The 112498-nt window shown below is 63.4% G+C and carries 113 protein-coding genes and 2 tRNA genes (1 of these 115 running past the window's edge); 82 read left to right on the top strand and 33 right to left on the bottom strand.

Annotation, left to right across the window (positions count from 1 at the left end; genetic code table 11):
* Window positions 1–497: 497 nt before the first annotated feature.
* From GQ651_RS18665 to GQ651_RS06625, 12 genes are all read left to right on the top strand, one after another.
* The gene (locus GQ651_RS18665) at window positions 498–716 is read left to right on the top strand and encodes a Flp family type IVb pilin (RefSeq protein WP_227257979.1); all 219 of its coding nucleotides are present in this window, start codon (window positions 498–500) and stop codon (window positions 714–716) included.
* Between the two features lie 23 nt (window positions 717–739).
* A complete protein-coding gene (locus GQ651_RS18660; RefSeq protein WP_227257978.1) occupies window positions 740–943 on the top strand; it encodes a Flp family type IVb pilin in 204 nt (67 codons plus the stop codon).
* 69 nt (window positions 944–1012) lie between these two features.
* Window positions 1013–1183, top strand: a complete 171-nt coding sequence (locus tag GQ651_RS06670; RefSeq protein WP_160763399.1) for a Flp family type IVb pilin — start codon at window positions 1013–1015, stop codon at window positions 1181–1183.
* Window positions 1184–1217: 34 nt separating this feature from the next.
* Window positions 1218–2045 (top strand): Flp pilus assembly protein CpaB, encoded by an 828-nt coding sequence (gene cpaB, locus GQ651_RS06665; protein ID WP_160763398.1) that lies wholly within the window; start codon window positions 1218–1220, stop codon window positions 2043–2045.
* Window positions 2046–2073: 28 nt separating this feature from the next.
* On the top strand, window positions 2074–4215 hold the full coding sequence (locus GQ651_RS06660) for a TadE/TadG family type IV pilus assembly protein (RefSeq protein WP_160763397.1): 2142 nt from the start codon (window positions 2074–2076) through the stop codon (window positions 4213–4215).
* Window positions 4215–4745, top strand: a complete 531-nt coding sequence (locus GQ651_RS06655) for a TadE/TadG family type IV pilus assembly protein (protein ID WP_160763396.1) — start codon at window positions 4215–4217, stop codon at window positions 4743–4745. Before GQ651_RS06660 ends, GQ651_RS06655 begins: the two co-directional genes overlap by 1 nt.
* Entirely contained in the window at window positions 4742–5455 is a 714-nt protein-coding gene (locus GQ651_RS06650) for a TadE/TadG family type IV pilus assembly protein (RefSeq protein ID WP_160763395.1), read from the top strand. Before GQ651_RS06655 ends, GQ651_RS06650 begins: the two co-directional genes overlap by 4 nt.
* 36 nt (window positions 5456–5491) lie before the next feature.
* On the top strand, window positions 5492–6700 hold the full coding sequence (locus GQ651_RS06645) for an AAA family ATPase (RefSeq protein ID WP_160763394.1): 1209 nt from the start codon (window positions 5492–5494) through the stop codon (window positions 6698–6700).
* Between the two features lie 12 nt (window positions 6701–6712).
* Window positions 6713–8110 carry a CpaF family protein gene (locus GQ651_RS06640; protein ID WP_160763393.1) on the top strand — a complete coding sequence of 466 codons (1398 nt, stop codon included), beginning with the start codon at window positions 6713–6715 and terminating at the stop codon, window positions 8108–8110.
* Between the two features lie 3 nt (window positions 8111–8113).
* A complete protein-coding gene (locus tag GQ651_RS06635; RefSeq protein WP_160763392.1) occupies window positions 8114–9094 on the top strand; it encodes a type II secretion system F family protein in 981 nt (326 codons plus the stop codon).
* A 13-nt stretch (window positions 9095–9107) separates the two neighbouring features.
* The gene (locus GQ651_RS06630) at window positions 9108–10106 is read left to right on the top strand and encodes a type II secretion system F family protein (protein ID WP_160763391.1); all 999 of its coding nucleotides are present in this window, start codon (window positions 9108–9110) and stop codon (window positions 10104–10106) included.
* A gap of 358 nt (window positions 10107–10464) precedes the next feature.
* On the top strand, window positions 10465–11241 hold the full coding sequence (locus tag GQ651_RS06625; RefSeq protein WP_160763390.1) for a helix-turn-helix transcriptional regulator: 777 nt from the start codon (window positions 10465–10467) through the stop codon (window positions 11239–11241).
* 74 nt (window positions 11242–11315) lie between these two features.
* On the opposite strand, the gene GQ651_RS06620 is transcribed toward GQ651_RS06625, so the two are convergent.
* Both GQ651_RS06620 and GQ651_RS06615 read right to left on the bottom strand, forming a co-directional pair.
* Window positions 11316–11390: transfer RNA gene (locus GQ651_RS06620), tRNA-Asn, on the bottom strand.
* Between the two features lie 69 nt (window positions 11391–11459).
* Window positions 11460–12353 (bottom strand): MBL fold metallo-hydrolase, encoded by an 894-nt coding sequence (locus GQ651_RS06615; protein WP_160763389.1) that lies wholly within the window; start codon window positions 12351–12353, stop codon window positions 11460–11462.
* A gap of 41 nt (window positions 12354–12394) precedes the next feature.
* Between GQ651_RS06615 and GQ651_RS06610 the strand changes: the two genes are divergently transcribed.
* On the top strand, window positions 12395–13711 hold the full coding sequence (locus GQ651_RS06610) for an ATP-binding protein (protein WP_160763388.1): 1317 nt from the start codon (window positions 12395–12397) through the stop codon (window positions 13709–13711).
* Between the two features lie 15 nt (window positions 13712–13726).
* On the opposite strand, the gene GQ651_RS06605 is transcribed toward GQ651_RS06610, so the two are convergent.
* Together GQ651_RS06605 and GQ651_RS06600 are read right to left on the bottom strand one after the other, a co-directional pair.
* A complete protein-coding gene (locus GQ651_RS06605) occupies window positions 13727–14044 on the bottom strand; it encodes an H-NS histone family protein (protein WP_160763387.1) in 318 nt (105 codons plus the stop codon).
* A 127-nt stretch (window positions 14045–14171) separates the two neighbouring features.
* A tRNA-Ile gene (locus tag GQ651_RS06600) sits at window positions 14172–14248 on the bottom strand.
* Between the two features lie 110 nt (window positions 14249–14358).
* On the opposite strand from GQ651_RS06600, the gene purM reads away from it, so the two are divergent.
* The 3 genes from purM to rnd are packed head-to-tail and all read left to right on the top strand — an operon-like array spanning window position 14359 to window position 17196.
* Complete coding sequence (gene purM, locus GQ651_RS06595) at window positions 14359–15399, top strand: phosphoribosylformylglycinamidine cyclo-ligase (protein ID WP_160763386.1); 1041 nt, start codon at window positions 14359–14361, stop codon at window positions 15397–15399.
* Entirely contained in the window at window positions 15396–15995 is a 600-nt protein-coding gene (purN, locus tag GQ651_RS06590) for a phosphoribosylglycinamide formyltransferase (protein WP_160763385.1), read from the top strand. The genes purM and purN overlap by 4 nt, the downstream gene beginning before the upstream one ends.
* A gap of 43 nt (window positions 15996–16038) precedes the next feature.
* On the top strand, window positions 16039–17196 hold the full coding sequence (rnd, locus tag GQ651_RS06585) for a ribonuclease D (protein ID WP_160763384.1): 1158 nt from the start codon (window positions 16039–16041) through the stop codon (window positions 17194–17196).
* Between the two features lie 6 nt (window positions 17197–17202).
* On the opposite strand, the gene GQ651_RS06580 is transcribed toward rnd, so the two are convergent.
* Window positions 17203–17670, bottom strand: coding sequence for a hypothetical protein (locus GQ651_RS06580; RefSeq protein ID WP_160763383.1), 468 nt, complete (start codon window positions 17668–17670; stop codon window positions 17203–17205).
* 121 nt (window positions 17671–17791) lie between these two features.
* Here GQ651_RS06580 and GQ651_RS06575 point away from each other — a divergent pair, with 121 nt between their 5' ends.
* The gene (locus tag GQ651_RS06575) at window positions 17792–18220 is read left to right on the top strand and encodes a SufE family protein (RefSeq protein WP_160763382.1); all 429 of its coding nucleotides are present in this window, start codon (window positions 17792–17794) and stop codon (window positions 18218–18220) included.
* A 349-nt stretch (window positions 18221–18569) separates the two neighbouring features.
* Here GQ651_RS06575 and GQ651_RS06570 read toward each other — a convergent pair whose 3' ends face one another.
* Window positions 18570–19247, bottom strand: coding sequence for a DUF1638 domain-containing protein (locus GQ651_RS06570; RefSeq protein ID WP_406565447.1), 678 nt, complete (start codon window positions 19245–19247; stop codon window positions 18570–18572).
* Between the two features lie 68 nt (window positions 19248–19315).
* Entirely contained in the window at window positions 19316–20023 is a 708-nt protein-coding gene (locus tag GQ651_RS06565; protein ID WP_160763381.1) for a corrinoid protein, read from the bottom strand.
* A 258-nt stretch (window positions 20024–20281) separates the two neighbouring features.
* Here GQ651_RS06565 and GQ651_RS06560 point away from each other — a divergent pair, with 258 nt between their 5' ends.
* The 12 genes from GQ651_RS06560 (at window position 20282) to recN (ending at window position 32040) form a co-directional block, all read left to right on the top strand.
* A complete protein-coding gene (locus GQ651_RS06560) occupies window positions 20282–21364 on the top strand; it encodes a PA0069 family radical SAM protein (protein ID WP_227257977.1) in 1083 nt (360 codons plus the stop codon).
* A 59-nt stretch (window positions 21365–21423) separates the two neighbouring features.
* A complete protein-coding gene (locus GQ651_RS06555; protein WP_160763379.1) occupies window positions 21424–21678 on the top strand; it encodes a DUF2484 family protein in 255 nt (84 codons plus the stop codon).
* On the top strand, window positions 21675–21950 hold the full coding sequence (locus GQ651_RS06550; RefSeq protein ID WP_160763378.1) for a DUF2484 family protein: 276 nt from the start codon (window positions 21675–21677) through the stop codon (window positions 21948–21950). Before GQ651_RS06555 ends, GQ651_RS06550 begins: the two co-directional genes overlap by 4 nt.
* Before the next feature lie 10 nt (window positions 21951–21960).
* A complete protein-coding gene (locus tag GQ651_RS06545) occupies window positions 21961–22155 on the top strand; it encodes a hypothetical protein (protein WP_160763377.1) in 195 nt (64 codons plus the stop codon).
* A 54-nt stretch (window positions 22156–22209) separates the two neighbouring features.
* On the top strand, window positions 22210–23148 hold the full coding sequence (gene murB, locus GQ651_RS06540; RefSeq protein ID WP_160763376.1) for a UDP-N-acetylmuramate dehydrogenase: 939 nt from the start codon (window positions 22210–22212) through the stop codon (window positions 23146–23148).
* Window positions 23149–23196: 48 nt separating this feature from the next.
* Window positions 23197–24114, top strand: a complete 918-nt coding sequence (locus tag GQ651_RS06535) for a D-alanine--D-alanine ligase (protein ID WP_160763375.1) — start codon at window positions 23197–23199, stop codon at window positions 24112–24114.
* Window positions 24102–24968 carry a cell division protein FtsQ/DivIB gene (locus tag GQ651_RS06530; RefSeq protein WP_160763374.1) on the top strand — a complete coding sequence of 289 codons (867 nt, stop codon included), beginning with the start codon at window positions 24102–24104 and terminating at the stop codon, window positions 24966–24968. Before GQ651_RS06535 ends, GQ651_RS06530 begins: the two co-directional genes overlap by 13 nt.
* Entirely contained in the window at window positions 24965–26299 is a 1335-nt protein-coding gene (gene ftsA, locus GQ651_RS06525; protein WP_160763373.1) for a cell division protein FtsA, read from the top strand. The genes GQ651_RS06530 and ftsA overlap by 4 nt, the downstream gene beginning before the upstream one ends.
* A 394-nt stretch (window positions 26300–26693) precedes the next feature.
* A complete protein-coding gene (gene ftsZ / locus GQ651_RS06520; protein WP_160763372.1) occupies window positions 26694–28304 on the top strand; it encodes a cell division protein FtsZ in 1611 nt (536 codons plus the stop codon).
* 226 nt (window positions 28305–28530) lie between these two features.
* A complete protein-coding gene (gene lpxC / locus GQ651_RS06515; protein WP_160763371.1) occupies window positions 28531–29457 on the top strand; it encodes a UDP-3-O-acyl-N-acetylglucosamine deacetylase in 927 nt (308 codons plus the stop codon).
* 77 nt (window positions 29458–29534) lie between these two features.
* Window positions 29535–30377, top strand: a complete 843-nt coding sequence (locus GQ651_RS06510; protein WP_160763370.1) for an outer membrane protein assembly factor BamD — start codon at window positions 29535–29537, stop codon at window positions 30375–30377.
* Between the two features lie 10 nt (window positions 30378–30387).
* Window positions 30388–32040, top strand: coding sequence for a DNA repair protein RecN (gene recN, locus GQ651_RS06505; RefSeq protein WP_160763369.1), 1653 nt, complete (start codon window positions 30388–30390; stop codon window positions 32038–32040).
* Window positions 32041–32046: 6 nt separating this feature from the next.
* Here recN and bmt read toward each other — a convergent pair whose 3' ends face one another.
* Window positions 32047–33069 (bottom strand): betaine--homocysteine S-methyltransferase, encoded by a 1023-nt coding sequence (gene bmt / locus GQ651_RS06500; protein ID WP_160763368.1) that lies wholly within the window; start codon window positions 33067–33069, stop codon window positions 32047–32049.
* 169 nt (window positions 33070–33238) lie between these two features.
* Between bmt and GQ651_RS06495 the strand changes: the two genes are divergently transcribed.
* Together GQ651_RS06495 and GQ651_RS06490 are read left to right on the top strand one after the other, a co-directional pair.
* Window positions 33239–34483: an NAD(P)/FAD-dependent oxidoreductase gene (locus tag GQ651_RS06495; RefSeq protein ID WP_160763367.1), complete on the top strand. Its 1245-nt coding sequence runs from the start codon at window positions 33239–33241 to the stop codon at window positions 34481–34483.
* Window positions 34480–35481 (top strand): 4-hydroxyproline epimerase, encoded by a 1002-nt coding sequence (locus GQ651_RS06490; protein WP_160763366.1) that lies wholly within the window; start codon window positions 34480–34482, stop codon window positions 35479–35481. Before GQ651_RS06495 ends, GQ651_RS06490 begins: the two co-directional genes overlap by 4 nt.
* Before the next feature lie 7 nt (window positions 35482–35488).
* On the opposite strand, the gene uraH is transcribed toward GQ651_RS06490, so the two are convergent.
* Window positions 35489–35842, bottom strand: a complete 354-nt coding sequence (gene uraH, locus GQ651_RS06485) for a hydroxyisourate hydrolase (RefSeq protein WP_160763365.1) — start codon at window positions 35840–35842, stop codon at window positions 35489–35491.
* Between the two features lie 67 nt (window positions 35843–35909).
* Here uraH and puuE point away from each other — a divergent pair, with 67 nt between their 5' ends.
* Window positions 35910–37331: an allantoinase PuuE gene (puuE, locus tag GQ651_RS06480; protein WP_160763364.1), complete on the top strand. Its 1422-nt coding sequence runs from the start codon at window positions 35910–35912 to the stop codon at window positions 37329–37331.
* The gene (locus GQ651_RS06475; RefSeq protein WP_160763363.1) at window positions 37328–37810 is read left to right on the top strand and encodes an ureidoglycolate lyase; all 483 of its coding nucleotides are present in this window, start codon (window positions 37328–37330) and stop codon (window positions 37808–37810) included. Before puuE ends, GQ651_RS06475 begins: the two co-directional genes overlap by 4 nt.
* Window positions 37811–37813: 3 nt before the next feature.
* Here the strand turns inward: GQ651_RS06475 and bhcD are convergent, their stop codons facing one another.
* From bhcD to GQ651_RS06440, 7 genes are all read right to left on the bottom strand, one after another.
* Window positions 37814–38779 (bottom strand): iminosuccinate reductase BhcD, encoded by a 966-nt coding sequence (gene bhcD / locus GQ651_RS06470; RefSeq protein ID WP_160763362.1) that lies wholly within the window; start codon window positions 38777–38779, stop codon window positions 37814–37816.
* 90 nt (window positions 38780–38869) lie between these two features.
* Window positions 38870–40033: a 3-hydroxy-D-aspartate aldolase BhcC gene (gene bhcC / locus GQ651_RS06465; protein WP_160763361.1), complete on the bottom strand. Its 1164-nt coding sequence runs from the start codon at window positions 40031–40033 to the stop codon at window positions 38870–38872.
* A 10-nt stretch (window positions 40034–40043) separates the two neighbouring features.
* Window positions 40044–41012: a beta-hydroxyaspartate dehydratase BhcB gene (gene bhcB / locus GQ651_RS06460; RefSeq protein ID WP_160763360.1), complete on the bottom strand. Its 969-nt coding sequence runs from the start codon at window positions 41010–41012 to the stop codon at window positions 40044–40046.
* Window positions 41012–42202, bottom strand: coding sequence for an L-aspartate--glyoxylate aminotransferase BhcA (gene bhcA / locus GQ651_RS06455; protein ID WP_160763359.1), 1191 nt, complete (start codon window positions 42200–42202; stop codon window positions 41012–41014). Before bhcA ends, bhcB begins: the two co-directional genes overlap by 1 nt.
* Before the next feature lie 201 nt (window positions 42203–42403).
* Window positions 42404–43231, bottom strand: a complete 828-nt coding sequence (locus tag GQ651_RS06450; protein WP_227257976.1) for a bifunctional allantoicase/(S)-ureidoglycine aminohydrolase — start codon at window positions 43229–43231, stop codon at window positions 42404–42406.
* A gap of 147 nt (window positions 43232–43378) precedes the next feature.
* Complete coding sequence (locus GQ651_RS06445; RefSeq protein ID WP_160763358.1) at window positions 43379–45859, bottom strand: hybrid sensor histidine kinase/response regulator; 2481 nt, start codon at window positions 45857–45859, stop codon at window positions 43379–43381.
* Between the two features lie 88 nt (window positions 45860–45947).
* A complete protein-coding gene (locus GQ651_RS06440; RefSeq protein WP_160763357.1) occupies window positions 45948–46418 on the bottom strand; it encodes a molybdopterin-dependent oxidoreductase in 471 nt (156 codons plus the stop codon).
* Between the two features lie 251 nt (window positions 46419–46669).
* Between GQ651_RS06440 and GQ651_RS06435 the strand changes: the two genes are divergently transcribed.
* A complete protein-coding gene (locus tag GQ651_RS06435) occupies window positions 46670–47272 on the top strand; it encodes a response regulator transcription factor (RefSeq protein ID WP_160763356.1) in 603 nt (200 codons plus the stop codon).
* 7 nt (window positions 47273–47279) lie between these two features.
* Here the strand turns inward: GQ651_RS06435 and GQ651_RS06430 are convergent, their stop codons facing one another.
* The 3 genes from GQ651_RS06430 to GQ651_RS06420 all read right to left on the bottom strand — a co-directional run bounded on the left by GQ651_RS06430 (window position 47280) and on the right by GQ651_RS06420 (window position 51500).
* Window positions 47280–48320: an AbrB family transcriptional regulator gene (locus GQ651_RS06430; RefSeq protein WP_160763355.1), complete on the bottom strand. Its 1041-nt coding sequence runs from the start codon at window positions 48318–48320 to the stop codon at window positions 47280–47282.
* Window positions 48317–48958, bottom strand: a complete 642-nt coding sequence (locus GQ651_RS06425; RefSeq protein WP_160763354.1) for a GntR family transcriptional regulator — start codon at window positions 48956–48958, stop codon at window positions 48317–48319. Before GQ651_RS06425 ends, GQ651_RS06430 begins: the two co-directional genes overlap by 4 nt.
* Before the next feature lie 82 nt (window positions 48959–49040).
* On the bottom strand, window positions 49041–51500 hold the full coding sequence (locus GQ651_RS06420) for a GcvT family protein (RefSeq protein WP_160763353.1): 2460 nt from the start codon (window positions 51498–51500) through the stop codon (window positions 49041–49043).
* Between the two features lie 217 nt (window positions 51501–51717).
* On the opposite strand from GQ651_RS06420, the gene GQ651_RS06415 reads away from it, so the two are divergent.
* The 6 genes from GQ651_RS06415 to urtE all read left to right on the top strand — a co-directional run bounded on the left by GQ651_RS06415 (window position 51718) and on the right by urtE (window position 58523).
* Complete coding sequence (locus GQ651_RS06415) at window positions 51718–52098, top strand: hypothetical protein (protein ID WP_160763352.1); 381 nt, start codon at window positions 51718–51720, stop codon at window positions 52096–52098.
* A 290-nt stretch (window positions 52099–52388) separates the two neighbouring features.
* Window positions 52389–53672 (top strand): urea ABC transporter substrate-binding protein, encoded by a 1284-nt coding sequence (gene urtA, locus GQ651_RS06410; protein ID WP_160763351.1) that lies wholly within the window; start codon window positions 52389–52391, stop codon window positions 53670–53672.
* Window positions 53673–53740: 68 nt separating this feature from the next.
* Window positions 53741–55705 carry an urea ABC transporter permease subunit UrtB gene (urtB, locus tag GQ651_RS06405; protein WP_160763350.1) on the top strand — a complete coding sequence of 655 codons (1965 nt, stop codon included), beginning with the start codon at window positions 53741–53743 and terminating at the stop codon, window positions 55703–55705.
* A gap of 133 nt (window positions 55706–55838) precedes the next feature.
* Window positions 55839–57089, top strand: a complete 1251-nt coding sequence (gene urtC / locus GQ651_RS06400; protein ID WP_406565452.1) for an urea ABC transporter permease subunit UrtC — start codon at window positions 55839–55841, stop codon at window positions 57087–57089.
* Window positions 57086–57826 carry an urea ABC transporter ATP-binding protein UrtD gene (gene urtD / locus GQ651_RS06395; protein ID WP_160763348.1) on the top strand — a complete coding sequence of 247 codons (741 nt, stop codon included), beginning with the start codon at window positions 57086–57088 and terminating at the stop codon, window positions 57824–57826. The genes urtC and urtD overlap by 4 nt, the downstream gene beginning before the upstream one ends.
* 1 nt (window position 57827) lies before the next feature.
* On the top strand, window positions 57828–58523 hold the full coding sequence (urtE, locus tag GQ651_RS06390; RefSeq protein WP_319637386.1) for an urea ABC transporter ATP-binding subunit UrtE: 696 nt from the start codon (window positions 57828–57830) through the stop codon (window positions 58521–58523).
* Between the two features lie 10 nt (window positions 58524–58533).
* Here urtE and GQ651_RS06385 read toward each other — a convergent pair whose 3' ends face one another.
* From GQ651_RS06385 to GQ651_RS06375, 3 genes are all read right to left on the bottom strand, one after another.
* The gene (locus tag GQ651_RS06385) at window positions 58534–59589 is read right to left on the bottom strand and encodes a YeeE/YedE family protein (protein WP_160763346.1); all 1056 of its coding nucleotides are present in this window, start codon (window positions 59587–59589) and stop codon (window positions 58534–58536) included.
* Window positions 59590–59619: 30 nt separating this feature from the next.
* The gene (locus GQ651_RS06380) at window positions 59620–59925 is read right to left on the bottom strand and encodes an ArsR/SmtB family transcription factor (RefSeq protein WP_227257975.1); all 306 of its coding nucleotides are present in this window, start codon (window positions 59923–59925) and stop codon (window positions 59620–59622) included.
* Window positions 59926–60023: 98 nt separating this feature from the next.
* On the bottom strand, window positions 60024–60395 hold the full coding sequence (locus tag GQ651_RS06375) for a thioredoxin domain-containing protein (RefSeq protein ID WP_319637341.1): 372 nt from the start codon (window positions 60393–60395) through the stop codon (window positions 60024–60026).
* A 78-nt stretch (window positions 60396–60473) separates the two neighbouring features.
* Here GQ651_RS06375 and GQ651_RS06370 point away from each other — a divergent pair, with 78 nt between their 5' ends.
* The 13 genes from GQ651_RS06370 (at window position 60474) to hemA (ending at window position 72392) form a co-directional block, all read left to right on the top strand.
* Window positions 60474–61214, top strand: coding sequence for a cytochrome c biogenesis CcdA family protein (locus GQ651_RS06370; RefSeq protein WP_160763344.1), 741 nt, complete (start codon window positions 60474–60476; stop codon window positions 61212–61214).
* A gap of 18 nt (window positions 61215–61232) precedes the next feature.
* Entirely contained in the window at window positions 61233–61811 is a 579-nt protein-coding gene (locus GQ651_RS06365; RefSeq protein WP_160763343.1) for a thioredoxin family protein, read from the top strand.
* Window positions 61812–61902: 91 nt separating this feature from the next.
* Window positions 61903–62373: a sulfur oxidation c-type cytochrome SoxX gene (gene soxX / locus GQ651_RS06360; RefSeq protein ID WP_160763342.1), complete on the top strand. Its 471-nt coding sequence runs from the start codon at window positions 61903–61905 to the stop codon at window positions 62371–62373.
* A 38-nt stretch (window positions 62374–62411) separates the two neighbouring features.
* Entirely contained in the window at window positions 62412–62828 is a 417-nt protein-coding gene (gene soxY, locus GQ651_RS06355) for a thiosulfate oxidation carrier protein SoxY (RefSeq protein WP_160763341.1), read from the top strand.
* A gap of 23 nt (window positions 62829–62851) precedes the next feature.
* On the top strand, window positions 62852–63181 hold the full coding sequence (gene soxZ, locus GQ651_RS06350; RefSeq protein WP_160763340.1) for a thiosulfate oxidation carrier complex protein SoxZ: 330 nt from the start codon (window positions 62852–62854) through the stop codon (window positions 63179–63181).
* Between the two features lie 23 nt (window positions 63182–63204).
* A complete protein-coding gene (gene soxA / locus GQ651_RS06345; RefSeq protein ID WP_406565446.1) occupies window positions 63205–64056 on the top strand; it encodes a sulfur oxidation c-type cytochrome SoxA in 852 nt (283 codons plus the stop codon).
* An 84-nt stretch (window positions 64057–64140) separates the two neighbouring features.
* Window positions 64141–65838 carry a thiosulfohydrolase SoxB gene (soxB, locus tag GQ651_RS06340; RefSeq protein ID WP_160763339.1) on the top strand — a complete coding sequence of 566 codons (1698 nt, stop codon included), beginning with the start codon at window positions 64141–64143 and terminating at the stop codon, window positions 65836–65838.
* 82 nt (window positions 65839–65920) lie between these two features.
* On the top strand, window positions 65921–67189 hold the full coding sequence (soxC, locus tag GQ651_RS06335; RefSeq protein WP_160763338.1) for a sulfite dehydrogenase: 1269 nt from the start codon (window positions 65921–65923) through the stop codon (window positions 67187–67189).
* Complete coding sequence (locus tag GQ651_RS06330) at window positions 67173–68648, top strand: c-type cytochrome (RefSeq protein WP_160763337.1); 1476 nt, start codon at window positions 67173–67175, stop codon at window positions 68646–68648. The genes soxC and GQ651_RS06330 overlap by 17 nt, the downstream gene beginning before the upstream one ends.
* Window positions 68648–69358, top strand: coding sequence for a c-type cytochrome (locus GQ651_RS06325; protein WP_160763336.1), 711 nt, complete (start codon window positions 68648–68650; stop codon window positions 69356–69358). Before GQ651_RS06330 ends, GQ651_RS06325 begins: the two co-directional genes overlap by 1 nt.
* 24 nt (window positions 69359–69382) lie before the next feature.
* Window positions 69383–70651 carry an NAD(P)/FAD-dependent oxidoreductase gene (locus GQ651_RS06320; RefSeq protein WP_160763335.1) on the top strand — a complete coding sequence of 423 codons (1269 nt, stop codon included), beginning with the start codon at window positions 69383–69385 and terminating at the stop codon, window positions 70649–70651.
* Window positions 70652–70734: 83 nt separating this feature from the next.
* A complete protein-coding gene (locus GQ651_RS06315) occupies window positions 70735–71166 on the top strand; it encodes a DUF302 domain-containing protein (protein ID WP_160763334.1) in 432 nt (143 codons plus the stop codon).
* 8 nt (window positions 71167–71174) lie between these two features.
* A complete protein-coding gene (gene hemA, locus GQ651_RS06310; RefSeq protein WP_160763333.1) occupies window positions 71175–72392 on the top strand; it encodes a 5-aminolevulinate synthase in 1218 nt (405 codons plus the stop codon).
* 7 nt (window positions 72393–72399) lie between these two features.
* On the opposite strand, the gene GQ651_RS06305 is transcribed toward hemA, so the two are convergent.
* The 5 genes from GQ651_RS06305 to GQ651_RS06285 all read right to left on the bottom strand — a co-directional run bounded on the left by GQ651_RS06305 (window position 72400) and on the right by GQ651_RS06285 (window position 80097).
* The gene (locus GQ651_RS06305) at window positions 72400–73449 is read right to left on the bottom strand and encodes a YeeE/YedE family protein (RefSeq protein ID WP_160763332.1); all 1050 of its coding nucleotides are present in this window, start codon (window positions 73447–73449) and stop codon (window positions 72400–72402) included.
* A 178-nt stretch (window positions 73450–73627) separates the two neighbouring features.
* A complete protein-coding gene (locus GQ651_RS06300) occupies window positions 73628–74581 on the bottom strand; it encodes an MBL fold metallo-hydrolase (RefSeq protein ID WP_160763331.1) in 954 nt (317 codons plus the stop codon).
* The gene (locus GQ651_RS06295; RefSeq protein ID WP_227257974.1) at window positions 74578–75483 is read right to left on the bottom strand and encodes an MBL fold metallo-hydrolase; all 906 of its coding nucleotides are present in this window, start codon (window positions 75481–75483) and stop codon (window positions 74578–74580) included. The genes GQ651_RS06300 and GQ651_RS06295 overlap by 4 nt, the downstream gene beginning before the upstream one ends.
* 91 nt (window positions 75484–75574) lie before the next feature.
* Window positions 75575–79144: a PAS domain-containing protein gene (locus GQ651_RS06290; RefSeq protein WP_160763330.1), complete on the bottom strand. Its 3570-nt coding sequence runs from the start codon at window positions 79142–79144 to the stop codon at window positions 75575–75577.
* A gap of 158 nt (window positions 79145–79302) precedes the next feature.
* On the bottom strand, window positions 79303–80097 hold the full coding sequence (locus tag GQ651_RS06285) for a fumarylacetoacetate hydrolase family protein (protein ID WP_160763329.1): 795 nt from the start codon (window positions 80095–80097) through the stop codon (window positions 79303–79305).
* Between GQ651_RS06285 and GQ651_RS06280 the strand changes: the two genes are divergently transcribed.
* Window positions 80066–80626: a type 2 periplasmic-binding domain-containing protein gene (locus GQ651_RS06280; RefSeq protein WP_160763328.1), complete on the top strand. Its 561-nt coding sequence runs from the start codon at window positions 80066–80068 to the stop codon at window positions 80624–80626. The genes GQ651_RS06285 and GQ651_RS06280 overlap by 32 nt on opposite strands.
* 4 nt (window positions 80627–80630) lie before the next feature.
* Here the strand turns inward: GQ651_RS06280 and nagA are convergent, their stop codons facing one another.
* The 4 genes from nagA to GQ651_RS06260 are packed head-to-tail and all read right to left on the bottom strand — an operon-like array spanning window position 80631 to window position 84438.
* Entirely contained in the window at window positions 80631–81770 is a 1140-nt protein-coding gene (nagA, locus tag GQ651_RS06275) for an N-acetylglucosamine-6-phosphate deacetylase (protein ID WP_160763327.1), read from the bottom strand.
* The gene (locus tag GQ651_RS06270) at window positions 81767–82795 is read right to left on the bottom strand and encodes an SIS domain-containing protein (protein WP_160763326.1); all 1029 of its coding nucleotides are present in this window, start codon (window positions 82793–82795) and stop codon (window positions 81767–81769) included. The genes nagA and GQ651_RS06270 overlap by 4 nt, the downstream gene beginning before the upstream one ends.
* A 19-nt stretch (window positions 82796–82814) precedes the next feature.
* Window positions 82815–83564 (bottom strand): GntR family transcriptional regulator, encoded by a 750-nt coding sequence (locus GQ651_RS06265; RefSeq protein ID WP_160763325.1) that lies wholly within the window; start codon window positions 83562–83564, stop codon window positions 82815–82817.
* Window positions 83551–84438, bottom strand: coding sequence for a BadF/BadG/BcrA/BcrD ATPase family protein (locus tag GQ651_RS06260; protein WP_160763324.1), 888 nt, complete (start codon window positions 84436–84438; stop codon window positions 83551–83553). Before GQ651_RS06260 ends, GQ651_RS06265 begins: the two co-directional genes overlap by 14 nt.
* A 159-nt stretch (window positions 84439–84597) precedes the next feature.
* Between GQ651_RS06260 and GQ651_RS06255 the strand changes: the two genes are divergently transcribed.
* The 9 genes from GQ651_RS06255 to GQ651_RS06215 all read left to right on the top strand — a co-directional run bounded on the left by GQ651_RS06255 (window position 84598) and on the right by GQ651_RS06215 (window position 92665).
* Entirely contained in the window at window positions 84598–85515 is a 918-nt protein-coding gene (locus tag GQ651_RS06255; RefSeq protein WP_160763323.1) for an N-acetylmuramic acid 6-phosphate etherase, read from the top strand.
* On the top strand, window positions 85512–86765 hold the full coding sequence (locus tag GQ651_RS06250) for an ABC transporter substrate-binding protein (RefSeq protein ID WP_160763322.1): 1254 nt from the start codon (window positions 85512–85514) through the stop codon (window positions 86763–86765). The genes GQ651_RS06255 and GQ651_RS06250 overlap by 4 nt, the downstream gene beginning before the upstream one ends.
* A gap of 69 nt (window positions 86766–86834) precedes the next feature.
* A complete protein-coding gene (locus tag GQ651_RS06245) occupies window positions 86835–87749 on the top strand; it encodes a carbohydrate ABC transporter permease (RefSeq protein ID WP_160763321.1) in 915 nt (304 codons plus the stop codon).
* A 12-nt stretch (window positions 87750–87761) separates the two neighbouring features.
* The gene (locus tag GQ651_RS06240) at window positions 87762–88601 is read left to right on the top strand and encodes a carbohydrate ABC transporter permease (RefSeq protein WP_160763320.1); all 840 of its coding nucleotides are present in this window, start codon (window positions 87762–87764) and stop codon (window positions 88599–88601) included.
* Window positions 88598–89629: a Gfo/Idh/MocA family protein gene (locus tag GQ651_RS06235; protein ID WP_160763319.1), complete on the top strand. Its 1032-nt coding sequence runs from the start codon at window positions 88598–88600 to the stop codon at window positions 89627–89629. The genes GQ651_RS06240 and GQ651_RS06235 overlap by 4 nt, the downstream gene beginning before the upstream one ends.
* The gene (locus tag GQ651_RS06230; RefSeq protein ID WP_160763318.1) at window positions 89626–90618 is read left to right on the top strand and encodes an ABC transporter ATP-binding protein; all 993 of its coding nucleotides are present in this window, start codon (window positions 89626–89628) and stop codon (window positions 90616–90618) included. Before GQ651_RS06235 ends, GQ651_RS06230 begins: the two co-directional genes overlap by 4 nt.
* A 70-nt stretch (window positions 90619–90688) precedes the next feature.
* Window positions 90689–91078, top strand: a complete 390-nt coding sequence (locus tag GQ651_RS06225; RefSeq protein ID WP_160763317.1) for an antitoxin Xre-like helix-turn-helix domain-containing protein — start codon at window positions 90689–90691, stop codon at window positions 91076–91078.
* Entirely contained in the window at window positions 91075–91767 is a 693-nt protein-coding gene (locus GQ651_RS06220) for an RES family NAD+ phosphorylase (RefSeq protein ID WP_160763316.1), read from the top strand. The genes GQ651_RS06225 and GQ651_RS06220 overlap by 4 nt, the downstream gene beginning before the upstream one ends.
* A gap of 121 nt (window positions 91768–91888) precedes the next feature.
* The gene (locus tag GQ651_RS06215) at window positions 91889–92665 is read left to right on the top strand and encodes an IclR family transcriptional regulator (protein WP_160763315.1); all 777 of its coding nucleotides are present in this window, start codon (window positions 91889–91891) and stop codon (window positions 92663–92665) included.
* Here GQ651_RS06215 and GQ651_RS06210 read toward each other — a convergent pair.
* Both GQ651_RS06210 and GQ651_RS06205 read right to left on the bottom strand, forming a co-directional pair.
* Window positions 92662–93726 (bottom strand): Gfo/Idh/MocA family protein, encoded by a 1065-nt coding sequence (locus GQ651_RS06210; RefSeq protein WP_160763314.1) that lies wholly within the window; start codon window positions 93724–93726, stop codon window positions 92662–92664. The genes GQ651_RS06215 and GQ651_RS06210 overlap by 4 nt on opposite strands.
* Window positions 93723–94175, bottom strand: coding sequence for a MaoC family dehydratase (locus GQ651_RS06205; protein WP_227257972.1), 453 nt, complete (start codon window positions 94173–94175; stop codon window positions 93723–93725). The genes GQ651_RS06210 and GQ651_RS06205 overlap by 4 nt, the downstream gene beginning before the upstream one ends.
* Window positions 94176–94303: 128 nt before the next feature.
* Between GQ651_RS06205 and GQ651_RS06200 the strand changes: the two genes are divergently transcribed.
* The 19 genes from GQ651_RS06200 to GQ651_RS06110 form a co-directional block, all read left to right on the top strand.
* Window positions 94304–94843 (top strand): MaoC family dehydratase, encoded by a 540-nt coding sequence (locus GQ651_RS06200; RefSeq protein WP_160763312.1) that lies wholly within the window; start codon window positions 94304–94306, stop codon window positions 94841–94843.
* Window positions 94836–95975, top strand: coding sequence for a type 2 periplasmic-binding domain-containing protein (locus GQ651_RS06195; protein ID WP_160763311.1), 1140 nt, complete (start codon window positions 94836–94838; stop codon window positions 95973–95975). The genes GQ651_RS06200 and GQ651_RS06195 overlap by 8 nt, the downstream gene beginning before the upstream one ends.
* Window positions 95972–97156 carry a CaiB/BaiF CoA transferase family protein gene (locus tag GQ651_RS06190; RefSeq protein WP_160763310.1) on the top strand — a complete coding sequence of 395 codons (1185 nt, stop codon included), beginning with the start codon at window positions 95972–95974 and terminating at the stop codon, window positions 97154–97156. The genes GQ651_RS06195 and GQ651_RS06190 overlap by 4 nt, the downstream gene beginning before the upstream one ends.
* Window positions 97157–97182: 26 nt before the next feature.
* On the top strand, window positions 97183–98514 hold the full coding sequence (locus GQ651_RS06185) for an ABC transporter substrate-binding protein (protein WP_160763309.1): 1332 nt from the start codon (window positions 97183–97185) through the stop codon (window positions 98512–98514).
* 82 nt (window positions 98515–98596) lie between these two features.
* Window positions 98597–99514, top strand: a complete 918-nt coding sequence (locus GQ651_RS06180) for a carbohydrate ABC transporter permease (RefSeq protein ID WP_160763308.1) — start codon at window positions 98597–98599, stop codon at window positions 99512–99514.
* Complete coding sequence (locus GQ651_RS06175) at window positions 99514–100371, top strand: carbohydrate ABC transporter permease (RefSeq protein WP_160763307.1); 858 nt, start codon at window positions 99514–99516, stop codon at window positions 100369–100371. The genes GQ651_RS06180 and GQ651_RS06175 overlap by 1 nt, the downstream gene beginning before the upstream one ends.
* A 3-nt stretch (window positions 100372–100374) precedes the next feature.
* Window positions 100375–101469 carry an ABC transporter ATP-binding protein gene (locus GQ651_RS06170; protein ID WP_160763306.1) on the top strand — a complete coding sequence of 365 codons (1095 nt, stop codon included), beginning with the start codon at window positions 100375–100377 and terminating at the stop codon, window positions 101467–101469.
* Complete coding sequence (locus GQ651_RS06165) at window positions 101469–102590, top strand: mandelate racemase/muconate lactonizing enzyme family protein (protein ID WP_160763305.1); 1122 nt, start codon at window positions 101469–101471, stop codon at window positions 102588–102590. The genes GQ651_RS06170 and GQ651_RS06165 overlap by 1 nt, the downstream gene beginning before the upstream one ends.
* A gap of 1 nt (window position 102591) precedes the next feature.
* Entirely contained in the window at window positions 102592–102921 is a 330-nt protein-coding gene (locus GQ651_RS06160; protein WP_160763304.1) for an L-rhamnose mutarotase, read from the top strand.
* Window positions 102914–103564: an RraA family protein gene (locus GQ651_RS06155; protein ID WP_160763303.1), complete on the top strand. Its 651-nt coding sequence runs from the start codon at window positions 102914–102916 to the stop codon at window positions 103562–103564. Before GQ651_RS06160 ends, GQ651_RS06155 begins: the two co-directional genes overlap by 8 nt.
* A 1-nt stretch (window position 103565) precedes the next feature.
* Window positions 103566–104675, top strand: a complete 1110-nt coding sequence (locus tag GQ651_RS19030) for an enolase C-terminal domain-like protein (RefSeq protein ID WP_319637339.1) — start codon at window positions 103566–103568, stop codon at window positions 104673–104675.
* A 1-nt stretch (window position 104676) separates the two neighbouring features.
* Window positions 104677–104985 carry a UxaA family hydrolase gene (locus tag GQ651_RS06145; RefSeq protein ID WP_160763302.1) on the top strand — a complete coding sequence of 103 codons (309 nt, stop codon included), beginning with the start codon at window positions 104677–104679 and terminating at the stop codon, window positions 104983–104985.
* Window positions 104982–106172: a UxaA family hydrolase gene (locus GQ651_RS06140; RefSeq protein WP_160763301.1), complete on the top strand. Its 1191-nt coding sequence runs from the start codon at window positions 104982–104984 to the stop codon at window positions 106170–106172. Before GQ651_RS06145 ends, GQ651_RS06140 begins: the two co-directional genes overlap by 4 nt.
* A 15-nt stretch (window positions 106173–106187) precedes the next feature.
* Window positions 106188–106919: an SDR family oxidoreductase gene (locus GQ651_RS06135; RefSeq protein ID WP_160763300.1), complete on the top strand. Its 732-nt coding sequence runs from the start codon at window positions 106188–106190 to the stop codon at window positions 106917–106919.
* Between the two features lie 10 nt (window positions 106920–106929).
* The gene (locus GQ651_RS06130; protein WP_160763299.1) at window positions 106930–107781 is read left to right on the top strand and encodes a fumarylacetoacetate hydrolase family protein; all 852 of its coding nucleotides are present in this window, start codon (window positions 106930–106932) and stop codon (window positions 107779–107781) included.
* An 11-nt stretch (window positions 107782–107792) separates the two neighbouring features.
* On the top strand, window positions 107793–108647 hold the full coding sequence (locus GQ651_RS06125; RefSeq protein WP_160763298.1) for an amidohydrolase family protein: 855 nt from the start codon (window positions 107793–107795) through the stop codon (window positions 108645–108647).
* 250 nt (window positions 108648–108897) lie between these two features.
* On the top strand, window positions 108898–110637 hold the full coding sequence (locus GQ651_RS06120; protein ID WP_160763297.1) for an ABC transporter substrate-binding protein: 1740 nt from the start codon (window positions 108898–108900) through the stop codon (window positions 110635–110637).
* A 79-nt stretch (window positions 110638–110716) separates the two neighbouring features.
* On the top strand, window positions 110717–111778 hold the full coding sequence (locus GQ651_RS06115) for an ABC transporter ATP-binding protein (protein WP_160763296.1): 1062 nt from the start codon (window positions 110717–110719) through the stop codon (window positions 111776–111778).
* 1 nt (window position 111779) lies between these two features.
* Window positions 111780–112498, top strand: partial view of an ABC transporter ATP-binding protein gene (locus tag GQ651_RS06110; protein ID WP_160763295.1) — the 5' portion only. Its footprint extends 355 nt past the window's final position; 719 of the gene's 1074 nt are visible here — the first part of the coding sequence; its start codon is at window positions 111780–111782; its stop codon lies off the right edge, out of view.

Below are 112498 nucleotides of genomic sequence, written 5' to 3'. Positions count from 1 at the left end.
TGGCGCGATTGGGGCGGCGATTTTCTGCGCGCGACAGGGGGGCAGTCATGGGTGTGGCGCGGTTTTCCACAGAGGGCGTTCAGAGGCCGAACCCGTCGAATCAATGGATTTTTCGTATTCGGATGGTCGGGTCAGCTTTTTTACGGTTAATTTTCAGGAGATTATTCGCGAATCGGCAACAGTCCGATCATGAGGCCCGCGTTGTCCTCGAAGGGAACTCCCGAGAGGTTACCCACAGCCCGATTCGGGTGGATTCGGCGGGTTTTTGCCAGCCCAGGCCGCCCAAATTGGGGCAACTCCCACCCGATTTTGACACATTTCGGCCAAACTTGCCCGCAAATACCACCTGAGGTTGTATTCTTCATCGGTTCGGACGATGCGCAAGAGGTTACCGAAACCTTACCATCGTCTTCGGGCCGGGGGGACAGTCGCCGGGCCAGACAGTAACGCCGCAGTTCCCGCGGTACTTAACAAATGTGCATGTAAGGAGATCTGAAATGCGCGACCTTTTCATGAATTTTGCCAAAGACGAAGGCGGCGCGACGCTGGTTGAATACGGTGTTGCTCTGATCGTCGCTATTCTCGTCGGTGGTACAACGCTTTCGTTGCTTGGTGCTGACGTGCAAGCCAACGTAAACGGCGGTTGTGCCGCTCTGGACTATGGCACTGTTGGTACGGACGGAAGTATCACAGGTGCTGGCGACGCAACCTGCTGATCTGTGCAATAGGAGTATCAAAAATGCTAAATAAGTTTCTTAACGACGAGTCCGGTGCAACGCTTGTTGAATACGGTGTTGCGCTTCTGCTTGCCATTATCGTCGGCGGCACGGTTATGACCGGTCTTGGGTCTGCGACCCAGTCCAACATGCAAGACAGCTGCTCGTCGCTGGCGCCTGCAGGAACGACCGGCGTTTCAGTCACAGTTGCAGACGGCACTTGCTGATCAAACTTCGCATAAATCAGGGGCGCAGAAATTGCGCCTCTGATTGGCATCACAGAGGGTAGAGTCTTGATGAAGAAAATTGCTCAAAAACTGAACTTGTTTTGTGTGTCCTCTTCCGGAGCGACCCTTGTGGAATACGGCGTTGCACTGATCGTAGCTATTGTGGTTGGGGCCTCTGCGATCTCTGCACTCGGTACCGCCGTAGGCAACGAAATCGCCGAAACCGCCAGCGCCTTTTGAGTTGTAGCCTCCAACGCTGCCAAGGAGTAAACCAATGCGTATCCGTTCTCTCATCGTTACAATGGCCGGCATGGCCTTGGCTGGCGCCTCGCTCTATGCCTCTCAGGAACTTCTGAAGGTTCAGCCGGCGACCGCGTCCATCGACCCGCAGGCACCCGCGCTTGTCAGCGTCGTCGTCGCGGCCCAGGACATTCCCTTCGGCTCGACCGTCGAAGGTCACAAGCTGACCACGATCCAGTGGCCTGCCGAAGCGGTGCCGCCGGGCATCTTCAGCGATTACTCGGTTCTGCTTCCCGCAGACGGAAACGAACCCCGTCGCGCCAAGCGCGCGATGGCGCAGGGCGAGCTGGTCCTTGCCAACAAGGTTTCGGACTTCGGTGAGAAAGTCACGATCACGCAGACGCTTGCCAAGGGCAACCGCGCCATGGCGATCACCGTGAACGCCACAACTTCGGTCGGTGGCTTCGTGACCCCGGGCGATATCGTCGACATCGTCCTGACGACCGGCGGTGGCGGCTCACTACGTGCACTCACCATCCTTCAGTCGATCCGCATCGTCGGTGTCGACCAGCAGGCCGATGAGCAGGCCGAGAACCCGAACATCGCGAAGACCGTGACCGTCGAGGTAACCCCTGAGCAGGGACAGAAGCTCGCGCTTGCCCAGAAGGCCGGGACGCTCAGCCTGTCGCTGCGCGGCCTGACCAACGACGAAGATCAGCCGATCGAGTCGATCCGCCTGTCCGACATCATCCGCGACGAAAGCCCGACCGAAGAGGGTCCGAAGGCCACCGTCACCGTCCGCCGTGGTGCGGTCGCGATGGAAGAGGTCGAGGTCAAGGAACGCGACCAGGCGGTCAACTGACCTGAAATCCGACGCTGGCCGGCACGTATTGGCCCGGCCAGCGCCAAAATTTGAACGAAAGTTTTCGGTATCTCGAACGAGGGGTGTTGCCATGTGGACCCGCGTTAACGGTATGACTGTGTCCAGGTTCAAGAAAGACGAAGACGGAGCGATCCTTGTCTTCTTCGCGCTCTGCTGCGCCGCCATCTTCCTTGTCGCAGCCCTGTCCTTTGACATCGGCCGCCGTGCCTCTACCCAGACCGAAATCCAGTCCTTTACTGACCATGTGGCCCTTGCCGCGGCGGGCGAACTGAACGGGTTTCCGGGTGCGATCCAGCGCGCCAAGGCGGCCGCCGATCAGCTGATCCTCGACGAATACGTGATCGGCGACGGAGACAAGGTTCTCGGCCCAGGCGACTTCCAGATTTATTTCTACGAAACGCTGCCCGATGATGACGAAGAAGACCTTGGCATTGCGGTCGGACAGACCAACCCGCCGCTTTCGGACACCGATCCGGCCAGTGATGCCCTCGCACGGTTCGTTCGCGTCGCGCTTCTGGACGACGGCACGAACGATACGCGGATCACGGTGCCGTGGGTCTTCGCCCGTCTTCTTACGATCTTCGGCACGAACACGCTTCCCTCCGAGCTGATCGGCGCGGAATCTGTTGCGGGCTACACCAGTCTTGCTTGCGATGTATCGCCGGTCTTCTTCTGCATGCCTGAGGGCAATAGTCTCATGTCGGGCGAGCCGTGGGATCCTGCGGATCATATCGGCCAGACCATTCGGCTTCGCGACGGTGACGGCGGCGGTGGTCAGGGCGGACCCTATTGGGAGCCCGGCAACTTTACCTGGCTCGATATCCGCGAGCAGGTGCCGGATACGGTCGTCGATCTGGACGGACCGTGCCAGGGCCTTTCGGGTAACAACCTGTACGAATGCCTCTTTGCAGCCGAGGGAGGCGCCACGCTTTGTTTCGAAAACGGGCTTCTGACGACATTGCCCGGCCAGAAGGAAGGCAACGTGGCGGCGGTGTTCGATACGAGGTTCGACATCTATTCGTCGTCTTCGAGCCAGGTTGCGGATGATCCGACTTATCGTCCTGCGCCAGTTGTGAACAAGGCGTATGAGGCAGATGGCGTGTGCGGTTCAGGCCAAACGTCGACAACCACGACCATGGCTTTGCCGCCGGATGACTGTTTCAAGTCAACAGCAGCCGATCCTTTTGGGACTTGCGGCAACTATTCGGGCGAGCTGCGCTACGGGAATGCGGATTGGGAAGATGGTCGACTTAAGTATGTCGAGACGAACTATTCCCGCGACTTTGACAGTACAGGGACGATCCTTTCGGGTGACATCACCACTGGCGGTGAAATGATGACAATCGCTGGCGAGGAGTATCACCGCGACGATCCTTTCCGCCCGGAAGCCGTTTATGGGACCGACTACACCGCACAAGATTTGATCGACGCCGGCTTGGTCCAGAGGGAAGCCGATGGAACTCCGAGTGTCGATGGAGCGGGCAATCAGATTCCAGATCCCGATCAGCTGACCAAAACCTCGATGATCAATCGGAATCTGCCTGCTGGCGCGACGCCCGTTGATTATAGCAATTTCCCGATCATCCCGAATGGGTCAACCAAATGGGACTATTACCAGGCCGAAGTCGCGGGCTCGCTCTATCAGGTGCCGAATCTCGTCTTCAATCTCGATCCGGACAACACCGTCGACACCTTCAATGATGAAGCGGACGGGGCCAGTCTTATTGTCGAAGACATTTCGGGCCCTGGCGAAGAGGCTGTGCTTGTTCCGCGCCCCCGCGAGCTTATTCGGGATATCGAGGGTCCGACCAACTACGATCGTCTCGGGTCCACCAATCCGTACTGCTCGCGTGTGGCCGACGAAAGCAATTTCTCGCTTGATCCCAGGCGTCGGACGCTTGTTGCGGCAGCGGTGGATTGTGGGGCGCAGAAGATCAGCGGCAAGACGACCGACGTGCGCGCCACTTATTTTGTCGAGGTTTTCCTGATCAGCCCGTCTGATGACGATCCGGTCGACAAGAAGAAGAAGGAAATTTTTGTTGAAATCATCGGTCCCGCGCTGAACACCGGCGAGACCCAGGTGCGCCCGGGCCGGTTCCGGAACCTGGTTCAGCTTTACCGTAACCGTCCGCTCGGAGTGGCCGAGTGATGCGCGCGGTTCGTTTCCTCCAGCGCTTCAAGCGGCGCGAAGACGGGGCGGCTCTGGTCGAGTTCGCACTGATCCTGCCGCCCTTCCTGCTGGCCTTCTTCGTTATCGTCGAGTTCTCGCGGCTGTTCTTCAGCTACCAGGCGGCGGTGCAGGGCGTGCGGGATGCGACGCGCTACATGGCGCGGATCACGGCGGAAGATTCCTGCGCGGGTCAGACCTCCACAAGCACGCCGTCTTTCGGCACGCCCGAGACGGGCACTTCGGGCGACGTTTTCTATCCGATCGTCTTCCGCAATATGGCGACTGAGGTCGATACGCTGCTTCCGGCGAATGTGACGCTGGTGAACGTCAAGTCTCGCATCAAATGCGTGGCAGGCGCCTTCCGCGATCCGATCGTGCCGGTGGCCGAGCTTGAGGCCCAGTTCCGCATCACCTTCCCGCTGGTGGGTATTCTCGAGTTGAACGGGCAGCCGCTGCTCGACCCCATCGATCATATCGTGAACGATGAATCGCGGATTTATGGCATATGAAACAGTATCTTGTTCATAAGGATATGTGCCGGCCACGTGGCTTTCTGCGGCGCGAGGATGGCACGACGATGGTCGAATTCGCGATCTGCATCAGCCTCTTTCTGCTGATCCTCTTCGCGATCCTCGATTTCGCGCGGCTCGGCTATACCTGGGTGTCGGCCGAGAAAGCCGTGCAGCAGGCGGCCCGTACCGCATCGCTGAGACCGGCGGTCTGTGATGGCGTGCCACCGTTCCATTTCCGCTCGCTCGGCACTCCGGATCAGTATCCGGCAGGCACGCTTTGCTGGGATGGGACGCAGGGGGTCTGCGAGGTGCCGTCGCCGGTGCCGCAGTGCACGCTGCAATCCGCCCTGACGTCTGGCGATCAGGTCCGTCAGGATGCCGCGCAGAATATCTGGGACCGCATGGCGCCACTTCTGCCCGACAACCTGTCGGCGGCGAATGTGCGTATCACCTATGGCCACGACAATCGTCTGGGCTTTGTCGGCGGACCCTATGTGCCGGTGATCACAGCCGAGCTGATCGGCGTGGGCGACAACAACTGCAACGGAAACCCGTGCTTCACCTTCGTCACACCGCTCTCGGCGCTTGCCGCGAACGCGGGTGCCGCCGACACCAGCGGCGTGCCGGCGAAGGGCGGTACAATCCCCTTCCCGGGGATCAGCGCCACGGTGCCGGGTGAAGACATCAATTCTGGAATGAACGGCTAACGGGCCGCTCGGGGGCAAAAGGTCAGGACAAAGATAATGAGCAACAGTTCCATTCTTCTCATTTCTGCCGACGAGGATATTGCGAAGTCAGTCGGTGGCGTTCTGGAAGGCCTCGAGGGCGTCAAGCTGTCTCGGGAATCGTCCAGCGTCTCGAAGCTGAACGGCACTGCGGTCCGCATGGCCGCCGATCATAACGTGGTGATTTTCGCCACCGATCCGTCGAACGCGGCCGACCTGTCAGCAATCGAAGTGCTGACAGAGCAGCGCGGGCCCGACACGGTCTATCTCGCTCTGACGGATGGCGATCTCCCGCTGTCCAAGGTGCGCGCGCTCAGCCGCTCGGGCGTGGACGATGTTCTGCCCTATCCGATGCCGGACAGCGAACTTGCCGAGCAGGTCAATACCTGGATCGAAAAGCGCCGCGCGGCGCTGGTCGAGAAATACAGCGGCGACAAGGCCGCAAAGGGCCGGGTCATTGCCGTTCAGCAGGCGCGGGGCGGCATCGGCGCCACCACCGTCGCCGTGAACCTTGCAGATCAGCTTCTGGACCGGAAGGGTGCCTTCAAGAAAGAGGCCTCCAATCGGGTCATCCTCGTCGACATGGACCTGCAATTCGGGACGGTTGGCGACTTTCTCGACATCGAAGGAAAAGGTGGGCTGATGCAGTTGGCGTCGGAAAGCTTCCTTCCGGATGTCGAATGGATCGAGCAATCGATTGACCGTACGCCCAACGGGCTGGCCGTGCTGTCGGCGCCATCCAGCTTCGTCCCGCTGGAAGCGATGCAGCCGCAGCAAGTCGAGGCGCTGGTGCAGACGCTGAAGACCATGTTCGACTATGTGGTGATCGATATGCCGCGTGCGCTGGTGACTTGGCTCGAGCCCATTCTGACGGAATGCGACCAGTTCATGATCGTCACCGATACGTCGGTGCCGTCGATCCGCGCCACGCGGCGCCTGATGGATTTCGTTCTGGCCGACAATGTCGAGCTGCCGATCGAGATCGTGATCAACCACGAGAAGAAGCCGATGTTCAAAGCCGAGCATCACAAGGAAGCCTCGCGAGCGCTCGACATGCCGTTCAACCACTGGATCGCCCATGATCCGAAGGCGGCGCGTCAGGCGGTCGATTATGGAAAACCCCTCAGCGAAGTGGCCGCCCGGTCGGAAATCGCCAAGGGGATTGCCGCACTGGCCAAGGCAACGCTTCAGGCGCTGCCGAAGGACCAGGCGAAAGCACGAGTGTAAGGAGACCACGATATGTTCAAGTCATTTGGCAAAACCGACAAGGCCGCCGCGACCGGCAATGGTACCGTGGTCAACATGGATCAGGCCGCCGCGCAGGTGACGAGCCAGGCGTTGCGTTCGCTGACCAACACCGACAAGGAGTTGACGGACCGGCTGGAGCTGAAGACCCGTCTGCACGAAGCGCTGCTGGAGCGGCTGAACCTGAGCGTTATCGACAAGGTCGCGACGGACGAGCTCCGCCGCGAGGTCGCGAACCTCGCCCAGGTGGTGCTGGCCGAGGAAAAGCGGCCGATGCGCACCGAGGATTTCAAGAAGATCGTCGACGAGCTGATGGACGAGGTTCTGGGCTATGGCCCGCTCGAGCCGCTTCTGGCCGACCCGACGATCAACGACATCCTCGTGAACGCCCATGACAAGGTTTACGTGGAACGTTTCGGTATCCTGGAAAAGGCGAATGTCCGCTTCAGGGACGAGCGTCATCTGCTTCGGATCATTGACAAAATCGTGTCGTCAATCGGTCGCCGCGTCGATGAAAGCCAGCCCTGGGTCGACGCGCGCCTGCCGGATGGCAGCCGTGTGAACGCGATCATCCGTCCCTGCGCCATCGACGGGCCGAGCCTCTCGATCCGGAAATTCTCGAAAAAGCCGATCCTTCTGGAGAAGATGATCGAGCTTGGCTCGCTTTCCGAACCCGCTGCGGCGCTTCTGAAGGCGCTGGTCGAGGCGCGTATGAACATCCTGATCTCGGGCGGTACCGGCTCGGGCAAGACCACGCTTCTGAATGCCATGTCGCGCTCGATCAGCCCCAACGAGCGGATCGTGACGATCGAGGACGCGGCGGAACTGCAGTTGCAGCAGGAGCATGTCGTCCGCCTCGAAACCCGCCCGCCGAACCCGAACGGGGCAGGCGCCATCTTCCAGCGCGATCTTGTGAAGAACGCGCTCCGGATGCGTCCTGACCGCATCATCGTGGGCGAGGTCCGTGGCGCAGAGACCTTCGACATGCTTCAAGCCATGAACACCGGCCATGATGGCTCGATGACCACGGTCCACGCCAACACCGCCCGCGACGCGCTGAGCCGTCTTGAACAGATGGTGTCGATGATGGGAATGGAACTTCCCCTTTCGGCGGTGCGCAGCCAGATCGCGGCAGGCATCAACGTGGTCGTTCAGCTCAACCGTCTGTCCGACGGTAACCGGAAGGTGGTCAGCGTCAGCGAGATCACCGGCATGGAAGGCGAGACCATCACCATGCAGGACATCTTCGTCTTCAAGAAGACAGGCAAGGGTCCGAATGGCGAGGTGCTTGGCGACTTCATAGCGACGGGTATGCGCCCGAAATGCGCCGAGCAGCTGCTGGCGGCGGGCGTCGACCTGAGCCAGACCAACTTCCTGTCGCGGGGAGCGTGATCGATGGAACAGATCAGAGAAATCATCGAACTCGTCGACCTTCAATTCGTGATCTACCTGGGCGCGTTCCTGGGCGCGTTGCTGGTCCTCGAGGGTCTTCGCCAGCTCCTGTCGCGGAGCGCGGGGGCGAAAGAGGCCAAGAGCCGCCGGATGCAACTGATCGCGAAGGGCGCGACGACCGAGGAAATCCTCAAGATCCTCAAGCCGTCCGAAAAGCGGTCTTTCGTCGAGCGTCTGCCTTTCGTGGGTGATCTTCCTACCGTGCTCCGGCAGGGCGGGATCACCATGGCGCCTGGCGCCTTCCTGATGACCTGTTTCGCGGCTGCGGTCGCGATTTTCGTGATCGCGACGCAGTTCATGAACGTCGTGAATGCTGCAGCTTTGGCTTTCGTCGTCGGCCTCTTCCTGCCGATTATCCAGGTTCGTCAAAAGCGGAACGAACGCCTGACCAAGATGGTCGAACAGCTTCCCGATGCGCTCGATCTCATGGCGCGGGGTCTGAAGGTGGGTCACCCGCTGAACACGTCTTTGCAGGCGGTGGCCAACGAGATGCCAGACCCCATCGGATCGGAATTCGGGATCGTGGTGGATCAGGTCAGTTTCGGTGACGAACTGACAGAAGCTTTCCGCGACTTTGCCGAGCGCATCGATCAGGAAGATATCCATTATCTTGCCACGTCCATCGCAATTCAACACGGTACGGGTGGCGATCTGGCTCGGGTGCTAAGCGTGATGTCCCGAACGATCCGCGACCGGCTGAATATGCGCAAGAAAATCAAGGCGTTGTCGGCAGAGGGGCGTTTGACGGCGGCCTTCCTGAGCTTCATCCCGATCCTGATTTTCGTGGTGATGCAGATACTGACGCCGAGCTACTACGGCTCGATCGCGAATGAGCCAGAGGCAATCCCACTGGGCATTGCAATTGTTACCTTGACGGTCCTGAACGCGCTCATCCTGCGTAAACTCGTCAACTTCCGCTTCTGAGGAGGGCGCACACATGTTTGAACAAATCACAGCCTTTTTCGGAAATGTCGGCTCGGCCTCGGGTCTTATCATTCTCGGCATCTTCATCGGCTCGCTTCTGATCGCCTACGGTTTCTTCGGGGGGCTCGTTGCCTCGGACCCCGTGGGGCGGCGCTATCACAGCGGCCGGCCGCTCAAGCGGCGCACCTCCTTCGAAGCGGGCCTTCTGAACAACGCGGACGTCGACCCCAAGGGCCTGATGAAGGCGCTGATGCCGCAGAGCCGCGAAAAGCGGACGCAAATCCGGCGTCAGCTCATGAATGCCGGTATCGTCGGTCAGAATGCGGTCGCGAAGTATTACACCATCCGGATCCTGCTCGCCGTTGCCTTGCCGGGCGCCTATCTTCTTCTCCTGGCGCTCCGTCAGCAGACTTTCCTGCCGCTTCCCGAGTTCCTGGCCGATTTTATCGACGGCCAGAGCAGGATGATGACGTATTACACGCTGACGGCGCTCTTGATCCTTGGGTTCTTCGGCCCGGCGCTCTGGCTTCGGTCCAAGGTGGATGAGCGGCAGCTTCAGGTCTCGGAAAGCTTCCCGAATGCGCTCGACCTGATGCAGGTTTCGATCGAATCCGGTCTTGGCTTTGACGCTGCGATGACCCGTGTGTCGAACGAAATGGAGATGTCGGCGCCTGCGATCAGCCAGGAATTCCGCCTCGTGCAGCTTGAGGTTTCGGCCGGCGGTGAGCGGGAAAAGGCGCTGATGGACATGGCTGCCCGCACGAATGTCGATGAGGTGCGGTCTTTCGCGAGCGTGATCCTTCAGTCGATCCAGTTCGGTACCAGTGTCAGCCAGGCCCTGACAACCTACGCCAGTGAGATGCGGATTTCGCGTGAGCTCAAGGCGCAGGAAATGGCGAACAAGCTTCCCGTAAAGATGTCGCTTGTCATGGCGGCGCTTATGCTGCCGGCGCTGTTCCTGTTGATTCTCGGACCCATTGCTATCCGCTGGATGAACACGTTCAGCAACTGAGCTTCCTGTCTCGCCGGTTGTGTCCGGCGAGACAATTTTTGGGCTTTAGGGGTATTGTTTCCCAAGTGGCCATGAAAGCTCAATTAGAGCGCGTATTTTTCGCAGATTTTGTGGTCCGCTTGACAAGATGGCGCTGCGTCAGCACGCTGAATGCGGATCGAGAGGTTCCAACAACAAAACGGTAAGATTCGAGCAGTTCGGCGAGGGTGATTTTCCCCTGCCGGGTAAAAGATTTTTTGGAGTAGTCACATTGATTGGCTTGAGGGGTGATAGGGACCAACCGGATTCACACGGTCTCGGCAGAGACCTCAGAATTCTGGACGGTATCGCGAGCTGGTGCGGAGCGGTTCATGGCTCCATGCCATTGGGCGAAGCCTTGTCCGCAATCTCGCAAGCTATCGGCGCCGAAGCCGCAGCGATTTCCCGCGATGCAAGACAACAGGGCCGGTCCCGTTTGGTCGCCGAGTACGATGCACGCGATACCGACCGTGAAGCCGCTCCCTTCCGTCGTCCGATGGCCGAAGACGTGCTTGGTGCATTCTACAATCGCGTGCGCTCGGGCACGGTCTGGTTCCTGTCCGACCACCTGTCCGACAGTGACTTCTCGACGAGCGCTGGTCTGTCGAACTGGCTCGTTTCGCGCAGTGTGGCGGATATCGTCGTCGTGGCCATCGAATCCACCGGACTTCAGCACGATTATCTCGAATTCCATTTCGATCACGTGCTCGGGCGTAACGAGAAAGCCGAGTTCGATACAGTCATGCCGACGCTCGTGAGGGCGTGGGCGGGGCGCAAAACCGGCCTCGTGACGCAGGCGCAGATGGATGAGCGTATGGTCCGTGCCCGCGCGCTGGCCAAGGAGAACCGGATCAAGCCGAGCGAACCCATTCTCGGCGTGTCGAACCCGGCCAAGCTGAGCCGGGCCGAATTCCGGGTCTGTCTGCTTCTCTCGCGCGGCTTGTCGGTAAAGGCTGTTACGGACGAGCTTGGTCTGTCGGAGTCGACCGTCCGCAGTCATCTGCGTTCGATCTATTCCAAGACCGAAACCACCGGCCTCGCCGAACTGGTCTATCGTATCCTTTCGGTGGCGAGCGATCCGGTGTCCGCCGACCGCAGGCTTGGCGCAAGCTACTGATCACCGCAAGAAGGCGAAGTCGCCGCAAAGCAAACTGGGCTGCGCGGAAAGCCTCATATCTTTTCGGGAAGTTTTGGCTCCGGCGGTAGGGATCGAACCTACGACCAATTGATTAACAGTCAACTGCTCTACCGCTGAGCTACGCCGGAACACCGGGGGCGATATAGCAATGGCGGCTGGGGACGTCCAGAGGGTCGAGCTGAAAAAATGCGCTTCGATCACACCAATTCAAACGAAGATCGCAGCGCCACTGCGGGTGTGGCCCGGATCAGCATTCTGCTCTCCAGATCAATGAGATGCGCAAGGACATTGCGTTCGGCAGCGGCGAGCAGCAGTGGCGCCACATCGGCATAGAGCCGGGCCGTGATTTTCGCCACGGTGTCCGCGCCCGAGCCGATGGCGTCGAGGATTTGCGCCTCGCGGGCCTCGCGGTGGGCGATCAGTTCGGACAGGCGACCGGCCGGGTCATGGATCACGCCACCATGGCCGGTCAGACAGCGCGCGGGCGCAAGCCCGATCAGGCGCCGGGACGTCTCCAGAAAGGCCGCGATATCGCCGTCCGGCGGGGATACGATCGTCGTGGACCAGTCCATGAGGTGGTCGCCGGAGAAGAGCGCCTCGTCCAGTTGAAAGGACAGGTGGCCGGCGAAGTGTCCGGGCGTGTGGAGGACGTCGAGCGTCCAGTCCTTGCCGGTAATCCTGTCGCCATCGCGCACGGCCCGATGCGGGGTGAACCTCGCGTCCAGGCCTTCGCCGCCCGCCAGACCACCTTCGGAGGCGAGCCTTTCCATGACGGCAGACCTGCCAGTTGTCGCCGGGCCGAAACCGATGATCTCGGCCCCTGTCGCCTGAGCAAGGCGGGGGGCGAGAGCGCTGTGGTCGGCATGGGCGTGGGTGACGAGGATATGGGTCACGGCCCGTCCGCCTGCCGCACTCAGGAGCGCGTCGAAATGAGCGGGGTCGTCGGGACCGGGGTCGATCACGGCCAGATCGGTCTCACCCACAAGCCACGTGTTCGTGCCCCTGTGGGTCATCGGCCCGGCATTCGGAGCGAGAAGCAGGCGGACGCCGTCGTCGATCTCGACTGGGGTGCCTGGCACCGCATCGGTCATTGGCTCTTTCTCTCGGGTCGGCTCCTCCTTAGGGTCATGCCATGCTGGGCCGGTTTCTGAAAGGCTATATGCCGCGATCACTTTACGGACGCGCCGCGCTGATCGTGCTGGTGCCGGTCCTGAGCATTCTCACGGTCATGTCGGTGGTTTTCATCCAGCGCCTCTACGAGGACGTGACCCGCCAGATGACCAGCGGCGTGGCCGACGAAGTCCGCTACATCGCCGAGGTTATCGACGCTGCACCGGATGCCACGACCGCGCGTGCCATGGCCGACGAGATCGCGTCGGCGCTCGACATGGGACTGACCTGGACGAATGCCGGGTTAGAGGCCCGGCGAGAGTGGATCGACCTTTCGGGTCTCACGGTGCGGGCGACGCTGGAGGAGAGGCTGCCCGGACTGGTGGCCGTTGATCTGGTCGGGGTCGACGGGCGCACGCAGCTTCTGCACGAGACTGACCGTGGCCCGGTTCTGCTGGACATTGCGCGGGGCCGCCTCAGCCCTAGGAATCCTCACCAGTTTCTGGTCCTGATTGGCGTCACCGCATTCCTTATGACGGCCATCGCGCTTCTGTACCTGCGGGGGCAGGTGCGCCCGATCCGTCGGCTTGCCGCCGCCGCTTCGGCCTTCGGTAAGGGGCGACGGGTCCAATATCGCCCCACGGGTGCCACCGAAGTGCGCGAGGCGGGCGACGCTTTTCTGGAAATGCGGGACAGGATCGAGCGGCAGATAGAGCAGCGTACGGTGATGCTGTCTGGCGTCAGCCACGATCTTCGGACGCCGTTGACCCGTATGAAGCTGGCGCTCAGCCTCATGGACGAGGGGCCTGAGCGGCGCGCGCTTGAGACCGATGTCACGGAAATGGAGATGATGCTGAATGCATTTCTCGATTTTGCGAAAGGGGCGGCCCATGAAAACGCCGAGACCGTGTCACTTGGCGAGATCGTGGAACAGGCGGTCGACCGCGCACGCCGTGCGGGCCAGCCTATCGAAACGGGTCCGGTACCTCAGGATGTCATGCTGAAAACGCATCCTCATGCCCTGGCGCGCGCTATCGACAATCTTGTTGGCAATGCCGTGCGCTATGGAAAAAGAGCACGCATGACCGCCGAGGACCTAGGGGACCGAATTGTATTCGCTGTCGAGGATGACGGGCCGGGAATTGCGCCGGAATTACGTGCCGAGGCAGTTAAGCCGTTCTCCCGTCTCGATAGTGCACGCAATCAGGATGACGGCTCGGGCGTGGGGCTGGGGCTGGCAATTGCGGCCGATATCGCGCGACAACACGGCGGGCGCCTCAGCCTGGGCGATGCGCGTGAATTGACCGGATTACGGGCGGAAATCATTCTGCCGAAATAATCCGGTCCTTCAGGCTTACATGACCATGTTTTCGGGTTTTTTCCCTTTGGCAATCGCGGCCTTGTACCAGGCGGGCTGACGGCCACGGCCGGACCATGTCTGGCTGGGGTCTTCCGGATTGCGATATTTGGCAGCGGCCTTCGATTTTTTTCTCTTTGCGGTGCCACCGAGAATTTCGTCGAGGCTCATGCCGTGTTTTGCAGCGACATCTTCGAGGGCCTTTTTCGCCTCTTGCCGTTTCTTTTCGGCAAATCCGGCAATCGCCTTGTCGACGTCTTTTCTGAGCGCTTTCAGTTCTTCCAGAGAGAGTTTGTCCAGGCTGATCTTAGCCATTCCCGGTCCTTTTCCGTTCATTAGAAACCGGTTGTTCTATTGCACAGGAATTGGCGCAATTCCAGAAATATCGGAATAAGCCTATTCATGCTCAAAGGCTGCGGGGAATGGCGGCGGAAAAAAGGCGTGGTAGGCCCGGAGGGACTCGAACCCCCAACCAAAGCGTTATGAGCGCTCTGCTCTAACCAATTGAGCTACAGGCCCGCCTGACGTTCTCGTTAGTCGTCACCTGTCGGTCCGTCAACTGTCCGTGCGGCGTGGACAGGCGTGCGCCCTTGGGCTAGGAGGCCGGTGCGATCTGAAAGGGGCATGGCATGACGAAGAACGGGCTCACATATGCCGAGGCGGGCGTCGATATCGACGCCGGGAACGCCCTTGTGGAGCGGATCAAGCCGGCGGCGAAGCGAACGGCGCGGCCCGGCACGATGTCAGGGCTTGGCGGTTTCGGGGCGCTGTTCGATCTGAAGGCGGCAGGCTACAGCGACCCGGTGCTGGTGGCGGCCACGGACGGCGTCGGCACCAAGCTCAGAATTGCGATCGACACCGGAGAGGTTGCGGGCGTCGGCATCGACCTTGTGGCGATGTGCGTGAACGACCTGATCTGTCAGGGTGCCGAGCCGCTGTTCTTTCTGGACTATTTCGCCACCGGCAAGCTGAACCTGGACGAGGCGCAGGCGGTGATCGAGGGCATCGCTGAGGGCTGCCAGCGTGCTGGCGCCGCTCTGATCGGGGGTGAGACCGCCGAGATGCCGGGGATGTACGAAGCCGGTGATTTCGACCTTGCCGGTTTCGCGGTGGGCGCGATGGAGCGGGGGCGGATGCTGCCCGAAGGCGTGACCGCAGACGACGTTCTGATCGGCGTTGCAAGCAGCGGCGTGCACTCGAACGGCTATTCGCTGGTCCGGCGGATCGTCGAGCGGTCGGGACTCGGCTGGTCGGACGCTTGCCCATGGACCGACCAGACGCTCGGGCAGGCATTGCTGACACCGACCGAGATCTACGTGAAGGGCGCGAAGGCGGCCCTCGATGGCGGCGGACTTCATGCGCTCGCGCATATCACCGGCGGCGGCCTGACCGAGAACCTGCCGCGCGTCCTGCCGGATGGCCTTGGAGCCGAGATCGACCTTGGTGCGTGGGAACTTCTACCCGTCTTCAAATGGTTGGCGGCCGAAGGCGGCATGGATCAGCCGGAGATGCTGAAGACCTTCAACTGCGGCATTGGCCTGATAGCCGTGGTCGATCCGTCCAGCGCCGATGCGGCCGAGAACGCATTCCGCGAGGCGGGTCACGACACGGTCCGGATCGGACGGATCGCCGAGGGGCAGGGCGTCGCGTACACGGGTTCGCTTTCTTGAAACGTGTTGCCATCCTGATCTCAGGGTCCGGCTCCAACATGGAGGTTCTGGCGCGGGATATGGCGGGCGATCATCCGGCGCGCCCGGTCGTGGTTCTGTCGAACCGCCCCGGCGCGGGCGGCCTTGCCAAGGCCGAGGCGCTTGGCATTCCGACCGAGGTTGTCGATCACACCCTGTACAAGGGCGATCGCCCGGGCTTTGAACGCGCGCTCTCCGAGGCGCTGGCGCGGCATGCGCCGGACATCATCTGCCTGGCCGGATTCATGCGCATTCTGACGCCCGACTTCGTGGGGCGGTGGGCGGGACGGATGCTGAACATCCACCCGTCGCTTCTGCCGAAATACCGGGGTCTCGACACCCACGCGCGCGCCATCGCTGCGGGCGACACCCAGGCGGGTTGCACCGTCCATGTCGTCACCGGCGATCTCGATGACGGCCCGATCCTCGGGCAGGCGCGCGTCCCGATCGAACCGGGCGACACGACCGAAACGCTGGCCGCGCGGGTTCTGGTCGAAGAGCACAGGCTTTATCCAGCCGTCCTACGCCGCTTTGCCTCGGACGACATGACGCCGGTCATCTTGCCCGCCGGGGCCTAAAGCCCTATCACGGGCAGACTTTGGACCCGAGCAGCCCGACCTGATGATCACGATCACGACACCCGACGCCCTTGCCGCCTTCTGTGACCGCGCGGCGAAAGCCCCATATGTCACCGTCGACACCGAATTCCTTCGGGAGCGGACATACTACTCCAAGCTCTGCCTCGTGCAGCTTGCCATCCCCGGCGATGCGGAAGAGGACGCGGTCCTCGTCGATCCGCTGGCCAAGGGCATGTCGCTCGACCCGCTGTACACGCTTCTGGCTGACCGGAACGTGGTCAAGGTGTTCCATGCCGCGCGGCAGGACCTTGAGATTTTCTACATCGAAGGCGGCGTGATCCCCGAGCCTCTGTTCGACACGCAGGTCGCGGCGATGGTCTGTGGCTTCGGCGAGCAGGTCGGTTACGAAACGCTGGTCCGCAAGATCGCCAAGGCGCAGCTCGACAAGAGCTCGCGCTTCACCGACTGGTCGCGCCGGCCGCTGACCGATGCGCAGAAGACCTATGCGCTGGCCGACGTGACCCATCTGCGCGTGATCTACGAATACCTCGAGGCCGAGCTGGCCAAGTCCGGCCGCCGCGAATGGGTGGAAGAGGAACTGGCGGTTCTGACCGATCCCGAGACCTATATCGTCCGCCCCGAAGAGGCGTGGATGCGGGTCAAGACGCGCACCAATTCGGGCCGCTTCCTGGCGGTCGTCAGGGAACTGGCGCGCTTTCGCGAGGATTTCGCGCAATCGCGGAATATTCCGCGCAGCCGCGTGATGAAAGACGACGCGCTTCTCGAACTGGCCTCAAGCCGTCCGGCAAGCCTGCAGGACCTGTCGCGGTCGCGGCTTCTTCTGAGGGACGCGCGGAAAGGTGAGATCGCGGAGGGCATTCTCGAGGCCGTCCGCCTCGGCATGGAAGTTCCCGCCGAGAAACAGCCCAAGCCCGACCGCTCGCGCGACAAGCTGCAGGTCAATCCGGCGCTGGCGGATTTGCTCAGGGTGCTGCTCAAGGCGAAATCGGAAAAGCTGGGCGTCGCGCAGAAGCTGATCGCCACCGCGTCGGAACTGGACGAGATTGCGGCAGGCCAGCGTGACGGCGCAGCGCTGAAGGGCTGGCGGAAGAAGGCCTTTGGCGACGACGCGCTCAGGCTCTGCGATGGCAAGCTGGCGCTCAGGGCCAACGGCCAGTCGGTCGACGTTTTCGAGGTTTGAACGGCCCTAACGCCGGATCGTCCTGCCGTTGATTGCACCGATGACGCGGACTTCCCGCGTCGTGGCCAGCGTAATGTCCGACACGAACCGCCCCACGATCACTTCGCGCGACTGCTCGGTCGAGGCGCGGGTCCGCGTCCGCGGCGGGCGGGCCCGGAAGGCGAATGTCAGAACGCCGTCCACGGGCTGTCCTCGTGTCTCGGAGACCAGTGCGGCATCGTGCCAGCCCTGTTCCGGCGGCAGACCGGTTGCGCGGATGATGGCGCCGCCCGGCGTCCGCTCGATCGTCAGCGACGAGATCACGGGCATCAGCGGGCGGGTGTCGCTATCGACGGGCAGGGCGATATCCGCGACGGTCTCGGTTTCCTCGTCGCTGCCGAACCAATTGAACGGGTTCAGCCTGCTTTCGCCCAGACCGCACCCCGCAAGGGCCAGCCCCGCGATCCCAAGTGTCAGAACCTGTCGTCTTTTCATCCCGTCCCTCTCGGTCGTTCCCCCTTGCTAGCGCATCGCGCCGTCTGGCGGAATCGTAAAAACGCGGGCGCTGGACCTTTGCGCGCGGTCGTTTTAGGTCTCGCTCAGACTGGAGGGCGCCATGGCCACTGAGGCTTTCGAAGACATCGCGGACACGTTCGACTTTCTCGATGATTGGGAGGACCGCTATCGCCATGTCATCGACCTGGGCAAGGCGATGCCGCCCCTGGACGAAGGGTTGCGTGTTCCCGCCACGAAGGTCGAAGGCTGCGCGAGCCAGGTCTGGCTTGCCCCCGAGATTGACGGTGCCGGGCCGGGCGCCGTGATCCGCTTCCGGGGCGACAGCGACGCCATGATCGTGCGCGGCCTGATCGCCATCCTGATCGCGCTGTACAGCGGTCTGACGGCGGACGAGGCGCTGAAGGTCGATGCGCCCGCCGAGCTGGGACGTCTTGGTCTGAACGACCACCTGTCTTCTCAGCGGTCGAACGGCCTCAGCGCCATGGTCCAGCGGGTCCGCGACCTGGCGGAGGCTGCCAGCAAGGCGTAGCGCCGGACCAAGCGGGCGGGCGCAAGAGCCGCCGTAGTTCCACCGCAGATCAGTGCGATCCAGAGCGTCAGCGCGCCGTCTTTCGGCGGCGGTGGTGGCGCCGTAACGTGATGCTGCGCGAAAGAGCCGAACGCGGCAGCGAAGACCTCACGCGTGACAAAGGCAGGGCCGGCACCCGACGGCGCAGTGATCGCCGACGCCGCCTCTGTGGGCGCAAGCGTCGCGGCGTGAGATGGCGGCGCCGCAAGGCAGGCAGCCAGACAGAACAAGGAGTGTCGAAGGGTCAGGGGCATCGGGGGCTTTCGGTCCGCGTTTGGCGGCACAGTCGCCCGGAAGCCTTAATGTCGTGTTAAGCCTGACCATCCCCTGCAAAGCGCAGAAGTGTGCGTTCCAGATCGCCATACCCTGTCTGTCGTCGCTCGAAGATGAGGCCAAGGCGCGCGGCCGCCTCTTCCGCCTTCTCCGTCAGGTCCGGGTCATCGGTCTGTGCCTGATAGACCAGCTTCTCGTAATGCCCGAAATAGGCATCCCTCAATTCGGGATGACGGTCCAGGCCCAATGGCTCCCACACGAAGGCGTCGAACTGACGGGCGAGGAAGTCGGTTAGGTAGAAGGCGGTGAACTCGTCCTCGGCGCGTGCGGCAAAGGCCTCTACCCCCTCGAAGAAGGCGTAGCAGTGGGCACCCGGCAGCATCTCGACCCCCATCTCGGCCGCCGCTCGCTCCAGCCCGCCGCCGGTGCCGCAATCTCCGTAGCCGATGAAGATGCGCCGGTACCGCCCCTCTGCGGCCTCTACCGCGTCGCGAAGCGCTGGGACAATCCGGTCGGGATGGTTATGGAGGATCGCGGGCAGGCACTGAAGATCGACGTGATTCAGCCCGTTCAACCTCAGAACCGCGAGAATCTCGCGCGCGAGCGCGCCGCACGCGATCACGAGGACGCGTCCGCCCGCCTTGGCGTTCAGCCCGTCATAGGTGAGTGTCCGGTCATTGGGCAGGGTCGTCATGTCGAGCGCGTCCTCTGCCATTCTTTGGGTCCGGAAAATCCCGGGGGAGCGCCCGGCACGGGCGCGGGGGCAGCGCCCCCTTCCACCCCTTATCCGGCCGCGAGCTGGTTGTGCTTCCGGGCGATGAATTCCTTGGCTGTCTCCACCGCCACAGCCGCGTCACGGCAATAGGCGTCGGCGCCGATCGCCTTGCCGAATTCCTCGTTCAGCGGGGCGCCGCCCACCAGGATGATGTAATCGTCGCGAATGCCCTCGGCCTTCATCGTGTCGATAACAACCTTCATGTAGGGCATCGTCGTGGTCAGCAGGGCCGACATCCCGAGAATGTCCGCCTCTTCGCTCTTGAGTGCCTCGAGATAGGACTCGACCGCGTTGTTGATACCCAGGTCCACGACTTCAAAGCCTGCGCCCTCCATCATCATCGAGACCAGGTTCTTGCCGATGTCGTGAATGTCCCCCTTGACCGTACCGATCACCATCTTGCCCATGCGGGGCGCGCCGGTCTCGACGAGGAGGGGCTTCAGGATGGCCATGCCTGCCTTCATCGCGTTCGCGGCCAGAAGAACTTCGGGCACGAAAAGGATTCCGTCCCGGAAATCGCGCCCGACGATGGTCATGCCGCCCACCAGCGCTTCGGTCAGGACCTCATACGGTTCCCAGCCACGTTCCAGCAGGATGTTCACACCCTCTTCGATCTCTTCCTTCAGACCGTCGTAAAGGTCGTCATGCATCTGAAGAACGAGCTCTTCATCTTCGAGCTCGCTGAGGATGATATCGTCGTCCTGATCGTCGGACATGTCGTCGTTCCTTCAAAGGGCGCCGCCGCTAGCGGGCAACACATGACTGAGCTTTTGCCACGAAAGCGCCCGGACACTTGGGCATTTGCGACACAGGCCGCTGTTTCCGCGACCTTTAGCGGTGAAACGGCGCAGAGGCTAATGAAGATTTCGCGGGACATTCTTCGCTTTCGCTCATGTTGCAGGACGTCTGCAGACGAGGGGTGAGGTGTTTCGGGATTGCATATGTTCACTTTTTGTTCCATTTTGCGCAGTACCATGACGTCCCCTGACAGACACCCGGACTTTGGCGCGCGCGGCCGCGCGGCGCGGACGAACCGTCCCGGCCGGTTCGAGCGCCACGACCGCGAGGCCGTTTCCGATGGCTGGGACATCCCCGAGGACGTGCCCACGCTTAGAACCACGGTCGACCTTGAGCGGCCAAGAAGCGTCATTACGCGGAATGCCTCGCCGGATGTGCCCTTCGACCGGTCGATCAATCCTTACCGGGGCTGCGAGCATGGCTGCATCTACTGCTTCGCCCGGCCCACGCACGCCTATCTGGGCCTGTCGCCGGGTCTCGATTTCGAGACCCGCCTGATCGCCCGGCCTGAGGCGCCCGAGGCGCTGGTGCGGGAGCTGCGCGCGAAGAGTTACCGGCCCGCCGTCATCGCCATAGGCACCAACACTGACCCTTACCAACCTATTGAAAAGACGCATCAGATCATGCGCCGTATCCTTAAGGTGCTGCGGGATTTCCGGCATCCGGTCGGCATCGTCACCAAGGGCAGCCTGATCGAGCGTGACATCGATATCCTGTCGGACATGGCGCGGGTCGGGCTGACCCATGTGGGGATCAGCGTCACGACGCTCGATCCCGAGGTTTCGCGCGCGATGGAGCCGCGCGTGCCAGCCCCCGCGCGCCGCCTTCAGACCATCCGGAGACTGTCCGACGCCGGCATTCCGGTGCGGGTGATGGTGGCGCCCGTGGTGCCCGCGCTCACCGATCACGAGCTTGAGGCCATTCTTGAGGCCGGCGCAAAGGCTGGCGCTCAGGCCGCAAGCTGGGTCATGCTGCGGCTTCCGCGCGAGGTGTCGGAGTTGTTCCGCGAATGGGTCGAAGAGCAGTTTCCCGACCGTGCGGCGCGGATCATGGGGCGGGTCAGGTCGCTTCACGGGGGGCGGGACTATGACCCGGAATGGGGAAAGCGGATGACGGGCGAAGGGCCGTTCGCTGATCTGGTCCGGCACCGCTTCGCCGTCGCCACGCGGCGTCTGGGGCTTGACCAGCCTCTGACGCCGCTCAGAACCGACCTTTTTCGACCTCCGCCGCAAGCGGGAGATCAACTGAGCCTCTTCTGACGGCGTTCCAAATTCCTGCCGCATTCGCGCTTTAGGGTCGCCGCGAAAGGAAGTCTGTCATGAGTCCCGCCCTGATCGCCGCCAGTCTTTGGGCCATCGCCGCCACCGTCGTGGCCTTGCTGCCGATGCGCTGGCAATACCCGCCTGGAATAGCGCTTCTGATCGCCGCGCCGGTCCTGTTGGGGTGGATCGCGATGCTGCACGGCGTCGTCCCGATGCTGGTCGGCACTCTCGCCTTCCTGTCGATGTTCCGTAACCCGCTGAAATATCTTGCGTACAGGGCCATGGGAAAACCGTGGGAGGGGCCGGCGTGAATTTTTCGCTGATTGCCGCCTTCGGCTGGCTCATCGTGGCCAATGTCACTGGCATGATCCCGTCGCGCTACAAGCACTGGCCGCAGGCCTATGTCCTGATCGCGCTCGGGCTGCCGATCCTCGTCTGGGTGGTCCATGACAACGGACCATGGGTCGCGCTTGCCGTGTTCCTTGGCGCCTGTTCCGTCCTGCGCTGGCCTGTCAGGTATCTGCTCCGCTGGTGCATGGCCCCGTTCCGGAAAACGGCTTGCGACAGCGGCCAGGGCGGCTGACACTGATCCGATGGAAGACCTGCGGAACATGGTTTCGGACTTCATGGCGCTGCCCCCGGCATCCAAGGGCATCATCTTCGGGGCCGTTGCCCTGATCGCCATGCGGTGCTGGCTGGGCTATATCGGGGCCTGGCCGTCCCGCCGCGACGGGGGCGGCGACGCGGGAGGCTCCTACGGCGGGGATGGTGACGGCGGCTGCGACTAGCGCGGTCGGGCGTTCCGAATTGTCTAAGCAACCCGCAAGTGCTAGCCCGCATCCATGACTGATGTTGCGGATATTGAGGTGCGCGGGCGGCTGACGCCTGACTACGACCTTTCGGGGCTGACGTGGCTTCGCGTGGGCGGGCCTGCCGACTGGCTGTTCCTGCCCGCCGATCGCGATGACCTGTCCGCGTTCCTTGCCGCCTTGCCGCCGGACGTGGCGGTCTTCCCGATGGGGGTCGGCTCGAACCTGATCGTGCGGGACGGCGGCTTGCGGGCCGTGGTCATCCGGCTGGGCCGCGCTTTCGCCGGGATCGAGATAGACGGCAATCTGGTCCATGCGGGGGCCGCCGCGCTTGACGCTCACGTCGCGCGAAAGGCGGCAGAGGCCGGGCGCGACCTGACCTATCTGCGCACGATCCCCGGTGCCATTGGCGGCGCGGTGCGGATGAACGCGGGCTGCTATGGTACGTATACCGCCGACCGTCTGGTCGAGGTCGAGGCTGTGACGCGCTCGGGCGAGGTCGTGACGATTCCGGCCGCCGATCTGAACTTCCGCTACCGGCAAAGCGATCTGCCCGAAGGCTGCGTTCTGACCCGCGCCACTTTCGACGCCCCCGAGGGCGACCCGGAGGCGTTGGCCGCAACGATGGAGGCCCAGCTTGCAAAGCGCGACGCCACCCAGCCTACCAAGGCGCTGACGGCAGGCTCCACGTTCCGAAACCCGGCAGGGTTCAGCTCGACCGGACGAGCCGATGACGTGCATGACCTGAAGGCTTGGAAAGTGATCGACGACGCCGGCATGCGCGGCGCGCGCCGGGGCGGGGCGCAGATGTCCGAGATGCATTCGAACTTTCTGGTGAATACCGGCGGCGCGACGGCGGCCGATCTGGAAGGTCTGGGCGAAGAGGTGCGGGAAAGGGTTCTCTCGCATTCGGGAATCAGATTAGAATGGGAAATCATGAGGGTCGGCGAACCGGCCCCTGAGGCAGAGTAAAACCAAGAGGGCCGCAAACGGCTCTTCGACAAGAAAGACAAGGCGGGAATGTCGAGCAGGGCATCCCCCAAGGTTGTGGTCCTGATGGGCGGCCCCTCGGCAGAGCGCGAGGTGTCTCTGTCATCAGGGTGCGAATGCGCGGCAGCCTTGCGGGAAACAGGACTTTACGAGGTGATCGAACTGGACGCCGGAGCGGACCTTGCCCGGCGTCTTGAAGACCTGCGTCCCGACGTCGCCTTCAACGCGCTTCACGGTCGCTGGGGCGAGGATGGTTGCGTGCAGGGCATTCTCGAGTGGCTCCGCATTCCCTATACCCATTCCGGCGTTCTGGCCTCGGCCCTTGCCATGGACAAGGAGCGGACGAAGGACGTCTTTCGAAGTGCCGGCATCCCGGTGACCGAGAGCGTCGTGCGCAGCAAATCCGAGATCGCTGCCGGGCATGTGATGAAGCCGCCCTACGTCATCAAGCCCCGAAACGAGGGGTCGTCGGTCGGCATTTACCTCGTGCTGGAAGGAGCGAACGGCCCGCCGGCCATCGCCGAGGACATGCCCGACAGGCTCATGGTCGAGACCTATATTCCGGGCCGCGAACTGACGACGAGCGTGATGGGCGACCGGGCGCTTGGCGTGACCGAGATCCTGACTGACGGCTGGTACGACTATCACGCGAAATACGCGCCCGGCGGGTCGCGGCACGTGGTCCCGGCGGAGATCCCCGACGAGATCACCGCGCTCTGCGAGGAGTACGCGATCCGCGCGCATGAAGTTCTGGGCTGCAAGGGGGTGAGCCGGACGGACTTTCGCTGGAATCCCGATCTGGGCGCTGACGGGCTTGTCGTGCTTGAAATCAACACCCAGCCGGGCATGACGCCGACCTCTCTGGTGCCGGAGCAGGCAGGGGTCAAGGGGATCGGTTTCCCCGAGCTCTGCCGCTGGATGGTGGAGGATGCCTCATGCGACCGATGAAGGACCCGGCACCGTCGCGGATGGCATATCGCATGAACCGGCTGATGCTGACGCCCCGGTTCAGGCTGTTCCTGCGCTATGGCTTGCCGGTTCTTCTGATTGTGGCGGGTGTCTCCATCTGGGCCTCGGACGAGGCGCGCCGCGATGCGTTGGCCGAGCGGGTGGCCGAGCTCCGCCGGCAGGTGGAGGAACGCCCGGAATTCATGGTCCGCATGATGGTGGTCGAGACCGGCTCGCCCGAAATCGAGGCCGAGGTGCGCGACATCCTGCCTGTCGACTTTCCCGTGTCGTCTTTCGACCTGGAACTGGACACGCTTCGCGAAGCGGTCGAGGAAATCGACGCCGTCGCAAGCGCCAGCGTGCAGATACGGGGCGGCGGCGTGCTTGCCGTCACCGTGGTCGAGCGGGTTCCGGTGGCGGTCTGGCGCCGCGCGACCGGTCTTGTTCTCGTCGATGCCGAGGGGCATCGGGTTCAGCCGCTGGACGCCCGCGCCGACCGTCTGGATCTGCCGCTGATCCTTGGGGCTGGCGCCGGGGCCGAGGTGGCCGAGGCGCTGGAGATCATCGAGGCGGCCGCACCCGTCACGGAGCGTTTCCGCGCGCTCCGCCGCATGGGCGAGCGTCGCTGGGACGTTCTGCTCGACCGGGATCAGATCATTATGCTGCCCGAAGACGACGCCGTTACCGCGATGAAGCGCGTCATGGCGCTGGACCATGCGCAGGATCTCTTGGCGCGGGACATTGTGGCGATCGACTTCCGCAACCCGCGCCGCCCCGTTCTGCGCCTTTCGGACGCGGCCATGCAGGAAAACCTGACAACAAGAACAAGAGTCTATGAGGCAGTAGTCGAATGACCGATCTTTATGAAAGCCAGCGCGCCATGCGCGCGATGCGGCGTGCGGCGATCCAGCGCGGTGTAGTGGCGATCCTGGATGTGGGCACGTCCAAGGTGGCCTGTCTGATCCTGCGTTTCGACGGGACCGAACATGTGCTTGCGGGCGACGGCATCGGCGCCATGGCCGGCCAGACCAAGTTCCGCGTGATCGGTGCGGCGACGACGCGGTCTCGGGGCGTGGAACTGGGCGAAAGCTGCGCCATTCAGGAGACAGAGCGCGCGATCCGTACTGCCGTGCAGGCCGCGCAGAAGATGGCGAATGTCCGCGTGGACCATGTCATCGCGTGCCTCTCGGGGGGGCAGCCGCGCTCTTATGGTCTTGCAGGCACGGTTCTGGTCGATGGCGATGTGGTGCGTGAACACGACGTGGCCCGCGCGCTTGCCTCCTGCGAGGTGCCGGATATCGGGCCGGGCCGCGAGGTGCTCCATGCTCAGCCGGTCAATTTCGCACTCGACCATCGCTCGGGCCTGATCGACCCCCGCGGGCAGATCGGGCAGCGGCTGGCCTGCGATATGCACATGCTGACGGCGGATACCGCGGTTCTGGAGAACCTGATCTATTGCCTCAAGCGCTGCGATCTCGAACTCGCGGGGCTGGCGTCGTCGGCCTATGTCTCGGGCATGTCTGCGCTGGTCGAGGACGAGCAGGAGCTCGGCGCGGCGTGCATCGACATGGGCGGCGGGACCACGGGTCTGTCGATCTTCATCAAGAAGCACATGATCTATGCCGACGCCGTGCGTCTTGGCGGCGATCACGTGACGCAGGACATTTCGAAGGGGCTTCAGGTCTCGATGTCCGTGGCCGAACGGATCAAGACCTTCCACGGCGGCGTGGTGGCCACCGGCATGGACGACCGCGACCTGATCGAGGTGGGCGGCGAGACCGGCGACTGGGAACATGACCGCCGCACGGTCAGCCGCGCCGAACTGATCGGGATCATGCGTCCACGCGTCGAGGAAATTTTGGAAGAGGTGCGCGCGCGGCTCGATGCGGCAGGGTTCGAGTACCTGCCGTCGCAGCAGATCGTGCTGACCGGCGGTGCCAGCCAGATCCCAGGTCTGGACGGTCTTGCGCCGAAGATCCTCGGGCAGGGGGTCCGGATCGGCCGTCCGCTTCGCGTACAGGGTCTTCCGCAGGCGACCACCGGCGCGGCCTTCGCCAGCGCGGTCGGGCTTTGTCTGTTCGCGGCGCATCCGCAGGACGAGTGGTGGGATTTCGAGATGCCCATCGACCACGGCGCGGCGCGGTCGTTCAAACGCGCGGTCCGCTGGTTCCGGGACAACTGGTAAGGGTGGCGGTGCGCCGCGGAGACGGAAAAAGAACAGGCGACGGGGCGAGGCGAATCTGCTAAGTTATCCACAAGGCCCGGAAAGGGCGGGACAGAGGCAGAGCAGCCTTTCCAAATCGACGAGATTCAACGCCCGGTTGCGCGCGCAATCCGGGTTTTGAACCCAAATACGTGAGCTTTTTGGGGTAGGCCCTTGATCGAACACACGATCTTGCGGCTGCGCGGATATGCAGAGGTCTGATGACAAAAATCTGCCATATTTTGCGTTTTGCGCCTCGAATCGGGGTGACCTCGCGTCTGACGCGCGGTAATGTGCCCCTATCCAGCAGGCGGCCCTAAGGGCCGTAGAAAAACGCCCCGGCCCGGGGGAGCGATAACAGCAGGCGGACAGAGTAATGACATTGAATTTGACCATGCCCAGCCATGAAGAGCTGAAGCCCAGGATCACCGTTTTCGGGGTCGGGGGGGCTGGCGGCAACGCCGTCAACAACATGATTGAAAAACAACTTGAGGGCGTCGAATTCGTCGTCGCGAACACTGACGCGCAGGCGCTGCAGCAGTCGGTCGCCACGACCAAAATCCAGATGGGTGTCCGGGTTACCGAAGGACTTGGCGCCGGGGCGCGCCCTTCGGTTGGCGCCGCCGCCGCCGAGGAGACCATCGAGGAAATCGTCGACCAGCTTGCCGGCGCGCATATGTGCTTCATCACCGCCGGCATGGGCGGCGGCACCGGGACCGGCGCCGCTCCGATCATCGCGCAGGCCGCACGTGAACTCGGCGTCCTGACCGTCGGCGTTGTCACCAAGCCCTTCCAGTTCGAAGGCGCCAAGCGGATGCGTCAGGCGGAAGAGGGCGTCGAAGCCCTGCAGAAGATGGTCGATACGCTGATCATCATTCCGAACCAGAACCTGTTCCGCCTCGCCAACGAGAAGACGACCTTCACCGAGGCGTTCTCGATGGCCGACGACGTACTCTACCAGGGCGTCAAGGGCGTGACCGACCTGATGGTGCGTCCGGGCCTCATCAACCTCGACTTCGCGGATGTCCGCGCCGTGATGGACGAGATGGGCAAGGCCATGATGGGCACCGGTCAGGCCGAGGGCGAGGACCGCGCGATCCAGGCTGCCGAAAAGGCGATCGCGAACCCGCTTCTGGACGAGATCAGCCTGAAGGGCGCGAAGGGTGTCCTGATCAACATCACCGGCGGCTACGACCTGACGCTATTCGAGCTGGACGAAGCAGCCAACCGCATCCGCGAGGAAGTGGACGCAGACGCCAACATCATCGTCGGCTCGACGCTGGATACGGGCATGGAAGGCATGATGCGCGTCAGCGTCGTTGCGACCGGCATCGACGCTGCCGTATCCCATGGCGAACCGCCGGTGCAGCGCCGCTCGCTGGCCGAGCCGCTGGCCCCTGCGGCAGCCGCGCCCGCCGAGCCGGCACCGGTTCCGGCCGAGCGGACAGTCGCCGCAGAAGCCGCGCCGCAGCAGCCCGCCGCTCAGGCGCCGCAATACGCCCCGGTGGAAGAACCGAGCCTGTTCGAGGATCTCGACACGCCCGCCGCTGCTTCCGACGACCTGCCGCCGCCGGCCTATCAGCCCGCTCCGGCCTATGCTCAGGAACAGGCGCCTCAGCCCGAAATGACGTTCGTGCCGCAGGCCGCTGCGCAGCGTCCCGCGCCAGGTACGCCGACGCCCGAGGCGCTTGCCCGTCTCGAGCGCGTCACTGGACGTGCGCCGGGTTCGATGCAGGGCCACGTTCCGGGCGCCGCGCGTGCTCAGGCGCCGCAGGGCCAGCCGCAGGCCGGGGGCGAGCAGCGTCCGCGCTTCGGCATCAACAATCTGATCAACCGGATGTCCGGCGCTGGCGGTCATGGCGGCGACGCCCGCCCTCAGACGGCCCGCGCCCAGCCTCCGGTGGCCCGTGCGGAACCGGTCGAGGAAAACTCGCCCGAGCAGGAACGGATCGAGATTCCGGCCTTCCTCCGCCGTCAGGCCAACTGACGTCACGTCACAAATACCGTAGAATTGGGCCGGTTCTTACCGGCCTTTTTCTTTTGTTTTCAGTTATTTATACAAGGTTACGCCGCAGAGCGGCATCAATCCGCCGAAATGTAACATTCATGTTTCAGACTGTTGCAATGATTGTGTTGAGGGTTGTCGGCGCTCTGCCTAGCTAGGGCGTGCCGGAACGTGAGGCAGAGTTCGGCGTTAATACTGGGTGAGACCCTTGCAGACGACATTGAGAAGCCCCGTGACCTTCAACGGCACCGGTTTGCATACCGGTCGCGCCGTCCGTATGACCATTCATCCGGCTTCGGCCAATTATGGTATCTGGTTCCGGCGGGTCGACGTCACCGAGCATGACAGCATGATCCCGGCGCTGTGGGATGCGGTCAGCGATACCCAGCTTTGCACGCGGATTTCCAACGCCGACGGCGTCGGAGTGTCGACCATCGAACATGTGATGGCCGCTCTGGCGGGCACGGGCGTTCAGAACGCTCTGATCGATATCGACGGACCGGAAGTGCCGCTTCTGGACGGCTCTTCGGCACAATTCGTCACGGGCATCCTGTCGAAAGGCCTCTGCGCCAGTGACGCGCCGATCCGCGCCATCGAGGTGCTCAAGCCCGTCAGCGTCCAGCGGGGCGATGCCGAAGCCATTCTCGAGCCCGATGACGGTCTGACGATCCGCTTTGAAATCGAATTCGCCGACGCCGTGATCGGCCACCAGCAAAAGTCGCTGAACATGGCCAACGGCACCTTCGTGCACGAGCTCTGTGACAGCCGGACCTTCTGCCGCAAGGCAGACATTGATGCTATGCGCGACCGTGGCCTGATCGTGGGCGGCAGCGTGACCTCGGCCGTCGTGGTCGACGGCGACCGCGTCGTCACGCCAGGCGGTATGCGTCACCGCGACGAGCCCGTTCGCCACAAGATGCTGGACGCGCTTGGTGACCTTGCGTTGGCGGGTGCGCCGATCCTCGGTCGCTATACCGGACACAAGGCGGGGCACGCGATGACGAACCTGCTTCTGCGCGCGCTTTTCGCGGATCCGACGGCGTATCGCGTCATCGAATGCACGCCCGAGCAAGCAGCGCGCCTTCCGGGTGCAGGCCTTTCGCGTCAGGACGTGCCGCAGGTGGCGGCGGCCTGAGGGCTGCCGTTAACCGTTTTGCACCGAAATTTTCTGTGCTATCCCGCAAGCCTGACGGCATGACAGGGCTGAGGGGAATGCGAGTTTTTCCGGGAATCAGACAGGCGGCGGCGCTGGTAACGGTGTCTGTTCTGCTGGCCGCATGCGGTGGCGGCAGCGCCGAGGATACCCGGCCGCTCGACAGCTATTCTGCGGAAGAACTCTACAACCGGGCCGAATTCCAGATCGAGATCGGAGAGCCGGCGGATGCCGCGCGGTTCTTCGGAGAGGTCGAGCGGCTGTATCCCTATTCCGAATGGGCAAAGCGGGCGCTTGTCATGCAGGCCTTCGCCTATCACCGCGACCGCGATTACGACGCGAGCCGGGGCGCGGCGCAGCGTTTCATCGACACCTATCCGGGCGACGAGGACGCGGCCTATGCTCAATACCTTCTGGCCCTCAGTTACTATGACCAGATCGACGATGTGGGCCGCGACCAGGGGCTGACCTTTCAGGCGCTTCAGGCGCTTCGCGACGTGATCGAGACCTATCCCGACAGCGAATATGCGCGCTCGGCCATTCTGAAGTTCGACCTGGCCTTCGATCATCTGGCCGCAAAAGAGATGGAGATCGGGCGGTACTACCTCAAGCGCGGGCATTACGTGGCCGCCATCAACCGGTTCCGCGTTGTGGTGGAGGATTTCCAGACCACGACCCAGACGCCCGAGGCGCTTCACCGGCTGGTCGAGAGCTATCTGTCGCTTGGGCTGACCGAAGAGGCGCAGACCGCCGGCGCGATCCTTGGGCATAACTACCGCTCGACGGAATGGTACGAGGACAGCTTCAACTTGCTGACAGGTCGCGGCCTTGCCCCCGAGGCGCAGGGGACAAGCTGGCTCTCTACGGTCTATCGCCAGATGATCCGCGGCGAGTGGCTCTGACAGGTTTCCCATGCTGAGAAGTCTCGACATCCGGGACATGCTGATCATCGACCGGCTCGAGCTGACGCTCGCGCCGGGTCTCAACGTGCTGACGGGTGAGACGGGGGCGGGCAAGTCTATCCTTCTGGATGCGCTCGGCTTTGTGCTGGGCTGGCGCGGTCGGGCCGAACTGGTGCGCGACGGGGCCGAGCAGGGCGAGGTGGTGGCGGAATTCGACCTTGCGCCCGGACACCCTGCACGTGCGGTTCTCGACGAGGCGGGGCTGTCGGCCGAGGATGACGCGTTGATCCTGCGGCGTGTGAACTCGCGGGACGGGCGCAAGACCGCCTGGATCAATGACCGGCGCGTCTCTGGCGATGTACTTCGGCAGTTGTCGGACGCGCTGGTCGAGCTGCACGGGCAGCAGGATGACAAGGGCCTTCTGAACCCGCGCGCGCATCGTCAGATGCTGGATGATTTCGGTGACCTTGGTGACGACGTCGCCCGCTGCCGTGCCGCGTGGCGCGACCTGAAGGGGGCGCGCGCCGCATTGAAAGAGGCCGAGGCCGAGGTCGCGACGTTGAAGGCGGACGAGGAATTTCTGCGCCACGCCGTGGGAGAGCTGGACGCGCTGTCGCCGGAGCCGGGAGAGGACGCGGCGCTTGATGAGCGTCGGCGGCTGATGCAGGCGGCGGGCCGTATTCGTGAGGACGTGGCGCGGGCTCATGCGGCGCTGTCGTCCGACGGTGCCGAGGGGCTGCTCAGGGATGCCGAGCGCTGGCTTGACGGTGCAGCGGGCGCGGCCGAAGGAAGGCTCGACGCAGCCCTTGAGGCGCTTGGCCGCGCTCTGACCGAGTTGGGCGAGGCCGAGGATGGCGTCGCCCGTGCACTTGAGGCGCTCGATGTCGATCCCGGCGAACTGGAGCGGGTGGAAGAGCGGCTGTTCGCGATCCGGGGGCTGGCGCGGAAGCACGACGTGCAGCCCGATGACCTGTCCAACCTCGCCGACCGGCTGAGGGAACGGCTTGGCGCGCTCGATGCGGGCGAGGGCGGCCTGAGTGACCTGAGGCGCGCTGTCCGCGAAGCCGAGGCCGCCTATGACGCCGCCGCCGACAGTCTCGGCGCGGCGCGGTCAGAGGCGGCGGAGCGGCTTGACGCGGCCATGGCGGGGGAACTTGCGCCCCTCAGGATGGAGCGCGCGCATTTCTCGACCGAGATCACCGAGGCCCCGGACGGCCCCGAAGGGCGCGACGGTGTGGCCTTTACCGTTGCCACGAACCCCGGCGCGCCGGCAGGGCCGCTCAACAAGATCGCGTCGGGCGGCGAACTCAGCCGGTTCCTTCTGGCGCTCAAGGTCTGCCTGACGGCGGGGCAGGAAGGGCTGACGTTGATCTTCGACGAGATCGACCGGGGCGTGGGCGGTGCGACGGCCGATGCGGTGGGACGGCGTCTTTCGGCGCTGTCTGATGGGGCGCAGGTGCTGGTCGTGACGCATAGCCCGCAGGTGGCGGCGCTGGCCGATCACCACATGCGGGTGGAAAAGCGTGTCGAGAGGGGTGTGACGCTGTCCACGGTCACTCCGCTCGACGAGGGCGAGCGCGTGGACGAGATTGCCCGGATGCTTTCGGGTGACACGGTAACGAGCGAGGCGCGCTCAGCCGCGCGCGCGCTTTTGGCGGGCTGAGGGGCGTTACCCCCGCCGCCGACGCCGCCCACGCTCGGGCCGGGATGGACCATCGCCGCCGTCTTCGGTGCCGTCAACGACAGACGAGAACCCGCCAAGCGCATCCGTGATCTGATCGAGCGTCGGGCGCGGACCGGCAGGCCGGGTCTCCAGCGCCTCGCGCATCTTGACCAGGTGTTCCGGTGTCGTGCCGCAGCAGCCGCCGATGATCTTCGCGCCCGCGTCCCGCGCCAGAGCGGCGTAATCCGCCATCAGGTCAGGCGTGCCATCGTAATGGATGTGGCCATCCACGTATTTCGGGATGCCCGCGTTACCCTTGGCGATGACCGGGCGCTCGGTGCCCTGCGCCGCAAAGCCCAGAACCGTCCGCAGCAGGTCAGACGCGCCGACACCGCAATTGGCGCCGAAGGCCAGCGGCTTGTGATCGAGTTTCTCGACCAGTTCGGCAAGACCCTGGCTGGTCAGGCCCATCATGGTGCGCCCCGCCGTGTCGAAGCTCATGGTTCCGCACCAGGGCATCCCGGCGAGCAGCGCGGCCTCGGCGGCGGCCTTGTATTCTTCAGGCGCGCTGATCGTCTCGACCCAGAGCACGTCCGCGCCACCCTCTTTCAGACCCTCGGCCTGTTCGTGAAAGATCTCGACGGCGTCGGAGTAGGACAGCGATCCCATCGGCTCCATGATTTCGCCCGTGGGCCCGACCGAGCCCGCGACGACCACGGTCCGGCCCGAGGCATCGGCCACCTCGCGCGCGATCTCGGCTCCGGCGCGGTTCAGTTCGCGCACGCGGGACTGACCGTCATGGAGTTTCAGCCGCGAGGCGTTGCCGCCGAAAGTGTTGGTCAGGAACAGATCGACGCCGGCATCGACCGAGCCTTTGTAAAGCTGGGTCACCCGGTCGGTATGATCGACATTCCAGAATTCGGGTGCGTCGCCAGCCGACAGGCCCATGTTGAACAGGTTCGTTCCCGTCGCGCCATCTGCCAGAATCCAGTCGCGGTCCGAGAGTAGCTGGGCAAGTACGTTCTGCATGGGGTCCAATCCAGATTGATCCGCCGCGCTATCGCACGGCTGGGGCCGTCCTGCAAATCGAATGTCCTCAAGAGGATTATGAGCCGGCGCGTTTCCACCGTCTTTACGCCGTGCGAAAACCTGCGAAAACGGGTGCAAGGCGAAGCGTCGGCAGGGGTTCTTGAAGAAGATGAGCGATGTTCTTGTCATCGGAGGCGGGGTTGTCGGCGTGTCGTCGGCGCTGTTCCTGCTGGAGGAAGGCCACAACGTCACTCTGGTCGAGCGGAAGGGCATCGCCTCGGAAGCCTCGGGCGGCAATGCGGGCGCCTTCGCATTGACCGATGTGGAGCCGCTGGCCTCGCCCGGTATCATGCGGCAGGCGCCGCGCTGGCTTCTTGATCCGACCGGGCCGCTGGCGCTCGACCCGTTCTACGCGCCGTTCATGGCGGAATGGCTTCTCAGGTTCTGGGGGGCCAGCCGGCCGGGCAAGGTCAAGGCCAGCACCAAGGCGATCGGTGACCTGATGCGCGTCTCGGCTGAGGCGTTCGATCAGGTCACGGCCCTTACCGAAGCCGAGCCTCTGATCCGCCGCGACGGGCAGTTGCAGCTTTATGAGGGCGAGGCGGCCTTTCGCGCCGCGGCACCCGTCTGGCAGGCGCGGGCGGATCACGGCGTTCGGTTCGAGATGCTGGAAAGCCCCGGCGCGATTGCCGAGATCCAGCCGGGTCTTTCGCCGCGCTTCACCCACGCGGGGTATACGCCCGACTGGTGCACGGTCACCGATCCGAAAACATGGGTCTGGCATCTGTTCCAGGCATTTCGCGACCGGGGCGGGGTGTACGAAGAGGGGCGCGTCTCGTCGCTCACCCGCGCAAACGGGCGCGTCCGCGCCTCGGGCGACCGGGAGCGGTGGGCCGACCGTGTCGTTGTCGCCGCCGGTCCGTGGTCGCACCGTCTGGCCCGCACCCTCGGCGACCGTATCCCGCTTGAAACCGAGCGGGGCTACAACACCACCATCGCGGATCCGGGGATTGAGCTCAGGACCTTCCTGACCTTCACACAGCATGGGTTCGTCATGTCCAAGATCGGAAACGGCGTGCGCGTGGGCGGCGCGGTCGAACTGGCCGGGCTCGACAAGCCGCCGAATCCCAAGCGGTGGAAGGCGCTTCTGGACAAGGGGCAGGCGTTTTTGCCCGGCCTCAGGACCGAGGGCGGGCAGCAATGGATGGGATTTCGTCCGTCCTTGCCCGACAGCCTGCCGGTGATCGGCCCGTCGCCCCGCGCGCCCGAGGTGATTTATGCCTTCGGCCACGGTCATTACGGGCTGACGCAATCTGCAGGGACCGCGCGGCTGGTGGCCGATCTTGTGGCGGGGCGCGCGCCTGCCATCGACCTTGCCCCGTTCCGCGCCGAGCGCTTCAGGATACTGCCATGACACGACACGCTTTCGCCTGCCTCGACGGTCACACCTGCGGCAACCCTGTCCGGCTTGTGATGGGCGGCGCGCCGACGCTGAAGGGCGCGACGATGCTCGAGCGGCGCGCGCATTTTCTGGCCGAGTTTGACTGGATCAGGACCGGGCTGATGTTCGAGCCGCGCGGCCATGACATGATGTCGGGCGCGATCCTCTATCCGTCCACGCGGGACGACTGCGATGTGGGTGTTCTGTTCATCGAGACCTCGGGTTGCCTGCCGATGTGCGGACACGGGACGATCGGGACCGTGACCATGGCTCTGGAACACGGGCTCGTCACGCCGCGGGCGCCCGGTGTCCTGATGATCGATACGCCTGCCGGACCTGTCCGCGCCGAATACGAGCAGGACGGTGAACGGATCAGTCAGGTCCGCATCACCAATGTCCCGTCCTTCCTTGCCGAGACTAAGGCACGCGTCGAGGTGCCGGGGCTGGGCGAGGTGGTCTTCGACATCGCCTATGGCGGCAATTTCTACGCCATCGTCGAGCCGCAGGCGAATGTTCCCGACATGGCCGAGTTCTCGGCGCTCGACATCATCGGCTTTTCGCGTGCGATGCGCGAGGCCGTGAACCGCGCTTATCGTCCCGTGCATCCCGAGCAGCCCGGCATCAGCGGCGTCCGCCACATCATGTGGACCGGCGCACCAACCGTGGACGGGGCGACCGCTCGGAACGCGGTCTTCTACGGCGAGCGCGCCATCGACCGGTCGCCCTGCGGCACCGGCACCTCGGCCCGGATGGCGCAATGGGCGGCGCGGGGCGACCTTGGCGTGGGCGACGATTTCGTCCACGAGTCGATCATCGGCAGCCTGTTCCACGGCCGGGTCGAGGCCGAGACCACCGTGGGCGACCGCCCGGCCATCATACCGTCACTCGCGGGTTGGGCGCGTCTCACGGGCTACAACACCATCTTCATCGACGACGCCGACCCCTATGCAGCGGGGTTCTCGGTTACCTGAGCCCGGGTCAGCTGCCCCGGTAGGTCGAATAGCCGAAAGGTGAGAGCAGGAGCGGTACGTGGTAATGCGCGTCCTCTGACATGCCGAAGCGGAGCGGAATGTCGGAGAGAAATCGCGGATGCTCTTCCGGTACGCCGACACGGTCCAGATATTCGCCGGTGTGAAAGACCAGTTCGTAGACCCCTTGCCGGAAGCGTTCCTTCGACAGGATGGGCGTGTCCGTTCGCCCGTCCGCATTGGTCACCGCGTCGCCAAGATGCACGCGCGCATCGACTTCGATCCGGAAGAGCGAAACTCGAACTCCGTCTGCAGGCATACCGCGCGCGGTATCCAGAATGTGGGTCGTCAGATAGCCTTGCATTGCGCGCCTCTCTTGCCGTTCTTCGCGTCTCCCGGTCTAAAGGGACCGACGATCAGAGGAAAGAGCGATGACCAACCCGCCCCGCTATCCGCGCGACATGACCGGCTATGGTGCGACGCCGCCCGACCCCCAGTGGCCGGGGGGCGCGAAGATCGCCGTGCAGATCGTGCTGAACTACGAGGAGGGGGGCGAGAACAACGTCCTGCACGGGGATGCGGCGTCAGAGGCGTTTCTCTCCGAGATCGTGGGCGCCGCCGCATGGCCCGGTCAGCGGCACTGGAACATGGAGTCGATCTACGAATACGGCGCGCGTGCCGGGTTCTGGCGGCTCCACCGGATGATGCGGGACCTGCCGGTGACGATCTACGGCGTGGCAACCGCTCTGGCCCGCGCGCCCGAACAGGTGGCGGCCATGAAAGAGGCCGGCTGGGAGATCGCCAGCCATGGCCTCAAGTGGATCGAGTACAAGGATTTCTCGGAAGCGGACGAGCGTGCCCATATGGACGAGGCGATCCGCCTTCACACCGAGGTGACGGGCAGCCGCCCGCACGGGTGGTACACCGGGCGCTGCTCGGTCAACACGGTGCGGCTTGCCGCCGAGGAAGGGGGCTTTGACTACGTGGCCGACAGCTATGCCGACGATCTGCCCTACTGGTCGCGTTTCGGGGACCGCGATCAGCTGATCGTACCCTACACGCTCGACGCCAACGACATGCGCTTCGCCACCCCCCAGGGCTTCAACGCCGGCGATCAGTTCGAAGCCTACCTCCGCGACAGTTTCGACACGCTTTATGCCGAGGGGCAGGCGGGCGCGGCGAAGATGCTGTCGATCGGGCTTCACTGCCGCCTGATCGGGCGTCCGGGCCGGGCGGCTGCGCTGAAACGCGCGCTGGATTACATGGCCGACCATGAGGGCGTCTGGTTCGCCACCCGCGCCCAGATCGCGGAGCATTGGGCGCGGGTGCATCCGCCCCGCGGTGTCGAACGCCCGAGCGACATGGACCGCGCTGCCTTCGTCGCGGAATTCGGCGGCATTTTCGAACATTCGCCCTGGATCGCCGAGCGCGCCCATGACCTTGAGCTTGGACCGACCCACGACAGCGCGCGCGGTGTCCATGCCGCGCTCACCCGCGTCTTCCGGTCGGCCAGCGACGCGGAACGCCTGGGCGTGCTGAACGCCCATCCCGACCTTGCCGGCAAGCTCGCCGCCGCCAGACGTCTGACCGCCGAGAGTACCGCGGAACAGGCCTCCGCCGGGTTGGATGCTCTGACGGATGACGAGCGCGCCGCCTTCACCGATCTGAATACCCGCTACACCGAGCGCTTCGGCTTCCCCTTCATCATCGCGGTCAAGGACAACACAAAGGCCTCGATCATGGAAGCCTTCCGCCGCCGGATCGAAAACGACCGCGAGACCGAATTCGCCACCGCCTGCGCTCAGGTCGAGCGCATCGCGGAGCTCCGCCTGCTGGACCGGTTCGGCGCATGACGGCGATCCGCATCGAACCGCTCACCGCTGAGGCCTTCGCGCCTTTCGGCGATGTTCTCGACTGCACGGGCGAGCCGGACCGCCTGATCAATCAGGGGCTCTGCGGGCGCTGGCACGATCTAGCCACGCTCGATTTCGGGGATGGCCGTGCCGGGATAAGCCTCTTCCGCTCCGAGGTCCGCGTGCTGCCCTACCTGCTGGAGATGGTCGAGCGGCACCCAGACGGCAGTCAGGCGTTCCTGCCCATGACCGAGCACCCGTTTCTTGTTGTCGTCGCGCCGGACGAGGGTGGGCGACCGGGTCGGCCCCGTGCGTTCCGGACGGAGCCGGGGCAGGGGGTGAACTATCACCGGGGGACGTGGCACGGGGTGCTGACACCGCTCCACGCGCCGGGGCTTTTCGCGGTGGTCGACAGAATCGGCGCGGGCGCGAACCTCGAAGAACACTGGTTCGAGACCCCCTATACCGTCAGCGACTAGGTCTCAGACGTCCACCTCGATGGCGATGCCCTGTTCGATGGCCATTTCCACAACTGCCGCCGCACAGGCCAGATCCTGAAGCCCTACGCCCGTCCCGTCGAAGAGCGTGATCTCGTCGTCCGAGGTCCGGCCCGGATGCGTACCGTTGATCACCGCGCCCAACTGGTGGACGTCGCCTTCTGCGATCAGCCCCTCGGCCACCGCGTGCTGCGCCTCGCCGATCGAGATCGATTGCGCCACCTCGTCGGTGAAGACCGTCGCGCGGGCCAGAAGCGCCGGCTCGACCTCCTGCTTGCCCTTCGTATCAGTGCCCATGCAGGCAAGGTGGGTGCCTGGGGCCACGTGGTCCGCGCCGAGGGTCCAGTCGAAGGACGAGGTGATCGAGATGATCACGTCGGCCTCCTGCATGCCCGGCAGTTCGACCGCCTCGAACGGTAGGCCCGCCTCGTCAGCCACCTTCTCGAGGTTGGGCAGCATTTCGGGATGCAGGTTCCAGCCGATGATCTTCTCGAAGTCGCGATGCTCCAGCGCGGTGCGCAACTGAAAGGTGGCCTGATGGCCTGCGCCGATCATGCCGATGACCTTTGCGTCGGGCCGCGCCAGATGCTTGATCGAAACGGACGACGCCGCCGCCGTCCTGAGTGCGGTCAACAGGTTGCCACCCACCATGGCGTGCACACGACCCGTGTCGGGATCGAACAGGAACACCGTGGACTGGTGGTTGATGATCCCCTTGGTCTCGAGGTTGTGCGGCCAGTACCCGCCCGCCTTCAGCCCAAGCGTCAGACCCGACCGGTCGAATCCGCCCTTGAACCCGTAAAGCGCATCCACATGGCCGATGGCCTCGCGCACGACGGGGAAGTTATAGGCCTCGCCCGAGGCCATGGCCGCGAACACCTTCTCCACGGCGTCGAAGGCTGCCTCGCGGGTCATCAGCGCCGCGATCTCTTTCTCAGGTACGATCCACATGGGTCTTCTTCTGTTTGGAAATACTCCGGGAGGGTCCGGGAGGGCAGAGCCCTCCCGGTCGGTCGACGCGGGGCGAAGCCCGCGGCGAAATCAGTAGGCCTTGCCGCGCGCCGAGACGGGCCAGAGCGTCTCGACCTTGCCGCCGCGCACGCCGACGTACCAGTCGTGGACGTTGCAGGTCGGGTCGCAGTGGCCGGGGACCAGCTTCAGCTTGTCGTTGACCTTGAGCGCGCCCTGAGGGTCCATCACAACGCCATGCTCGTCCGAGCATTTCACATATTCGACGTCGTCACGCCCGAAGATCACCGGCAGCCCCGAGTCGACCGACTGCGCCTTGAGCCCGGCATCCACGATCGCCTTATCGGCCTTGGCGTGGCTCATCACGCTCGTCAGGATGAAGAGCGCGTTTTCCCACTCGCCCCGGTCGATGCGGTTGCCGTCCTTGTCCAGGATGCGGCCGTAATCGGCATCCATGAAAGCGTAGGAGCCGCACTGAAGTTCGTTATAGACGCCGGAATTCGACTCGAAGTAGTAGGAGCCGGTGCCGCCGCCGCCGACGATATCGCACTCGATGCCCTCGGCCTTCAGCGTGTCGACCGCGTCCTTCACCATCGCCACGGCCACGTCGATCTTTGCCTTCCGCTCGTCATAGCTGTCGAGGTGCTGCATCGCGCCCTGATAGGCCTGGATGCCTGCAAATTTCAGGCCCGGTGCAGCCTCTACCGCCTTGGCGATCTCGACGACGGCCGGTGTCGAGGTCACGCCGCAGCGGCCCGCGCCGCAGTCGATTTCCACGAGGCATTCGATCTCGGTGCCGTGCTTGACCGCCGCCGCCGACAGGTCGGCCACATTGTCCACGTCGTCGACGCAGCAGATGGTCCGCGCGCCCAGCTTCGGCATTCGCGCCAGCCGGTCGATCTTGGCCGGGTCGCGCACCTGGTTCGAGACGAGCACGTCCTTGATGCCGCCACGGGCAAAGACCTCGGCCTCGCTCACCTTCTGGCAGCAGACGCCGCATGCGCCGCCCAGCTCGACCTGCAGCTTCGCCACATCTACCGACTTGTGCATCTTGCCGTGGACGCGGTGGCGCATCCCGTGCGCCTTCGCATAGTCGCCCATCTTCTTGATGTTCCGCTCGAGAGCATCGAGGTCGAGAACAAGGCAGGGCGTCTGAATGTCGGCCTCGTCCATGCCGGGGATGGCGGGGACGTCGTAGCCGACTTCAAGATCATTGTAATTCGTCATGTCTTTCATGGGTCTGTCCTCACTTCAGGGTCCAGGGCAGCTTGTCGAGATCGACATTGCCCCCGGTGACGACCACGCCGACGCGCTTGCCGGCGAAACGGTCCTTGTTCTTCAGGATGATGGCGAGTGGCACCGCACAGGACGGCTCCATCACGATCCGCAGGTATTTCCAGGTAATCTTCATGGCATCGATGATTTCCTCTTCCGAGGCGGTCATGATGTCGCTCACGTGGTTCGAGACGAAATGCCAGGTCAGGTCCTTGAGCGGCACTTTCAGACCGTCGGCGATGGTCTCGGGCGCATCGTCGGCGATGATGTGACCCGCCTTGAAGCTCCGATAGGCGTCGTCGGCCTGCTCTGGCTCGGCAGCGATGATCTGCACTTCGGGCGCCAGCGTCGACAGCGTCAGACAGGTGCCCGAGATCATGCCGCCGCCGCCGATGGGGGCGACAACCATATCCAGACCGTCGGTCTGCTCCATCATCTCCTTCGAGCAGGTGCCTTGCCCCGCGATCACGCGCGGATCGTTGTAGGGGTGGACGAACTCGCCCCCCGTCGCCGCCTGCACCTTGGCGAAGGTCTCTTCCCGCGACGAGGTCGAGGGCTCGCATTCGGTGATCGTTCCGCCATAGCGGCGGACAGCGTCCTTCTTGGCCTGCGGAGCGGTACGCGGCATCACCACATTGCACGGGATGCCTCGACGACCGGCAGCGTAGGAGAGGCAGAGCGCATGGTTGCCCGAGGAATGGGTCGCGACACCCTTCTTCGCCTGCTCGTCGTCCAGACCGAAAACCGCGTTCGATGCGCCACGCACCTTGAACGCGCCGGGTTCCTGCAGGTTCTCGCATTTGAAGAACAACTGCGCGCCCGACAGCTCATTCAGATAGTCCGAGGTCAGGATCGGCGTCCGCCGGATATGCGGCTTGATCCGTTCGTGCGCGGCGAGCATGTCCTCATATGTCGGAATTTCCATGGCGATGTCCTTCATCACGCAGCTTCCTTGACAGTGGTTTTCTTGCCCGAACGGTAGACGTCCTGCGCGGCTGCCACGCCCGAGCCGAGATCTAGCTCGATGCCTAGGTCTTTCATGCACATTTCCGCGGTGGCGATCCCGGAGAGGGCCATGGTCGGCGTCAGGCTTCCGAGGTGGCCGATGCGAAAGACCTTGCCCGCGACCTCGCCCAGACCTGTGCCGAAGGCGACGCCATAGCCGTGCATGGCGTGTGAGACGATATCGCTTGCGTTGAAGCCCTCAGGCGTGCGGATCGCGCTGACCGTGTCGGAGTAAAGCTCGGGCCGGCCGGCGCACAGTTCCAGCCCCCAGGCCCGGACAGCCGCGCGGACGCCTTCTGCCATCAGGTGATGGCGGGCGAAGACGTTCTCCAGCCCCTCGGCCTCCAGCATCTTGCAGGCTTCGTTCAGGCCGTTCATCAGCCCGACCGCGGGTGTGTAAGGATAGGCGCTTGCGGCGTAACCTTTTTCCATGTCGCGGATATCAAAGAAGGTCCGGTGCAGCTTCGCTGTCGGCGTCGCGGCCATGGCGCGCTCGGAAAAGCCGACGATGGCAAGGCCGGCGGGCAGCATGAAGCCCTTCTGGCTGCCGGTGACGGCGACGTCGACGCCCCATTCGTCAAAGCGGAAATCCATCGACCCGATGGACGAGACGCCATCGACGAACAGCATCGCCGGATGACCGGCGGCGTCGATCGCGGCGCGGACGGCGGCAATGTCGGATTTCACGCCGGTCGCGGTCTCGTTATGCGTGGCCAGAACGACCTTGATTTCGTGGCCGCTGTCCGCGGTCAGGATCTCTTCGAACCGGTCGGCGGGCAGGCCCTCGCCCCAGGGAACGTCGACGATGGTCAGGTCCAGCCCGTGGCGCTGGCACATGTCGATCCACTTGTGACTGAACATGCCGTTCCGCGCGACCAGAACCTTGTCGCCGGGCGAGAGCGTGTTCGAGATCGCCGTTTCCCATCCGCCGGTGCCGGTGGAGGGAAAAATGAAGATCTCGGCGCTGTCGCTTTTCAGGATGCGACGCACGGCAGCGCGGGCGGGGTGCAGGATCTCTCCGAACAGCGGCGACCGGTGGTCGATCGTCGGCATGTCGCAGGCTTTCCTGAGAGCTTCGGGGATATTCGTGGGCCCCGGAATGAAAACCGGATTCTGCATACTCATGGCCGTCTCCTTCCCTTTGTTGGGGGTGTCATAAGGAGGGGCTGCGCGCGGGTAAATTTTTTTGATTTCGGAGGCGCTTCTGCGCCAAGGTGTCAAAACCGCTTTAAAATCAGGGGCTTGATTTTTTTACATGACGAAATTGAATTTCTGATTTCGAAAAACGCCGAAAAAAGTCGCGCGATAAAAACGCTATTCGTACCGTCAGCCGCCCAAACGTAGCTTCGGGTGCCGGTTCACGTCCTTGTAGAGCAGATAGCGGAAGGGCCCGGGGCCACCCGCGTAGCAGGCCTGCGGGCAGAAGGCGCGGAGCCACATGAAGTCACCCGCCTCGACCTCGACCCAGTCACGGTTCAGCCGGTAGACCGCCTTGCCCTCGAGCACATAGAGCCCGTGCTCCATGACATGGGTCTCGAGGAAGGGGATCGACGCGCCGGGCTGAAAGGTCACGATGTTCACATGCATGTCGTGGCGGAGATCGTCCGGCGAGACAAAGCGCGTCGTGGCCCATCTGCCGTCTGTGTCCGGCATGGGGGTCGGCGCCACGTCCTTGTCGCTTGTGACGAAGGCGGGGGGCGTGTCGAGGCCCGGGACAGGCTCGTAGGCCTTACGAACCCAGTGAAAGCTGAGCGGCCCGTCGCCGCTGGCCTGAATGCTCCAGTCGGTACCAGGGGGCAGGTAGGCGTAGCTTCCGGGCGACAGGTCGTGATCCGCGCCGGAGATGCTGAGCCGGCCTGCGCCGGACGTGACGAAGACCACGCCTTCGCCCATCGGGTCGGGTTCGGGCGCGTCGGCCCCGCCGCCCGGCGCGACCTCGACGATGAGTTGAGCGAAGGTTTCGGCGAAGCCCGAGAGGGGACGGGCAAGGATCCAGGCCCTTGTGTCACGCCAGCCGGGCAGGGTGCTTGTCACGATGTCGCGCATCACGCCCTTCGGAATGACGGCATATGCCTCGGTGAAGACAGCGCGTCCCGTCAGAAGCTGATCCTGTCCGGGGTGACCGCCCCTTGGAGTGTAATAGTCCTGTGCCATCAAGCCGTTCCTGTGCTTCACGGCACGACGATAGAAGTGTTTGGCGGGCTGGGGAACCGGGAAACGGCATCGGCGAAAGCCGTCATGAGGAAGGACCGCGCGGAGAGAGTGGCGGCCCTGCGGACCATGCCAAACACACTCACAGTGTTACCGTCCGGCGGTAAATCCGCTTTGAAGGGTGATGCCGCTACCGGCGACTTCGTCCTCTCTCTCCAGATCGGTCAACGCTGCCTCAGCGTCGACCAGATGCGCATCGATGTCCCGCCCTGAGGCGGCAGCGGCCTCCAAGGCCAGCAGATGTTCGCGGAGCCGTTCATGTCCCGCCAGTGCCGCAGAGCCTGCAAGGCGGTGTGCAAGGGCTGCGATCGTGTGTCCAGAGGACCGGTCCCGGTTCATGCGTCGGATGTCGTCCAGACCGTTCCGCACCTCGACGCGGACACGTTCGAGAAGCGACCGCGCGGCATCATCCCCCAGCAGGGCTTCAAGCTCGGTGCGTGAGCCGGGACTTGGCGTCACAGTCTCGGGTGCCTTGCCGCGCGTGGCATCGAGAACCGCGATCAGATCGGAGCGGGCGAGCGGCTTTGTCAGCACATGATCCATGCCGAGCTGCAGAAAACGCTCGATGTCTTCGGGAAGCGCATGGGCGGTCAGCGCGACGATCGGAGTCTCCCGGTTCGGTCCGTCGCCCTCGCGGATTGCCTTGCCGGCACCGAGTCCGTCGAGGCGCGGCATGCTGATGTCCATCAGGATCAGGTCGAAGCGATTTTCCCCAGCGATGGCCAGCCCTTCCGCACCGTCCACCGCCTCGGTTACATGACAGCCTTGCTGCTCCAGCATTTCGCGGACGACCATGCGGTTGATCTCGTTATCCTCGACGACAAGGACGGAGCGGCACTGGCCCGCGAGCGGTCGGTTCGGGCGCTGCAGCGGTTCATCCGGTGCGGAAAAGTCCTCGTCGGTGGGGGCAAGCGGGAGCCGGACCCAGAACAGACTGCCTTCGCCCGGTTCGCTTTCGACGCCGATCTCGCCATCCAGCAGCGCGACAAGACGCCGGACGATACCGAGGCCCAGCCCCGTACCTTCGGCGACGCGCTGGAAAGAGGGATCGAGCGTGACGAAATCGTCGAATATCCGCGCCGTTTCGCCCGCGTCGATGCCTATTCCGGTGTCTGCCACCCGCAGCTCGACGATATCGCTGTCGGCCAGGCGTTCGATTTCCACGGAGATTTCGCCATCTTCCGTGAACTTGATCGCGTTGCCCAAGAGGTTGATGAGGATCTGGCGCAGCCTGTCCTCGTCGCCTTTGACGGCGTCCAGCCCGCTGCCGAAACTGCGGTATTCCAGACGGTTGCCCCGTAGTTCGGCCTCGGCGCGGAGCGTCTCGATCACGTCGCGCGTCAGCTGCAAAAGGGCAAAAGGCGCCGTCGTGGTGACGCCCATACCCGCATCGAGCCGCGAGATATCGAGCACGTTGTTCACGTGAGATTGCAGCGTCTGGCCCGATGTGTTCATCGCATCGACGAAGCGGCGCTGACGAGGCGTCAGGTCAGTCTCTTCCAGAAGCTGTAGCGTGCCCAGAATGCCATTGAGAGGCGTCCGCATTTCGTGGCTCATCACAGCGAGAAGCTCGGCCTTGGCCTTTTCGCCCGCCACGGCGCGGTCCCGCGCGATGACCAGTTCGTTCTCGCTTCGCAGCCGGAACGAGATGTCCCGAATGAAGAAGACCAGTACATCGCTTTCGGGGCCGGCGGCGGTGCCTACCGAGAGTTCGACCGGGAACAGGGAGCCGTCGCGCCGCCGCGCCTGAAGACGCATCAGGTCACGGCCCGACATGCGCCGTTCGCTGTCCTTGCGGTAGCGCGCCATCGGGTTCTCCGGGCTGCCATGGGCGTGATCGGCCACCAGAAGCAAGTTGACGGATGTCCCGACAACGTCCTCGCGACTGTGGCCGAAAATCACTTCGGCAGCGCCGTTGTAGTCGAGGATGAGACCGTTCTCATCCGTCACAAGAATGGCGTCGAGCGACGTGGATATGATCGCCTGCAGCCTTTGCTGCGCGGTCAGGATTTGGTCGTTCTGACGCTGCGAGGCCCGGATCAGCGCTAGCAAGATAGTAAAGACGGTCAGAAGCCCCGTGAGGAGGGCAAGCGCGATAATCGCCAGGTCCCTGAGAGCGTCGGCCACGGCAAGGCGTTGAGCCTCGGCCCGGCCTGCGAAGACCCGCACGCCGACAAGGGCAATCGTCCTGAGCTCGGTGTGCAGGGACACAAGGTCTGACGAGATGCCGGGCAGAGCGGCGCGCAATGCCGGATCGTCCCCGTCGATAAGCGGCGCGACCTCGCTGAGAAACGCATCGACCCGCTCCATCGCTTGGGAGACGTCTTCTGTCGCGAGGATGGTCTGAAAGGCTGCAGAGGATTTGACCGTCCCGACACGAGAGTAGAACACGTCGAAGCGCCGTCTCACCTCGTCCAGTGTCTGGGTTCCGTTTTGTGCCGCTTCCGTCGTTGTCCGCAGAACCAGGTACTCGACCTCGAACTGCGCAAGAGACCATTGCATGCTGTCGGCGTTGGCCGTCGCCAGTTGATCGATCTTGTCGCGCGCGTTCGCACTGAGGAGCCACAGCATCCCGATGCCCAACGCGAGGGATGCAGAAACAAGGGCGGCCCCGAAAAGAAACTTCCTCCGCCGCGTCGGTCTCTGGTGAGATGTGATGTCAGGGGTCGACGGCAAGGCGGTCAAGCTGCCACACGCTGCGCGAATAGATTATTTCCGAGCGGAAGGCGCTTTCCTGATCATAGGGGTAAACCAGCCAGAGCGGACCTTTGTCACGGATCGGCATTGTCGCGCCATTCCGGTGATATGCCAGGATCGGCGCGTCCGGTCCGATCTCTTCAAACGGAATCTCGGCGGAATAGTCGTTGATCGCCGTGGCGATAATCGTACCTTCCGTGACACCTGCATCCTTGATCAGAGCGGCCAGGGGCACGCCCCGGAAGGTTTGCGGTCCTTCGGTCCAAATCGTTGACGTGGTGAATTCGACATGGTCGAAGGCCTGAAGCGCGCTCAGGTCGTAGTGGTGATCCATGCCGTGGGCGTGCAGAGTGAGCAGCGTATCGCTGGCCGTGGCGGCGACCGGAGCCAAAAGAGCCGCCAGAATAACCAATATGCGTCGAACAGCATTCATGTCCGGCGTCCCATCATTCAAGTTTGGACAGACCCTGACATATCGGAAGGATACTGTCATGCGTACTAATGCATATACTCCTATACGAAAGCATATGCTCTGTGCCGAGGAGAAAATCCGTTCCGCCGGGGGCTTAAGGCATTTGCGTCGGGGTCGTGTTTTATCCTAGGCTACTTTCAGGTATTTCAGACAACGGCTTTATTTCACGAGTGATTTGTGAGACGTGCCCAACCCATTCGATGCAGGGCAGTATGCGCATTCTGATTGCAGATGATCACGATCTGGTTCGCGAGACCATCGCTCTGTTCCTGAAAAGCGAGGGTCTGGGCGACGCGTCGGTCGCGGATAGCCTCGATGATGCTCTTGATGTCATGGCGGCCGAAGGGCCGTTCGATCTCGTGCTGCTGGACTATAACATGCCGGGCATGGACGGTCTGATCGGTGTCGACCGGATGAAGGCGTCCTCGGGGGCGACACCGATTGCGATCCTGTCCGGTACGGCATCTCCTGCTGTCGCGAGAGAGGCGATCGCGGTGGGGGCTGCGGGTTTCGTGCCGAAGACGCTCGCCGCCAGGTCCATGGTCAATGCAATCCGCCTGATGGTGTCGGGCGAGGTGTTCATCCCTTACGACTTTATTCAGCAGGATGCCTCTGATCCGGCCGGAGACCTGAGTACGCGGGAAATGCAGGTCGTCAGAGGGCTTGCCGATGGCAAGTCGAACAAGGAGATCGCGCGAGACCTGGGCCTGCAGGAAGTCACGATCAAACTCCATGTGAAGTCTCTGTGCCGGAAGCTGGACGCAAAGAACCGGACGCAGGCCGCAATGATCGCGCGGGACCGGCGGCTGGTCTGACCGCCCCTCAGTCCGGGTCGGGCGGGGCCGGGCGGCGGCTCATCGCGCGCGCGGCGAGTGGCGCACCAAGGATCACCACGAACAGTCTGAGCACGTGATGCGCCACGACGAAGGCCACGTCCGCGCCGACGATCAGGGCGAGGACGGTAAGCTCGGCCTGTCCTCCGGGTGCGAAGGCGAGCAAAGCCTCTTGTCCGGGGGCGAGGCCAAGAACGTATATCGCCTCGACGAAGACAAGCGTGAGCAGGATCAGGATCAGGCAGAAGCCGAACCCTGCCACCAGGTCGCGGCGGACTTCTTCCGCCGTTATGCCCGCGTATTTGCCGCCTATGGTCACGCCGATGAAGAACTGCGCCGCCCAGACCGCTTCGGCTGGCGGGCGGAAATGCAGCCATCCGAGCGATGCCGCCAACGCGGTGGCGATGAGAGGACCAAGGATGGTCGCGCCGAACAGGCCCACCCGCTTCGCCGCCCACCAGCCGATACCTGCACAGGCGACCATCAGCAAAAGCTCGCCCGGCGGAACGGTCGTGATCGGAGCGCCGGGAGGGTTGCTCAGGTCGGCCTCCCAGATGCCTCTCAGCAGGAAGGGCAGCGCGACGACGATCACCAGCACGCGTGTGGCGTGGATCAGCGACATCGCCCTGACATTTCCGCCCGCTTCCTCTCCGAAGGCCAGCATGTCCTGAAGGCCACCGGGCATCGTGGAATAATAGGCAGTCGGAAAATCATAGCCCCACACCCGCTGAAAGTAGGGCACGCCGATGACTCCGATGGCCGCCACCATGAGCGGCACCAGAAGAAGGGTTGGCCACATGTCCGGAAGGGTGGCGATGACGGCGGGTGTCATGGTCGAGCCGACCGCGACGCCCAGAATGGTCCGCATGGATTCGTTCAGGGGCCGGATGCCGCGCATCGGAATCCGGAAGAGCGCCGCCACGAGACAGGCGAAGAGTGGACCCAGAAGCCAGGGCAGAGGAAGGCCTGTCACCTTGAAGAGGCCGACCCCCGCTAGCCCGATGATGAAAGAGTTGATGACGGGGATCATGCGTCGAGCGTCCGCAAGCGGTAGCGAAGCGACGTCTGCAGATGCGCCGCCGCCGCATCGCCCGCCGCCGCCGCATCACCCAGACGGAGGGCGTCGATGATCGCCTGATGCTCCGAGGTCACCGTGTCGATGCGCGCGTCTTCGGTGAAGGTGGTTGGACCGAGCAGCAGAAGAGAATGCGTCAACGCGCGCGCCGCTTGTTCGAGAAACCGGTTCCGGCTTGCCCGGTGCAGGCAGACATGGAAGGCCTGATTTATCTCGGCGGCGCGGGACGGGGCGTCGCGGGCAGCGGCGATGTCTCGGTTCAGCGCATCGAGCGTGTCGAACTCAGCCTCGGTTCCGTGTTTGGCCGCCAGCTCTGCCGCCGTCCGTTCCAGCACCGTCCGCATCTCGTAGAGCTCGACGATCTCGGAATGCCCAAGCCCCCGGATCACGGCACCGATCCGTGGACGGTGTTCGACCACGCCTTCGGCTTCAAGTTTCCGCAAAGCCTCGCGCACCGGCGTCCGCGAAATCGACAGCCGCTCGGCCACTTCTTCCTCGCGCAGGCGGTCGCCGGGGCGGTAATCGCCCTCGCGGAGCGCGGTCAGAAGAGCGTCGTAAGCGGCTTCGCCACTGGAGCGGGGATGGGAGGGCATAAAATTGTATCCTTCTGGATACAATCCTAGGGTCGCAGCGGAGAAGTGTCAAAGACGCTTTCCGTCAGGCGTGAGAAAAGTCTCAGCTCCGGATGCGCTCCATTCCCGGATCGAACAGCGGTTTCAGCGACGCCTTGGCCGGAAAGCGTGTGCCTGCCACGTCGATCTCCCATGTCCCCGAGGCGACGTCATCGGGGGTAAGCGGTCCCGCCGTTTCGGCAAAACCGATCCCTACCGCCCCGCCGAGGGTGTGGCCGTATGCGCCGACCTGGATATGCCCGACTGCCGTGCCGTTCAGGTAAACGGTCTCGTTGCTGAAAAGAAGCGGCGCGGGATCGGTCAGTAGAAACTGGAGCATTCGCCGTTTGGGCGTGCCCTCGGCCTTCAGCCGGGCCAGCGAGTCGCGCCCGATGAACCCGCCCGGCTTGTCGAGTTTCACCGCAAAACCCAGTCCCGCCTCGATCGGGTTGTCCGTGTTGTCCACATCCACGCCGAAATCGCGATAGGCCTTTTCCAGACGAAGCGACGAGAGCGTCTGCATCCCCGCATCCCGGACGCCAAGATCCGCGCCGGCCTCTTTCAGAAGGTCATAGACCTGAACGGCGTGGAGGTTCGGTACGTGTAGCTCCCAACCCAACTCGCCCACATAGGTCACGCGAAGCGCGGTGACCCGGAAATAGCCCACATCGATTTCCTGCGCGGTCATGAAGGGGAAGGCGTCGTCCGAGAGGTCCGTCTCGCTGACCCGTTCCATCAGGTCGCGCGCACGGGGGCCGTGCACGTTGATCTGGGTGATGCCGGGCGTGACGTCGGTGATAGTGACGAACTGGTCCGGGCCGATATGGCGGCGCATCCAGGTCTTGGTGTGGCCGTGGCTGTTCTCGCCGACTACCACGAGGAACTTTTCGCGGCCGAGACGCGTGACGGTCAGGTCCGCCTCGAAGCCGCCCGCGTCGTTCGTCCAGGCGGTGTAGACGACGCGCCCATTGGGCACGTCCACCTCGTTGCAACTGATGCGGTTGAGAAGCGCGCAGGCATCGCGCCCCTGGACGAGGAATTTCGCCATCGACGACATGTCCATCAGGATCACGTCTTCGCGGGCCGCGCGATGCTCTTCCGCGTGCCAGTCCCACCAGTTCTGGCGGCCCCAGCTATAGGCCTCGATCTTCGCCTCCGCGTTCGAGGGCGCGAACCAGTCGGGTTGTTCCCAGCCGTGGCTTTCGGTGAAATAGGCGCCCGCGTCTTTCAGCCGGTCGTAGAGGGCCGAGCGTTTCAGGCCGCGGGCCGTCTTGAACGTGTCGTTCGGGAAATGCGCGCCGAAGGATTTGGCCAGAAGCTCTTTCGTGCGGTCGTGGCGGAAGGCCGGGGTGTTGTGGCTGCCATCGGCGAAGCGATCGACGTTGAAAGCCGTGTGATCGACCGGGCAGCGCCCGTCCACGATCCAGTGCGCCAGCGCCATGCCGATGCCCGGACCGTAGAGGATGCCGAGCGAATTGAGGCCTGCCGCCACCCAGCAATTGCGCAGGCCCGGCGCTTCGCCCACGAGGGGGGCAAGGTCTGGTGTGAAGCTTTCCGGTCCGCAGAAGAGCTTCTTGACGCCAGCGGTCGCGGCGGAGGGGACGCGGCGGAAGGCCGCTTCCAGATGGGGAACGACGCGGTCCCAGTCGGGCTCGATTTCCCCGAAAATGAAATTCTCGGGGATGGCGTCGATGTTCCAGGGCGCGGCGTCGGGCTCGAAAAGACCAACCAGAAGCCCGCCCACCTCTTCGCGGAAATAGGCCCAGGAATGGGCGTCCTCGAGCAGCGGCAGGTCGCGGGTGACTCCCTCGATCGGTTCGGTGATGAGGTAATAGTGTTCGGCGGCCTGCAGGGGCAGGTTCAGCCCGGCGCGGGCGCCGATCTGGCGTGACCACATACCGGCAGCAATGACCACATGCTCGGCCATGATGTCGCCCTTGTCGGTGCGCACGCCGGTCACGCGGCCATTCGCGGTCAGGATGTCCTGCACCGAGGTATCCTCGACGATCCGCGCGCCCCTGCTGCGCGCTCCCCGCGCCAGGGCCTGTGTCGTGTCCACGGGGTTGGTGCGCCCTTCGAGCGGATACCAGAAGGCGGCGATCGTGTCCGAGAAATCCCCGATGGGAAACCGCTCTGCGGCCTCGGTAGCGGTGATCTCGTGCATCTCGATCCCGAAGCGGCTCATGAAGGCCGCGCCGCGCCGGAGTTCCTCCAGCCTTTCGGTGGTGTCGGCGGGCTGAATATAGCCCACCTGCCGGAAGCCTGTCGCCTGACCCGTCTCGGCCTCGAGGCCCGCGATCAGGTTGCGGCCATAGGTATAAAGCTCGCATTCCCATTCCGCGCCGAGCACCGCCGGAACGATCTCGCCTGCCGCGTGCCATGTGGTGCCGGAGGTCAGCTTGTCCCGCTCCAGCACGACGACATCGGTCATCCCCAGTTTCGTCAGGTGGTAGGCGATGTTGCAGCCGATCGAGCCGCCACCGATGATGACGCATTGTGCATGGGATGGAATTTCCTGGGACATGGCGTCAGGTCCTTTGCAATACGGTCGCCGAGTGGGCGGGGCCAATTTTTTGATCAAAAAATTGCACGCGACAGGCCGAAGTCAAGGCAAACGGTTTTTTTAGCAAGGTTCTGAGGCGCTTCGGTCCCGGCGACGGTCGAGGAGGAGACGTCACACCTTTCAAGTTTTATCAAAACGCCTGTTTGGTACGCGAAATTTTGGCCATAGAATCTGTTTTATGAGCGGTTTGAAAACTTTTGCTGCGCTTGTCTTCGGGTTGACCATGGTTCCCGAGCCGTCGCCTGCATCTGACGATCTGCCAAGAATCTTCGCGAATTGTGCGGGCCAGCTTTCGGCCATGGTCGAGCACTCGTGGCTGATGCAGGACGCGAAAGCCGACACCTATGCCGCTCAGCGGGCGCAGTTCCTCGATCTTCTGGATGCGGTCGACGGGCCTTCGACCGCTCAGTCCCTGAACCGCAGAATTGACGCCAAGGCTGCGCAAGCGGGGCTTTTGCGCGAGGCGGCCTTCGGGCGTGACCGCGAGAGCGCGTACCATGCGGCGCAGCGCGCCGAAGCGATAGTGGCCCAATGCCGCGTATTGCTGCTCGGCGGCTGACGGTCGAGTTCGCAATAAAGCGCGCCTCATAATTAGGCGTTTCTCAAAAAAGTGCGACGAAATTCATCTTTTCGACCCGCGCGTCGTCTCCTGAACAGGCGCGCCGCTCGTTATCGATCACGGTTAGTGGCTTAGATCGCGGCGGGTAAACGCACCCGATCGAACGTGCGATGGTGCCGGACTAGCACACCAGAACACCACCGCACTCCGCAAATGAATTGCGTGGGGGGCATATGGGGGAGAAGTCCAGCCAGTGCAATGGTCCCGCGCGACACGCAAAGGAACTCGCGATGTCGGAAAAACTACTTGCATCCACTGCCGCCATTCTGCTCGCCGCTGCCGTTCCGGCCGCTGCTCAGGACGTCTCCTGCCCGATCAAGGTGGGTGTCCTGCATTCGCTGTCAGGAACCATGGCGATCTCGGAGACAACGCTGAAGGACACGATGGAAATGCTCGTCGAGCAGCAGAACGAGGCCGGTGGCCTTCTTGGCTGCGAGCTCGAAGCGGTCGTTGTGGACCCCGCTTCGGACTGGCCGCTCTTCGCTGAAAAGGCGCGCGAGCTGCTGACCGTCCATGAGGTCGACGTGATCTTCGGCAACTGGACCAGCGTGAGCCGGAAATCGGTTCTGCCCGTGATCGAGGAGCTGAACGGTCTTCTGTTCTATCCCGTCCAGTACGAAGGCGAAGAATCGTCGAAGAACGTCTTCTACACCGGTGCCGCGCCCAACCAGCAGGCGATCCCGGCCACCGATTACTTCCTTGAGGAACTCGGCGTCGAGAAATTCGCGCTTCTGGGCACGGACTATGTGTACCCCCGGACCACGAACAACATTCTTGAGTCGTACCTGCAGCAGCAGGGCATTCCGGCCGAGGACATCTTCGTCAACTACACGCCCTTCGGCCACTCGGACTGGTCCAAGATCGTGGCTGACGTCGTCGCGCTGGGTGCCGACGGCAAGAAGGTCGGCGTGATCTCGACCATCAACGGCGACGCCAACGTGGGCTTCTACAAGGAACTCGCCGCTGCCGGTATCTCGGCGGACGACATCCCTGTCGTGGCCTTCTCGGTGGGTGAAGAAGAGCTTTCGGGCCTCGACACCTCGAACCTTGTCGGTCACCTGGCTGCGTGGAACTACTTCCAGTCGGCGGACACCGAAGCCAACGAGGAATGGGTTGCCGCATGGAAGGCCCGCATGGGTGAAGACCGCGTGACCAACGACCCGATGGAAGCCCATTACATCGGCTTCAACATGTGGGTGAACGCCGTGACCGACGCCGGAACCACCGATGTCGATGCGGTCCGGACCGCCATGTACGGTCAGGAATTCCCGAACCTGACGGGCGGCACGGCGGTCATGCTGCCGAACCACCACCTGGCGAAGCCGGTTCTGATCGGTGAAATCCAGGAGGACGGCCAGTTCGACATCATCAGCCAGACCGAGGAAGTGCCGGGCGACGCCTGGACCGACTTCCTGCCGGAATCGGCTGTCCTGACCTCGGATTGGAAGGACCTTGGCTGCGGTATGTACAACACCCAGACCGAGACCTGCGTTCAGATCAAGTCGAACTACTGATCCACGCCTCCGACGCGAAACGGGGGGTGCGCATGTGCCCCCCGACACCTTCTGAAAGTGAGTCTGGAATGACCCGTTCGCTCTGCCGGATCCTGATCTGCTGCCTGATCTCCATCGCCGCGCCGGTCGCCGCGCAGCAGGCGGACGCGCCCATTCAGCAGGTTCTTCAGGCCCATGGCGACGAGATCGAGAAGTCCTCGCGCCGCACCATCGGCCCGGCCATCGACGCGCTGGCGGCCAGTGGGCTGTCTGAAGCGCAAGAGGTGCTCGAGCGCTGGCAGGCCAAGGAAATGTGGCGCCAGACCGAGACCGGGCTTTTCGTCTGGGCCGAAGAAATCGACCGCGACACGCTCAGGGTTTTCGATTTCGCGGATGGCTCCGAATTGGGCACCTTTTCCGACGATGATTACGAACAGCTGAAGCCAAACTCCGGTATACGAGGCATGATCGGCGCGGCGCTCGTGCGCTTTCAGCTGACCGATCCCGATCCCGTGAACCGTGCAACCGCGCTTGACGCCATCGAACGCGACCCCGAGGCCTCGCATCTCGCCGCGCTCCGTGCCGCCGCCGGGGATGAGACCGACCCGTCGCTCGCCGCGCGCAAGACGCGACTCGAGCGGTTGCTGACGATCCGTTTCGACGAGGACGAGGCCGCCCGGATCGAGGCGATCGAGTATTTCGACGGCGATCTGGGCGTTGACGTCCGCGCCGCGCTGAACCCGCTACTGGCCACAAGGATCGAGGTGGCAACGGCACTGCCCGAGGGCGATGACATAGGGCGCGTGCTGGAACCGGGGTCGGAGGCACTGAGCGAGGATGATGCCTACGGCCTTCTGGTCGATGCCGGTCTGGCCGCGCCACGGATCGGCCGGGACGACAAGCGCGTCGCGCTTGAAGGCCATATCGAGAACGGCCGGATCGCGGGTATTCAGGTGGCGACACTCGACAGCGAGGCCGCGCGCGACATGGCCTATGCGGCGCTCGCCGCCGCGGGCGAGGTCGAGCCTGTCGCGACCGAAGCCGAGGTCTCCGAGGCGCTGTCGTCTCATGTTTTTTATGAGCGCTTTACCGGCGCGCCGCCTGCCGTTGTCGCTGCCGCTTCCGGTGTGCTGGCAGGGATCGAGAATGCGGTCGCGGTCAATCAGGCGATGGATTTGGGGCTGGATGCGCTGTCGCTTGCGTCGATCTATTTCCTTGCCGCCATCGGGCTCGCCATCACCTTCGGCGTGATGGGTGTCATCAACATGGCCCATGGCGAGTTCATCATGATGGGCGCCTATACGGGCTATGTCGTGCAGCTTTTCGTGCCCGACTACACGCTTTCGATCATCGTCGCCATTCCGCTCGCCTTCGCGGTGACCTTCGCGGCGGGTGTCGCGCTGGAGCGGCTGGTGATCCGCTGGCTCTATCACCGGCCTCTGGAGACGCTTCTCGCGACCTTCGGGGTGTCCATCGCGCTTCAGCAGATCGCCAAGAACATCTTCGGCACGCAAGCGCGTCCGCTGACCGCGCCGGGCTGGCTGGATGGGTCTCTCGTCTTCAACGACATCGTCTCGATCAGCTATATCCGGATCGCGATTTTCGTGCTGGCGCTCATGTTCCTTGCGCTGATCCTCTTCGTGATGAACCGGACCCGGCTGGGCCTGGAGGTACGCGCCGTGACGCAAAACCCGCGCATGGCGGCGTCCATGGGGATCAATCCCGACCGGATCAACATGCTGACCTTCGGCTTCGGCTCGGGGATCGCGGGGATCGCGGGCGTGGCCATCGGGCTTTACGCCAAGGTGACCTCGGAGATGGGCGCCGACTACATCGTGCAAAGTTTCATGACCGTGGTCGTGGGGGGCGTCGGCAACATCTGGGGCACGCTTCTCGGGGCCTCTCTGGTGGGCAGCCTCCAGAAAGGGATCGAGTGGCTGAACCCGTCGAACACGCTGGCCGCGCAGACCTACATGATCCTGTTCATCATCCTCTTCATCCAGTTCCGGCCGAGGGGCATCATCGCGCTCAAGGGCCGGGCGGCGGAGGCGTGATCATGGTGCATGTTTCTGGCTTTGCACCCGCTTCGCGGTCGCGGTGGCAGGGGGGCGCTGCCCCCCTCGGCCCTTCGGGCCTCACCCCCCGGGATATTTCCGAACAGGCGAAGGGGAGGGGCGCATGAGCGACATGGCCGTGGATATGGGGCGGCGGCGGCCCTTTGTGGTGCGCCACCCCTCGGTGCTGATCTTTCTGGCGGCGCTTGCGCTCTTCACGGTTGGGGTCACGATCCTCGCCGAAGGCTTCGGGATCGGTGTGATCTCGACGAGTTTCGTGAAGACGCTCGGCAAGACGCTCTGCCTCTGTCTTGTGGCGCTCGCGATGGACCTCGTCTGGGGCTATTGCGGAATCCTGTCGCTTGGGCACATGGCGTTTTTCGGGATCGGCGGCTACGCGATCGGCATGTGGCTGATGTATGCGCGGACCGAGCTGATCGTCATCGAGAGCCTTGCCGCCGCGCCCCTGCCGCCCACGCCGCAGGAGATATCGGACGGGATCGCCACGCAGATCTTCGGCGTCGTGGGGGCGTCCGAATTCCCGGCCGTCTGGGCGTTTGCGCATTCGCTGCCGCTGCAGCTGGCCGCGGTCGTGCTGGTGCCGGGGCTGTTGGCGCTGGTCTTCGGCTGGCTCGCGTTCCGGAGCCGGGTGACGGGGGTGTATCTTTCGATCCTGACCCAGGCGATGACGCTGGCCCTGTCGCTCTACCTGTTCCAGAACGACAGCGGGCTTCGCGGCAATAACGGGTTGTCGGGACTACAGAACCTTCCGGGCCTCGATCAGGTGCCGCAATCGGTCGTCTCGATGTGGTTCTTCTGGGCCTCGGCGCTGGCGCTTGGACTTGGCTATGTCCTGTCGGCATGGGTCGTTTCGGGGCGGTTCGGGTCGGTCATCCGCGCGATCCGGGACGACGAAGCGCGTGTGCGCTTCCTCGGCTATCCGGTCGAGGCGTTCAAGCTTTTCATTTTCACGCTGACGGCGATCATCGCGGGCATCGCGGGTGCGCTTTATTATCCGCAGGCGGGGATCATCAACCCGGCGGAAATCGCGCCCATCGCCTCAATCTACCTGGCGGTCTGGGTTGCCATCGGCGGGCGCGGGCGGCTTTACGGTGCGGTGATCGGGGCGGCCTTCGTCTCGCTTCTGTCGACGTGGTTCACGGGCGGGCAGGCGCCGGATGTGAACCTAGGGTTCTACACGATCTCATGGGTCGACTGGTGGACGGTTCTGCTGGGGCTGTCCTTCGTGGCGGTGACGCTCCTCGCGCCGAAGGGGATCGGCGGGCTCATCGACCTTCTGACCGACCGGGTCAGCCCGGACCGGCATGGCGCGGACCTGGGGCCTGAGCCCGGCGCGCTTCGGGAGAAGGAGGCGGACCGATGAGCACGCTTCTGGAAGTCTCGGGCGTCTCGAAGACCTTCGACGGGTTCAAGGCGATCAACAACCTGTCCTTCCGGATCGGCCGGCGCGAACTGCGCGCGGTGATCGGGCCCAATGGTGCGGGCAAGACGACCTTCATGGACATCGTGACGGGCAAGACGCGGCCCGACAGCGGTACGGTTCTGTATGGGGACAAGGGGCAATCGCTTCTTGCCATGTCGGAAAGCCGGATCGCGCAGGCCGGGATCGGGCGGAAGTTCCAGCGGCCCACGGTGTTCGAGGATCAGACTGTACGCGAGAACCTGACCATGGCGCTCGATGGCTCGCGGGGGCCCTTCGCAGTTCTCTGGTCGAGGGCAACGCGGGAGGCGGCGCACAGGGTTGCCGAATTGGCGGGTGAGATCGGTCTGGACGGGACGCTCGACCGGAAAGCCGGTGAACTGAGCCACGGGCAGAAGCAGTGGCTGGAGATCGGTATGCTGCTGGCGCAGAACCCCAAGCTGTTGCTGGTGGACGAGCCAGCGGCGGGTATGACACCGGCCGAGCGCGAGCATACTACGGACATTCTGGTCGAGGCGGCGAAGACCCGTGCGGTCGTCGTCGTCGAGCATGACATGGAGTTCGTGCGGCGGCTGAACTGCAAGGTGACGGTGCTGCACGAGGGGTCGGTGCTGGCCGAGGGGTCGATCGATCATGTCACGGCGGATGAGAAGGTGATCGAGGTGTATCTTGGCCGATGAGATTTTGCGGACCGAAGGTCTGACGCTCCATTATGGCGGGAGCCAGATTCTCTACGGGGTCGACGTGACAGCCGCGCGCGGCAAGGTCACCTGCGTCATGGGCACGAACGGCGTGGGCAAGACGAGTCTTCTGAAGGCGCTCTCCGGCAGTCACCCCCGAAGTGGCGGGCGCTATGTTCTGGATGGCGAGGAGATCGGGCGCGCCAATTCTCACGCGTTGGCGCGTAAGGGCGTCGCCTATGTGCCCCAGGGGCGCGAAATCTTCCCCTTTCTGACGGTGGCCGAGAACCTTGAAACGGGCTTTGCGTGTTTGCCCCGCGGCGAGCGGCGGGTGCCAGAGGAGATTTTCGAGCTCTTCCCAATCCTGAAGGAATTTCTGGCGCGGAGGGGCGGGGACCTGTCGGGCGGGCAGCAGCAGCAGTTGGCCATTGCGCGGGCGCTGGTGACGCGGCCCAAGCTCCTGCTGCTTGATGAACCGACCGAGGGCATTCAGCCCAACATCATCAAGCAGATCGGCGAGGTGATCCGGCGGCTGCGGGATCAGGGCGACATGGCGATCGTTCTGGTCGAGCAGTATTTCGACTTCGCCTTCGGGATCGGGGACGAGTTCATCGTGCTGGAGCGCGGCGCGCAGAAGCTGCGAGGCCGGGCGGGCGAGATCGAGCGGGATGCGCTCTTGCAGGCGGTGTCGGTCTAGGGCAGGCGGCCTATTCGGCTGGCATGTAGCCGGTGATCAACTGGCGAAGCCCGAAGGCCGCGCCGGCGAAGATCGAGATCGTGGCGACCGGCGCGCTATAGGCCAGAAGCGAAAAGGCCGAGATGCCCTGTCCAACGCTGCAGCCCACGGCAAGGATCGCGCCCGCGCCCATCATCGCAGCGCCGCCGATCTGACGGCGAAGTTCGCGCGGGTCTTCGCAGGCTTCCCAGCGGAAGTGCCCCTTGGAGAACGAGCCGAGCGCCGCGCCGATCAGCACGCCAAGGACCGAGCCCACGCTGAAGGACACCGTGTTCCCCGAAGCGGTCATCGAATAGTAGATCGTGTCGCCGATGGGGGCGGCGAAGGTGTGGGTCTCGATCGGTTCCAGTCCAAAGCCGTTCTCTGCGATCCAGTAGGTACCGATCCAGCCGGAAAAGACGGCAAGCCCCACGACTGCGCCCCAGATCACATGCGACGGGGAGGCGCGCATCTCGCGGCTGCCGAGCGCGACTGCCAGGATGACCAGGCCCACCGAGAGACCAGTAATCCAGGGCGCGATCCCAAGCCTTGCCTCCATGATGCCGCTCAGTCCCTGCGGTGTGGCGGCGCCGGTCTCGACCGGGAAGAGCCAGACCCTGACATGGGCGAGCGGGCCGGACATGACCACATAGGCCGACAGCCCCATGACGATGACGATGACGAGCGAGCGCATGTCGCCGCCGCCGAGCCGCGCGAGCGCGCCGTAGCCGCAATTGCCTGAAAGCGCCATGCCGTAGCCGAAGATCAGCCCGCCGACGATGGTGGCGACCGGGTTCCAGACCTGATCGAGATAGACCGTCCGGCTGCCGTCAAGAAATCCGGTGGACATGGCGATATGTGCGGCGATCACGGCGACGCCTACGGCAATGCCCCACATCCTGAGGCGGCGGTCATCCGAGGAATAGAGCGCGTCTTCGATCGCGCCGAGGGTACAGAAACGCCCGATCCGCGCGGCAAGGCCAAGGGCAATGCCGCCCGCAAGCCCGATCAGGGCTGCGGCCTGCGCTTCGCTAAGGATGTCCAGCATGGGTTCCCTCCCTTGCCCGGAGGGCTGTTTTCAGCCTCGCCGGTCGTCCGCCCTGCAGAACAGGTCGTAGACAAGCTCGATGATTTGACGCGGGCGGTCATCTGTCAAGCTGTAGTAGATCGCCTTGCCGTCCCGTCTGGGTGTGACCAACCCTTCGAGCCGCAGGCGCGAAAGCTGCTGCGAGACCGCCGCCTGCCGCGCCGACAGAAGGTCTTCAAGCTCGGTCACCGACTTCTCGCCCGATGCAAGGTGGCAGAGGATCATCAGGCGCCCTTCATGGCTGATGGCCTTCAGGAAGTTGGATGCATCGAGCGCGTTCTGCATCATCTTTTCCATGTCTTCCGGACAGGTGTTTTCGTCGAATACCGGAAGGCGACCGCCGACGGCAGGTCTGACTCCCGTGCTTTCTTGCGAGATCTCCGCGTCCATGGCTCTTATCCCGTTTCTTCGACCGAAACGTCGGCCCTCTCCAACATCATGTCCAGAAGACCCCAGAAGAAATCCTCTCCCGGGTAGCCTTCGATACGATCGATCTCGGCGCCGTCGCGCACGAGGATGAATGTGGGGGTGAAGCGCACGCGCTGCGCGAAGTCCACGCCTTCGGGGGCCTCGCCGTGAATGTCGAAGCGTTTCAGCGGAGCGGCCCGACCTTCGGGCGTTTTGTGATAGGCGTCGGCAACTTCCGCATCCCATCGGGCGCACCATATGCAGCCATGCTCTTCGGCCATGAAGAGAAAGGTCTCGGCCTGAGACAGTGTCGGCACAAGTGCCGCCAAAGAGATCGCGATGGCGCGCAGGATGGACACGGAAAGGCTCCGATTGACGTCAAGATCGCCCAATCATAATCTAATATTTGAATTCTTCAAGAATCTCGGTGCGATGTCATGTTCGACGTCACTTTATTTGGCGCATTTGTCGCGGGTTTGCTGTCATTTTTGTCACCCTGCATCCTGCCCATGGTGCCGTTTTATCTGAGCTATCTTGCCGGTGTCGGCATGAACCAGATTTCAGCAGAGGCACAGGTGACCCCGGCGGTGCGGCGGCGCGCGTTTATCGCCTCGCTCCTGTTCGCGCTCGGCGTGATCACGGTGTTCGTCGGGCTTGGAGCAACGGCGACCGCCTTCGGCCAGTTCGTTCGTGACTATTTCGACGTCCTCAGATGGGCGGCCGGCGCGCTGATCATCGCCATGGGGCTGCACTTTCTGGGGGTGATCCGGATCGGCATTCTCTACCGACAGCTCAGGGCCGAGCCGGGTGAGACATCGAATCTTGGCTATGTCGGCGCCTTCGTGATCGGTTTGGCTTTCGCCTTTGGATGGACACCCTGCGTCGGGCCAGTTCTGGCAGCGATCCTGTTCACGGCGGCGGGTCAGTCCAGCGCGGGGCAGGGGGCCGTTCTGCTGTTCACCTATGGCGCGGGCATGACACTGCCCTTCATCGCGGCGGCGCTCTTCATCGGCCCTTTCATGCGGTGGATGTCTCGGTTCCGCCGCCATCTCGGCCTGATCGAGAAGCTCATGGGCATTCTGCTGATCCTGTTCGGAGTGCTGATCGCGACAAATACGATAAACTACATCGCCCAATGGATGCTGGATACGTTCCCTGTCTTCAGCTCCATCGGCTAGGAGGAGGAGGACTTTTCAATGAGAAGACTTATTGCTGCGCTATTCGCGGTCCTGATCGCCTCGGCGGCGCAGGCCGTGGAGATGGGCGACGACGGCCTGCACAAGCCGGACTGGTTGCGCGAAACTTTCAAGGACCTTCAGGAGGATCGCGCCGAGGCGGAAGCCGAAGGCAAGCGCCTGATGATCATCGTCGAGCAGCGAGGCTGTTCGTACTGCAGGGAGATGCACGAAAAGACCTTCACCGATCCCCGCGTGAAATCGATGCTGGAAGAGGATTATTTCCCGGTTCAGGTGAACCTGCACGGCGATCTTGAGATCGTCGATATCGATGGCGAGGTCCTGTCGGAAAAGGCGGCGACGCGGAAATGGGGGGTCCTTTTCACGCCCACGATGATTCTGTTGCCTATGGAGGTTTCAGACGACGCTTCTGCCGCGGCGCAGGCGGCTGCGGTCATGCCCGGAGCATTCTCCGCCAGCACAACTCTGGACCTTCTGACATGGGTGAAAGAGGAACGCTACCTCGATCAGTCAGAGGAAGATTTTCAACGATATCATGCCCGTATGGTTAGCGAACGCGGCGGCGAGGGTATCGACTGACGCACAATAAAATTCATTTAATTGAATTTGTTGTTGCGTGAAAATGACGGTGTGCCTTAGTGTACCAAAAAACCGGCCTTAGGGAGGGCTCATGAAAAAGATGCTGGTCACGGCGGGACTCATCACCGCCTTCGCACTTCCACTACACGCAGAAATGGTTGCACCGACGCAGGTGGCCTTTACCGACGGTGCCGTTGAGGGGTCACTCACCGGCACCGCGGGTGATCCGGCGGCCGGACGCGTGATCATGAACAAGGGGGCGGGCAACTGTATCGCCTGCCACATGGTCTCGGATCTCGAAGAGTTCCCGTTCCACGGCGACGTTGGTCCTTCGCTCGACGGCGTCGGCGACCGCTGGACCGAGGCTGAGCTTCGCGGGATCGTGTCGAACGCCAAGGAAATGTTCCCGGATACCGTGATGCCTTCTTTCTATCGCACGACCGATTTCGTGCGTCCGGGCAACGGTTTCACCGGCAAGGCGGCAGAGGGCGAGCTTGATCCGCTTCTGACCGCGCAGCAGGTCGAGGACGTCGTGTCCTATCTGCTTACCCTCAAGGAATAATCGGCCCTGCGGCCGAGAGACGAACAGGAGAAATGGCAATGAAGCTTACAAGACGCGAAACCATCTTCGCCGGTTTCGGTGCCGCCGTTGCAACGGTGCTGCCGCTGCCGGCTCTCGCTTCGGTGGATGACGCCGTGGCGGCCTTCACGGGTGGCGCAGATGTCGGCTCGGATGGCATCACGCTGAACACACCCGAGATCGCAGAGAACGGCAACACCGTGCCGATCGAAGTGTCGGCGCCTGGCGCCGTGTCGATCATGATCCTTGCGGCAGGCAACCCGAACCCGGACGTAGCCACGTTCAACTTCGGCCCGCTCGCCGCCTCGCAAAGCGCTTCGACCCGCATCCGGCTTGCCGGCACGCAGGACGTGATCGCGGTCGCGAAGATGGCGGACGGATCGTTCGTGCGCACGGCAAACGAAGTCAAGGTTACCATCGGCGGCTGCGGCGGCTGAGTTAAGGGAAAGGAACCAGACAAATGGCAGACGGAGTCAAACCCCGCGTCAAGGTGCCGAGCAAGGCCGCTGCAGGCGAAGCCATCGTCATCAAGACGCTCATCAGCCACCAGATGGAATCGGGTCAGCGCAAGGACAGCGACGGCAACGTCATCCCGCGCTCGATCATCAACCGGTTCACGGCTGACTTTAACGGGCAGAACGTCGTTGACGTGACGCTTGAGCCGGCGATCTCGACGAACCCGTATTTCGAGTTCGAGGCGACCGTACCGGAAAGCGGTGAATTCACGTTCACATGGTACGATGACGACGGCTCGGTCTACACCGAGACCAAGTCGGTCGAAACCAGCTGATCAGTGCCTCAGGGAGGGAATACATGAAAAATATCAAGGCACTATCAGTCACAGCTAGCATAATGGGCCTTCTGGCGGCGCCTGCCGTCGCCGGACCCGACAGCGACAGCCTCGTGATCAACGGTGAACTCGAAATGGTCACCGAGACGGCTGCGCCCGAGCATCTCGACGGGGCTGTCGGCGACACCATCTATTCAGGCTGGCGTTTCCGGACGGACGAAACGCAGGCTCTTCAGCTTGACGATTTCGATAACCCGGCGATGCTGACCGTCGACAAAGCCATCGACTATTTCAACACGGTTGACGGAAGCGAGGGCAAGTCCTGTGCGTCCTGCCACGAAGGTCCCGAGGAATTTGCTGGGCTGACGGCATCTCTGCCGCGCGTCGAGGACGGCAAGCTCGTAGTGTTGGAAGACATCATCAACGGACACAGGGCCGAGGTGATGGGCGCCGAGCCGTGGAAATGGTCGGGCCAGGATATGCAGGGCATGGTCGCCCTCATCGGCCTGCAGTCCCGCGGGATGCCTGTCGATGTGAAGATCGACGGCGACGCTGCGCCGTTCTGGGAGCAGGGCAAGGAAATGTACTACACGCGCTACGGTCAGCTCGAACTGTCCTGCGCGAACTGCCATGAACAGAACTATGGCAACATGATCCGTGCCGACCACCTGAGCCAGGGGCAGACCAACGGTTTCCCGGTCTATCGCCTGAAGCAGGCCCAGCTGATTTCGAAGCACAACCGCTTCCGCGGCTGTATCCGGGACACGCGGGCCGAGACGTTTGCCGAGGGTTCGGACGAATTCCGCGCGCTTGAGCTCTATGTCGCTTCGCGCGGTAACGGACTTTCGATCGAGACACCGGCGGTCCGCCAGTAACCGCTTTGACGGCCCGCTCCTTTACTGGGGCGGGCCGTTTCCGTTCAAACGAATTCATGAATGCGAATGTGAGTAGGTGATAACATGATCTCGCGGCGCGACTTTCTACAGGCATCCATGGCGGCGGCGGCAATCGTCGGCGGTTCCGGCTTCGGCAACTGGGCACGGCTCGCGGCGCAGCAGCGCCTGACGCAGGACCAGCTTCTGCAGTTCGACACGTTCGGGAATGTCTCGCTGATCCATGTGACCGACATTCACGCGCAGATGGTTCCGATCTATTTCCGTGAGCCTTCGGTGAATATCGGGGTCGGCCCGAACAAGGGTGCCGTGCCGCATATCACCGGCGCCGATTTCCGTCGCTTCTACGGGATCGAGGACGGCAGCCCCTCGCATTATGCCCTGTCTTCGGGCGATTTCGCCGCTCTGGCTCAGGGCTATGGCCGTATGGGCGGGCTTGATCGGGTCGCCACCGTGATCAACGCCATCCGCGCCGATCGGCCCGACGCGCTCTTGCTCGACGGCGGCGATACCTGGCACGGATCCTACACCTGCTATCACAGTCAGGGTCAGGACATGGTTAACGTGATGAACGCGCTCAGGCCCGACGCGATGACGATGCACTGGGAGTTCACGCTCGGCAGCGACCGGGTACATGAGCTTGTCGAGAGCCTTCCCTTCGCCGCGCTCGGTCAGAACATCTTCGACGCCGAATGGGACGAGCCGGCCGAAATGTTCCCCCCCTACCAGTTCTTCGAGCGGGGCGGCGTGAACATCGCCGTGATCGGGCAGGCATTCCCTTATATGCCGATCGCCAACCCCGGATGGATGTTCCCGGAGTACTCCTTCGGTATCCGCGACGAGCACATGCAGGAGATCGTCGATCAGGTCCGGGCAGAGGGCGCGGATTGCGTCGTCTGCCTCAGTCACAACGGCTTCGACGTGGACAAGAAGATGGCGAGTATCGTCAGCGGCATCGACGTCATTCTTTCGGGACACACCCATGATGCGCTGCCCGAGCCGGTTCTTGTGGGCGAGACGATTATCGTGCCGTCGGGCTCGAACGGGAAATTCGTGAGCCGCGTCGATCTGGACATCCAGAGCGGTCGGATGATGGGCTTCCGTCACAAGCTGATCCCGATCTTCTCGGATGTGATCGAGCCGGACGCCGAAGTCGCCGCCGTGATCGAAGCCGAACGCGCGCCGCACATGGACACCCTGTCCGAGGTGATCGGCCAGACCGATGGCACGCTCTATCGCCGCGGTAACTTCAATGGCACCTGGGACGATCTGATCTGCGACGCGCTTCTCGACCAGCGCGATGCCGAGATCGCGCTCAGCCCCGGCGTCCGCTGGGGGCCGTCGCTGGTGCCCGGGCAGGACATCACCCGCGAGGATATCTGGAACGTCACCTCGATGACCTATCCCGAAGCCTACCGCACCGAGATGACCGGAGATTTCCTGAAGATCGTTCTGGAGGACGTGGCCGACAACATCTTCAACCCCGACCCCTACTACCAGCAGGGCGGGGACATGGTGCGGACCGGCGGCCTTGGCTACCGGATCGACATCTCGAAGCCGCAGGGCGAACGGATCAGCGACATGACGCTTCTCAAGACGGGCGAGGCCATCGACCCGGCCCGCAGCTACGTCGTCGCCGGCTGGGCCAGCGTCAACGAAGGCACCGAAGGCCCGCCCATCTGGGACGTGGTCGAGGCGCATATCCGGAACATGGGCACCGTCACCGTGTCCGAGAACAACGATGTCGAAGTCGTGGGTCTCTGAGAGAGCGCCCCGCGAATTCTGAACCGATGACGTCCGAGCGTTCCTGACGGTCGCTCAAGTGGAAGACCAACGGAGGTTGGAGATGAAAGCAACACTTTCGCGCCGGGCGCTTTTGCGCTCGGGATTTGCCACCGGCGTTTCCGCAGCGGCGGGCGCGGCTCTGGCCCAGGACGGGCCGGACCCGCTGATCACCGAAACGCAGGATTGGGCGATTTACACGGGCGACCCGGTCGACGCGACGCCCTACGGCCTTCCGATCCGCTTCGAAGCGGATGTGATCCGGCGGAACGTGCCCTGGCTGACCGCCGATCCGATCAGCTCGATCAACTTCACGCCGATCCATGCGCTTGACGGCACGATCACCCCGCAGGGCTGCGCGTTCGAGCGTCACCACTCGGGCGCGATCGAGCTGGCCAAGGAAGACTACCGACTGATGATCAACGGTCTGGTCGATACGCCGCTGGTCTTCACCTATGAGGACCTCGAACGCTTCCCCCGCGAGAACCATGTCTATTTCTGCGAATGCGCGGCGAATACCGGCATGGAATGGGCGGGTGCGCAGTTGAATGGTGTGCAGTTCACCCACGGCATGATCCACAACATGGAATATACGGGCGTTTCGCTGCGCACGCTTCTAAACGAGGCCGGTCTTGGCGCGGCGGGCGATCTGTCCGACAAATGGGTCTATGTCGAAGGTGCCGATGCCTCGTCCAATGGGCGTTCGATCCCGATGGAAAAGGCGCTCGACGATGTGCTGGTGGCCTTCAAGGCCAATGGCGAGGCGCTTCGGAAAGAGCACGGGTATCCTGTCCGACTGGTCGTTCCCGGCTGGGAAGGCAACATGTGGGTCAAGTGGCTGCGCCGGATTGAGGTCACCGATGCCGCCGTCCAGAGCCGCGAGGAGACGTCGAAATACACCGATGTTCTGGCCGACGGCACAGCGCGGAAATGGACATGGGTCATGGACGCCAAGTCTGTCATTACCTCGCCCAGCCCGCAGCAGCCGATTACCCATGGCAATGGCCCGCTGGTTATCACCGGCCTCGCATGGTCGGGCCATGGCAAGATCACGCGGGTCGACATCTCGAAGGACGGCGGCATGACTTGGGAGACCGCGCGCCTTGGCCGCCAGGGCGACACCAAGGCGCTCACGCGGTTCTACCTCGACACCGAGTGGAACGGCGAGCCGTGGCTCCTCCAATCGCGCGCGATGGACGAGACCGGCTACGTTCAGCCGACCAAGGACGAACTTCGCGAAGTGCGGGGCGAGAACTCGGTCTATCACAACAACTGCATTCAGACGTGGGCGATTGCGCCCGATGGGAAGGCCGAGAATGTCGAAGTCTCCTGACACCAAAAGCATCATGATCCCAGCCGTCGGCGGCGCCGCGCTTGTGCTAGGCGTGGCCTACGGGTTGGCGACAACGAATTACGGCAAGGACCGGATCGAAACGCTGGAGGCCAGTTTCGCCGCCGAACGTGCCGCAGTAAGCGAGCAGGCCGCGCGCGTTACCGATCTGGAAGCGGCTCTGGCCGAGTTGCAGGCGTCGTCGGAGACGCAGCTCTCTGAAGCTCAGGCAGCGGCCGAGAGCCAGATCGCCACGCTTTCCGCACAGCTTGAAGCGGTGAAGGCCGCAGCCGGCGCAGCCGCCGAGAACCTGCCCGCAGTCACTGCCGCGGCGGCTTCGACACAGGCGCGGACCGGTGGCTTCGGTCTTGGCCGCGAAGCGCATCCCGAAGAGCTTGCCGCCTGGGATGTGGACGTCCTGCCGGACGGCCGCGGTCTGCCCGTGGGGTCGGGCGACGTCTGGACCGGTGACGAGGTTTTCTCGGAGAAATGCGCCTCCTGCCACGGCGACTTTGCCGAAGGCCGCGACGCATGGCCGGTTCTGGCTGGCGGGTTCGACACGCTGGACGACCGTGATCCGGTCAAGACCGTGGGGTCCTACTGGCCCTATCTCTCGACCGTCTGGGATTACGTCCATCGCTCGATGCCCTTCGGCAATGCCGGGACGCTGACCGATGACGAGGTCTACGCGATCACCGCCTATATTCTCTACTCGAACAATCTCGTGGAGGACGACTTCACGCTTTCGAACGAGAACTTCACCGAGGTGGAGATGTACAACACCGACGGTTTCATCGTGGATGATCGCCCGGCGGTGGAATACACGATGTGGTCGGGCGAGCCTTGCATGGAGAACTGCAAGGACGGGCCGGTCGAAATCACTCGCCGCTCGACCGAGGTGGGCGTGACGCCCGCCGACGATGGCAGCATGGCCGAAAGCTTTATGGAAGAGCAGCTTGCTCGCCTTGGCGGCACCGAATGGGGCAAGGAACGCGTCGCGGGGTCGGTCTTTATGGGGCCGGGCGGCGTCATGCAGGACGAACCTGTCGAGGCCGAAGAGAGCGCCGGGACCGAAGTGGCAAGCGCGGATGGCGCGGCACCCGCTGCCGAAGCCGATGCAGCTTCAGACGCCGGGCCCGATCCTCAGCTTGTGGCCATGGGCGAGAACGTCTTCCGCAAATGCTCGTCCTGCCACCAGGTGGGCGACGGGGCGCGGAATCGCTCGGGGCCGCAGCTGAACGGGGTTGTGGGCCGCGCCGTCGGCGGGCTGGACGGGTTCCGGTATTCGGGCGCGTTCGAGACCGCCCATGACGAGGGCATGGTCTGGAATGACGAGACATTGGCCGGCTTCCTGGAAGACCCGCGCGGCTACCTTGAGGGCACCAAGATGTCCTTCCGCGGCCTCAATGACCCGGCAGAGGTCGAGGCCATCATCGCCTATCTCAAGTCTTTCGACGGGTGATGAGGTCAGGGTTTCTCAAATACGGCGTCGCGGCGTTTCTCGCCGCGGCTCTGCCTGCCTCGGCACAGGAATTCGGAGATGCGGCAGCGGGCGAGGCGGTGTTCGGTCGGTGCTCGGGCTGCCATCAGGTCGGACCCTCGGCGCGGAACAGGGTCGGGCCGCAGTTGAATGGCATCTTTGGCCGTCAGGCGGCCACCGTCGACGGGTTCCGCTATTCCAACGCTTTTCAGCGGGCCGGGGCCAAGGGGCTTGAGTGGCATATCGACGAGCTTGACGCCTTTCTGGAAAATCCCAAGCAGCTGGTCCCCGGCACGCGCATGAGCTTTCGCGGCATTTCCGATGAGGGCGAACGCGCCGACCTGATCGCCTACCTGCGCCAATACTCGGATTCGCCCGCCAATATCCCCGAGGCCGATCCAACGGCGATGGCGACCGATCACGAGGTCGCGCCCGACATCCTCGCCCTCGTGGGCGACCCGGAATACGGCGAGTACCTGTCCAGCGAATGCACCACCTGCCACCGCGTTGACGGGCAGGATGCGGGCATCCCGTCGATCGTGCTTTGGCCGGAAGAGGATTTCGTCATCGCCATGCACGCCTACAAGGCGAAGGTGCGCGAGCATCCGGTGATGAACATGGTCGCAGGACGATTGAGCGACGAAGAGATCGCGGCGCTCGCCGCGTATTTTGCGAAGATAGAAAGTCAATAAAAACAAAATTTTAGGGAGGATATCATGAAGCTGAACAGACGACTTTTCATAGGTACCGGCGCGGCCGCGGCCTCGACACTTGCAGCACCCATGGTTCACGCTGGCGCGCACGGCAAGCCCCGCGTGATCGTCGTGGGCGGTGGCGCCGGCGGCGCGACGGCGGCCCGCTATATCGCCAAGGACAGTGACGGCGCGATCGACGTCACGCTGATCGAGCCAACGCGGACCTATTACACCTGCTTCTTCTCGAACCTCTATCTTGGCGGCTTCAAGGAGATGGACGATCTCGGCCACAGCTATGGTACGCTCGCCAGCGACTACGGCATCAACGTCATCCATGACTGGGCCGTGGGTGTGGATCGGGACACCAAGACGGTCACGCTGGCCGGTGGCGATAGCCTTCCTTACGACAAGCTGATCCTGAGCCCCGGCATCGACTTTGTGGATGGTTCGGTGCCCGGCTGGGATATCACGGCGCAGAACGCCATGCCGCATGCTTATAAGGGCGGCTCGCAGACCGAGCTGCTCAAGGCGCAGATCCAGGCGATGCCCGAAGGCGGTCTGTTCGTCATGGTCGCGCCGCCGAACCCCTATCGCTGCCCGCCGGGGCCGTATGAGCGCATTTCGATGGTCGCCCATACGCTGAGCAAGATCAATCCGACGGCCAAGATCCTGATTGCCGACCCCAAGGAAAAGTACTCGAAACAGGGCCTCTTCGAAGAGGGCTGGCAGAAATACTACGGCGGCATGATCGACAGGCTCGGCCCCGATTTCGGGGGCGGCAACGTGTCGGTCGACCCTGCGGCGATGACGGTGGATATCGACGGGTCGGTCGAGCAGGCGGATGTCGTCAATGTCATTCCCGCACAGAAGGCCGGACGCATTGCTGAGCTGGCAGGCGTCACCGACGGCAACTGGGCGCCGGTGAACCCCGAAGACATGTCCACGAAGGCCGATCCGGATGTCTATGTCCTGGGCGATGCAGCGGCGCAGGGCGACATGCCCAAATCGGGCTTCTCAGCCAACAGCCAGGCCAAGGTCTGTGCCAACGCCGTGCGCGGCGCCCTGACCGATTCCCGCGTTTTCCCGGCCAAGTTCTCGAACACCTGCTGGTCGCTGATTTCCGAGAATGACGGGGTGAAGGTTGGCGCCAATTACGAGCCTGCGGACGGCAAGATCTCCAGCACCGGCGGCTTCGTCAGCCAGACGGGCGAGGATGCTGCGCTTCGTAAAGCCACCTACGAGGAGTCCGAAGGCTGGTATGCCGGCATCACCGCCGACATGTTCGGATAAGACCCACAGGCGGGCCGGCATGATCAGGATCAAATACCGGCCCGCCCAAACTTTGTAAGAAGGACAGAGAGAGGAGAACCACCATGCTGAAGCATCTTTTTCTGACGCTCGCTCTGACCGTACCCGCAATGGCCACCGCCGAAGAGGCGGTCTCGGTCCCATTCAACGGTAGCTTCGAAGACGCGACTTTCGCGGTCGAGACGGCAATCGTGGGGCAGGGGCTTGTGATCGACTATGTGAGCCACGTGGGTGACATGCTCAATCGCACCGGCGAGGATGTCGGCAGCGATGTTATGCTCTTCAAGAACGCGGACATCTTCGTCTTTTGCTCGGCCGTCATCAGCCGCGAGGTGATGGAGGAAGATCCGATGAATATCGCCCACTGCCCCTACGGGATATTCGTTGCCGAGACCGAAGACGGGGTCATGATTGGACGGCGCGACTATCCGGACGGGCCGATGGACAAGGTCGAGGCGATGCTGGATGCCATCATCGCAGAGGCGGCCGAAGGCTAGGACGGACTATGAACTACCAAGACTTTTTCGCCGAGGAACTGACGCGTCTGAAAGACGAGGGCAACTATCGCCACTTTGCCGAGCTTGAGCGGCACAATGGCGCCTTTCCGGCGGCGACGTGCCACAACGGGCCGGGCGAGGTGACGATCTGGTGCTCGAACGACTACCTGGGCATGGGCCAGCACCCCAAGGTTCTGGACGCTATGCACGAGGCGCTGGATCGAACCGGCGCGGGTGCGGGGGGCACCCGCAACATCTCGGGCACGACCCATGACCATGTCCTTCTGGAAGCCGAACTGGCCGACCTGCACGGCAAGGAGGCGGCGCTTCTGTTCACCTCCGGCTATGTCTCGAACTGGGCGGCGCTCGGCACGCTCTGTTCGCGGATTCCGGGTCTCGTGGTTTTGTCGGATGCGCTGAATCATGCTTCGATGATTGAAGGTATCCGGCATTCACGTGCGCAAAAGGTCATCTGGAAACACAATGATCTTGAGGATTTGGAGGCGAAACTTCAGGCGATTCCCGCCAATCAGCCCAAGCTGATCGCCTTCGAGAGCGTCTATTCCATGGATGGCGACATCGCACCCATCGCCGAGATCTGCGATCTCGCGGACCGCTATGGTGCCATGACCTATCTGGACGAGGTGCATGCTGTTGGGCTCTACGGTCCGCGCGGCGGCGGCGTTGCCGAACGCGAAGGGCTGATGGACCGCCTGACCGTGATCGAAGGGACCCTCGGAAAGGCATTCGGGGTCATGGGCGGCTATATCGCGTCTTCGGCGGCGCTTTGCGATTTCGTGCGGTCTTTCGCCAGCGGCTTCATCTTCACCACGGCTCTTCCGCCCGCCGTCGCGGCAGGGGCGGCGGCTTCGATCCGGCATCTGAAAGAAAGCATCGCTGAGCGCCAGGCCCATCAGGACCGGGTGGCCGAGGTAAGAGCGCGGCTCGACGGGATCGGTCTGCCCCATATCGAGAACCCGAGCCATATCATCCCGGTGATGGTCGGAGACCCGGTGAAATGCCGGTTCATCTCGGATCGGCTTCTGGCGGATCACGGCATCTACATTCAGCCGATCAACTATCCGACCGTGCCGAAGGGGACCGAGCGTCTGCGGATCACGCCGTCACCTGTCCACTCGGCAGAAGATATCGACCGGCTGATCGGCGCGTTGGAGGCACTCTGGACAGAATGCCAGTTGGCGCGCCTCCCGATGGCGGCTCAGTAACGCGGGATCAGGCTGCGGCGGGCAGGGCGCGACCGATACGGAGCGCGCCGGCCGACGCCGCCCATCCGCCAATTGCGATCGACAGAAGCGCGATGATCGCGGCGATGCTGCCCGTGGCGACGCCCGACAGGCCCGCACCCACCGTGCATCCGCCGGCGAGAACGCCGCCGAAGCCCATAAGCGCGCCGCCCGCGAGGTAGCTGAGCGTCTGCTGCGGGCTCTCGAAGGACTGAAGCTGCAATTCGCCCCGCGCGGCTGCGCTGAGGAAGCTGCCACCGAGAACGCCGCCAATGAAGCCGACGCCAAAGCCCGCGGGGATCGCCGTCGCGGCGATGACCCAGAACAGCGTGTCGCTCCACGGCAGAGTGAACGCGGCGGTCTGAACGGTCAGCGGGTCGAACTCGTCGAAGAGCAGCACGCTGGTCGTGGCCCAGCCCGCAACAGCAACAAGGCCGATGACACCGCCGAGCACGAGGCGCAGGGCCGAGGCGCGGCTTTGCCAGGTCAGATAACCTGCAAGTGCTGCCACCGGAGCTAGAAGAACCGCAAGGCCTATTGGCGTCGCTGCAAGGCTTGCAAAGGGCGCGTCGATGGACAGGGCGCCGATGGAGGTGCGGACAGGAGCCAGCACGCCCTTGAGCATGGCGTGAGCCGTGACCGCGAAGGCGGCCAGAACGAGGACCGCGCGCAGGTTGCCCGTGGCCGACAGGACAGTCAGCCGGGACACGCAGCCGCGCGTCAGGACCATGCCGACGCCAAAGGCCAGTCCGCCAAGAACGAGGGCGGCGATGGGCAGGTTTGCCGATGCGAAACGGTGCTCGGAGATATCGACAAGACCGAATGCCGAGACCGCGCCGAAGGCGACGATGGCCGTCGCGAGGGCCGTCAGCCAGACAGCTCCGGCCTCACCGCGCTCTGCGCGCGGGCCTGCGACGGCACGCCGGAGACAGAAGCGAGAGATCTGCGCGGCGACCCCGAACACAAGGCCAAGCGCCAGACCTGCAAGGAGATGCAGGATGCGCGTCTCAACGCCGAAATCGTAAAGCTCAAGCAGCATGGTTCGACCCGGTCTTAGTCAATCGACCGGGAAATGCGTTCCGATTGCCCTCAAGTCAAGCTGAGCGGTCGGGACGAAATTCCATGATGCATCGCCAAGAGAAACAATTGTTCCGAAATGCGCGCATGTAGAAACGGCGGTTCGAGCAGGTGGCCCGCAGGGGAACCGCTGTTCCTTTTCACTCCCATTCCATCTGTTCGTAGACGCGCCCGGCATTGCGCGTCGCCAGCTCCTCGAAGGTGTCCAGATGCGCGAAAGGCGACTGGTCGACGTAATAGGCTTCGGTCAGGTCGCCCCCTTCGTCGAGATGCTCGCGGATACGCGCGCGGAGATAGACGAGGTAGTCATGGGTATACCGCCGGACCTGCGCCATATTTGTCGGATGGCCGTGGCCGGGGATGACGTAGGTCGCGCCGAGAGGTTCAAAGGCATTTTCCCACGTGTCGATCCAGTCAGCTGTGATCGTATGCTCGAAAATAGGGAGCATGCGCTCGTGGAATGCCATGTCGCCCGCGATGACGAGGCTCTGGTCCGGCAGCCAGACGGAAATATCTCCGGGGCTGTGCGCCGGGCCGAGATGCAGAACCTCGATCCGGAAATCGCCCATCTCGATCCGGTAGCTGTCTTCGAAGGTCTCGGTCGGGCCGACCAGAGTGGTGCCCTCGGCCTTCTCGCGCAGCACCCGCTGGTGCTGCTGGAGCGATTGCATCCCGTAATCGGCGAATTCCTCGGCTGCGTCCTCATGGGCGAGGATCGGCACGCCTTGCTCGGCCCAATAGGAGTTGCCGAGCATCGCGTGGCCCTGACCGTTCTCGTTGATGACAAGGCGGACCGGCTGATCGGTGATGGACCGGATCTCGTCATGAAGCGCCTTGGCCAGCTCATACGCGGCGCCGCCATTCACGACAACGACGCCGTCGCCGGTCACGATGAAGCTGAGATTGTTGTTGTGACCGTGATTCTCGTAGGTGGGCGGCGCGGTCGCGCCGATGGCCGACCACACATGTGGGATCACCTCGACCGGTTTTTGGTACAGCGCCGAGCCCGGATATTGGTCTGGAATATCCTCGCTTGCGAAAGAGGGCGCGCCGACGGTCAGTGCCAGAAGGGCGGGAACGACCAGGCGCATCATGACGCGTCCGATACGAAACGATAGGCCCCGTCCGCACGCTCGACCCGGCCCATGCCGCCGTCCGGCAGATGGAAGCCGACCATCCGCATCTGCTCGCTTGCCAGCCGGTCCAGAAGCCGTAGCCGGGCCGTGATCGCCGCGTCCGTGTCCTGATCTGCGCCGCTGGCCCAGTCGGGCCGGGCGAAGGCCAAATGGTGATTGCCGATCGCATCGCCCACGACGAGTGCCGCGTCATCTCCCTGACGGATCTCGAAGGACATATGCCCCGGCGTGTGGCCATAGGTTGCGATGGCCGCGATGCCGGGAAGCACCTCGTCGCCGTCATCAAAGAATTCGACCGCGTCCTCGATCAGCTCCATGCGGCGGCGTGCGCCGACGGCGAATGCGGCCCGATCCTCTCTGATCGTGTCGACCGTGTTCGGGTCATACCAGTAATCCCATTCGGCACGGCCCATCATGTAGCTTGCCTCGGTGAAAAGCGGATCACCGAAATCGTCGAGCAGGCCCCAGATGTGATCGGGATGTGCATGGGTGAAGAGCACATGCGTGATATCCTCGGGCGCGAGGCCGAGCGCGTCGAGACTGTCGGTCAGGATGCCTGCGCTCGGCATGAAATCGGGGCCGCTGCCCACGTCGAACAGCACCGTTCGTTCACCGTCCTGATAAAGCGCCAGATTGCATTCGGGTGTGAGCTGGTCACCGGTCAGGCCGAAGCGTTCGCGAAGGGCGGGCAGCTCGTCTTGCGGCATCGTATCGAAGAGGAAACCGGCCGGAAGAACAAGGTTACCATCGCTGACCGTGGTCAGGGTGCCGGAGCCTAGCGACACGCGCGCGAAGCTCTGCATCGGAAGTCCCGCCGCACCGAGTGCAAGCGCGCCCGTCATCAACTCGCGTCTGTTCATTCTCTCCTCCCGTCATTCAAATTCGTTGGTTTGAATATGTGCGAAGGAGCTTGAATTGGCAAGGTGCGCCGCGGCGCGTGCAAGCAGAAACTCAGGCGATCCGCAGCGTGTCCGCTTCCCGCGCCGGCACCTGCCAGCCATGGTCCGGATCGTTCTTCCGGGCGATGAGTAGCGCGCGCAGGTCGTGGGGCGAAAGCGGCCGGGCGAAGTGGTACCCCTGCAGCGTTTGGCAGCCAGCCTCTGTCAGGAGACGAGCCTGTTCCGCCGTTTCGACGCCTTCCGCGGTGGTCGAGACACCGAGGGACTTGGCGATCTTGATGACACCTTTGATGACATCGAGATGCTTCTGATGTTCCGAGATCGGCTGTACCAGTCTTCGGTCGATCTTGAGCGCGGATGGCGCGATTTCCATGATCGAGATGATCGACGCATGACCCGCGCCGAAATCGTCCACTTCGATTTCAATTCCGAGGTCTCTGACGGCCCTGATGTTGGCTTTGAACTCGTCGCTTTCATTTTCGACCAGAATGGATTCGAGAAGTTCGAAAACGATCTGGGTCCGGCTGATCGCGGCGTGTCTTCTTGCGTCCTCGACGATGCGTGCGTCCCGCATGCGACCGGAGCTGATGTTGAAGCTGGCCTTAGGTACGAACAATCCTTCCATTTCGAGGTCCGAAAGGAACTCGAGCGCTGTCCTGAACGCGATCATGTCGATCTGAGGGAGGATGCGCATCTGCTCGGCCAGATGGATGAACCGTCCGGGGACAAGGAGGCCGAGGCGCGGGTGCTGCCAGCGCAACAGCGTCTCGATACCTGCGAGGCTTCCGTCGCGGGCCGAGACCTGCGGCTGAAAGTAGGGAACGAAGGCATTGCTCCCGAGCGCGTCCTGCAGGTCGGCACTCAGTTCGCGGTCCTCGATCACGTTCTTCAGAAGCGCCGGCGTAAAGACCTGTACCCGATTGCGTCCGTTTTCCTTCGCCTTGTAGAGCGCTGTATCGGCAAAGAATTCGATGTCGCGGCCATGTCTGACCAGGTCTTGTGTGTGCGCCACCCCGAAGCTGGCGCCGAGGTGAAGCTTGCGCGTGCCGTATTGCACCGGCTCTCTCAGCAGTCCGCTGATCTTCGTCGCAAGCGCGCCGGCATCTGCTTCTGTCCGGCCGGCCGCGAGAATGACGGAGAATTCGTCCCCGCCGATCCGGGCGGCAAAGTCTTCGGGGCCGATGCAGTCACGGATGATGCCGGCCACATGGCACAATGCAGCGTCTCCGGTGTCGTGGCCAAGCGTGTCGTTGATGTATTTGAACTTGTCGAGATCAATCCGGAGGAGGCAGAAGTCCCCGTCAGAGCTTTCCTCTGCCCGGAGTTGCCTATCCTCGAATGTCTTGTCGAAATACCGGCGGTTCGGAAGGTTCGTCAGGGGATCATGAAGCGCGAGGCGTTCGTTTTCGATCCGCATTTTCTCAGCCGTTTCGTGGGCTTCGCGTAGTGCACTTTCCCGCTCGACATCTTCTGTCACGTCGGACAGCACGCCCGTCCAGCCGATCGAGCCGTCGGCCATGACCATGGGAGACGACGATCCCGATAGCCAGCGCAAACCGCGTTCGGGATGAATGGCGCGAAAGCGATGCGTCCAGTTCATGAGTTTTTCCTGGGACTCGATGATAGACTTTTCCAGTTCGCCAAAGTCGTCGGGGTGAACGCGTGCGAAGATCGTGGTGGGGTCTTCGCGGATCTGGTCTTCGGTGATGCCGAAAAGGTCGTTGAACCGGGCGCTCGAATAGGGAAATTGGAAGCTGCCGTCGGCAAAGCGCCGGTACTCGTAGATGCCTGCAGGGGCATTGTCTGCCACCGATCTTAGCCGGGCATTCGCCTTTTGCAGGTCTTCGGCCGCGCGCATCTGGCGGATCTCGTTCTGCTTCAACTCGTCGATGCTGTACTGGCTGCCGCATATCATATCCGGCTGACCGGTTGCGGTCCTGCGAATGCGCTGACCCACGGACCGGCACCAGAACCAGGTGCCGTCGAAGCGTTGCGTCCTGAACTCGGCGTGGAAGACCTCGGTCTCGAAATTCTCGACGGCCTCGATCCGTTTCATCACATCGGGAAGGTCCTCCGGGTGAATTCGCGCAACCCACTTCTCAAGCGTTACCCGGTCCGGACCGGTGTAGCCCAACAGCTGGTTAATGTTCTCGCTGAACCAGAATTCATCCAGATCGGGAATGCGGAACCAGGGTACGACGCCACTGTTGACGGAGGAGACACGCAGGATTTCAGCGGATTGTTGCGCCTGCCTGCGCAGATCTTCGGCTTCTTCGACGGCCCGCGCCAATTCGGTTTCTTTCCGCTTCAGGTCATCGATGCCGGTGATGGTGCCTGATACTACGGTGGCCGTGTCCGATGTGGCAGGGGTGGTTCGGCGGGCGACGGTCTTGTACCAGTGATAGCTGCCGTCACCGTGGCGAAGGCGCAGATGCCGATCGAACACGTCGAGGCTTCCCGCAAGCATCGCGTCTATTGTGGAGGTAGCCTCGTTCAGATCGTAGGGATGGATCAAAGCGCGCAAGGTCGAAGCTTTCGGAGAGAACGAGCCGGGTTCATAGCCAAGCAGACGATAGGTTTCGTCCAGCATCCACGCTTCACCGGTCGCCGGAACAACCGTCCACGGACCGATGCCGCCGCAGCTTGCGGATGTGCGCAGCATCTCTTCGTTCGCGATGGCCTGGGCGCGCGCATTCTCGGCCTGCTCGCGCGCCAGTGCTGCACGCTGTTCGTTTTCCTTCAGTTCATCGACGTTGGCGATGGTCCCTGCCAGCCGCGTGGTCGGCACACCGTCTTGGCTGGTCAGGATGCGTCCGACAACGCGATACCAGTGATAGGTGCCGTCCTTGTGACGGAACCGGTGCGTGCTTTCGAAGGAGTCCGCGCGACCGGCGATAGCCTCGTTGATGCGCCCGACCGACGCGTCGAGATCGTCGGGATGAGTGATGGATCGCCATCCGTCCGCATTGGGTGTGAATTCGTCCGGCGAATACCCGAGCAGATCATAGCCTTCGTCCATCATCCAGGCCTGGCCAGTCTCACGGCAGGAACTCCACGCGGTTTGCTTCCCGTTGGTGAGAGCCAAGCGCAGCATGTTTTCCCGGACTTTCACGCTGGCTTTCGCGGCCACTGCGGCCTCTGCCGACGCCTCCGAGGCGATGCGCGCGGCCTCGGCTCTGGCAAGTGACTCGTCGCGCTCCAGTTCGGCCACTTTCAGGCATTGAACGTCTTTGAGCCCACCGCAGATCAGCGGCTTTCCGTCAGGTCCCTCGGTCATCCGCGCCGTGGATTCGTACCAGTTCCAGTTCCCGTCCTTGCGCCTCAGTCTGAAAGTCGTGCGGTAGTGTTCTATGCGGCCTTCGCTCAGCTCGAGCATTGAGCGTACAGCGGTTTCGAGATCATCGGGATGGATGAGCGCCCTAAAACCAAGGGAGTGCGCCGCGAACCCATCCCGTTCGTAGCCAAGCATCGCGTAGAAATGGTCGCTCCACCAGGCATCGCGAGTGACCGGGTCAACCGCCCATGGGGCCACGTTGGCGCTTTGCGCGCAGACCATCAGGACATCGGCAGAGTCCTGAAAAGAGAGTGGCTGAGACGACCCTGCTGCCTTGGTGTCCTGCAAGGTTCTGCGCCGTCTCTCTTGGCCGTGCTCCATGCTTACAACCCGCGAATGATCATTGGCTGGCTGGCTCATACCTACCAACCATTTACCGCGGATTAAGCGGAGATCGGTTTTCGGTGCCGGCCGATCCGGTCGGCCGGCGTTCGGACCTTGTCAGCCTACGCCGCGCGGGTGCGCTGCGTCTGATGGCCGAGGCCTTCGATGCCCAGACGGACCGTCTGGCCGGGCTTCAGGAACACTTGGGGGGACTGGCCAAGCCCCACGCCCGGTGGCGTGCCGGTCGAGATGATGTCGCCCGGCTGAAGGCTCATGAAGCGCGAGATATAGGCGACCAGATGCGCGACACCGAAAATCATCGTCCGGGTCGAGCCGTCCTGATAGCGGTGTCCGTCGACTTCGAGCCACATGGCAAGGTTCTGAGGGTCCGGCACCTCGTCGCGTGTGACGAGCCATGGGCCGATGGGGCCGAATGTGTCGGCGCTTTTGCCCTTGATCCACTGGCCGCCATGTTCAAGTTGAAAGGCGCGTTCGGAGACGTCGTTGATCACGCAGTAGCCCGCCACATGCTCCATCGCCGTGTCTTCCGCCACATCGCGCGCTTCGCGGCCGATCACCACGCCCAGTTCCACCTCCCAGTCGGTCTTCTCCGAGCCGCGCGGAATAATGATGTCATCGTCGGGGCCGCAGATGGCCGAGGTCGCCTTCGCGAAGAGAATGGGTTCGGTCGGGACGTCCATCCCGGACTCGGCGGCGTGGTCGCTGAAGTTGAGCCCGACGCAGATGAACTTGCCGACATGACCAACGCAGGGGCCTATTCTCGGCGTGAGCCTTGGCAGCGACATCTCCGGCAGGGGCGACAGGCTTTTGCCGCTCGATGAGGCGATCCGAGCGCTTGAGCTTCTGCGCTCGTGGGCGGCTCTCGTGCCCGAGGAGGCGTTCGAATGGTCGTCCATCGGGCTTCTGGAGGCGATGGCGACGACCGACCGTGTCGCCTATTGCCCCTCGGTCTTCTCGTTTAACACCTACGCGCAACCGCCTGCTGCTGGCCGTCACATCCTGCGCTATGGCGACATGCCGGGCAGTAACGGCCCGGGCCAGGTGCGGGCGGTCCTTGGCGGCACCGGACTTGCCGTCTCCGCGCTCTCCGATCACATCCCCGAAGCGGTTTCGGCAGCGCTGCATTTCGTCGGCAAGGGCGCTCAGCTGCGCATGGCGGAGTGGGGCGGGCAACCTGCGCATCGGAGCGTCTGGGAACCAGATGCGGCGGCTACGCGCAACGGCAGTTTCTTCGACGATTGCCGCGCCGTGCAGACCGGCGCCTGCATCAGGCCCCGCTGGCCCGGCTATATCGCGCTTCAGAACGAGGCGGGACGTCTTCTGCGTGACGACCTTGCGCAGCAGCACCGCGCAATGTCGCGCGTCGTGGACGAGATCGAGGAGGCCTTTCGGGCAGCCCGCACCCGCGGGGCTGCGGCGGCCTGAAGGATCAGCCGAGGGTCGAGACGTGCGTGAGGTCGGCCGAAATCCGGATCATCCCGGACAGGGCCGCGCCGGGTGCGGGGATGCCGGGATGGGTCAATCCGATCAGGCGGGCGGGCACGGTCGTCGCGGCACGCAACGCGGCTTCCGGCGCTATGCCGACCTTTTCGACCATCACGCGTACCGCGGTGACGAGGTCCAGATCCGCCCCTGCGAGCGTTCCGTCCGCAAGCGTCAGAATGCCGTCCTTCCGCCGGATGGTGCGCCCGTTCAGCGTGAAGCCGGTCTCGTCGGTTCCCGCGACGGCCATGGCATCGCTGACCAGGAAAATCTCTCCCGGACCGCGCTTGGCTGCCCAGGCGGCCCGGATCGTTTCGGGATGGACATGGACCGCATCCGCGATCAGCCCGGCATGGGCACGACCGCTCGTCAGCGCGGCGCCGACGAGGCCGGGCGCACGATTGCCGAGCTGGCTCATGGCGTTGAAAAGGTGTGTCACGCAGGTTGCGCCGGCATCGATATACCGGCGGCAAGTGTCGAAATCGGCATCGCTGTGACCGAGCGAGACCAGCACGCCCGCGTCGCTCAGCGCCGCCACCTGTTCGGGCGTGACGCTTTCTGGCGCAAGCGTGACTTTGAGGACAGGCAGGGCATCTGCTGCCTCGATAAGTCGTGCGAGGTCTGTCTCGTCCATCCTGCGGATGAGCGCGGGATCATGGGCGCCCTTCCGTGCAATCGAGAGATGCGGCCCTTCCAGGTGCAGGCCCACGATGCCCGGTATGCCTATGCGCGCGGCCTCGGTCGCCGCAGCGATGGCGGCACGCGTGGTCTCGGTCGTGTCGGTAATGAGTGTCGGCAGAAGCGCGGCGACGCCAAGCCTACGATGGGCGCGGGCGATGCGCTCAAGCGTTTCGACGGTGGGAGCATCGTTGAACATGATCCCGCCGCCGCCATTCACCTGAAGATCGACGAAGCCGGGACTGACAATATCGCCGCCAAGGTCGATGGTCCGATCGCCGCGTCCGACATCGGCGTCAGGCCTGATCTCGGTCACGTGGCCGTTTTCCACGCGCAGCACATGCCCGTCACGAAACCGCTCGCCGTCAAAGAGGCGCCCGTTCCGGTAGATCGTCACGCCTCGGGTCATACCGTTTCGGTCACTTTGTTGAGGTGGCGGGGGGCGTCGGGGTTGATCCCGCGCCGGACCGCGACGGCCTCGACCATCCCGTAGAAGGACACGATGGACGCGACGGGATCGGTCAGCGGATGGCCGGTGCGGATATGGGGCAGTCGGGTCGCCTGTCGCACCTTGTCGGTCAGTGCAAAGACCCGCGCCCCTTTTTCCGCAAGGGCGTCCGCGGTGTCAGCGATGCTGCCCTCGGCTGCGTCAGCGGCGGCGAAGGCGATCACGGGAAAGCCGTCGCCCACGATCGAGACCGGGCCATGCAGAACCTCGGCCGAAGAATAGCTTTCGGCGTGGATCAGGCAGGTTTCCTTGAACTTCAGGGCGGCCTCGTTCGAGACGGCCCAGGACGGCCCGCGCCCCAGCGTGAAGAGAGACCGCCCGTCAATGGCGTCGGCGGCAGGAGACCAGTCGCACCCCGTCGCCTTGTCGAGATGGCCGGGCAGGGTGCGGATGGCCGCGAGAAGGTCGTCGTCCCCTGCAATCTCGGCGATCAGCCAGAGCCCCGCGACCAGCGACGTCACGAAGGTCTTGGTGGCCGCGACGCTCAGCTCCGGCCCGGCATGGATCGGCAGGGTCACGTCGGCTGTGTTCGCGAGGCGCGAGGTCTCGTCATTGGTGATCGCGACGGTCATCGCGCCGCTTCTGGACAGGCTTTCGGTCATCGCGACGATGTCCGGGCTTTGCCCTGATTGCGATACGGCGATGCCGAGCGCCCCTTTGGCCATAAGGTCCACGCCATAGATCGACCGCACCGACGGTCCGATCGATGCCATGGGACGGCGGAGAACCAGCTCGCTTGCGTATTTCAGGAAACTGCAGGCGTGGTCGGACGAGCCGCGCGCGACGGAAATGAGGTAGGCCGGATCGACGGCGCGCGCCTTTTCGGCGGCCGCGGTGATCGCCGTCGCGCCCCTGCTCAGAAGCCGGTCGACAGCGGCCGGTATTTCGTCGATCTCCCGGCGCATCCGGGTCGGTTCGGTTGTCATATTGGTGTGCCTTTCGGTGTCAGAGGCGCAGTTCGGCGACGAAATCATAGGCGTCGCCGCGATAAAGCGACCGGGTCAGCTCCGCGACCCGTCCGCTGGCAAGATAGGAGATGCGCGCGATGCTGAGTCCGGCATCGCCTTCCGCGACCCCCAGAAGCTCGGCGTCCCGCGCGCTCAGGTTCACGGCAGAGATTTTCTGGACGGCGCGCACGGGTCGGTGCCCGAGACGACCCAATACCTCGTAAAGAGACGTCGTCACTTCGAGCGGATTGGGCAGGATGTCGGTGGGCAGTGCCGCGCGTTCCAGAGCCATCGGGCGGCCACCGGCCTGTCGCAGGCGATAGACGCGTGCCACCTGACCGTCGGGCGCAAGGTCCAGCGCCTCGACCTCGTCGGGCGTCGCCCTGAAGAGACCGCGCTCGAGCCATTGCGACGTGGTCTCCATCCCGCGCCGGGCCATATCTTCGGTGAACGAGGTCAGCTCGGAGAGCGACTGCTCCATGCGGGTAACCCGTTCGCGGATGAACGAACCCGAGCCCTGACGCTGCTCGATCAGTCCTTCGCGGACCAGTTCCTGAATGGCCTTGCGGACGGTGACGCGTGAGAGATCGGTGATGTCGGCCAGTTCGCGCTCGGGCGGGAGGGACGAGTTGGGCGGCAGGACGCCGGTTTCGATCCCCTGTTCAAGCCGTCGCCGCAGTTGCACGTAGCGGGGACCGCCGCTGTCGCCCAGCCAGTTCTCGGGTCGGAGGAATTCAGTTGCCGTCATGGCCGGTCTCCCTTGCGAGATCGCGCGCAAGCGCGAGGGCGCCGTCGAGCGGCTGTCCCTCGGGCGTGGTGAGGTCGGATTGCATGTCATCGGAAAGGTAAGGCGCGAAAAGCGGGCCGATCCCCCCGGTGAGGCAGATCGCGCGGCCCGGCTCCCAACCCATGAGCGGTAATGCGCGGGCGATTTCGTCTGCGCCTGCCTGCATGATGCCTTTGGCCAGCGGGTCGCCCCGTTCCGCGTGGTCGGTCACCTCTCTCGCGAGAGCGCCGAAATCCGATGGTCGTGCCGTTCCGGCGAAGCGGACAATGCCCGCCGTCCCGTCGAGCGAGGACAGGAAGTGGTCGGAGAGCGGCGACGCAGGGCGTCTTCCATCTGCGCATTCGAGTGTGCGTCCGAGCGCTATGCGCCCAATCCATGCCGCAGACGCTTCGTCCCCGAGGACCGAGCCCCAGCCGCCCGCCAGGCGGACGCGCCCACCGATCTGTGACGCGTAGAACGAGCCGGTGCCGCAATGGGCCAGCACGCCATCCCGCGCGCCGAGAGCGCCCCGGAGCGCGGCGGGCCGGTCGTCCTCGACCGTGATCGTCGCGAAAGGAAGGCGTGCGGCGAGCCGGTCCGCGATGGCAGGGCCGGTGACGCCTGCAAGACCAACGAAGGCGGGCAGGGCGGCAAGCGCCTCGTATGTCATGGCCGACTGCTGCGCGAGTTGCGTCAGGCCTGTCTCGATCTGGACCAGTGCGCCCTCGAAATCGGTCGAGACATTGGCCGAGCCCGTTTCCACGAGTTCCCGCCCGCGCGGGCCGGACAACGCGACGCGGCAGCGCGTGCCGCCGCCGTCGATGGCCAGGGCCATGATATCATCTGCATTCGTCATGAAGATACCATTACAATACCTATTGCGCGGATGGAAGCATTATTTAAGACCAAACCGAAGAAATGGTTTGGATAATCTTGCGAAAATAGGCGCTCTGAGATTTCTGTAGACAAAAGGTATTAAATAGGTATCTTAAGGGAGATCAATCGGGGGAATCGCGTGACAGATCGTCGAACAGAAGCACTGCACAGCGAGGCCATCGGTCTTGATGCGCGTCCTCTGGCCGAGATCGCAACGCTTCTGGCCGAAGGGCAGGTGTCCGCCGCGAGGGCCGCACTGGATGCCGCCGAACAGATCGCCGCTGCTGCGCGTTCCATGGCGGAAACCATCCGCGGGCGCGGGGTTCTTCATTACGTCGCCGCCGGCTCGTCGGGCCTGATGGCCGCTGCCGACGCACAGGAGCTTGGCGGCACGTTTTCGATCCCCGCCGAACAACTTCGCATCCATATGGCAGGCGGATTGCCGACCGGTGTCGAAATGCCCGGCGGCACCGAGGACGAAACCGAGGGGCTGGGCGAGGCTCTCGCCAATCTCGGGCCGTCGGACACCGTGATCGCCGTTTCAGCCAGTGGCACGACACCCTATACGCTGGCCGCTGTCTCGCTTGCGCGAAAGGCGGGTGCGACGGTGATCGGAATTGCGAACAATCCTGGCGCGCCGCTGCTCTCGGCCGCCGACCATCCCGTCTGCCTCGCCACACCGCCCGAGCTTTTGTCCGGATCGACCCGCATGGGGGCCGGGACCGCGCAGAAGATCGCGCTCAACATGCTGTCGACGCTGATGGCGGTCGAGCTGGGCCATGTCCATGACGGGATGATGGTCAATCTTCACGCCGACAACGCCAAGCTCCGCGCCCGTGCCGAGGGCATCGTCGCGCGGATCGCCGGGGTCGATACCGAGGCCGCGCAGGGTGCGATTGCCGCCGCCGGTGGCGCGGTCAAGCCCGCCATTCTGATTGCCAGGGCGGGTGTCACTCCTGCCGAGGCCAACGACATTCTTCGCCAAACCGAAGGACATCTTCGCGCTGCTCTGGCGCGGGTAAAACAAACCGAAAACCAAGAGGGAGATATTTTATGACCCGGAATACACTGAAGCTGGCGCTTCTCACCACGGCGCTCGTCGCCACGGGAGCGCAGGCGCAGGACGTCACGCTGACCATCGAAAGCTGGCGCAACGATGACCTGACGCTTTGGCAGGATCAGATCATTCCCGCCTTCGAGGCGGAGCATCCCGGCATCAAGGTGGAATTCACCCCGTCTGCGCCGGCCGAATACAACGCCGTCCTGAACTCCAAGCTGGACGCCGGTTCGGCGGGCGACCTGATCACCTGCCGCCCCTTCGACGCATCGCTCGCGCTGTACCAGAACGGCCACCTGAGCGACCTCAGCGATCTTGACGCGATGGGCAACTTCTCGGACGTCGCGAAATCGGCCTGGCAGACCGATGATGGCTCGGCCACCTTCTGCGTGCCGATGGCCTCCGTGATCCACGGCTTCATCTACAACAAGGACGCATTCGCCGAGCTTGGCCTCGAAGTGCCGGAGACCGAAGCCGAGTTCTTCGCCGTCCTCGACGCGATCAAGGCCGACGGCAGCTACATCCCGATGGCGATGGGCACCAACGACCAGTGGGAAGCGGCCACGATGGGCTACAACAACATCGGCCCGAACTACTGGAAGGGCGAGGAGGGCCGTCTGGCGCTGATCGCAGGCGATCAGAAGCTGACCGATCCGCAATGGACCGCGCCCTACGAGACGCTTGCACGCTGGAACGACTATCTGGGCGACGGTTACGAGGCGCAGACCTATCCCGACAGCCAGAACATCTTCACCCTCGGCCGTGCGGCGATCTATCCAGCGGGCTCGTGGGAGGTCTCGGGCTTCAACGCGCTGGCCGATTTCGAAATGGGTGCCTTCAAGCCGCCGGTCCAGAACGCGGGCGACACCTGCTACATTTCGGACCACACCGATATCGGCATCGGCATGAACGCCGCGACCGATAATCCTGAGGCCGCGCGCACCTTCCTCGCCTGGGTCGCAAGCCCGGAATTCGCCGAGATCTTCGCCAACGCGCTTCCGGGCTTCTTCCCGCTATCCTCGGCGCCGGTCGACATCGAAGACCCGCTTGCGGCGGAATTCGTCAGCTGGCGCGGCGAGTGCGAAAGCACGATCCGCTCGACCTACCAAATCCTGTCGCGCGGCACGCCGAACCTCGAAAACGAGACCTGGGGCGCATCCGTCGCCGCGATCAAGGGTACCTCGTCGCCGGAAGAACTTGGCCAGAAGCTGCAGGACGGTCTGGCAAGCTGGTACGCACCGCAGCAGTAAGCCCCGCTTCGCTGCACATCGCTCCGGGCGCAGTCGCCCGCCCGGAGCCCCTTTTTCCCGGAGAGAGCCATGAAACGCGCCCGCATTCGCTGGCACATCCTGGTGTTCCTTGCGCCAGCGGTGATTGTCTATACCGCCGTGATGATTTTCCCGCTTTTCAACACCTTGCGGCTCGCTCTTTACAGCCGCGTGGATCAGGAACGGGTCTTCGTCGGCCTGCAGAACTTTCAGACGCTGTTCTTCGACCCGATCTGGTCGGAGCAATTCTGGAACGCGCTTGGCAACAACTTCTGGTTCTTTCTCATCCATATGCTGGTGCAGAACCCGATTGGGATCGCGCTGGCGGCCCTTCTCAGCCATCCCCGCCTGCGTTTCGCTGCGCTCTACCGCTCGGCCATCTTCATTCCGACGATCCTGTCCTTCGTGATCGTGGGCTTCGCGTGGAAGCTGATCCTGTCACCGATCTGGGGCATCGCGCCCGAGATGCTGGACTGGGTCGGGCTGAAATCGCTCTACGCGCCGTGGCTCGGCCGTGAGGAATACGCGCTGACGACGCTCGCGCTTGTCTCTGTCTGGCAGTTCGTCGGCATCCCGATGATGCTCATCTACGCCGCGCTTCTGACCGTACCCGAGGAGATCCTCGAGGCGGGCGAAGTCGACGGGATCACCGGCTGGGCCGCGTTCTGGAAGATCAAGCTGCCGCTGATCCTGCCTTCGATCGGGATCATCTCGATCCTGACATTCGTCGGCAACTTCAATGCCTTCGACCTGATCTATGCCGCCCAAGGCGCACTGGCGGGGCCCGACTTCTCGACCGATATCCTCGGCACCTTCATGTATCGCACCTTTTTCGGTTTCCAGCTTCAGCTTGGCGACCCGCATATGGGCTCGGCCATCGCAGGCGCCATGTTCGCGATCATCCTCGTGGGTGTCTGCATCTATCTCTTCGGCATCCAGACCCGGATGCGCCGCTATCAACTCTGAGGGAACGGACCCATGAACAAGGCACGCTCAAACCCGCTCAATTCTGCGCTGATGCACGGTGCGCTGATACTCTACACGCTGATCGCGCTTTTCCCGGTCTTTGTCATCATCATCAACAGCTTCAAGGAGCGCCGCTCGATCTTCCGCGAACCGCTGGCGCTGCCGGATGCGGAGAGTTTCTCGCTGATCGGCTACCAGACGGTGATGAAGCAGGGGGATTTCTTCCTTTACTTCCAGAACTCGATGATCGTCACGGTCGCCTCGCTGTTCTTCATCCTGCTTTTCGGGGCCATGGCGGCCTACGCGCTGAGCGAATACCGCTTCAAGGGCAACTTGTTGATGGGGCTCTACCTTGCGCTTGGCATCATGATCCCGATCCGGATCGGCACTGTCGCGATCCTCGAGATGATGGTGGCGACGGGGCTGGTGAACACGCTCTGGGCGCTGATCCTCGTCTACACGGCGCAAGGGTTGCCGCTCGCCGTGTTCATCCTGTCGGAGTTCATGCGGCAGGTGTCGGACGACCTGAAGAATGCGGGCCGGATCGATGGGCTGTCTGAATACACGATCTTCTTCCGGCTGGTCCTGCCTCTGGTGCGCCCCGCAATGGCGACGGTTGCGGTCTTCAACATGATCCCGATCTGGAACGACCTCTGGTTCCCTCTGATCCTTGCGCCCGCCGAAGAAACCAAAACGCTGACGCTTGGTTCACAAGTCTTCATCGGCCAGTTCGTGACCGACTGGAACGCGGTGCTGTCGGCGCTGTCGATGGCGATCCTGCCGGTGCTGGTCCTCTATGTCATCTTCTCGCGGCAACTGATCCGCGGCATCACATCGGGAGCCGTCAAATGACTCGCGTTCTGATCGCCGGCCTCGGCAATATGGGCCTGTCCCACGCTCTGGCGCACCACGCGCACCCGGATGCCGAGATCGTCGGCCTCGTCAACCGCTCGCCCGTTGACCTGCCGGACGCGCTGCAGAGCTATCCCCGCTTCACGACTTTCGAAGAGGGGATGAAGACTGCACCCGATCTCGTTGTGATCGCGACCTATTCCGACAGTCATGCCGATTATGCTTGCGCCGCGATGGAGGCTGGTGCCCATGTCTTCGTCGAAAAGCCGCTTGCGACGACCGTCGCGGACGCGAAGCGCGTCGTCGAGACGGCGAAGCGCACGAACCGCAAGCTGGTTGTGGGGTACATCCTGCGCCACCATCCGTCCTGGATGACCCTGATCGAGGAAGCCCGCACCCTTGGCGGACCTTATGTCTTCCGGCTGAACCTCAACCAGCAATCGTCGGGCGAGGAATGGGAAACCCACAAGGCGCTGATGCAGACCACCAGCCCCATCGTCGATTGCGGGGTGCATTACGTGGATGTCATGTGCCAGATCACCGATGCGCTGCCGGTGCGTGTGCACGGCATGGGCCTGCGCCTGTCGGATGAGATCGCGCCCGACATGTACAACTACGGCCAGTTTCAGGTGATCTTCGCGGATGGCTCGGTCGGCTGGTACGAGGCGGGGTGGGGCCCGATGATGTCGGAAACCGCTTTCTTCGTGAAGGATATCGTCAGCCCGAACGGAGCCGTGTCCATTACCGAAGGCAACAAGGGCGCTTCGGCGGATATCGACGGACATACCAAAGTCGGCGGCATCCTCGTACACACTCCGGATGGCGACCGCACCGTCGAGATGCCGGACGAGCCCGGCCACCAGCAGCTTTGCGACGCCGAGCAGGCGTTCGTTCTGCGTGCCATCGCCGAGGATACCGACCTCACCCGCCACATGAGCGACGCCGTCCAGTCGCTCGCCATTTGTCTGGCCGCGGATGAAAGCATCCGCACCGGCCAGCCCGTTTCGCTTGAGGAGACCGCAAGATGACTGCACTGACATTGAAAGACGTGAACAAATCCTTTGGCGAGGTCCATGTCCTAAAGGACATCAACATGGAGGTCGAAGAGGGCGAATTCGTTGTCTTCGTCGGCCCGTCGGGCTGCGGCAAGTCCACGCTTCTCAGGGTCATCGCGGGTCTCGAAGACGCGACATCCGGCGAGGTGCGAATTGGTGGTGAGGTGGTCAACATGACCCCGCCATCGAAGCGCGGCATCGCGATGGTCTTCCAGTCCTACGCGCTTTACCCGCATCTGAACGTGCGCGGAAACATGACGCTGGCGCTGAAGCAGGAGGGGCAGTCCAAGGCGGTGATCGAGGAGCGCGTCCAGAAGGCGTCGAAAATGCTGAACCTCGAGGCCTATCTGGACCGGTTCCCGTCCGAATTGTCGGGCGGTCAGCGCCAGCGGGTCGCAATCGGGCGCGCCATCGTGCGCGAGCCGAAGCTGTTCCTGTTCGACGAGCCGCTTTCCAACCTCGACGCGGCGCTTCGTATGAACACACGGCTTGAGATTGCCGCTCTTCACCGGCAATTGGGCGCGACGATGGTCTATGTCACCCACGACCAGACCGAGGCGATGACGCTGGCCGACAAGATAGTCGTTCTGCGCGATGGCCGGGTCGAACAGATCGGCAGCCCCATGGAGTTGTACAACAACCCTGCCAATCAGTTCGTGGCCGGGTTCCTTGGTTCGCCTTCGATGAACTTCCTGCCGGCGGGCATTGTCCATGAAGGGGACAGCCGCACCCTGGGCGTGCGGCCCGAGGACCTGTTCATCGCAGGCGATGGGCCGCTTGCGGTCCGTGTAAGCCATGTCGAGAAGCTGGGCGGGGATACCAATGTCGTCGGAGAGGTGCGCGATCAACAGATCACCGCGCGGCTCTTCGGTCAGCATGCGATCGAGCCGGGGCAGGAGTTGCGTTTCGGCTTCAAGCCCGAGGCCGCCTATCACTTCGACAGCGCCGGGGCACGACTTTGATATTCGGTCCATATGGACTTGAAAAATAGATCATATGGACCTAAATGGTTCTCCTGAAGAGGAGAGCAATATGGAAAGTGCCGTTCTCGGCCGTCCCGCACCCGACGCTCAGGCCGTTGCGCTAAAGGCTTTTGCGCGCATTGCTGATGACTGGTCACTGACGCTGGCCGAGGCTGCGACGCTTGCGGATATGTCGGCCTCCACCTGGAAGCGCGCGAAAAAACCCGGTTATGCGGGGGATCTGACGCGGGACCAGATGCTGCGCCTTTCGGCGCTGATCGGGCTCTACAAATCGCTGGAACTCTACTTCAACGCGCCGCTCTCGCGGGACTGGGTCAAGCTGCCGAATCTCGGCCCGGAATTCGACGGGGCGCGTCCGGTGGATGCGATGGTCGCGGGTGGATTGCCGAAGATCCTGCGGGTGCGCGGCTATGTCGACGCGCTTCGGGGCGGCGTGTGAGGATCACCTCTATCAATGACAGGGGCCTCGTCCGGCTGATCTCGGAAACCCACCACAAGCCGCCGGTGCTGCGCGGTCTTGTGGATACGGATGAAGAGGCCGCGATCCTGGCCGAGATCGAGGGCGAGACGAGCGCGCGCCTGATTGCCGAGAAAGAGGGCACGCCGGCCCTCGACCGGCGCGAACTGGCCTTTGCGCGGCGGTCCCATGATCTGAGGCTCTACGGTCAAAGCCATATCAACGCGGCCTTCACCTATACGCGCCCTTCCGGCAATCGCTTCAACGGGGGCGAGCGGGGCGCTTGGTACGCCGCGTGGGATGTTCTGACCAGCGCCGAGGAGGTCGGCTTTCACCGGACGCGTGAGCTGGGCTTCGTCGGCCGTTACGAGGACGAAGCGCGCTATGTCGAACTTCTGGCGGATTTCATCGGGGATTTCCCGGACCTTCATGGCGCGGCGCATCCCGCTCTCCATTCCGACCCGGCACGCGGCTATCCGGCGGGGCAGCGCCTTGCCGCCGAACTTCGGGGCGAGGGGCACCGCGGGCTGATCTATCCCTCTGTCCGCCGCGCGGGCGGGCGCTGCTTCGTCGCCTTCGATCCGGGCATCATTCAGAACGTCCGGCCTGGCGCAAGCTGGGCGCTGGTCTGGAACGGGGCTCCGGAATTCGAGGTGAGGGGGGTGCACTGACAGCATCTGCCTCCGCGAAATCTGTGGAATGGACCGGGCCAGCGGCTTGGCTTATCAACAGACGAGGGGCGGAGCGTCCGGCACCTGACCCACCGAGACGACACGAAGGAACCGGCCAGCGATGCCCAAGACCAAATCGCCAAGCTACACCGCGCCCGCGCTGGAAAAGGGGCTTGATATCATTGAGCTTCTGTCCAGGCAGGAGGTTGGCCTGAACCAGTCGGAAATCGCCCGTGCTCTCGGGCGGTCCGTGGGCGAGATCTTCCGGATGCTGATGGTGCTGCAGGCGCGGGGCTATGTGGCCCAGGACCCGCTTTCGGATCGCTATGCGCTGACGACCTTCATTTTCGAGATCGCGCACCGCATTCCGACCATCGGTCGCCTGACCGCCGTGGCCGAGCCGCTGATGCGGGAGCTAACGCGCAAAATCAACCAATCAGCGCATCTGGCCATTCTGGGCGACGGCGGCGTTCTGGTCGTCGGCCAGATCGATGCGCCCGGCAACAACATCATGTCCGTACGTCTGGGGGCGCGGATCGACACCTGGCAGGCCTCGTCCGGCCGTGTGATCATTGCGTTCCGGGATGAGGAAACGGTCGAGCGGCTGCTCGCGGAAGAGCCGCTGCCCAAGGGCATGACCAAGGCGCAAATCCGCGAGGAACTGGCCGGAATCCGGGCGTCGGGTTCGGAGATCCGGGACAGTTTCGTGATCCGGGGCGTCGTCAATATCGCCGCGCCGGTGATCGACCATTCGGGTGAGGCGATTGCCGCACTGACAGTTCCTCATATCGAACGGGTCAACGATCAGATCGGCTTCGAGGCGTGCAAGGTGGCGGTCATCGAGGCCGCGGCGAATATCAGCCGCAGCCTCGGCTGGAACGGCGGTGAGGACGGCTAGTCCAGATCGAGAGGAACCGACGGCGTCTTCATCGCATCGAAACAGGCTTCGACCAGCGCCATGGTCTGAAATGCGTCCTCGACGCCCGCGAAGAGCCGGTCGTCCTCGCCAGCGTCGAAGCGCTGGACGTTCCGCATCGTGCCCATGAAACTTTCGATGAACCACGAGCCTTCGAGCGGCACCTGTTCCCATTCGCCGCCGTTCCGGCAGTACCAGAGCTCGTCCGCCTCGCCGTTGGGGTAGTCGAAGCAGACGCCAAGCTTGACCATCATGGTGCCCTCGGTGCCCTCGATCCGGAACCATGCCGACTGGAATTTGCGCCCGCACTGGTGGTTGTGGTTGATCGACATGAGCCCGCGCAGCCGATCCCCGTAATCCAGAATAACGCTGGTGCGGGTCTGCTTGAAATCCGCCGCCCGCGGGTCACCCATCGAGCGGGCGAAAACGCCCTTGGGATTGCCGGCAAGCGCCCGGATGGTGTCGAGGTAGTGGATCGAGTGGACGGCGATCTCCACCCGATCCATCGGGATCAGGAAGGGGAACAGGGTCCAGGGCGTAAAGATGTTGAGATGGACTTCGATCTCCAGGAGGTCGCCGATCAGACCCGTCTCGATGGCCTGCCGCGCTGCCATCATCATGGGCGAGAATCGGAGCTGGAAGTTGACCGCCGCCTTCAGGCCCTTGTCCCGGCAGAGTTGCCGCACCTTGCGTGCCTCGGCCAGGTCGCTGCCCATGGGCTTCTGGATCAGGACCGCCGCGCCGTCGGGCAGGTCGGGAAGGATATTGGTTATCGCGTGTGGCGGTACGGCGATGTCATAGACCACATCCGCGCCGCAGGCGGCGGCGGCCTCGGCGACCGAGGGCCAGCTTTCCGGAATGTCGTAATCCGCCTTCAGAGCCGCCGTGCGGTCGGCGTCGACATCCGTGACGCCGCCCACGATCAGGCCTGCCTTGGCATAGGCGGGCAGGTGGGCGTCCCGCACGATACCGCCGGCACCGATGATGACGATGGGTTTCGGGCTGGACGGGGCGGGCCAGCTTTGGGGCAGGTCCTCTATCATGCGTGGTCCTCCTTCGTCTCGACCAGCAGGATGTGCTCGCAATACATAACCGTCTTGCCGTCCTGCTTCTTCGTCTCGGTGATCTCGACCACCTTGCCATAGCCCTTGCGCTTGGGGTCAAGCGCGGTCTCGCCAATCGTGATCTCTGTGTGGATCGTGTCCCCGATATGGACGGGGTTCGGAAAGCGCAGCCGCTCGTAGCCGTAGGTGAAAGCGCGCGGGTTGATCTGGGTCGCCGTCAGGCCGACCCCGATCGCGAAGGTCATCGTGCCGTGGGCGATGCGCTGACCGAAGGGCTGGGTGGCACACCACTCGGCATCCATGTGATGGGGGAAGAAATCGCCGGTATGCCCGGCATGAACGACGAAATCCGTCTCTGTGATCGTTCGGCCGAATGTGCGGCGAACGGTGCCGGTCTCGTAGTCCTCGAAAAACTGTTCTTTTTCCAAGCGCTTCCTCCCTCGCGTCGCATTGGTTGTTTCCATATGTACAAAAAGTTTTGACATATGAAAAGATGCAATGTACCCCTGATGTTGGAAGCGGGGGCAACCCGCAGCGGGGAGCACGGGGGGAACACATGGCGGAAATCGGCGTACATGCGCGGGGTCTTCCCGGCCTGCCCGAGGAACATGGCGAGATTCCCGTCTGGAACGCAGAGAACTGGTATTTCGAAGATTTTGAGGTAGGGGACAAAATCCGCTCGATCCGGCGGACGATCTCCGAGGGCGAGGCCATGCTCTTCAACAGCCTCGTCATGGACCATCATCCCTACGTCAGCGATGAAGCCTTCGCGCAGGAAGAGGGTGTCTTTGGCAAGCGCCTTGTCGCGGGCGCCATGGTCTTTTCTTACGGGCTTGGCCTGGCGGCGACGAATTGCTTGAACTCGTTTTCTTACGGCTATGACCGGCTGCGCTTCATCAAGCCGGTTTTCATCGGTGACACGATCTACACGATCCGCGAGAACCTTTCGAAAGAGCCCAAGAATGAGAAGATGGGCAAGGTGCGGGTCAGCTACTCGGTCTACAAGGGCGAGGGGGAACTGGTGCTGTACTGCGAGCATCTGATGACCGCTCTCTACCGCGATCCGGCGAATGCGGAGGGGGCCGAGGGTGCCTGAGCGGATCGTCCTGCGCGGCATGACCTGGAACCACAGTCGTGGTCTCGATCCCATGCTGGCCACCTCGGCGCGCTATGCTGAGATGCATCCCGGCGTCGAGATCGTCTGGGAAAAGCGGTCGCTTCAGGCGTTCGCGGACAGGCCCATCGGTGAAATGGCTTCGGATTATGACCTGATGGTGATCGACCATCCCCATGTGGGAGAAGTGGCGGATAGCGGGCATCTGCTGGCGCTCGATACGGTCGGGCGAGAGGCGGAGATGGCGGCGCTCGCGGCAGGCTCGGTGGGGCTGTCGCATCCGTCCTACGAGTTCGACGGGCACCAATGGGCGCTGGCGATCGACGCCGCGACGCCCGTGGCCTGCTACCGCCCCGATCTGATGGACGCGGCTCCCGAGAGCTTCGACAGCGTGCTCGAGTTGGCGGCGAAGGGGCAGGTGGCCTGCGCGCTCATTCCGATCAACACGCTCATGACCTTCTTCGGGCTGGCCCGGAACCAGGGAATGGCCGTGGCCGAGACGCCGGATCGGCTGATGGCGCGGGATGAGGCCGAGGAGGTGCTCGATCTCCTGCTCAGCCTGTCGTCGAAACTCGACCCGCGCTGCCTGACGCTCGACCCGATCGGGGTCTACGAATGGATGGGCCGCACCCTCGACGCGCCCGCATATAGCCCGTTCGGCTATGGCTACACGAACTACAGCCGGGAAGGTTATTGCCGCTTTCCGCTGGTCTTCGCGGATGCGCCGGGTAGCGGGCAGAACGGCCCGCAAGGAACCGTGCTGGGCGGCACTGGAATCGCCGTTTCCAGCCAGTGCCAGCATCGGGATGTTGCGGTGGACTATGCCTTCTGGATCGCGGGGGCCGAGTGCCAGTCGGGTCTGTTCTTCGATGCGGGCGGCCAGCCGGGCCATGCTGCCGCTTGGGAAGACCCGCGATGCAACGCGGCCTGCCGCGACTTCTTTGTCAACACCCGCAAGACGCTCGAGACCGCTTGGCTTCGACCGCGCTACGACGGCTACATGGGCTTTCAGGACCGGGGCGGGGATATCCTGCACGCCTGCCTCAGGGGCGAGGCCGCACCTGCCGAGACGCTCGACCGTCTCGACGCCGCCTATCGGGAGAGCCGCGCATGAGGGTGCTTCCCCAATCCGAGCGCCCGCTTGACGGGTTGACCGTGGTGGACTTCAGCCAGTTCCTGTCCGGCCCGCTCTGCGCGCTGAAGCTCGCCGATCTGGGGGCGCGGGTGATCAAGGTCGAACGGCCGGGCGTGGGCGACCTCTGCCGGCACCTCTACCTGTCGGATACGGATATAGACGGTGACAATTCGCTCTTCCACGCGATCAACCGCAACAAGGAAAGCGTGACCGCCGATCTGCGGGACGAAGGCGACCGCGCGGCGCTCCGGCGTCTGCTGGCCGACGCGGATGTGATGATCCAGAACTTCCGGCCAGGCGTGATCGAGCGGCAGGGCTTCGGTTACGAGGCGGTACGCGAGATCAATCCCCGCATCATCTACGGCTCGATCTCGGGATATGGAGAAGAAGGCGAGTGGAAGGACCTTCCCGGTCAGGACCTTCTGGCGCAGGCGCGTTCAGGTCTCTTGTGGCTGACGGGCAGCGCCGAAGACGATCCGACCCCGATGGGGCTGGCCGTGGCGGATATGCTGGCGGGCAATGCGCTTGCGTTGGGCATTGTCGCCGCGCTGGCAGGCAGGGGCATTCACGGGCGGGGCGCGCTGGTCCAGACGAGCCTTCTTGAAGCGATGATCGACTTTCAGTTCGAGGTTCTGTCGACCCATCTGAACGACGGCAACCGTCTGCCCGAGCGAAGCGCGGTGAACGGGGCGCATGCCTATCTTGGTGCGCCCTATGGCGTCTACAAGACCGCCGACGGATGGCTCGCCCTGGCGATGACGCCGTCGCTCAAGGTGCTGGCCGAGCTTCTGGAGGTCGACGGGCTGGACGCGTACTACGACGATGCGGCCGCGATGATGACGAAGCGCGACGAGATCAAATCGGTCCTTGCCCGGCAGATCGAAACGCGAAGCACCTCGGACTGGCTCGCCAGGCTTCAGCCGGCTGACATCTGGTGCTCGGAAGTGCTGAGTTGGCCCGAACTGCGCGCCAGCGATTCTTACCGGCGGCTCGACCCCGAACAGACGATTCTCAGAAACGGCACCGTGCGGCTGGACATGCTGCGCGCCCCGATCCGGATCAATGGTGCCACGCTCAAATCCGAGCGTGCCGCCCCGGAACTTGGCCAGGACACCGACCGGGTGCTTGGCCCCAAACGGCCGCCGGCGGCGGCTCAATGACGTCATATCCCAGGGAGGACACAGACATGACGACAAGAACATTGAAGACATTGCTCGCCGCGACGGCGCTGACCGGCATTGCCGCCGGGGCCGTCTCGGCGGAAGACGTCGATTACGGCAATTTCGACGGCTACACGCTTCGCGTGAAGCTGATCGGCGGCGCGCAGTACGAGCCGCTTTATGCGCGCATCTCGGAATGGGAAGAGATGACCGGCGCCACCGTGGACGTGCTCAGCCGCAAGAACCACTTCGAACTCGACCGCGAGATCAAGCAGGACATCGCCGCAGGAACGCTGGACTGGTGCGTCGGATCGAACCACACCAGCTTCGCGCCGCAATACGGCACGATCTATACAGACCTGAACGGGCTGATCGGCGAGGCGACGCTGGCTGAATTCCAGGAACTGGCGCTGCAGAACTCGACCGTGGATGGCCGTCTCGTTCAGCTTCCACGGCATTCCGACATTTCGAACCTGTTCTACAAGAAGTCGCTTTATGCGGACGAGGACAACAAAGCCGCGTTCAAGGCCGAGTACGGTTATGACCTTGCCCCGCCCGAGACCTTCGACCAGTTCAAGGATCAGGCGATTTTCTTCGCGGACGCGCCCAGCTTTTACGGCACCCAGTATGTCGGCAAGGACGAGGCGATCACGGGCCGGTTCTACGAGATGCTCGTTGCCAATGGCGGCCAGCTTTTCGACGAGAACTGGGAGCCCACGTTCAACTCGGAGGCCGGCGTCGAGGCCGTCCAGTGGTTCAAGGACCTTTATGACGCGCAGGCCGTGCCGGCGGGCGTGCTGAACTATCTCTGGGACGACACCGGGCTTGGCTTTGCCTCGGGCACCGTCGCGATGAACCTCGACTGGGCGGGCTGGGCGTCGTTCTTCAACGATCCGGCGAACTCGAAGGTCGCGGGGGATATCGGGCTGGTTCGCGCGCCGAAAGGGTCGGGCGGTCTGCGCTCGGGCTGGTCGGGCAGCCATTCCTTCTCGATCACCGAAGGTTGTGACAACAAGGATGCGGCGGCGTCGTTCGTCACCTTCCTGACCAACCATGACAGCCAGATGATCGAGGCGACGGCGGGTCTGCTGCCGACGCGCGCCAAGGTCTGGGACGATGCCAAGGCCAAATTCGCAGCCGACGGCAACGACTTCCTTGTCGAGGTCTTCGACACCTACGCGCAGTCGATGGCCGAAGACGCCTTCACCCCGCCGCTGATCGCACCGTGGATCGAGGTCTCGAACGAGATCTGGCCCCGCCTGCAATCCGCGATCCTTGGCGAGATGACAGCCCAGGAGGCGCTTGACGAGGCCGCCGATGCCGCGCGGATCGTCATGGAGGACGCCGGCTACCTCTAAGGCTTAACTCCCGAGCCTGGCGCGGGCGGCCTGTCGCCGCCCGCACCGAATTCCGCACACACTGAACCGCGATCCGAGGGTCATGCAGACAAAACGCCCCCCATTCTGGCAGCGCGAGAAATACACGCCTTATCTGCTGCTTCTGCCGGCGATCCTGACGATCCTTTTCGTCGTGCTTCTGCCGCTCATCTTCTCGTTCTACACGAGCTTCACGGGCTACCGGCTGATCCGGCCCGAAAGCCTGTGGCAATGGGTGGGGCTGAGAAACTACGAGCGCATCTTCGGGGATGACGACTTCTGGGCGGCCTTTGTCAGAACCATCGTTTTCCTGACCATCGCGCTGAACCTCGAATTTCTTCTCGGCCTCGGCATCGCCCTTCTGATCAACAAGATCACCTGGGGGCAGCGGACGCTGAGGACCATCATGATGTTCCCCATGATGTTCTCGCCGATCCTTGTCGGCTATCAGTTCAAGTTCGTCTTCAACGACAATATCGGCATCCTGAACAACGCGCTGGAAAGCCTCGGTCTGAGCGACGGCGCGATCCCATGGCTGGTGGACACCTATCTCGCCAATTTCGCGATCATCTTCGCAGAGGTCTGGATGAGCACATCGGTCTTTGCGATCCTGCTGCTGGCGGGTCTCTTCGCGATGCCGCGCGACCCGATCGAGGCGGCCAAGGTAGACGGCTGCAACGCGTGGCAGGTGTTCCGCCACATCACGCTGCCCTTCCTGATGCCCTTCGTCTTCATTGCCATGACCATCCGGTCTCTCGACGTGGCGCGGGCCTATGACATCGTCGACGTGATGACGGGCGGCGGGCCTGCAGGCCGGACCGAGCTTCTCTGGACGCTGATCGCGCGGACGGGCTACGACAACGCCCGGATGGGGCAGGCGAACGCCATGGGCTATATCTCGATCATCCTGTCCATCGCCTTCACCTATTACTTCTTCACCAAGCTCATCGCCTCGCGGCGCTATATGGGAGGGGCGGACTGATGCGTACTCCCTTTAGGAAAACCGCCGGGAAGGTGGCGCTCTGGATACTGACCTTCGTGCTCATGGTGATCATGTGCGTGCCGGGGCTCTGGGTCGTGCTGACCGCCTTTCGGCCGAATGCCGAGGTGCTGGCGAAGCCGCCGGTCTGGATACCCGAAGACCCGGGCCTGACCAATTTTGCCAAGATCTTCGGCTTCGCCGCCGATCAGGTGGCGATCCCCGTGCCGAGTTATTTCGCCAACTCGCTCATCATCGCGCTGACCTCTACGGCCATCGCGCTTCTGATCGGGATGTCGGGCGGCTACGCCTTCGCGCGTTACCGCTTCCGGTTCAAGAACGGTATCTTCCTAGGCCTGATGCTGTCGCGGACGGTACCGGGGATCGCGCTGTCTCTTCCGGTCTTCATCATCTGGTCCAAGCTCGGGCTGATCGACACCAAGCCGGGGCTTATCATCGTCTACGTGGCGCTGAACGTGCCCTTCACCATCTGGCTGATCGACGGGTTTTTCCGCCAGATCCCCAAGGAAATGAGCGAGGCCGCGCAGGTCGACGGCTGCACCCGCTGGCAGGCCTTCTGGAAGATCGAGTTCCCGCTGGCCAAATCCGGTATCGCGAGCGCGGGCATCTTCGCCTTTCTCACAAGCTGGAACGAATACGCGCTGGCGTCGAACCTCACACGCTCGACCGACAGCAAGACGCTGCCCGTGGGTCTCATGGACTTCACGGCGCAATTCACAATCGACTGGGCAGGCATGTCGGCCATGGCGGTGATCATCATCATCCCGGCGCTGATCCTGACCTTCCTCGTACAGAAACATCTGATCGCCGGGCTGACCTTCGGCGGCGTCAAGGGATAGGGCATGGCTGAGATCACACTGGACAAGGTCGTCAAACGCTACGGCAAGCTGGAAGTCGTTCATGGCATCGACCTGAAGATCGCCCATAACGAATTCGTGGTGCTGGTCGGTCCGTCGGGCTGCGGCAAGTCGACGACGCTGCGCATGATCGCGGGGCTGGAAGATATCTCGGACGGTGCCATCCGCATTGGCGGTGACGTGGTCAACGACCTGCCGCCGCGCAAGCGGAACATCTCGATGGTGTTCCAGAACTATGCGCTCTATCCACATATGTCGGTCCGCGAAAACCTTGGTTTTGGCCTGAAGATCGCCAAGCAGGACCCCAAGATGATCGAAGAGCGCGTGGCCGAGGCGGCCGAGACGCTGGGGCTCGACGCACTTCTCGACCGGACGCCGGCCGAGTTGTCGGGCGGACAGCGCCAGCGCGTGGCCATGGGCCGTGCCATCGTGCGCCATCCCGAGGCGTTCCTCTTCGACGAGCCCCTGTCCAACCTCGATGCGAAACTGCGCGTGCAGATGCGGACCGAGATCAAGAAGCTGCACCAGAAGGTAAAGACGACAGTGGTCTACGTGACCCACGATCAGGTCGAGGCGATGACGCTGGCCGACCGCATCGTGATCATGCGGGACGGCAATATCGAGCAGGTGGGCACGCCCATGGAGGTCTTCGACCACCCGCTCAACACCTTCGTCGCCAGCTTCATCGGATCGCCGCCCATGAACCTGCTGCCTGCGACCGTGCGCGGCGGCGCGGTGCATTTCACCGATGGCAAGAGCCTGCCCGTCCCGTCGCGTCTGGCAGGCAAGGTGCGGGACGGACAGGAGGTGACCTTCGGCCTTCGCCCCGACGACCTGACCCCTCAGGGCCACGGCATCGCCGAGGGCGGCGAACGGGCGCAGATGGAGCTGGAAGTGATCCTGTCCGAGCCGCTCGGGACCGAGACGATCCTCTATACCACGATTGCGGGGCAGGAGGCGCAGGGCAAGATGTACGGCCCGCGCCCGGTCTCGCCCGGTGAACGGTTGGTCTTCGACGTGGCGCTCGAGAAGGCGCATCTTTTCGACGCGGCCACGGGCCGTTCGGTGGCGGCGGACTGATGGCGCGGATCGTCAAAGCTGAGCTTCTGATGGTCGATCTTGCGCCGCAGGTCGTGCGGACGGATGCGATCCAGAGTTTCGTTAGCCAGGAAACGCCGATCCTGACGCTGACCGACGACGAGGGTGCCACCGGCACCGGCTACGCCTATACGATCGGGACGGGCGGACCGGCGGTCATCAGCCTTCTCCGCGAGACGCTTCTGCCCCGGCTCATGGGCCGCGAGGCCGAAGAGATCGAGGGCATCTGGCGCGATCTTCTCTTCACCACCCATGCGACCGCCGTCGGTGCGATCACTTCGCTGGCGCTTGCCACCATCGACACCACGCTCTGGGACTTGCGCTGCCGGCGCGCGGGGCTGCCGCTCTGGCGGATGGCGGGGGGCGCGAAATCGTCAGTGCCGCTCTATTCGACCGAGGGCGGATGGCTCCACATCCCGACCGACGAGCTGGTGGCAGATGCGCTCGCGATGCAGGCAGCCGGGTTTTCCGGCTCGAAAATCAAGATCGGCAAGCCAAGCCTTGCGCAGGACCGCGCGCGGCTGGCCGCGGTGCGCGAGGCGGTGGGGGACGATTACGCCATCCTCGTCGATGCGAACCAGAGCTTTGCTTTGTCGGAGGCGATCCGCCGCGCCGACATGCTGGCCGAGTTCGACATCGGCTGGTTCGAGGAGCCCATGCCGGCCGATGACGTGGGAGCGCACCGGGAGCTTGCGGCGCGGTCCTCGGTGCCAATCGCTGTGGGCGAGAGCATGTATTCGCTCAGTCAGTTCAAGGATTATCTGAGCCTTGGCGCCTGCCACATCATCCAGGCCGACGTCGCACGGATCGGGGGCATCACGCCCTGGCTGAAGGCGGCGCATCTGGCCGAGGCGTTCAACGTCTCGATCTGTCCGCATTTCCTGATGGAACTGCATGTCAGCCTGACCTGTGCGGTGCCGAACGCGCCGATGCTGGAATACATCCCGCAGCTTGACGACATCACGACCTCGCGGCTCGACGTCCGCGAGGGGCGGGCGCATGCGCCGCAGGCGCCGGGGCTGGGGATCGACTGGGACTGGGACGCCATCGCCGCCCGCGCGGTCGACGGCCTGTCCGCCACGCTTGAGGGAAAGGGAGACTGAGATGCAGCGCATGGCCATGGTCATCGGGATCAAGCCCGAGCATATCGACGCCTACAAACGCCTTCACGCCGAGACATGGCCCGAGATCCTTGCCATGATCTCGGCCTGCAACATCCGGAACTACTCGATCTACCTGAAGGAGCCCGAGAACCTGCTCTTCGGATACTGGGAGTATCACGGCACGGATTTCGATGCGGATGCCGCCAAGATGGCGGCCGACCCCAAGACGCAGGAATGGTGGGATGTCTGCATGCCCATGCAGGCGCCGCTGGAGACGCGGAAAGAGGGCGAGTGGTGGTCGATGATGGAAGAGGTCTTCCACCATGACTGACCCGCGCGTCGAAGCCTTCGGTCAGTGCTACACCAGCGTCGTCCATGACGTGATGCGCGCGATGGGGCTGAGGAACTTCACCCTGCCGCCCCGGATCACGCCTCTTCAGCCCGAGATGACGCTCTGCGGGCCCGCATTTACCATCGAAGGGCGGCAGGACGACACGGCCGATCCGCACGAGACGCTGCTGGCCTGGACCGGGCTTCTGTCGACCTGTCCGGCGGGGCATATCTGGACGACGCAGCCCCATACGTACGCGCTGGCACAGATGGGCGAATTGTCCGCCGAGACGCTGCACGCCAAGGGTGTTCTGGGTTGCGTTCTGGACGGCGGGCTGAGGGATGCGAACTTCATCCTTCGTCTCGGTTTTCCCTGCTGGCGCACGCATCACACGCCCAAGGACGTGGTCGGCACATGGCTGCCGACCGCGACCGAGGTGGACATCCATATGGACGACGTCCTGATCCGTCCGGGTGACTGGCTTCATGGAGACCGCGACGGCATGGTCCGTGTCCCCGCCGAGCATCTGGACGAGGTGATCGGCAAGTCCACCGAGGCCATGCAGACCGAGAGCAAGGTCCGCACCGCCATCGTGGGCGGCATGGATCCGCAGGAAGCCTATCTGAAATGGGGCAAGTTCTGAGGTGAGGATCGAGGCGCTCGATATCCGCTGCTGCCGAAGCGACGCGGCCTTCGGGCGCGATGCGTGGCGGAAGGGCGGGTCCGACGCCGGGCTGGAATTCCTGGTCTTCACGCTGCTTTGTGAGGGCGGGCTTTCGGCGTCCATGTTCGGTTTCGCCGGGCGCTCGGCCATTGGCGCAGGACACATGGCGGCGGCGTCCCTCAGACCGTTCTTCGTCGGGCGGAATGCGCTCGACCGCGAGGCGCTCTGGCATGACTGGCGTGTGGCCGACCGCTGGTGGCATCACCTGCCGTTTTATCTCTATGGCCCCGTAGATACGTGCCTCTGGATCCTTGGAGCCGAGGCGGCGGGCCAGCCGCTCTGGCGCTATATCGGCGGAGCGCGTCAGGAGTTGCCGGTCTACGCTTCGTCTATGGTGCTGGCCGATGCGGATGCTTACGCAGTCGAGGCAAGGGCGGTGCATGCGGCGGGGCTAAAGGCCTACAAGATTCATCCTCCGGGGCGTTCGCTTGCGGAGGATATCGAAATTCATGAGGCGGTGCGCGACGCGGTCGGGCCGGATTTCGCGCTGATGTCCGATCCGGTCGCGTGCCACACGCTGGAAGAAGCGGTGCGCTTCGGGCGCGTGCTGGAGCGGCTGGGATACCTCTGGCTGGAAGAGCCTCTGCCGGACGAGAATTTCAGCGCACTCAGGGAACTGACCCGCGTGCTGGATATTCCCGTTGTCGGGACCGAGGTTCTGACCAAACACCCCTATTCCGTGGCCGAGTGTATCCGCGACCGGGTCGTCGATGCGGTCCGCGCCGATGTGAGCTGGTCTGGCGGGATCACCGGCGCGCTCAAGACCGCGCGTCTGGCCGAGGCTTTCCATATGAACTGCGAATTGCACACGACGATCTTCCATCCGCTAGAACTGGCGAACCTGCACCTTGCGGGCGCGGTCAGGAACAACAGCTATTTCGAGCTTCTCTGGCCGACGGAGCCGTTTTCCTTCGGACTTGAGACGCCGCTGCCGGTTACCGACGGCATCGCGCGGCTGGGCGAGGCGCCTGGCCTTGGGATCGGTCTGGATTGGGACATGATCGACGCCTGCACAATCGAGGAGCTTTGACATGGCCGAGACCGACAACAGGCTGATCGTGCTGGCACCCGGAGACACGGTTGCGGTTGCACGCTGCGCGATTGCCGAGGGCGAAGAGCTCATGATCGGCGGGCAGCAGGTCGCGCTGGCTCAGGCGGTGACGATGGGTCACAAGGTTGCGCGGAAGCCCATGGAGGCGGGGGACAAGGTCCTCAAGTATGGGGTGTCTATCGGCTCGGCTACCGTGCCGATATCGGTGGGTGAGCATGTGCATCTGCACAATGTCAAAAGCGACTACACGCCGACCTATGCGCTGACGGAAGAGGGAGAAGTCGCATGAGCTGGATGGGCTACCAGCGTACCGACGGGCGTAAGGGCATCCGCAACGTGGTGGCGGTGGCCTACCTCGTGGAATGCGCCCATTTCGTCGCCCGCGAGATCGCATCAAGCGACCGGGAGAATGCGCATTTGATCGGCTTTCCGGGCTGTTTCCCGAACGAATATGCGCAACGGATGATGGAGCGGCTCTGCACCCATCCCAATGTGGGCGCGGTCCTTCTGGTGTCTCTCGGTTGCGAGAGCTTCAACCGTGTGAAACTGGAGAAAGTCGTGCGCGACAGCGGCCGGCCCGTCGAGACGCTGGTGATCCAGAAGGCGGGCGGCACGCGCGCGACGATCGAGGCGGGCAAGGCGTTTCTGGCCCGTGCGGTCGGCGAGATCGCCCAAGTGCAGAAGGTGCCGATGGATGTCTCCGATCTTGTCGTGGGCACCGTCTGCGGCGGCTCGGACGGGACGAGCGGCATCTCGGGCAACCCGGCGGCGGGACGGGCTTTTGACTGTCTGGTCGAGGCGGGCGCCGCCTGCATCTTCGAGGAGACGGGCGAACTTATCGGCTGCGAAGACATCATGGCCGCACGCGCCGCCACGCCCGAGCTTGGCGAGGAGTTGCGCGCCTCGGTCGAAAAGGCCGCGCGCTATTACGCCACGCTCGGTTATGGCAGCTTTGCTGCCGGGAACGCCGATGGGGGGCTGACCACCATCGAGGAAAAGTCGATGGGCGCCTATGCGAAATCCGGCGCCTCACCAATCAGCGGCCTGATCAAGCCGGGCGACATTCCACCCTCGGGCGGTCTCTACCTGATGGACGTGGTGCCGGACGGGCCGGTCCGCTTCGGCTTTCCCAACATTTCGGACAATGCCGAGATCGTCGAGATGATGGCCTCGGGCGCGCATATGACGCTTTTCGTCACCGGGCGCGGCTCGGTCGTGGGCTCGGCGATTTCGCCCGTGATCAAGATCGCGGCCAATCCGGACATGTATCGCCGTCTGAGCGATGATATGGATGTGAACGCGGGCCGGATCATCACGGGCGATGCGGGGCTGGATGACGTAGGCGACGAAATATTCGACGCTGTGCTGAACGTGGCGGGCGGCGCGCGCACCAAGTCGGAGGCACTCGGTCATGCCGAGTTCATCCTGACCTACAAGACATTCGAACCGATCGGACCGGCCTGTCTGCCGGTCTGACGCAAAGGAGAGACGATGGGACGACTGGAAGGCAAGACGGCGCTGGTGACGGCAGCGGGGCAGGGGATCGGGCGCGCCTCGGCGCTGGCCATGGCACGCGAGGGCGCGCGGGTCTTCGCGACGGATGTGAACGAAGAGGCACTTGCAGCGCTGGCCGGCGTCGAAACCTTTCGTCTCGACGTGCGCGATGCTGCGTCGGTCGGGGCGGCGGTCGAGCGCGTGGGCGCACCGGACATCCTGTTCAATTGCGCGGGCTTCGTGGCGAATGGCACGATCCTCGACTGCGACGAGGAACAGTGGGGCTTTTCGCTCGATCTGAACGTAACGGCCATGTACCGGATGTGCCGCGCATTTCTGCCGGGTATGATCGACGCCGGCGGCGGGTCCATCATCAACATGTCTTCGGTCGCATCGTCGATCATCGCCGCGCCCAACCGCTTCGTCTACGGCGCGACGAAAGCCGCCGTGATCGGGCTGACCAAGGCCATTGCCGCCGATTTCGTGACACAGGGCATCCGCTGCAACGCCATCTGCCCCGGCACCGTGGAAAGCCCGTCCCTGACCGAACGCCTGACGGCGACCGGTGACTATGACGCTGCCCATGCCGCCTTTGTCGCACGCCAGCCGATGGGCCGGATCGGCAAGGCCGAGGAAATCGCCGCGCTGGTCGTCTATCTGGCCAGCGACGAAAGCGCCTATACCACCGGAACCGCCCAGATCATCGACGGCGGCTGGTCGAATTCTTGAGGATACGAGTATGAAACTACTGAGATTTGGAGAGCCCGGAGCCGAGAAACCCGGTCTTCTGGACGAGAGCGGCACGATCCGTGACCTGTCCGGTGTCGTTGCGGATATCGGGGGCGCTGTCTTGTCGGATGCTGGTCTGGACGCGATCCGGCGGGTCGACCCCGCAGCGCTTCCCGCAGTCGATCCGGGCGTGCGACTTGGCCCCTGCGTGGCGGGCACGGGTAAATTCATCTGCATCGGTCTGAACTATGCCGACCACGCCGCCGAAAGCGGGCTGGACGTGCCGCCAGAGCCGGTGATTTTCATGAAGGCCACCAGCGCGATCTGCGGCCCGGACGATCCGATCATCATCCCCCGCGGGTCCGAAAAGACCGACTGGGAGGTGGAACTGGCCGTCATCATAGGCACACGCGCCAAATATGTCAGCGAGGCAGACGCGATGTCTTATGTGGCAGGCTATGCGGTGACGAATGACGTCTCGGAGCGTGCCTTTCAGATCGAGCGGGCGGGCCAGTGGACGAAGGGCAAGAGCTGCGACAACTACGGGCAACTTGGGCCTTGGCTGGTGACGCGTGACGCGGTTGCCGATCCGCAGAACCTGTCCATGTGGCTTACGGTGAACGGGGAAACGATGCAGAACGGTTCCACCTGCACGATGGTCTACGGTGTGGCGCATGTGGTCAGCTATCTCAGCCAGTTCATGTCGCTCCATCCGGGCGACGTCATCTCGACCGGGACGCCGCCGGGCGTCGGCCTCGGCATGAACCCGCAGCGTTATCTGAAGGCCGGCGATGTGGTGGAGCTTGGCATCGAAGGGCTCGGACAGCAGCGACAGGATGTCATCAGCGATCCCGAAGGATAAGGAGACCAGCCATGGTACGGCTCATCGATACGCATCAGCACCTCGTCTACCCCGATGTGGCGGGCTATGGCTGGACCGACGGTATTCCGGCCCTGGCGGATAAACCCTTCCCGGTGGAGCGCTATGCCGAACTGACCGCCGGCGGCGGGGTTACGGCGACGCTGTTCATGGAAACGGGCGTCGACGATGCCGACTACAAGGCCGAGGCCCGCTTCGTTGCGGACCTCGCGACATCCGATGGCAGCGGGATTGCCGGGATCATCGCGTCATGCCGGCCCGAAGAAGACGCGGGTTTCACCGACTGGCTGGACGAATGCGCGGGGCTGGGCGTTGTCGGTTATAGGCGCATTCTTCACGTGATGCCGGATGACCTTTCCACAACCGACACGTTCCGACGCAATGTCAGCGCTATCGGTGCACGCGGTCTGCCGTTCGATCTTTGCCTCTTGCCGAAGCAGTTGCGCATCGGGCTGGATCTTGTCGGGGCCTGTGACAACACGGCGTTCGTGCTGAACCATTGCGGCGTGCCGGACATCGCAGGGGGCGGGCTGGACCCGTGGCGCGAGGACATGGCGGCTCTTGCCGGGCGCTCGAACGTGGTCTGCAAGTTGTCGGGTCTTCTGGCCTATTGCGCGCCCGATGCCTCGGACCGCGCGGCAATCCAGCCCTATATCGACCATGTGCTTGAGGTCTTCGGCCCCGACCGGATGGTCTGGGGCAGCGACTGGCCGGTGGTGGACCTGGGCGGGGGGCTTCCCAAGTGGCTGGACGTGACGCAGGCGATCCTGTCGGATTTGTCTGCAGATGAAGCCGATGCCATCGGATGGAAAACGGCGGCACGTGTCTATGGAGTGACCGCAGGCTGATCGTCTGACGACCGGTCAGAACGAGCATTGCCCGCGTCGGTATCAATGCGCGATTCCGTTTCGGAGCGGCGGCTTTCACGGCGCTCCATTCACAAGAGCACCATGTTTTTGCGAAAATACCCTAGGGTAAACAGCGCGTTACGTACCGTCGCGCATTGATTACTAATTTTTTAGTTTGACAAGAAGCATTCGCTGACGCCAGTCTCTCGTCATCCGTCAGAGTACGGGAAAACATCTAGGGAGGAGACAGATGCGCAAGTATCTTCTCTCCGCCGTGGCGGCTGGTGCCGTCATTGCGGGGTACGGTACCGCTTTTGCCGATGAAGCGGCAGCACAGCGGTGGATCGACGAGGAATTCCAGCCTTCGACGCTGTCGAAGGATGAGCAAATGGCCGAGATGCAGTGGTTCATCAACGCCGCACAGCCGTTCTCGGGCATGGAAATCAACGTGCTGTCGGAAGGCATTCCGACGCATGGCTACGAGTCCGAAGTCCTGACCAAGGCATTCGAGGAAATCACCGGCATCAAGGTGAACCACCAGATCCTTGGCGAAGGCGAGGTCGTGCAGGCGGTTCAGACCCAGATGCAGACGGGCCGGAACCTCTATGACGGCTACGTCAACGACTCGGACCTGATCGGCACGCATTCGCGGCTTCAGCTTGCCTACAACCTGACCGAGCAGATGGCGGGTGACTGGGCGGCGACGACCAGCCCGACGCTGGATCTCGATGACTTCATGGGCATCCAGTTCACCACCGGTCCGGACGGCAATCTCTACCAGCTTCCCGACCAGCAGTTCGCGAACCTCTACTGGTTCCGCAAGGACTGGTTCGACGACGAGGCCAACAAGGCCGCGTTCAAGGAAAAGTACGGCTACGAGCTGGGCGTTCCTGTCAACTGGTCGGCCTATGAGGACATTGCCGAGTTCTTCACCAACGACGTGCAGGAAATCGGCGGCACCCGCATCTATGGCCACATGGACTATGGCAAGCGTGCCCCCGACCTAGGCTGGCGGATGACAGACGCCTGGCTCTCGATGGCCGGTGCCGGTGACGTGGGCGAGCCGAACGGCGTGCCGGTCGACGAATGGGGTATCCGCATGGAAGCGGGCACCTGTAATCCGGTCGGCGCCAGCGTCTCGCGCGGCGGTGCGGCCAACGGCCCGGCGGCGGTCTACGCGATCCGCAAATGGGACGAATGGCTGCGGAACTATGCGCCTCCGGGTGCTGCCTCCTACGATTTCTACCAGTCGCTTCCGGCGCTCAGCCAGGGCAACGTAGCCCAGCAGATCTTCTGGTATACCGCCTTTACCGCCGACATGGTGAAGCCGCAGTCCGAGGGCAACAACACCGTCGATGCCGATGGCAACCCGCTCTGGCGGATGGCCCCCAGCCCGCACGGCCCCTACTGGACCGAAGGCCAGAAGGTCGGCTATCAGGACGTGGGATCCTGGACCTTCCTCAAGTCCACCCCGTCGGATCGTGCGCAGGCGGCCTGGCTCTATGCCCAGTTCGTCACCTCGAAGACGGTCGACGTGAAGAAGAGCCATGTGGGTCTGACCTTCATCCGTGACAGCTCGGTCAACCACGAGTCCTTCACCGAGCGTGCGCCCAAGCTGGGCGGTCTGGTCGAATTCTACCGTTCGCCCGACCGGGTCGCGTGGTCGCCCACCGGCATCAACGTGCCGGACTATCCGAAGCTGGCCCAGATCTGGTGGCAGCAGATCGGTGACGTGAACTCGGGCGCCTTCACCGCTCAGGAAGCCATGGACCGTCTTGCACAAGAGATGGACATCACCATGGCCCGGATGCAGCAGGCCGACGAGGCCGCCGGCGTCTATGGCGGATGCGGTCCGCGCCTGAACGAAGAGCGCGATCCCGAGTACTGGCTGTCGCAGCCCGGTGCGCCCAAGGCCAAGCTCGACAACGAGAAGCCGCAGGGCGAGACGGTCAACTACGACGACCTCGTTGCGCGCTGGCAGGCCCAGTAAGCGCCCTCCCACCCAAGACGAAGGTCGCCGCATCGCGCGGCGGCCTTCACCATGACCTGCGAAAACTGGGACGCCGGGGATGATCGAGCTTCAGAACGCGACTAAGGTGGTCGGCAGGATCACCCATATCAAACCGACGACGCTCAGGCTTGAGGCCGGGCATTTCAACGTCCTTCTGGGCGCCACGGGATCGGGCAAGACCTCGCTGATCAAGCTGATGGCCGGCCTCGACCCTCTGGCAGGCGGCAAGGTGCTGATGGATGGCGAGGACGTGAGCCGCGTCTCGACCCAGAAGCGCAATATCAGCCTCGTCCACCAGTTTTTCGTGAACTATCCGCATATGTCGGTCTTCGAGAACATCGCCTCGCCCCTGCGCGTGGCGGGTATGGCGGCGAGCGAAATTCAGGGCCGGGTGGAAGAAGCGGCCGATCTTCTGCAACTTCGGCCCATGCTGCACCGCCGGCCGAGCGAATTGTCGGGCGGCCAGCAGCAGCGCACCGCGCTGGCGCGCGCCATCGCCAAGGAAAGCCGCGCGGTGTTCCTCGATGAGCCGCTGGCGAACCTCGATTACAAGCTGCGCGAAGAGCTGCGAGAGCAACTGCCCGAGCTTCTGGCCGGGCGCGGGTCCGTGGTGGTTTATGCCACCTCGGAGCCGGAAGAGGCGCTGTTGCTGGGCGGCCGCACCGCGCTGATGGCGGACGGGCAGGTGACCCAGTTCGGACCCACTGCCGAGATCTACCGGAACCCCGACAACCTGCGCGCGGCGCAGGTTTTCTCCGACCCTCCGATCAACGCCGCCGCCGTGACCAAGGCGGGCAACGAGGCGCGCCTCTCAACCGGTGTTGCCTGGGCGCTGGACGGCGCGGCGGCCAACCTGCCCGACGGTCCCTACACGGTCGCGATCCGTCCGCATCGCGTGACACCCCAGAAACGGAGCGATCGCGACGTCGCGCTCAAGGGGCAAGTCCTGGTCACCGAGCTATCGGGCTCGGATTCCAGCGCGCATTTCCGTCTGGGCGAGGATGCCTGGGTGTCACTGGCGTCTGGCGTGCATCCCTATCAGGTGGGTGAGGATCACGTTTTCTACATGGACCCAGCACATTGCCGGTACTTCGGCACCGACGGAAAGAGGGTGGCCTGACATGGCGCGTATCACGCTGTCGAAGCTGCGGCACAGCTACTATCCCAACCCTTCTGGGCCGGAAGACTATGCCCTGAAGGAAATCGACGTAACCTGGAAGGACGGTGGCGCCTATGCGTTGCTTGGCCCTTCGGGGTGCGGAAAATCCACGCTTCTCAATATCATATCGGGACTTCTGGTGCCGTCCGAGGGGCAAATCCTGTTCGATGATCGCGACGTGACCAGCCTTGCGCCGGACCAGCGCAACATCGCGCAGGTGTTCCAGTTCCCGGTCATCTACGACACGATGACCGTGCGCCAGAACCTAGCCTTTCCGCTGAAGAACCGGGGCGTCGATCCGGCGCGGATCGAACAGCGCGTGGCCGAGATTGCGGCAATGCTGGAAGTCGAGGACATGCTCGACACGCGGGCGTCTGGCCTCAGCCCCGACAACAAGCAGAAGATCTCGATGGGGCGCGGCCTTGTCCGTGACGACGTCAACGTCGTGATGTTCGACGAGCCGCTGACGGTGATCGACCCGCATCTGAAGTGGAAGCTGCGCTCGAAGCTGAAAGAGCTTCACCAGCGCGTCAGGGCCACGATGATCTACGTGACCCACGACCAGACCGAGGCGCTGACCTTTGCCGATGAGGTGGTCGTAATGCAGGACGGCGAGGTGGTGCAGATCGGTACGCCGGTCGAGCTGTTCGAGCGGCCTCAGCACACATTCGTCGGCCATTT

Source organism: Kangsaoukella pontilimi (assembly GCF_009830125.1).
In the GTDB taxonomy this organism is placed as follows: domain Bacteria; phylum Pseudomonadota; class Alphaproteobacteria; order Rhodobacterales; family Rhodobacteraceae; genus Kangsaoukella; species Kangsaoukella pontilimi.
The sequence above is the reverse complement of the archived record's forward strand: the minus strand, read 5'-3'. Positions and strand labels throughout refer to the sequence as shown.

Excerpts from the sequence above, each read along its gene's own strand:
- GQ651_RS06420 (WP_160763353.1), bottom strand. The coding sequence starts at position 51,500 with ATGTCCCAGGAAATTCCATCCCATGCACAATGCGTCATCATCGGTGGC.
- puuE (WP_160763364.1), top strand. The coding sequence starts at position 35,910 with ATGACCAACCCGCCCCGCTATCCGCGCGACATGACCGGCTATGGTGCG.
- GQ651_RS06415 (WP_160763352.1), top strand. The coding sequence starts at position 51,718 with ATGAGCGGTTTGAAAACTTTTGCTGCGCTTGTCTTCGGGTTGACCATG.
- GQ651_RS06180 (WP_160763308.1), top strand. The coding sequence starts at position 98,597 with ATGCAGACAAAACGCCCCCCATTCTGGCAGCGCGAGAAATACACGCCT.
- GQ651_RS06120 (WP_160763297.1), top strand. The coding sequence starts at position 108,898 with ATGCGCAAGTATCTTCTCTCCGCCGTGGCGGCTGGTGCCGTCATTGCG.
- cpaB (WP_160763398.1), top strand. The coding sequence starts at position 1,218 with ATGCGTATCCGTTCTCTCATCGTTACAATGGCCGGCATGGCCTTGGCT.
- GQ651_RS06440 (WP_160763357.1), bottom strand. The coding sequence starts at position 46,418 with ATGAATGCTGTTCGACGCATATTGGTTATTCTGGCGGCTCTTTTGGCT.
- GQ651_RS06190 (WP_160763310.1), top strand. The coding sequence starts at position 95,972 with ATGAGGGTGCTTCCCCAATCCGAGCGCCCGCTTGACGGGTTGACCGTG.
- GQ651_RS06560 (WP_227257977.1), top strand. The coding sequence starts at position 20,282 with ATGACGTCCCCTGACAGACACCCGGACTTTGGCGCGCGCGGCCGCGCG.
- GQ651_RS06640 (WP_160763393.1), top strand. The coding sequence starts at position 6,713 with ATGTTCAAGTCATTTGGCAAAACCGACAAGGCCGCCGCGACCGGCAAT.
- GQ651_RS18660 (WP_227257978.1), top strand. The coding sequence starts at position 740 with ATGCTAAATAAGTTTCTTAACGACGAGTCCGGTGCAACGCTTGTTGAA.
- hemA (WP_160763333.1), top strand. The coding sequence starts at position 71,175 with ATGAACTACCAAGACTTTTTCGCCGAGGAACTGACGCGTCTGAAAGAC.
- GQ651_RS06160 (WP_160763304.1), top strand. The coding sequence starts at position 102,592 with ATGCAGCGCATGGCCATGGTCATCGGGATCAAGCCCGAGCATATCGAC.
- GQ651_RS06215 (WP_160763315.1), top strand. The coding sequence starts at position 91,889 with ATGCCCAAGACCAAATCGCCAAGCTACACCGCGCCCGCGCTGGAAAAG.
- nagA (WP_160763327.1), bottom strand. The coding sequence starts at position 81,770 with ATGACCCGAGGCGTGACGATCTACCGGAACGGGCGCCTCTTTGACGGC.
- GQ651_RS06210 (WP_160763314.1), bottom strand. The coding sequence starts at position 93,726 with ATGATAGAGGACCTGCCCCAAAGCTGGCCCGCCCCGTCCAGCCCGAAA.
- GQ651_RS06445 (WP_160763358.1), bottom strand. The coding sequence starts at position 45,859 with ATGCTGTGGCTCCTCAGTGCGAACGCGCGCGACAAGATCGATCAACTG.
- GQ651_RS06430 (WP_160763355.1), bottom strand. The coding sequence starts at position 48,320 with ATGATCCCCGTCATCAACTCTTTCATCATCGGGCTAGCGGGGGTCGGC.
- GQ651_RS06200 (WP_160763312.1), top strand. The coding sequence starts at position 94,304 with ATGGCGGAAATCGGCGTACATGCGCGGGGTCTTCCCGGCCTGCCCGAG.
- GQ651_RS06425 (WP_160763354.1), bottom strand. The coding sequence starts at position 48,958 with ATGCCCTCCCATCCCCGCTCCAGTGGCGAAGCCGCTTACGACGCTCTT.
- murB (WP_160763376.1), top strand. The coding sequence starts at position 22,210 with ATGACTGATGTTGCGGATATTGAGGTGCGCGGGCGGCTGACGCCTGAC.
- soxX (WP_160763342.1), top strand. The coding sequence starts at position 61,903 with ATGAAAAAGATGCTGGTCACGGCGGGACTCATCACCGCCTTCGCACTT.
- GQ651_RS06625 (WP_160763390.1), top strand. The coding sequence starts at position 10,465 with ATGCCATTGGGCGAAGCCTTGTCCGCAATCTCGCAAGCTATCGGCGCC.
- GQ651_RS06575 (WP_160763382.1), top strand. The coding sequence starts at position 17,792 with ATGGCCACTGAGGCTTTCGAAGACATCGCGGACACGTTCGACTTTCTC.
- urtB (WP_160763350.1), top strand. The coding sequence starts at position 53,741 with ATGACCCGTTCGCTCTGCCGGATCCTGATCTGCTGCCTGATCTCCATC.
- GQ651_RS06610 (WP_160763388.1), top strand. The coding sequence starts at position 12,395 with ATGCTGGGCCGGTTTCTGAAAGGCTATATGCCGCGATCACTTTACGGA.
- GQ651_RS06330 (WP_160763337.1), top strand. The coding sequence starts at position 67,173 with ATGTCGAAGTCTCCTGACACCAAAAGCATCATGATCCCAGCCGTCGGC.
- GQ651_RS06630 (WP_160763391.1), top strand. The coding sequence starts at position 9,108 with ATGTTTGAACAAATCACAGCCTTTTTCGGAAATGTCGGCTCGGCCTCG.
- GQ651_RS06510 (WP_160763370.1), top strand. The coding sequence starts at position 29,535 with ATGCGAGTTTTTCCGGGAATCAGACAGGCGGCGGCGCTGGTAACGGTG.
- GQ651_RS06365 (WP_160763343.1), top strand. The coding sequence starts at position 61,233 with ATGAGAAGACTTATTGCTGCGCTATTCGCGGTCCTGATCGCCTCGGCG.
- recN (WP_160763369.1), top strand. The coding sequence starts at position 30,388 with ATGCTGAGAAGTCTCGACATCCGGGACATGCTGATCATCGACCGGCTC.
- ftsA (WP_160763373.1), top strand. The coding sequence starts at position 24,965 with ATGACCGATCTTTATGAAAGCCAGCGCGCCATGCGCGCGATGCGGCGT.
- GQ651_RS06295 (WP_227257974.1), bottom strand. The coding sequence starts at position 75,483 with ATGAACAGACGCGAGTTGATGACGGGCGCGCTTGCACTCGGTGCGGCG.
- GQ651_RS18665 (WP_227257979.1), top strand. The coding sequence starts at position 498 with ATGCGCGACCTTTTCATGAATTTTGCCAAAGACGAAGGCGGCGCGACG.
- GQ651_RS06270 (WP_160763326.1), bottom strand. The coding sequence starts at position 82,795 with ATGACAACCGAACCGACCCGGATGCGCCGGGAGATCGACGAAATACCG.
- GQ651_RS06475 (WP_160763363.1), top strand. The coding sequence starts at position 37,328 with ATGACGGCGATCCGCATCGAACCGCTCACCGCTGAGGCCTTCGCGCCT.
- GQ651_RS06305 (WP_160763332.1), bottom strand. The coding sequence starts at position 73,449 with ATGCTGCTTGAGCTTTACGATTTCGGCGTTGAGACGCGCATCCTGCAT.
- GQ651_RS06260 (WP_160763324.1), bottom strand. The coding sequence starts at position 84,438 with ATGACGAATGCAGATGATATCATGGCCCTGGCCATCGACGGCGGCGGC.
- GQ651_RS06115 (WP_160763296.1), top strand. The coding sequence starts at position 110,717 with ATGATCGAGCTTCAGAACGCGACTAAGGTGGTCGGCAGGATCACCCAT.
- GQ651_RS06235 (WP_160763319.1), top strand. The coding sequence starts at position 88,598 with ATGACTCGCGTTCTGATCGCCGGCCTCGGCAATATGGGCCTGTCCCAC.
- GQ651_RS06450 (WP_227257976.1), bottom strand. The coding sequence starts at position 43,231 with ATGGCACAGGACTATTACACTCCAAGGGGCGGTCACCCCGGACAGGAT.
- GQ651_RS06165 (WP_160763305.1), top strand. The coding sequence starts at position 101,469 with ATGGCGCGGATCGTCAAAGCTGAGCTTCTGATGGTCGATCTTGCGCCG.
- soxB (WP_160763339.1), top strand. The coding sequence starts at position 64,141 with ATGATCTCGCGGCGCGACTTTCTACAGGCATCCATGGCGGCGGCGGCA.
- GQ651_RS06325 (WP_160763336.1), top strand. The coding sequence starts at position 68,648 with ATGAGGTCAGGGTTTCTCAAATACGGCGTCGCGGCGTTTCTCGCCGCG.
- ftsZ (WP_160763372.1), top strand. The coding sequence starts at position 26,694 with ATGACATTGAATTTGACCATGCCCAGCCATGAAGAGCTGAAGCCCAGG.
- GQ651_RS06175 (WP_160763307.1), top strand. The coding sequence starts at position 99,514 with ATGCGTACTCCCTTTAGGAAAACCGCCGGGAAGGTGGCGCTCTGGATA.
- GQ651_RS06605 (WP_160763387.1), bottom strand. The coding sequence starts at position 14,044 with ATGGCTAAGATCAGCCTGGACAAACTCTCTCTGGAAGAACTGAAAGCG.
- GQ651_RS06650 (WP_160763395.1), top strand. The coding sequence starts at position 4,742 with ATGAAACAGTATCTTGTTCATAAGGATATGTGCCGGCCACGTGGCTTT.
- urtA (WP_160763351.1), top strand. The coding sequence starts at position 52,389 with ATGTCGGAAAAACTACTTGCATCCACTGCCGCCATTCTGCTCGCCGCT.
- soxA (WP_406565446.1), top strand. The coding sequence starts at position 63,205 with ATGAAAAATATCAAGGCACTATCAGTCACAGCTAGCATAATGGGCCTT.
- GQ651_RS06655 (WP_160763396.1), top strand. The coding sequence starts at position 4,215 with ATGCGCGCGGTTCGTTTCCTCCAGCGCTTCAAGCGGCGCGAAGACGGG.
- GQ651_RS06265 (WP_160763325.1), bottom strand. The coding sequence starts at position 83,564 with ATGACGGCAACTGAATTCCTCCGACCCGAGAACTGGCTGGGCGACAGC.
- GQ651_RS06300 (WP_160763331.1), bottom strand. The coding sequence starts at position 74,581 with ATGATGCGCCTGGTCGTTCCCGCCCTTCTGGCACTGACCGTCGGCGCG.
- GQ651_RS06535 (WP_160763375.1), top strand. The coding sequence starts at position 23,197 with ATGTCGAGCAGGGCATCCCCCAAGGTTGTGGTCCTGATGGGCGGCCCC.
- GQ651_RS06315 (WP_160763334.1), top strand. The coding sequence starts at position 70,735 with ATGCTGAAGCATCTTTTTCTGACGCTCGCTCTGACCGTACCCGCAATG.
- soxY (WP_160763341.1), top strand. The coding sequence starts at position 62,412 with ATGAAGCTTACAAGACGCGAAACCATCTTCGCCGGTTTCGGTGCCGCC.
- bmt (WP_160763368.1), bottom strand. The coding sequence starts at position 33,069 with ATGCAGAACGTACTTGCCCAGCTACTCTCGGACCGCGACTGGATTCTG.
- GQ651_RS06125 (WP_160763298.1), top strand. The coding sequence starts at position 107,793 with ATGGTACGGCTCATCGATACGCATCAGCACCTCGTCTACCCCGATGTG.
- GQ651_RS06555 (WP_160763379.1), top strand. The coding sequence starts at position 21,424 with ATGAGTCCCGCCCTGATCGCCGCCAGTCTTTGGGCCATCGCCGCCACC.
- GQ651_RS06170 (WP_160763306.1), top strand. The coding sequence starts at position 100,375 with ATGGCTGAGATCACACTGGACAAGGTCGTCAAACGCTACGGCAAGCTG.
- GQ651_RS06490 (WP_160763366.1), top strand. The coding sequence starts at position 34,480 with ATGACACGACACGCTTTCGCCTGCCTCGACGGTCACACCTGCGGCAAC.
- GQ651_RS06530 (WP_160763374.1), top strand. The coding sequence starts at position 24,102 with ATGCGACCGATGAAGGACCCGGCACCGTCGCGGATGGCATATCGCATG.
- GQ651_RS06435 (WP_160763356.1), top strand. The coding sequence starts at position 46,670 with ATGCGCATTCTGATTGCAGATGATCACGATCTGGTTCGCGAGACCATC.
- GQ651_RS06645 (WP_160763394.1), top strand. The coding sequence starts at position 5,492 with ATGAGCAACAGTTCCATTCTTCTCATTTCTGCCGACGAGGATATTGCG.
- GQ651_RS06670 (WP_160763399.1), top strand. The coding sequence starts at position 1,013 with ATGAAGAAAATTGCTCAAAAACTGAACTTGTTTTGTGTGTCCTCTTCC.
- GQ651_RS06320 (WP_160763335.1), top strand. The coding sequence starts at position 69,383 with ATGAAGCTGAACAGACGACTTTTCATAGGTACCGGCGCGGCCGCGGCC.
- GQ651_RS06380 (WP_227257975.1), bottom strand. The coding sequence starts at position 59,925 with ATGGAAAAGATGATGCAGAACGCGCTCGATGCATCCAACTTCCTGAAG.
- GQ651_RS06615 (WP_160763389.1), bottom strand. The coding sequence starts at position 12,353 with ATGACCGATGCGGTGCCAGGCACCCCAGTCGAGATCGACGACGGCGTC.
- GQ651_RS06570 (WP_406565447.1), bottom strand. The coding sequence starts at position 19,247 with ATGGCAGAGGACGCGCTCGACATGACGACCCTGCCCAATGACCGGACA.
- GQ651_RS06495 (WP_160763367.1), top strand. The coding sequence starts at position 33,239 with ATGAGCGATGTTCTTGTCATCGGAGGCGGGGTTGTCGGCGTGTCGTCG.
- GQ651_RS06545 (WP_160763377.1), top strand. The coding sequence starts at position 21,961 with ATGGAAGACCTGCGGAACATGGTTTCGGACTTCATGGCGCTGCCCCCG.
- GQ651_RS06250 (WP_160763322.1), top strand. The coding sequence starts at position 85,512 with ATGACCCGGAATACACTGAAGCTGGCGCTTCTCACCACGGCGCTCGTC.
- GQ651_RS06370 (WP_160763344.1), top strand. The coding sequence starts at position 60,474 with ATGTTCGACGTCACTTTATTTGGCGCATTTGTCGCGGGTTTGCTGTCA.
- soxC (WP_160763338.1), top strand. The coding sequence starts at position 65,921 with ATGAAAGCAACACTTTCGCGCCGGGCGCTTTTGCGCTCGGGATTTGCC.
- rnd (WP_160763384.1), top strand. The coding sequence starts at position 16,039 with ATGATCACGATCACGACACCCGACGCCCTTGCCGCCTTCTGTGACCGC.
- bhcD (WP_160763362.1), bottom strand. The coding sequence starts at position 38,779 with ATGTGGATCGTACCTGAGAAAGAGATCGCGGCGCTGATGACCCGCGAG.
- GQ651_RS06140 (WP_160763301.1), top strand. The coding sequence starts at position 104,982 with ATGAGCTGGATGGGCTACCAGCGTACCGACGGGCGTAAGGGCATCCGC.
- GQ651_RS06130 (WP_160763299.1), top strand. The coding sequence starts at position 106,930 with ATGAAACTACTGAGATTTGGAGAGCCCGGAGCCGAGAAACCCGGTCTT.
- GQ651_RS06580 (WP_160763383.1), bottom strand. The coding sequence starts at position 17,670 with ATGAAAAGACGACAGGTTCTGACACTTGGGATCGCGGGGCTGGCCCTT.
- urtC (WP_406565452.1), top strand. The coding sequence starts at position 55,839 with ATGGCCGTGGATATGGGGCGGCGGCGGCCCTTTGTGGTGCGCCACCCC.
- GQ651_RS06385 (WP_160763346.1), bottom strand. The coding sequence starts at position 59,589 with ATGCTGGACATCCTTAGCGAAGCGCAGGCCGCAGCCCTGATCGGGCTT.
- bhcB (WP_160763360.1), bottom strand. The coding sequence starts at position 41,012 with ATGAAGGACATCGCCATGGAAATTCCGACATATGAGGACATGCTCGCC.
- urtD (WP_160763348.1), top strand. The coding sequence starts at position 57,086 with ATGAGCACGCTTCTGGAAGTCTCGGGCGTCTCGAAGACCTTCGACGGG.
- GQ651_RS06245 (WP_160763321.1), top strand. The coding sequence starts at position 86,835 with ATGAAACGCGCCCGCATTCGCTGGCACATCCTGGTGTTCCTTGCGCCA.
- GQ651_RS06135 (WP_160763300.1), top strand. The coding sequence starts at position 106,188 with ATGGGACGACTGGAAGGCAAGACGGCGCTGGTGACGGCAGCGGGGCAG.
- uraH (WP_160763365.1), bottom strand. The coding sequence starts at position 35,842 with ATGCAAGGCTATCTGACGACCCACATTCTGGATACCGCGCGCGGTATG.
- GQ651_RS06155 (WP_160763303.1), top strand. The coding sequence starts at position 102,914 with ATGACTGACCCGCGCGTCGAAGCCTTCGGTCAGTGCTACACCAGCGTC.
- GQ651_RS06635 (WP_160763392.1), top strand. The coding sequence starts at position 8,114 with ATGGAACAGATCAGAGAAATCATCGAACTCGTCGACCTTCAATTCGTG.
- GQ651_RS06230 (WP_160763318.1), top strand. The coding sequence starts at position 89,626 with ATGACTGCACTGACATTGAAAGACGTGAACAAATCCTTTGGCGAGGTC.
- GQ651_RS06225 (WP_160763317.1), top strand. The coding sequence starts at position 90,689 with ATGGAAAGTGCCGTTCTCGGCCGTCCCGCACCCGACGCTCAGGCCGTT.
- GQ651_RS06240 (WP_160763320.1), top strand. The coding sequence starts at position 87,762 with ATGAACAAGGCACGCTCAAACCCGCTCAATTCTGCGCTGATGCACGGT.
- GQ651_RS06565 (WP_160763381.1), bottom strand. The coding sequence starts at position 20,023 with ATGTCCGACGATCAGGACGACGATATCATCCTCAGCGAGCTCGAAGAT.
- GQ651_RS06185 (WP_160763309.1), top strand. The coding sequence starts at position 97,183 with ATGACGACAAGAACATTGAAGACATTGCTCGCCGCGACGGCGCTGACC.
- bhcC (WP_160763361.1), bottom strand. The coding sequence starts at position 40,033 with ATGAAAGACATGACGAATTACAATGATCTTGAAGTCGGCTACGACGTC.
- bhcA (WP_160763359.1), bottom strand. The coding sequence starts at position 42,202 with ATGAGTATGCAGAATCCGGTTTTCATTCCGGGGCCCACGAATATCCCC.
- GQ651_RS06145 (WP_160763302.1), top strand. The coding sequence starts at position 104,677 with ATGGCCGAGACCGACAACAGGCTGATCGTGCTGGCACCCGGAGACACG.
- GQ651_RS06285 (WP_160763329.1), bottom strand. The coding sequence starts at position 80,097 with ATGGACGACCATTCGAACGCCTCCTCGGGCACGAGAGCCGCCCACGAG.
- purM (WP_160763386.1), top strand. The coding sequence starts at position 14,359 with ATGACGAAGAACGGGCTCACATATGCCGAGGCGGGCGTCGATATCGAC.
- soxZ (WP_160763340.1), top strand. The coding sequence starts at position 62,852 with ATGGCAGACGGAGTCAAACCCCGCGTCAAGGTGCCGAGCAAGGCCGCT.